Consider the following 115,343-nt stretch of genomic DNA (forward strand, 5'->3'; position numbering starts at 1 on the left):
CTGGGCATGGCATTGCGGATCATGAACATGAATTCCGTGCGGTAGAGACCGATGTCGCGAATACCGTAGTGATGCATGCTGACGACTTCGCTGAGTAGCGTGATGTTGCCCATGAGCTGCACGGGCACGCCGTCGGCCGTGGCCAGCGCACTCTCGGGCGGCACGGTGTCGCTCAGATTCTGCCGGCTGTTGCGGAAGATGCGGATGGGGCCGGCGAAACGCCGCAGCAGGGCCGTCGTCGCCCGTAAAAAGCATGAGTCGCTGCCGCAGTCCATGATCACGCAGTCGCCTGAGCGCGCCTTGAGCATGATGCCTGGCACGCCGACCAGCATGGGAATCTGCAGCGCCCGCGCCAAAATCGCCGTGTGCGATGTCGCCCCGCCCTCTTCGCAGAGGATGCCGCAGATTTGCTTGAGCGGGACGCTCACCAGCTGGCTGGGCAGCAGTTCGCGCGCGACCAGGATGATGCGGCGCCGATCCGCCAGCTTCGGCGCGTCGGCCGGGGCCGCTTCCAAGCTGCCGCGTAAATTGTCCGCCGCATTTTTCAGGCGGAGCATGACGTCTTTGATGTCGCTGAGGCGTTCGCGCAAGTACGGGTCGTCGATCTTCTGATACTGGGCGCTGAAGTCGCGGAGGGCCCGTCCCAGCGCGTCCGTAAGGAGGAAGCCCTTGTCGAGATAGGCCGTGATGTGCTGCTTGAGCGTTGGATCATCCAACAACATCGTGTGCATGGCAAATATCGCCGAATCGGCCTCGGCAAGGACATCGCCGAACTGCTTGGCGGTATTGATGCTGTCTTCACGGGCTACCCGCAGGGCGTCGGCAAAGAGCCTCTTTTCGGCGGCAATGCCCTCCGGTGTCACCGAGTCGGGATGATTTTTCGGCTGGAGGATCTTCTCCACGCCGACGAGTTTTTGCACGTAGCCGCAGGACACGCCCTTGGTGATGGCCTTGCCCTTGAGGATGACGTCCTGAGTGAGCTCGGCGGTGGCGGTTGTGTTGCCGGCGTTGGCGCTGTAGTGCTGTTTGTCAGCCAGCAGCGCATTGAGAATGAAGAATGCCAGTGGCGGTACGACGGCCTCGATGCTGTTGAGCACTCGTTGCGGGAACGGCCGGTCAGCTTCGCGGGCCAGCGCCAGCGAGCCAATGGGCCGACCGCCCACAACCAACGGCAACAGCAATAGACTGTGAAAGCCATTGGCCAGGTGAGCAAAGACGCCGACCAGCTCCGGGGGGAGATGCTTCTTGCGGTCGTTGACCGCGCGGCCATTGCGGATGATGTCGTTGCCAGTATCCGAACTGAGTTCCAAGGGCAGCTTCGCCGCCAGCGTCGCGGGCACGCCGTGCGCGGCGTAGAGGACGATGCGGTCGTCCTGTGGGCGGATCACGAAGATAGCGCCGGCGCCGGCGCCGGCATTTTCGACCAGGCAGCAGACGGCCTGCTGCAGGCCCTGCTGGGCGTTGGGCGTCTGGGCGATGATTTCGCTGATTCGATGGATGATCTGTTGGTCGTTGTTCGGCATCGGCGCATGTTCCCGGGAGGAGGCGTAGTCGTATACTGTGGTTCGCGCATCGCTCCCCGCCCGGGGAGTCAGGCGGCGCGCGGGTCACAATGTTCCCAAAAGAGCGCAACTGGCGACTGTAAGCCGGATTCTGTACGGCGCCTTGCGGCGCCGTGACGACCATTCATCTAAGCGACCGATACCCGGAACTCATCCTGCAGAGCAGGCCGGTACGAGCAGCACCTTTGTTCCCTATTTGGTCTTGCACCGGAAGGGGTTTACCATGCCCGCCGGGTTACTCCGGACGGCGGTGGGCTCTTACCCCACCCTTTCACCCTTACCCCGTGAGGGGCGGTTTGCTTTCTGTGGCACTGTCCTTCCCGCGGCATATCGTCCGCGGTATCCGGCTTTTCAACCGGACTTCCTGCCCTATGGTGTCCGGACTTTCCTCCCCGTCGAAACGGAGCGGCCGTCCATCGCCAGTTGCGTGCATAAAGTAACTCCGCAAGGGGGCATTTACCAGCAGGAAGGCAGGGTGAAGGAACCCTGGAGGTAATCGGTCACCCATTGAGAATTGAACCATAGAGCTTCTGGCTGAGTCAAACGCGCCCGTTTCCCTGGCCGCGAAGCGGCAGAAGCGCTGAAAGCGCGAAACATACCAGCCCAGGGCAAGCAGCGCTGAAAGCGCGCGCCGCCCTGGGTACAACGGCGACTACGTCCGTGTTCCTCGGCCTCTTTGGCCCCAGTCGGCGCAGCTGACTGGGGCCAAAGAGGCAATGGAACTCACTTACTTACCCGGGGTTGACGTCGCGACATGTCTGGGCGTCCGTTCTCAATGGGTGACCGATTACCCCGGGATGTAATGCCTCACCCGTTGATACTGGCCATTCCTGCGGGCTTTTGTTTTCAGCGCCATAGGCGCGGCCTAAGACAGCCCAGGGCAAGCGCCCGCAGGGCGCGTCGCCCTGGGTAGGGGGCCCCACCCGAAATGAGCCCTGAAAGGGCGACCTAAAAACATCGTGCAAGGCGCTTAGGTACAGGAAAGGGAAGACACATCGTTCCATTGCCTCTTTGGCTCCAGTCAGCTTCGCCGACTGGGGCCAAAGAGGCCGAGGAACACGAACAAAAATGGCGCTCTACCCAGGGCGACGCTCCGCCTTCGGCGTCGCTTGCCCTGGGCTATCATAGATCGCGCTTTCAGCGCTTCTGCCGCTTCGCGGCCAGGGATATCGTTGGCGCGCTAGGCTTCGCCTGCTGGCCTCTGGCGCCGGCGCGGGCTAAAAGCCCGCACCACGGCCGGAAGACGGGCGCGCTAAGGCCGCCTGTTGCTCTACGGCTCAATTATCAAGGGCTGACCGATTACAATTATTTCTTCATGAGGGCCGTTATAGCCATGCAGGGCCCACTTCGGGCGGATAAAGTATGCCGCGCTTTTATTTATCCCCGGCACGATTGCGGTGCACGCCGTAGGAACGGCCAATTGACCTAAGGAGAAGCAGATGAAGTCCCTTATGCGTTCATGTCTCGCCATTGCCGCGTTAAGTACGACCATGTTTTTTGCTCAAGCGCAGGATGCGGCGCCACTGCGTGTTGACAATGCGGATTTTGAGGCCGGCCAAGTCGGCGCCCGGCCTGACCAATGGACGTGGTGGCACCGCGAGAATATCGGCTCGGCCACGTTGGTTGAAGAAGCGCGCAACGGCCGTTTGGCGTTGCGCATAGTCGCCGCCGGCAAGGACGACTGGGCCTTTTCCGGTGGTCCGCGCAACGACGTCACTCCTGGCACGGATTACGCTATCAAAGTGTGGTACAAGGGCGAAAAGACTGGTAGTGTGAGCGTGCAGGCGGTCGGGCACAAGGACGGCAAATTTGTGACCTGGTCGGTTGGCGAAACCCGCAGTCCCAAGCCCAGCGTCGACTGGGCCGAGGCCACCGGCTATTTCACCGTGCCGGAAAGCATCAATCAGATCGTCATCCGGGTTGTCGGCCGCGGTGACACGGACGTTATTATTGACGACATCCGCGTCGTTCCCGAACAAGCCCCGGTCATTCCCCCCAGCCCGAAGATCGAGGGCTTTGCCAAAGCGCGCGTAGGCGAGCAATTCGCCCGTTGTGCGGTCGGCCAGATGGTCGATGGCGCCATGTACCTCAGCTGGCGCCTGCTGGCTGACGACGCACCGGACTGCGCGTTTGATGTCTTTCGCGTCGTTGACGGCAAGAGCAGCAAGCTCAACACCACACCTATCCGCCAGACCTGCGATTGGCTGGACGACGCGCCTGTCGCTGGCGCCAGTTACGCCGTGGCCGTCAGCGGCAGCGCGGCCGCGCCGGCGCCCGTGGAAATACTCCCCCTCGACGAAGGCAGCGCCCTGAATTGCAAAATCTTCAAGCTCAGCGATCCCGAAGCCAGCGCGTTCAAGGTCGGCATTGGCGACCTAAATGGCGACGGCGTTTACGACTACGTGGTGATGCACCCCGGCAGTGTGGTTGATCCCTGGCATGTCTACTGGAAAAAATCGACCAAGACCTTCAAGCTGGACGCCTTCCTGAGTGACGGCACGCTCCTGTGGACCTTCGACCGCGGCTGGTCCATTGAGCAGGGCATTTGGTATTCCCCGTTTATCGTCGGCGATCTCACTGGCGATGGCCGGGCCGAAGTGGCGCTGAAGGCCGCCGGCGAGGGCGACCAGCGCGACGAAGAAGGCAAGGTCACCACTGGCGAAGAATGGCTGCTGATTCTCGACGGCATGACCGGCAAGGAAATTGCCCGCGCGCCGTGGCCCAGCCGCGACGACTTTGACAGCTATAACTATGCATCGCGCAACCAGATCGTCATCGCTTACCTCGATGGCAAGACGCCCTGCGTGGTGCCACTGCGCGGCACCTACACCCGCATGACCGCCGAAGCCTGGCAGCTCAAAGACGGCAAGCTCGAAGCGCTCTGGCGCTATGACAACCACGATCGCCCCCGTACCTACCGTGGCCAGGGTGCGCATACTGCCCACGCCGTCGATATTGATGACGACGGACGCGACGAAATTATCCTTGGCAGTGTCGTCCTCGATGATAACGGCGATCCACTCTGGACCACCGGCAAGGGCCATCCCGATGCCATGTACTACGGCGAGATCATTCCGCAACGCCCCGGCATGGAAATCGCTTACATCATCGAAACCGGTCAGCGCGTGGATGGCGGCATCAATGTCGTTGACGCCCGCACGGGCGAATTCGTCTGGAAACTCCAGCAGCCGACCAAGCACGTGCACGGCGGCGGTGTCTGCGCGGATCTCGACCCGATCCATCCCGGCGTCGAAGTCGGCGGCACCGACGCCGACGGTCACAAGCTCACCGAAAACCGCTGGCTCTTCAGCGCCGACGGCCAGACCCTGCTGAAGAAAGGCACCGAGATGCCCTACGGCTTCGGCGTTAGTGTGGCCTACTGGGACGGCGATCTCCAGAAAGAACTCGTCCGCGCCAAGATCCTCAAGCACGACGGCGGCGAGGTCGGCTCGCGAGTCGCCGGCAGGTTCGTCCTGGCCGCCGACGTTTTTGGGGACTGGCGTGAAGAGATACTCACGAGCCAAAACGGCGAGTTTCGCATTTACAGCACGGACATTCCGGCGATGGATCGCCGCGTTTGTCTCATGCAGGACATCAGCTATCGCATGCGCGTCGGCAGTAACGCCATGGGTTATACCAGCGGCGTGCTACTGAGCAAGCTGCCATCGGCCCACAGCCCGAATCTCAATCTGACGGTTCAGCGCGAAGTCAATCTCTGCAACCTGCGTGTCGTCGTGACTGCGCCTATGCAGGAGGGTCTCGCCGGCACGTTGCATCTCGATCCCATAGCTGGTGTCAATCTGCCGACTACGCCCATACCGGTGAAGCTGGCGGCCGCAGGCTGCATGGTCGAGAATATCCCACTGCAGGTCGAGGGTGGCGTTCGCGCCAAACTGACGGCGCGGTTGGTGCTGGCAGACGGTCGGGTGCTGCGCGGCCAGAGCTTCCTGAACGTCAACGACAGCAATGTCCTCAAAGACGCTTTCTTTGCCGAGGCCGAGGCCTTTGTCGCCCAGAGCGGCGGCGAAGTGCAGATCCGCGACGACAAGCGCGGCGTGCAGGGCAAGGCCTTTTCGCACTGGGATGCTCAGGGCCACGCCCTGACCTGGGCGATCAAGGTGCCCGAGGCTGGCCGCTATCAGCTGGTCGTGCGCTACAGCAGCAGCGCCGGCGCGCAGCGCTCCATCCGCGTCAATGACCAGGACCTCGGCTCGTTCCACTTTTTCGGCACGGGTGGTTTCGGCGACCTCGAAAGCGACTGGGATCACTTCTACTGTGTCCGCAATGGCCAGCCCGTCATCCTGGACCTCCCGGCCGGGGAGCAACGCATCCAGATGGTCAATGAAGACGGCAAGGGCAACAACCTGGACTACGTCGCCCTGATCAAAAAATAAACGAAATGCAACCCAAGGCAAGAGGCACGATGGCGATGAAGGAATGGATCAGCGAGCCGGCGCGGGATATCCCGGTAAGTGGCGATTACGACGTGGTAGTGGTCGGCGGCGGCATCGCCGGCGCGGCGGCGGCCCTGGCGGCCGCCCGTGGCGGTAGCAGCGTCTGCCTGATTGAGAAAGCCTGCGCTCTCGGCGGCCTGGCGACCATCGGCAATGTCATCATTTACCTGCCGCTCTGCGATGGCCGGGGCCGGCAGGTCATTGGCGGTATTGGCGAAGAGCTGCTCAAACTCTCTGTTGACGACGTGAGTGAGCCCATTGAAAACATCAAAGTCATACCCACCCCGACCTGTTGGCAGCCGGGCGGCGATCTCGAGGAGCGCAAGAAACACCGCTATCGCTGCAGCTACAATCCCATCACCTACCTCTACAAGCTCGAACGGCTCCTCCTCAAAAACCGCGTGAAGCTCTTTTACGACATGCGCTTTTGTGGGCTGGTTCGGGATGGCCGGCGCATCAGCGCGGTGCTGATGGAGAGCAAGAGCGGCCGCACGGCCCTGCGCTGCAAAGCCGTGATCGATGCCAGTGGCGACGCCGATGTTTGCGCGGCGGCCGGCGAGAAGACCCAGTCGCTGAAAACCAACGTGCGCTGCGGCTGGTACTACTACATCGACCACGCTGGTCAGGTCCAGCTCATGCCGCTGACCAAGCCCTTCAACGCTACCCGCCGGCTACCGGAAAGCGGCGAGTTGTTCCGCGGTGACGACGCCACGCAGGTCACCAAGATGATCCTGGCCTCGCGGCAGCTGATGATGGACGACCTTGCCGCGAAACAGGCCAAGAGCGGCGGCAATCCCTATCCGATCATGATGCCGACCATTCCCTGCTTCCGCATGACGCGTCGTCTGGTGGGCAAGGTCACGCTCAAGCCCAGCGACGACCACCGCTGGTTCAACGACACCCTCGGCATGACCGGCGACTGGCGCAAAGCCGGCCCCATCTACTGCCTGCCCATGCGCGCCATGGCCGCCGTCCAGACGCCGAACCTCATCAGCGCCGGCCGCTGTCTGTCCGCCGGCGGTGATACCTGGGATGTCACCCGCGTCATCCCGACTTGCGCCGTCAGCGGTGAGGCCGCCGGCGCCAGTGCCGCGTTCCTCGCTCGCGAAAATGGCAACGTCGGCTTCCTCGATCTCGATGTCGCCGACCTCCAACGCTACCTCCGCCGCCGCAAAAACATCATCGACCGCACTATCCTCAAATAGCGTAGCTCGACTATCCGCCGATGAGTCAGTATTTGAGCGCTGAAAGCGCGATCGATGATAGCCCAGGGCAAGCACGGCGCCGTTCGGTACTGCCTTTCATCGCCGCGAAGCGGCAGAAGCGCTGAAAGCGCGATCGATGATAGCCCAGGGCAAGCACGGCGCCGTTCGGTACTGCCTTTCATCGCCGCGAAGCGGCAGAAGCGCTGAAAGCGCGAAAGCATACCAGCCCAGGGCAAGCACGGCGCCGTTCGGTACTGCCTTTCATCGCCGCGAAGCGGCAGAAGCGCTGAAAGCGCGATCGATGATAGCCCAGGGCAAGCACGGCGCCGTTCGGTACTGCCTTTCATCGCCGCGAAGCGGCAGAAGCGCTGAAAGCGCGAAAGCATACCAGCCCAGGGCAAGCACGGCGCCGTTCGGTACTGCCTTTCATCGCCGCGAAGCGGCAGAAGCGCTGAAAGCGCGAAAGCATACCAGCCCAGGGCAAGCACGGCGCCGTTCGGTACTGCCTTTCATCGCCGCGAAGCGGCAGAAGCGCTGAAAGCGCGAAAGCATACCAGCCCAGGGCAAGCACGCTGAAAGCGTGCGCCGCCCTGGGTTATGCGCCCTCTATGCTCGTGTTCCTCGGCCTCTTTGGCCCCAGTCGGCGAAGCTGACTGGGGCCAAAGAGGCAATGGAACCCCCTGCAACGTTTTCACCGTCTTGTGCCTTGCGCGGTTTTGTTTAGGTCGCCCTTACAGGGCTCAATTCGGGTGGGGCCCTTACCCAGGGCGACGCGCCCTGGGCTATCTTAGGCCGCGCCTTTGGCGCTGAAAACAAAAGACTGCGTGACCGGCCAGTATTGCTGCGTGACCGGCTGGTATCAATGGGTGATCCATTACCTAATCCGCGCAATCTGCGGAAAACTAGCGGATCCAGCCGCCGGCGACGACGCGGTCGTCGAGGTACGCGGCGGCGAGCTGTCCGGGCGTCACGGCGGATACTGGATCGGCGAAGACGATCTCAGCGCGGCTGTCGTCGAGCCGTCGTAGCGTAGCAGGTCGAGCCTGCATAAGGTAACGCACCTGCGCTTGCACGGGTAGTTCCGCACCGGCCGCGGGCGGTGGCAGGAGCCAGTTCACGTCCTGCAGGATCACGTTGCGGCTCAGCAGTTCGTCCTGTCGGCCGACGACCACGAGATTATCGGCGATATCGACCCGCAGTACAAACCACGGGCCGCCGCCCAGGCCCAGGCCGCGGCGCTGACCGCGAGTGTACTGGTAGGCGCCGCTGTGGCGACCGAGGCGCGTGCCGTCGCTCGTCACAATCCACCCTTCGCGGGACAGTTCCGGATAGCGCGCCGCGACAAATGCCGCGAAGTCGCCGTCGGGCAGGAAACACAAATCCTGGCTTTCGCCTTCGCCAGGGGCGACGAGCTCCAGGGCTGCGGCGCGGGCTTGGACGTCTTTCTTTAACATGTCACCGAGGGGAAAGATCGCCCGCCGGCGCTGGTCAGCATTGAGCATAGCCAGGAAGTAGCTTTGGTCTTTGCGCGGGTCGCGACCACGCAGCAGCAGCGTGTCATCGCCAGCGGGCACGAGTCGGGCGTAATGGCCCGTGGCGACGCGTTCGCAGCCGGCGGCGAGCATCGCGTCGAGCATGGCGCCGAATTTCATCTGCGCGTTGCAGCACACGCACGGCGATGGCGTCAGGCCGCGGCGGTAGGCATCGGCAAAAGGCGTGAGAACGAGCTCTTCAAAGCGGTCAGTCATGTCCAGCACCCGGTGCGGGATGCCCAGACGCGCGGCGACGGCCGCGCCCTTGGCCGCGGTCGCGCTGCAGCCCGGCAGGAGCTGCATGGTGAAACCAATGACATCGTGGCCCGCCTCAAGCAGGAGTTTCGCGGCCAGCGCACTGTCCGTGCCGCCTGAAAGGCCGACGCCAACGCGATAGGTCATCATGAATATCCTCGGAGTGGTGAAATTGTGAGTAGCTGGCTGAGCGCCGGGTAGCGTAAATGCGGCCCGCGCCATAGACCCGTATCGCGCGGGCGCCGTTCCTTGTCGCCATACTGCATACCCGCCGGCAAATATACATCCGTCCACGTCGCCTGTGGTCTTGGCGGCGGCACTTCCGGAGGCTATTTTAGGTGTTCTGACTTGGTTGGCGCGCTCCCCCCATCAACTCGCGTCGCAGCCACGGTCCTTCGTCATGTACAACAACGGAATGAACACAATGCAGCGAATGATTCACGGCGCGCTGTCGGCACTATGCGTCATTTTCCTCGCCGGCGCTCTCTGCGGCTGCCTGGATCACGAACAGACCGTGGTCTTCAACAACGACGGCAGCGTCATTGTCAGCTTTCTGTACATCTTTCCCGAAAATCAGCGCCAGACCCTGGAAAATGCTCAGGCCGTCATCGACCAGTGGCAAGGGCAAGGCGATCAGGACAATCGCGTCCCGGGCATCAACAGCTTCCTCAACGAAGAAGCCGTGAAGAGCTACTTCAATGCCCGGGCGGACATTGAGTTGCGGCATTACAAACAGACGACGGACAACGGCTTCTGCCGGGTGCAGATCATCGTCCTCGGCCGCGATGCCGCCAGCGCGATCAACAGTGGTATTTTTGGCGCTTTCCAGCTCAAGCAGGAAAATGGCTTGACGACTTTCTCGGCGGAGTTACCCAGCACGCCAGCGCGCTGGGACCAGCAGCGTCTGGCCCAGTTGCGGACCCTCTTAGCCAACACCCAGCTCAAGCTCAGCGTCACCACGCCGGCGCCAATCCGTCACTGCAGTCGCGACCGGCATGACAAAAACTCTGCAACTTGGTCATTTACTGCGCAGCCGAGTACCGACCGGCCCGACAGCGCGGACCTCTTTGCGCCACCGCCCGCCATGAGCGTGTCATGGTAGAACAACGGCAGACTGCTATGACCCAACGACGTCCTTCTCTGGCAGAGTATGCACAGCGCAATGCGGCGCTGCTGCGGGAGCATTTCGGCGCCTGGCGCGAGCCGGCCTTCTTCATCCAGTTCGGCGCCGGGTTCGTGCTTGATGGCCTCTTTGACCAGCCGCCGCACGACCTGCCGCTGCATCGTCTCGACGGCATGCCCGACGGCCTCACCCCCGATCTTAACAGTCCCGAGCTGCTCTACGGCTGCTGTCAGGACCTGCCCATATTGGTGGCCCGTGGTCACCGCCATCTCTACGAAGGCCATGGCGTCCACCCCTGCGTGTTGCCGGCACTAACCGCTATCGCCCTCGGCGTCCACCGCCATATTTTAGTTGACAGCGCGCTGAGCCTGCGCAACGACATCAAGCCCGGCAGCTGGACTGTCCTTACCGACTTCATCAACGGCCACCATCTTTCGCCCTTGGATGGCCAGCATGATCTGCTGACCACGCCATTTCCCGACATGAACAGCGCGCTTTCCCAGCTGCAGAACTCCGAGATCGTCAACGCCCTGCATGGTGTCGGCGTCGACGTGCGGCACTGCGTCTTTCTTTCCCAGCCTGGATCGCAATTCTGCACCATGGCTGAGGCCGCCATGGCCCGGCAGAGCGGTGCCGACCTGATCGGGCATGACCTGGTCATGGAGATTATCATGGCCCACGCCATGGGCGCCATGGTGTCGGCTTTCGCCCTGGCTGCATTGCAGCTGCCCGAGGCCACGCCGGCCGCATTGCGTCGCGACGCCGTCCTCAGCACCTGCCAATTCGCTTCGCCCGATTTTATCCGCGGCCTGCGCCTAGCCATACCCGAAATCGTCAAAGTCCACCATGCCAGCAATAGTGCGCCGCCACCACTGCCCGAGCCCAATGCGGACGACGTCCTCCACGAGGACTATCGCCGCATCAAGGAGCCCCGCAGCCCCCTGCGCAGCCGCCTCATCCGCAAGAACCAACCCGAATAACGCCTTGGGGACTTTTTGGACGCCGGGGACTGATTGGCGGCGGCGCAGGGGCGAGGACTCACTGACTCATGAGGCATGATCCCATGGATTGGACCGTGGGGACTTTTTGGACCGTGGGGATTGACGCATTGGACGCCGGGGACTGATTGGCGGCGGCGCAGGGGCGAGGACTCACTGACTCATGAGGCATGATCCCATGGATTGGACCGTGGGGACTTTTTGGACCGTGGGGATTGACTCCCGACGCCTTGGACTGATTGGGGACTGATTCGACTCCTGGGAGCGCCGCCGTCCCGGCGGCATTTGAGCGCTGAAAGCGCGAAGCATACCAGCCCAGGGCAAGCGACGCCGAAGGCGGAGCGCCGCCCTGGGTAGAGCGCCAGTATTGCTCGTGTTCCTCGGCCTCTTTGGCCCCAGTCGGCGAAGCTGACTGGGACCAAAGAGGCAATGGAACCCGATGTAACGTCTTCCCCGTCGTTTCCCTTGCGCCCCCGGCGCCGTTTTTAGGTCGCCCTTACAGGGCTCATTTCAGGTGGGGCCTTTACCCAGGGCGACGCGCCCTGGGCTATCTTAGGCCGCGCCTTCGGCGCTGAAAACAAAAGACTACAGGAAAGGCCAGTATCAATGACTGAGGCATTACTACCGCCTTGCGGCGGGGCGGGCGGCGGGTGGTAGACGGGAGTGCGATCGGCAAGTATGTTATGCTTTTTGCATCAGCGCCTTTCGCTTTGTTGAATTCTGCTTGTTCATCCCTTACCCGAGGTCTACCATATGAAAAACGCTCTGTTCGCCCTGTTGCTCGTCGTCGCCGCTGTGACTGTAAGGACGGCGTACGGCGCTGACAAAGACGAGGCCATGGTCGATTTTGTGGCGAATCAGCAGCTGCTGCAGGATGCCACCGAGTCCGAGAAGCAAGGCGAGTACAAGCGCGCAGCGCGTCTCTTTCGCAAGTTGGGCAACAACACTCAGAGTCCCCAGCTGAAAGCGGCCTATCTGCTGCGGCAGGCCGACTGTTTCTTCGCGGCCCGCAAAGTCCGCAAGGCCCTGCCCCTGTACAAGGAGTTGATCGAGCGCTATCCGCTGTATATTCCCTATGAGCACGTCGTCAAACAATTGCGGGCGTTGGCCGAGAGTTTTGTTGATGGCAACGGCACTTTCCTGGGCTTGCGCGACAAAACGGCCGCCATTGAGACTTACGAGCTGATCATTCAGGGCGCGCCGTCCATCCACGTGTCACTAGCCGATCGCCAGCGCCTGGCCGAACTGCTGGTCAACGAGCACCGCCCAGAAGAGGCCATCGCCGTCTATCAGGCGATTCTCAAGCAGGATGCGAAACTCGCGGGCGTTCGTGCCGATGTGGCCATGCTGCTCTTCGACATGAGCAAACGCGGCGATGGCGATGGCAGCAAGCTGCGCATGGCCGTTCGCCAGGCTGAAATGGCCCTGCAGCAGGACCCGTCACAGCCACGCAATCGCGAACTACTTGATCTCATCAGCCAGTCCAAGCAGATACAGGCGCAACGCAGCCTCGACAAGGCCGTGTTCTACCTCAAACCGACTCACAAGAACATCGTTTCGGCTCGGCGCTACCTCCACGACCTCATCCGCGAATATCCCGACACCACCGCTGCCCAGGAAGCCCGTCGCATCCTGGATAGCAACCCCGAACTGACGGCTGACGCCGTTGCCATCCCGGCTGTCGCCCCGAAATGATCACCACCGTCGTCCTATCCCACACATCATCACTTGCCAAGGATCGACTATGACCACGCGACTCCTGCATCTGCACTGGCTCGGCCTGGCACTCATCGGCTGCGTCATGGCCCTCTCGTCCTGCTATCACTGGGGAGCGCCTGGCGCCAAGCCCGGCACCACCATTGCCGTTGCCAGCGTCGCCAATGACACCACGGAAGGCGCCCTCGCTGCGACCATGCGGCAAAAACTGCAGGAGCATTTTGCCAACCAGCCTGGCGTTTCCTGCGACAACCAGACCGCGAAGAGCGACTACGTTCTCAAAGTGCGGCTGCTGTCCATCAGCAATTCCGGCATCGCCCGCAGTGAAATCCGGGACAAGCGGGCCCGCGAGGATGACGCCAACGCCTACCAGACCGTCCTCTACCGCATTGAACTCAAGACCGCCTATGAGCTCTTCCTCAGTACCGATCTGGAAAAGCCCGTGCTAAGCCGCGAGGTCATTGGCAGCGCGGATCTGCCGCGCATGCACGATCGCGACATTCCCCTCCAGGCCGCCTGTCGTCAGGCCGCTGATGACGCCGCCCGAAAAATCGTCGCCGATATCTTCGACCAGGAGTCACTGCCGCTGACGCCATAAACCCCGCCGGCGACCTAAGGACAACTTACGCAAGGAGCGCCACCATGTTGCGAATCGGTCAGGGCTACGACCTCCATCGCTGCGTCTCCGGACGGGAGCTCTGGCTGGGCGGTGTGCATCTGCCCTCGCCGTGGGGCCTCCAGGGCCATTCTGACGCCGATGCGTTGCTCCACGCCATCACCGATGCCGTTCTGGGCGCCCTCGCTCTCGGCGATATCGGCCAGTGGTTTCCGGACACCGATGAGCGTTGGCGCGGCGCCAGCAGCGCGCTGCTCTTGCGCCAGGTTTTGGACGATCCCCGCGTCAGTTGCTGGCAGCTGATCAATCTCGATTGTACCGTCATCACCGAAAAACCCAAACTGGCGCCGCATATTCCGGCCATGCGCGAGGCCATCGCCGCGCTTTTCCGTTGCCAGCCCGAACGTATATCTGTCAAAGCCAAGACGAACGAGCAGCAGGACGCCATCGGCCAGGGCGCGGCGTTGGCCGCCCAGGCCATCGTCCTGCTCTGTGATATGGCTGATTACCCAGAAGATTAATCAGCGCCCGTAGCGGCGCCTAGCAGAAGAACGCATTCATGACGTCCATCGCAGGTACTATCATCACGGCGTGCGGCGGCATCTGCCGCAGCGTCGCCGACATTGCGGTGCCGCCACTCTGTCCACTCTGCAAAGCCGAGCTCAGCTGCGGTCCCAGGCGTCTTTGTACGGCCTGCGAACAGCTGCTACCTTGCTTGCCGGAGCGCCGTTGCCCGGGCTGCGGCGGCGCCAACGACAGCTATCTGGACCTTTGCCGGGACTGCCTGGAGTGTGGTGGCCGACCGTGGGCCGCTGCCGTTTCGGCCTTTCCCTTTGCCGGGCAGCTGCGCGAAGCCGTACACGCCTTCAAATACCAACGACAGACCAGCCTGGCGCCATTTTTGGCCGGTGCCATGGCCGACGCCTGGCGGCGCTACGGCGCGGCGCCGGACCTGATCGTGCCGGTGCCGCTGCACTGGCTGCGCGAAATCAGCCGCGGTTACAACCAGGCCGGCCTGCTGGCGCAGTGTCTGGGACGGGAGCTCCGGCGGCCTGCCGTCAATGCCCTCCGCCGGCGCCGCCGCACTTCGCAGCAAGCGCGACTGCATTATGAAGAACGGTTGAAAAATATCAGCGGGGCCTTCATGGTCAAAAAGCCAAGCATCATCGTCGGCAAATCGTTATTGCTGGTTGATGATGTTTTCACGACGGGCGCGACTCTCAGCGCCGCCACGACGGCACTGCTGGCAGCCGGCGCGGCGGCGGTTTACGTCATTACTGCCGCCAGAGACTGATCGCCACGCGCTGACTGTAAACGGCGGCAGTGCCAGCAACTAGCAACCACAGCAAGCACAGCAAGCAGCAAGGACATACACACATGCAGGGATTTTTCGGAAAAACCATTTCGCCACTGGGCAAGGCCTCGCCCAAGGCGGACATACCGGCCGGCGTCTGGCTCAAATGCAAAGGCTGCGAGCAGACCATTGCCCAAAGCGCCTTGGACAGCAATCTGCAGGTCTGTCCCGTCTGCGGTCATCATTTTCCCCTCACTGCTGGGCAGCGCATCGCCCTGCTCAGCGACGAGGGAAGTTTCCAACAGCTTGGCGAGGGCTTGTCGTCCGTTGATACGCTTGATTTTGCGCACGACAACAGCTATCCGCGCAAGCTCAAGGAAACACAGGCGAAGACTGGCCTGAAGGATGCGGTGGTCTGCGGCTGCGCCACTCTCGACGGCACGCCATACGCCTTGGCTGTCATGGACTTCCGCTTTTTCGGTGCCAGCATGGGGTCGGTAGTCGGCGAGGAAATCACTCGCCTGACGGAGGAAGCCACGCGCCGCCACCTGCCGCTGGTGATCGTCACCGCCAGTGGCGGTGCTCGTATGCAGGAGGGCGCTCTGAGCCTCATGCAAATGGCCAAGACCTCTGGCGCGCTGATGCGCCATGACGAAGCCGGCCTGCCGTACATCGCCATCCTCACGCATCCGACTACCGGCGGCGTCACCGCCAGCTTCGCGTCGCTGGGCGACGTCATCCTCGCCGAGCCGAAAGCGCTTATCGGTTTTGCCGGCCCGCGCGTCATCAAAGAGACCACCCGCAGTGAATTGCCACCGGGCTTCCAGAGCGCGGAATTCCTGCTTGACCACGGCCTGGTCGATCGCGTTGTGCCGCGCGCCAAATTGCGCGCCGAGCTGGCGCAGCTGCTGGTCTATCTCTCACCCGAAACTACCGCCGGCTGCACTACCGCCGGTCGGCAGGCCTGAGTCGCGCTAACGCGTCAGCGATTGGAATCATGAGCAGCATACGATATCATCTCAGCAGCCTCGTCACTGTCGTCCTCATGGCCCTCGGCGGCCATATCGCCCTGCAGCACGGCCAGGCCAATGCTGCGGAAAAACCGTTGCGGCCGGCATACTGGCCGTTGCTCATCAACGGCTACGCCTTTCCGAAGCTGGAGCTGGCCCTGACGCCCATGGAACAGGCCCGCGGACTCATGTTCCGCGAGAAGGTGCCCAATGACGGCGGCATGATCTTCGTTTTCCCGGAAAGCAGCCAGCGCTCATTCTGGATGAAGAACACCCTTGTGCCCCTTGATCTGCTCTTTCTTGACGCAGACGGCAAGGTCGTTGCCATTCACCGCATGCAGCCCGAAATGCCCCAACTCAACCACGAGAGCGAATGGGCCTACGAAGAACGCCTGAAACACTACCCCAGCTACAAAGAAGCGCGCTTCGCCATTGAATTCGCCGCCGGACAGGCCGAACTCTGCGGCATCAGCGTCGGCGACAGCATTGATGTCGGCATGGCCGAACTGCTCAAAATCGCCGCCGCTTACGCCATCGACGACTGATAGCACCCACCGCACAAACCGCCGGGGATGGCGGGAAGAGATGAATGACCATGAAAAAAATCAGCGCCGCCGTCCTGTTTCTCTGTTTTGCATTTAGTGCCGGCATCCAGGGGCAGCCAGCAGGCACAGTCGCGGCTGACGCGGCGGCGGCGTGGGCGGAGCGCCTCCTTACTGGCCGGGACGTGTTGGCTAGCAGCCATTCGCTGAGCACCAAGCCCCTGTTGGTCACGCCCAACCTCGAAAAGGGCAAGGAGGCGGTGTATTATGACGTCGATGTCACTGGCTGTCAGCAGCTTTGGTTGACGGCGGGCTACGGCGGCGACGGCAACGGCGGCGATCACACGTGCTGGGTCGATCCGGTCTTTACCCGTGAGGATGGCACGACCGTGTCCGGCCTGGGGCTGCCCATGCTCGTCAACAGCGTCCAGTGGCAGCGTCTTTTCGTCAACAGCAACTTCCGACGCGAGCCGATCAGCATCGGCGGCAAAATTCACCAAGAGGGCTGGTGGGCTCATTCCCTCAGCCATATCTGCCTGAAACTCGACGGGCAGTTCAAGAGCTTCCGTGTCGGTGTCGGCGCCGACAAAGCCTGGAACGCCGGCAAGTACATGCACTTCGAAATCCACGCCGCCCTGCCGCAGGACAAAGTCGCCGGGATATTTGCCCAGAGTCTCGCGCAGGACTTTCCTGTTGAGGAACGCTGGCTGCGCCAGGACTTGGGCGTCCAGGATGGCGGTCACGCCGCGCTGTTCGCCAGCGGCTTGACCGCCGTGGCCGTCGCTGACCTGGTCACCGCGCAGGCCAAACGCCTGGGTATGCCGGGCCAGGACTACCGCCAGCGCCTCGCTGTTATGCCAAAAAACGATAAGCGCGAGGATCTTGCCGCCCTCCTTGCCTTCTACCACGAAGTCCGCCGGGCCGCAACGATCATTGACGATGCCGACAAGAGCTTTGAGCTCGCGCGCAAGTCCCTGGCGTTCGTGGAAAAGAGCCGCGCGCTGCCCGCCGAGACCGCCGAGCTCGCCGCGCTGACGGCGCGCGCGGCGGCACTGCCGGAGCGCCCTGACGGCAGCTGGCCGCAGCTGCTTAGCGACCTCAAGGCGTTGCGTCGCCGCATTATTCTCTCCCATCCGCTCCTTGATTTCACTGACCTGCTGATCAACAAGCAGCCGCCGACCACCTACAGCCACCAATGCGACCAGTACCTCGGCCGCCACAGCCGACCCGGCCCCGGCTTGGTCGTCCTGCGCAACTGGAAAAGCGCTGCGCCCGAGGCCGTTGAGCTGCTGAAGGACAAACTACCCACCGGCAGCGTCGCCCACCCCGATCTGTCCTACGACGGCAAAAAAATACTTTTTTCCTATTGCGATCACAGCGTGGAAAATCGCGCCCACCGGCGTTTTTTCATATGGGAGATCAATAGTGACGGCACGGGCCTGCGGCAGCTCACGGGCACCGCAAACGACGCGCGTGAGGGCGAGGGCGGCCGCGATACCGTGCTGGTCGAGGACTTCGATCCCTGCTATCTGCCTGATGGCAACATCGTTTTTGTGTCCACGCGCTGCCAGGCTTTCGGGCGCTGCCACCACCGCCGTTACAATCCGTCCTATCTGCTCTACCTGATGAATGGGGACGGCGGCGGCATCCGCCTGCTGTCCTTCGGCGAGGCCAACGAGTGGGACCCGAGCGTCCTTCCCGACGGCCGCATTATTTTCAGCCGCTGGGACTACATCAATCGCCACGACACTTTCTACCAGAGTCTGTGGACGATCCGGCCCGACGGCACCAACACCGCCCACTACTACGGCAATTACACGATCAACCCCTGCATGCTTGCCGAAGCGCGGGCGATTCCCGACTCGCGCCAGGTCGTCTGCACGGCCATGGCCCATCATTCCTACACGGCCGGTTCCATTATTGCTCTCGATCCCAGCCAGGGCGAGGACGGGCCCAAGCCCATCACCCGCCTGACGCCCGAAACGCGCTTCCCGGAGACCGAAGGCTGGCCCGAGGGCGTCTTCTGCACGCCATGGCCCCTCAGCGAAGACCTCGTGCTGGCCGCGTATACGCCGGAGAAACTGGCGATGCAGGGTAAAGTCCAGTCTGTGGGCGCTTACGGCATAGTGCTTATCGACTCCCTCGGCGGGCGTGAGGAAATCTACCGCGATCCGGCGATGTCCAGCGTGTCGCCCATACCCCTGCAGCCGCGGCCGGAGCCCGTCCTGCTCAGCTCGACTCTGCCGCCGCCGCTGGACGAGCAGGGCCAGACGCGCCCCGGGCTGCTCTACATCCAGAATGCCGCGCTTGGCCGTATGGATTTCGAGGCGCCGATCAAGGCCCTGCGGGTCAACAGCATCATTGGCCAGCCGACGCCGTCGGTGCCCCATCGCGGCGCGGTCCGGCAGGAGATCGTCAAGCGGGTGGAGGGCACGGTGCCGGTCAATCCCGATGGCAGCGCATTTTTCCACGTGCCTTCCGGCGTGCCAATCCAGTTACAGGCGTTAGATGAGCAGGGCATGGCCGTCATGACCATGCGCTCTTTCATCTTCACCCAGCCGGGCGAAACGCTCAGCTGCATCGGTTGCCATGAAGACCGCGCGCTGACGCCACCACCGCGCAGCGGCAACGCCGGCGCGCCCAAGGCGCTGACGCCGTCCGTCAACCACGACTACCCGGGTGGCTTCAGCTACTTGCGCTCTGTTCAGCCCATCTTTGACCGCCATTGCATTTCCTGCCATGGCCTCGGCCAAGCCCAGCCGGATCTGCGTGGCACGCCGGTGGAACGACCCGTGCCCGACTATCCCGGCTGGCCGGGCACTGTGCGGGTCGCCACGTCCTACAACGAGCTCATCAATCGCCCCGGCATGGTCAAGATCGCCCAGCGCAACGTGGAAACCGCTGTGAGCAAGCCGCGCGACTACTTCGCCCATGCCGGCAAACTCATGCCATTCCTCCTTCAGGGGCATTGTCCGGCGCTGCTTGCCGACAAGGACGCCGTGGCGACGGTCATCACTTGGCTCGATCTCAATGCGCAGTACCACGGCGACTACTCATTCGCCCGCCGCGAAGACATCAGTGCCGACCCGGCCGGCGAAAAGGCCCTGCGCGATGCCGTTCGCGAGCGCTTCGGCGAAGCCTGGGCGGCGCAGCCCTACGCGTGCCTGGTCAATGTCGCCAATCCAGCCCAGAGCCGCGTGCTCATGGCGGCCCTGCCCGCCGCTGTTGGCGGCTGGGGGCAAGTCGCCGCTGCCGCCGGCGCTTTTACGGGCCATGACGACCCGGCTTGGCTCCACTTCCGGGCCCTCGTCGAGCAGTCCATGGCGCCCTACGAGCCGCCGGCGGCCGATGGCACCTGCAAGCAGAGCAAGTGCATTTGCGGATCCTGCTGGGTTCCTGCTCAGCAAATGAAATAGCGCAGCAGCGGCGGCGACCCTTCGGGTGTCGCCGCCGTGGCCTGTTACGACGTCGTCTCTACGCGTGTCTGCATCGTTGGAAAAAGGAGAGTCGAGTATGAAACGCACGTGGTCTGCTCTTGCTTGTGTGTTGCTTGGCGCGTTGGCTGCCAGTGCCCAGGAAGTCCCCAATCCGTCTTTTGAGATTGGCCAGGGCGACAGTGTCGCGGGCTGGCTGCTTTCGGCGCCGCCCGGCGCCGTCGTCGCCGCCGCCCACAGTGGCCAACGTGCCATCGCCGTCACTGGCGACGGCGCCGGTGCCAACCACTGGCTTTCCGAACCCGTCGCCTTCAGTCCCGGTGGTCTTTACGCCATCAGCTACTGGGCGAAGAGCGATGGCGGTGGCGGTACGGCCGTCACCGGACCGTTGTTTGCCAATGTGGACATCGGCTCGCCACCGGCGGAGTGGAAATACTACCGGCAGATCGCGGTCGCGCCCTCCGGCGTGAATGCCCGGCAGTCCTTGCGCTTTGGCCAGTGGCATTTGCGCGGCACCGTGGTGTTTGACGACATTGCCATTCAGCGCGCCGAGGCCGTGTATCATCACGAACAGGGCGTGGTTCTGGGTGAAGGCGAGAAAATCAGCGTCAATGAATACGCCTTCCGGGCGCCCTTCTACGGTCACTGCCGCAATCACAGCCGGCCCCTGCACAGCCACAGCGCCGGCTTCAACAGCAACCGCTGGGTTTTCGGCCAGGGCGCCGAGGTCGTGTACTGCCATGATGTCGCTGGTCGCGAGCAGCTCGCAGCGACCCTTGTCGTCAACATCGGCTACTATGTGGGCGGGCAGCTCGTGGTCGCCGTGAGCAAGGACGGCCAGCAGTGGCAAGCGCTCGGGCAAAAACAGGACAAGGGCACGCTTACGCTTGAGCTGCCGCCAGAGCTCTTTCCGGCCCAGCGCATCTTCATCAGTCTGAAAGCCGACGCGGCCAAGAAAGTCGGCGCCGCCGATTCCGACCCCGGCTCATTTCAGATCCACGGTTATGACTACAAGGCGAGCATCAGCGGCTCGCCGGCGGAAATCAGCGGCTCGACCCGCTATGTCCACAGCAGCCCCCCCCCGGACGCGGTCGACGTCGCCATTGTCGAACTCGGCGATGCGCTGCCTGGCGGCGACAACCAGGCGCGGATTGCCATTACGAACCGCCGGGCGCAGGCCATCGCCGTCGTTCCGGCCGTGGTCGTCAGCAAGGACGGCGTCGCGGGCGTTGTGAGCACCCAGCCGCCGGTAAGCGTCCCCGCCGGCGCCAGCCAGACGGTCGCGGTGCCCTACCAAGTCAGCGGCATCGGCGAGTTCAGCCTCGCTGTCGAGCTCAAGGGCGACATCAGCTACCAGGCCGAAATGTCTTTCATGGTCCCGCAGTACTTCGACGATAGCTACGGCGATATACTGCGTGATGACGACGGCCACGCGGCGCTGTGGTGGGCGTCCTCCGGCTGGAAAATACCGCCCACCCGCGCGTTGCCGCGTGGTCGCGGCCGCGGTTTGCGCATCAGCGCGGCGCGGCGGGAAGCCGAAGCGGCGCAGCTGGTCATCCGCGCCAGCCGCGATCTCGCCGGCGTGACAGTCGCCTGCAGCGACATCACGGGGCCGCGTGGCGCGGTCATCAGCCGTGACCAGCTGGACCTGCTGCGCGTGCATTACAGCGACGTGGCCATCAAGACCGACCAGACCAGCGTCACCGGTTTGTGGCCCGATGCGCTGCCGCCCATCCAGCGGCCCATGAGCATTGCCGCCGGCCGCAATCAGCCGCTGTGGGTACGTGTGCGCGTCCCGGAAGACGCCGTTGCGGGCCAGTATCAGGCCACGATCACCCTCCGCGCGGAAGGCGGCTGGGAAGCCACTGTGCCGCTGTCCGTCGAGGTCTTCCCTTTCACACTGCCTAAGACCATGACCTGCGAAACGGCATTCGGCTTCACCCCGGGCCTGGTCTGGCGCTATCAGAAGATTGACGATCCTGCGCAACGCCGTGAGGTGCTGCAGAAGTACTGGCAGAATTTCAGCGATCACCACATCACGCCCTACGATCCGGCACCGTTCAGCCAGGCGAAAGTCACCCTCGCCGGCAAGCTGGGCCGCTGGCAGGGCGGCGTCCGTGACCGGTCGGAGAAGGCCTCGGGCGAGTCGTCGCTGTTTATCCGCGACGATAGCACGACGGGCAATGCCGCTGCCCGTTATGATCAGGCCATCACCATACCAGCCGAGGGCATCACTCTGCGTTTCAAGTACAAGACCGCCGCGCCCGGCCAGACTTTCGTTGCTACGATCACCCATAACGACCAGAGCAAGTCGTGGATGTCCGGCCGGAACCGCGACATCCGCATCACCGGCGATGGCAGCTGGCAGACCTTCGAACAACGCATTACCAAATTCCCCGATAACGCCACTTCTTTCAACTTCCTCTTCTGGGCCGCCAGCTGGACCGAAAAGGGCGAAAACACTGGCGCCGTGTGGCTCGACGACGTCGAAATCATCGACAACCAGTCCGGCCAGCAGCTCATTGACGACGGTGGCTTCGAGCCCCTGCCGCAGGAAAGTCTGCGGGTGCTCATTGACTGGAGCGACTGGGACCAGGAGATGGCCGACAATATCAGCCGGTACGGCTTCAATGGCTTCCGCATGCGCATTATGGGCCTCGGCGGCGGCACCTTCCACGCCCGCAGCGAGCCGTCGCTCTTCGGTTTCTCGGAAGAAAGCCCCGAATATCAGCAGCTCATGGCCGACTATCTCAACCAGGTCCATCAGCATCTTAGTGACAAAGGCTGGCTTAATCTCGCCTATGTGTACTGGTTCGACGAGCCCGACAAAAAGGACTACGAGTTCGTCATGAACGGCTTCCGCAAGCTCAAGACCCACGCGCCCGGCTTGCGGCGGATGCTCACCGAGCAGGTCGAGGAAGACCTGATCGGCGGCCCTAATCTGTGGTGCCCGCTGACGCCCCGCGTCACCCGCGAGCTCGTCGAGGAACGCAACCAACAGGGCGAGCGTTTCTGGTGGTACGTCTGCACTGGCCCTAAAGCGCCCTACGCCACGCTCTTCATCGATCACCCCGGCACCGAAATGCGCGTTTGGCTCTGGCAGACCTGGGCCTGTGGCGTGGACGGCATCCTCGTCTGGCAATCCAATTACTGGACCAGCGGCGCTGCCTACCCTGACGCCAAGGCGCCACAAAATCCCTACCTCGACCCCATGGGCTGGGTCTCCGGTTACTCCACCGACAAGGGCGTGAAACGCCCCTGGGGCAATGGCGATGGCCGCTTCATCTACCCGCCCGAAGCAGCCGCCGACGGCAATCCCGCCGAGCCCGTGCTAGACGGCCCCGTCGATTCCATCCGCTGGGAAATGCTCCGCGATGGCATCGAGGACTACGAGTACCTCGTCATCCTCAAACGACTCCTCGGCGAACAGGCCGATGGCATCACCCAGGCCTACCGCGATGAACTCAACGCACTCTTGACCGTGCCCGAAGCCATCAGCGCTAGTCTCGTCAATTTCACCACTGACCCAGCGCCCATCGAGGAACACCGCGAAAAACTCGCCCGCGCTATTGCTAGCCTCAGCGCACACTGAGGGGGCCGCATCACGGCATGCCGTGATGCTACCGAGGGGGCCGCCGCACGACGCCCGCTGCTTCACCGTGGTGGCTGGGCGGCCTGATGCGTCACGCTTGCGGGGCCAGTAGTGGCAGGCGCTTTGGGTTTGCGGGTCATGACGACGATGCCGGTGATGAACAGCGCCGCGCAAGCCAGCGCCAGGACGATATTGATGATCGTGACGGCTTTGGCCCAGGTGGATCGCACGCCAGTGGCGTTGCCCGTATTTGCGGTGGCACCCGTGGGTACGGCGCTTGAGTATGCACTGCTGTTTGCATGCGCACCGGCTGCGCTGCTGGCCATGGCCCTGCCTGTTGCCGCAGTCTTGCCGCTGTTGCCTTCGGGGTTTTGCTCGGCGAAAGTCACGACGACCCGCCCGGGCTTGGGCTGTTTTTCGAGCTTACGCATGATGTCGTCGAGCACGGCTATGACCTCGCCGGCGGAGGCTGGGCGCTCGCCGGGGCGTTTCGCCATGAGAGAGGCGACTAGCTGGCACATATCGTCGGAGACATTGGGGTTGAACTGACGGATGTCTGGCGGGGTTTCCTCAATGATCAGAGTGAGCATAGCGAGAGGGTTGTCGCTGACGAAGGGGCGTTTGCCGCTGAGCATGTGGTAGAGGACCGCGCCGAGGCTGTAGAGATCGGCTCGGTGGTCGGCGTCCTGAGGCGACTCAAGATATTCGGGTGCGGAGTACGCCTGGGTGAGCAGGTCGTGATGCACGTCGCCGATGGTTTCGCAGTGGCTGGCTTCATGCTCAAGTTTGGCAATGCCCAAGCCAAGCAGTTTTGCCCCGCTGTTAGTCGTCAGGAGGACATTTGCCGGCCGGATGTCGCCGTGGAGGATGTTGTGTCCCTCGGCGCAGAGGAGGGCTTTGCAGAGATCGCGCGCGATTTCCACCGCATTTTTTTCGGCGACGGGGCCTTTCGCCAAAGCCTCGCGGAGCGTCATGCCCTCCGCGCGCTCCGTGACGACGTAGGAGAGATTGCGTTCGGCGTCCCAATGGGCGTCAATGATGCCGATGACATGCCGGTGTTTGACCTTGCAGGCGTTCTGGGCGTCGCGGACGAGCTTTTCGGCGAAGAAGGAGTCCTGCTCGGCAATGCCGGGTTTGAGCAGTTTCACCAGACAGGGAATGAACAGCACGGTATGAAAGGCCAGGTAGTCTTCGCAGGCTCCTTCGAGGTTCAAGGGCTGGTCAATCCGGTAGCGCCCCAGTTGGTCGCCCGGTAGGAGATGGCCGCCGCTGGCCAACGCCCGCCCTGTATAGGACTCCTGATCCGCTGGCGGCGAAATGATGATTTCTTTGCCGCAGGCCGGACAGTCCGCGTAGCTGCCGATCATCCACTCGTCCACTTCAATGCCTTGTGCGCATTCAGGGCAAAGAGCGATGAAGGTCATACCGCTGAGTAGCTGCTCAGCTTGGCATTTTGGGCAAATCAGCGGTTGTGCCGCTGAAGGCGCTTCACTGGGGACAAAACGATGCTGGCAAGCCCGACAGATCATGGCGGCGTGTGCTAACCTTTCCTGTGGCGCGGTTGGCGCGCCGAGGCACTGTGGAGGGATGTCCAAATGAGTGAGAGCGCGTAAGAAGCTAATGGCGCGAGCGACTTTTGTCAACCGCTGGCGCTGCCGCCGCTCACCCGGCGGCATTGCGGCTGCAATGCCGGCCGCATGGTGTGGCTGCCAGTCCGGTCAGGCGCTGACCAGCGCAACTGGCTGGGGCCGTAGCGGCTGCGGCTGAAGTCGAGGGCGAAGGCCGCCGTCCTGTGCTCAAAATGAATATAGAACTCGTTGGCCGGACCTGCGTTGCGGTAATCCATTCGGGCGCCGTCTGCCCAGGTCACGGCGAAACGGCCGTCGTCACCCGCAAGCATGCTGGTGTTGACGCCCTGTGCGCGCAATGCCGCCATGGTCCGGGTCGTGGCGCTCTGCTGCCGGCTGGGTGGGATGACGGCGGCGGCACGGACGGTCATGAGCTTGGCGATGGCCATGGCGCCCTGGCGGTCACGACCGCTGGGTGGTATCAGCAGCCAGTCGACGACGGCAATGCCCTCGTTGGCCAACGCATCAACCAGGCCGTAGGCGGAGGCCCGGCTGCCGGGGTAGAGCACCACGACGCCATCGCCGCGCGCGGACAGCAGGCACAGCGTCGGCGCGCCGCCGTCGTTGCCTTGGCAGCACAGCAGCACGGGCGCTACCGGCGTTCGTTGCGTACAACTGCAGGCGATGCAGGTGGCCATCAGCGCGCCGCAGACCCACTGGCCTGGTGGCCAGTGGCGCGCTCCAATTGCCAGCGCTAGCGCCAGGTAGTAGCCAAGCGCCACGAGCAACGACCACGATGCTACCGGCTGGAAAAGCCCTGGCCCTGCGCAGCATTTGGCGACGAACATCATTGCTCCCAGAATCTGGTCCAGGCCAGCGCCCAGCCATTGCGAAAGCGGCGCGCAGCAGCTGGCGAGGACAATTTTGGGTATGGCCGCGTAGACGAGCGCTGCGGTGAAGGGCGGCAGCGCCAGGTTGGCCAGCAGGCCGCCCCAGCTCAGCTGGCCGTTGTAGAAGGCCGTCAGGCCGCAACTGCCCAGCCACGCCAAGCCGCAACCGCCGACGAGTCCCAGTACGCCGTGCTTCTTGCCGCTGATGACGTGCCCGAGGGGCGTGCGGATGCTCCACAGGTCCTTTTCCAGGGCGATACTCGTTGTTTCGCTCAGCCTGGGCCAGCCATGGAGCAGCACCGCGACGATGGTGAAGGAGAAGACGAAACCGCTGTGATAGACGTCCAACGGATTGGCGGCGAGGAGTATCCACGCCGATAGTCCCAGGGCGTTGGCCACCGACTGGGGCCGGAAGCAGCACACGGCGGCGATCATCGCCATGGCCATCCACATGGACCGCGCTGCCGATGGCGCGGCACCGGTGAGCAGCACGTACAGGGTCACGGCCGGAACCAGCAGGGGCCAGCGCCAGCGAAAGGGCAGGTATAGCGCCTGCAGGATGAACAGCCACGCCGTGGTCATCAGCGCGACGTGCATGCCCGAGATGGTGAAGATGTGCACAATGCCCGCGCGGACAAAGAGGTCGCGGACCTCGCGCGGCAACTCCCCGCTGCCCAGGATCATCGTCCGGTACATCGCTGCGTGGACATCGTTGTCAATGCCGTGGCAAAGCCCTTCGCCGAGGGGTGCTTGCCATTCGCGAAACCATCGCCCCAACCGCAGCCAGCCATACGCCTCGGCAAGGCGTGTCATGTTCTCGACCATGAACTGCCGGCGAATACCGCGGCTGAGCAGGTAGTGACCGTAGCTGGCGTGGCCACGCCGCCGCTCCTGCGCTGGCAGCATGAAGGCACCCGTCGCCTCCACGCTGTCGCCGTAGCGCACGTTGTTGCCAGCCTCGCTTGGTGCCGACACCTGCAGCCTGCCGCGACAGTCACGCCAGCCCTCGCCGGTGTTGACGCCCCGCAGCGCCAGCACAAAACGAACTTGCTGCTGTCGCTGTTGTGGCGCGCTGCTGACGACGCCACGGATGCTCGCCCTGCATTCATCCCTGGGCAGCAGCGCCAGGTAGTTCTGCCACGGCGCGACCAGCACGACGGCACCCCAGGCCAATCCAGCCGAGTATAGCCACCAGACCCGCCAGCCATCACCCCCGCGCCAGCACAGCGCCAATCCCAATGACAGCGCAGTCAGGGCACAATAGCGCCAGAGCGGCACCGGAGCCAGTCCCGCCAGCAGGCCACAACCGAACAGCATGGCGCCGGCCATTGCCGGATTGAGGCGGCAGTAATGGCGAAAATCTTGTAATAAAATGCATGTAAAAGATAGCAATGCTTGCTCCATTGTAGCACTATAAATTGCCTTAATGGAGATAAAATTAGCTCAAATGAAACCTAATGCAATTCTCTAAATGAAATAATTAGCAGTAAAACGCAATTGCCCAGTCATTGCTACTAGGAGAGCCGGCTGCTTCACTCTGGCGCGAAGAGACGTGACGTGTCAAGCCAATGTGGCGCCCTTCAGGCGCAATTTTAAGTTGTTGTCACACCCCTGGTTGCGGCGCCCTCCGGGCGCCTCACCAGGGGTTATGCATGGTCCGGCCCTCCAGGCCGAACTTGGCCGATCAGACGACTTGCGTTGTCCGCTTCGGGCCGAAAACCACCATCATTCAGTGGCTATGTTTTTGCGCCGTAGGCGCTTAACCATGCTTAACCCCAGGCTTTAGCCTGGGGACGCAGCCTGCTAACAGACTGTGCCTCGTAGAGGCACCACAGTTTTGGTTATCAATGACTGACGACTGCAGTTATTTGTTGTAAAAATGCACCTTCACGTCGCCCAGCGGTCGCCAGATCACCGGGTCGGTGCAACGGAACCAGACATTGCAGGGGATGCCGAGGGCGGCGGCGAGGTGGGCGACGCCGGTGTCGGCACCCCAGAAACGCGCAGCGTCGTCGCGCAAACCGCATTTTAGCTCTGCCAGCGTGGGGCAGATGACTTCCCGCCAGCGCAAGCGTCGGCGTTGGCATGCCGCACGCATGGGCTCAAGCAGGTCCATGTCGGCTTCACCGAAAGACAACACGAGGTTCAGCGTGTCGCGCTGCAGGCGTTCTTTGGCGGCGTCGGCCCAGAAATCCGGTGGGATGTTTTTGTGTATGGAGCCGCTGCCGGAATGGATCCACAGGGCATTTCGGCCCTGGCCCGAGCGCGGCAGCATGGGCGTGGTAAGCAACTGCGATGGCGCTTCGCAACCCGCGTTGCGGAGGAATTGCAGCGCCGCGTGTGGCGGGTTTGTTGGTCGGGGATCGTGACAGATCAGCTTGCAGCAGTTGACTGGTGGCAGCATGGCTGCACGGGTGAAAAGATGCAGTTCAGCGCCGCGCAGCAACTCAGCCCAGGGTGCTGGGAGTGCTTGCGGGTGACAGGTCACGGCCGGTGCGAAGAGCGCGGCGGCGGCGGCGCTGTCGCTGTCGCTGAAGGACGCGATGGCAAGGTCATCCGGCAACAAGGCCCGGTAGCGCGTGGGAGTAACCAGGTGGAGCTCGCCGCGCTGCGCCAAGGCTCTGAGCAGGGGCAGGGTGAGGATGAAGTCGCCAAGGGCGCCCTGCCTGATCACGACGCTGCGCATGCTGACAGCCTCCTTATGTGCTGGCGGCGGGCATGAGCGTGATGCAGCCGAGCAGCGACTCAGTCCTGCAGATCAAGGGTGGAACGCCAGCGGGGGTTCTTGCGGGAAATGTCCACCGTGTAGGGGCGGGCGTACTGCGGCTCAGTGGAGTGCAGAACGTCCTTGCGCAACGTGTTGGCTATCCAACGCTCAAGCTTGAGAATCAACATCTTGCGGCGCAAACGCCCCTGCATATCGCGGTTGAGAATGCTCGGAATGGTGTTGGTCGTGATGATGTCGTCGATGGCCGGATTGTCCAGGTTCTCTTTCACTTCGGGGGACGAATTGAAGTGCGTGACCACAAAGACCACCCGCCGCGCCTGGGCTTCTTTCAGGCGCTTGCAGCACTCGACAATCGTGTTGCCGGTGCGCACCATGTCGTCAAAGACCACGACTTCCCGGCCGGCGATGTCTTCAAGGCGCGTCGGACTGTCTTCATGGGCCCTGATTTCGACTTTGCGCTCGCCGCTGCGCACTTTGTCCATGATCAACAACGAAGGCTTGGGCGAGCCCAGGAGGGATTTGGACGACTCGTCCATGTATTGGAATACTTCTTCGGTGAAGGGCGTCGCGCCACGGTCGGGCGCGCAGAGAACAAAGCCCCGGCCATCCGGGTACATATTGGCCTCATGGTCAACCAGATAACTGGCGTACAGCTCAGAGGGAGTGAGGTTGAAAAAGTGGCCATTGAAGCTGCGCTTGAAAAGATCCTGCACCGATACTGAGTGGTTGTGCACGGTCAGCACGACATCGACACCGCTGCTGCGCAGCAAGTCGGCATACAGATTGGCCGAAAAGGGCTGACCGTCAAATTTCTTATAGTCGTGCACATTGCGCGTAAAAGTGACATTGCCCTGCGTCACGTTGGGGCCGCGATCCTGGGCGCTGTAGAAGAGATCAGGCTCCACCAGTACCACCCGATCCGCCCCATTGTCTTTCGCCGCCCGCGACACCAGAAAGGTCCGCATCGCCCGCGCATTCCGCGTCAATTCACCACTGCAGGATGACACGATGATCACCGTCTTGCCACGAAGTGACTGGCCGATGTGGTCCAAGTCCTTCTCATCACACAGAAAACGCGGGCAAAACTCCGAGTTGGAAAAATTCTTAATGGCAATCAATTCGGAAATTTCGGTGTCCTGACCGAGGTAGTGTGCGACGTCGCTCGCAAGCGGATCGTCGGAAACAGTACCTACAACGATAAAATCGTCAGTCATTTTCATGCCCTTTCTGCAGGCGACGCCATGCAGTAAGAAAAGTTGAGCCGCGGTGGTGATGGTGCCGCCGCGGCGTTGGGATTATGACATCATCTACTATAACTTGACAAAGACCTGACAGCAAACGGGGGGGAACCCAAGGCCACGCCCCGATTTCCCACAAGACAGGATATGAAGTGCGACAGGCGGAATGGGGGGCTTTTCGCGTTTGCTGCTATGTCGCATGTCTTGTTTCAGACGGCCCTCGACTGTTCTCGACGGCTAGTGACGGCAATCGGGTGATGGCTTGATAACTGTCGTGCCTCTATGAGGCACTGTCTGGTGAGGCTGTCTTCCCCAGGCTGAAACCTGGGGTTATAAAGCATGGTTAAGCGCCTATGGCGAAGTAAGATCCGACGATAGTCGCTTGCTCTCGGCTGACTAATCCGACTGATCCGACTGATCCGACTGATCCGACTGATCAAGTCGACGAGCCGTCCGATCCGTCCGATCGGTCCGATCCGTCCGCGATAAAAGACAGTTGATCCGACTCACCGAACTGCAAGGCAGCCCATTGGTCCCATTGGTCCCATTTGTCCTCATGGTCGTTCCCGGCGCCTTCGTCTGGTCACTCCTCGCCGTTGACCCATTTTCAATATTAATCATATTTTTCCACAACAATAACTTCTTTGCAACGACATTTACAGGCTTGGCGGTCGTTTTTTGCTTGTTTCCGCTAGCAAAAATATGTAAATTAATGACAACGCGGTAAAAGTGTGTCTATGATTAATAAGTGCAATGCCCTTGCCGCCGGCATAGTTTGTGGCGATACCAAGCGTATGGAGGTTCCGTGATGAAACGTAGCAAGTCATTTACTTTGATTGAATTGTTGGTAGTGATAGCGATCATAGCGATTTTGGCGGCGATGTTGTTGCCGGCTTTGTCGAAGGCCCGTGAGAAGGCCCGGGCGATCTCCTGCACATCGAACCAGAAGCAGATTGGCCTGGCGATGACGATGTACGTTGACGATCTCAATGGCCAGTATCCCAATTCGTATTATTTCATCAGTGAGACCATTAACGGCACCTTGTACAGCGGCCGGACGTCCTGGCGTTATGGCATGAAGACCTACTCTGGCGACAAGAAAAGCCTGATATGCCCGTCGGATTCCCGTAACAAGACCGAGCTGGACAGCACGCCGACGACTTTTGTGCCCAGCAGTATTGGCGACAGCAACACGGCGATGCCGGTGTCCTATGCGGCCAACAATGACTTGGTGACGACGGGTTCTGGTTGCACGACGAGTACCGTGATTCGCCCGTCGGAAGTGGCCTTCATGGTTGAGAACTCCTACAGCGGCACCACGGTTGGCAATATGTCCTTGAATATGGGCACGGACGAGGGCACGATCAAATCCAAGATGGGCACGCCTCGTCATAACGGCGGCGGTAACATTCTCTTCTGCGATGGCCATGTCGCCTTCATGAAGTTGGAACAGGTGCTGAGCAGTCGCGTGAAACTGCTGGTCGATGTCAAGAAATAGGCGATAGTACTAGCACGACGGGCTGCCTCACTTTTCGGTTGCCGGTCCTTTTTGACGTGTCGCGAATACCCCCGGGCAGTTTTCTGTACCGGGGGGCTTTTTTCAACGAGGGTTTCGCCAGGTAGGCAAGTCAATTTTGCCATGGCCTAGCATGAAAAATGCATTACAGAGAAAACGCTATGAAAAGCCACCGCATTGCCTTTGTCGCGCCGGGGATCGCCGCGTTGGAAGAGCATGAGCTGCAGACAGCGCTGCCGCCTGGGCACGCCCTGCTCAAGACCGACTGCACGCTGATCAGCACCGGCACCGAACGCGCCAATCTCATGGGCGAGGACAATCTCGGCGCCCCCGGGGCAGCGCGCTTCCCGCGCTACCTGGGCTACAGCGCCGTCGCCAAGGTCATGGCCCTGGCGGCCGACGTGCGCGAGCTGCAGGTCGGCGACCGCGTCGCCGTGTACCACTGCCAGCATGCGCAATACTTGGTCAAGCATTGCCAGGACCTAGTGCGCATTGAGGACGACGCCCTGCCGTCGGCGGAGGCCGTCTTCTGCATTGTCGCGGCCATGGGGCTGCAGGGCCTGCGCAAAGTGCGCCTGGAGCTGGGCGAATCATGCCTCGTTATGGGCCAGGGCCTCCTCGGCATTTTCGCGCTGCAGTGCGCGCGGCTGTCCGGGGCCCTGCCGCTCATGGCGATGGACTTCGTCGCCGAACGCCGGACGCGCGCCTGCGAGCTGGGGGCGGACGCGGCTTGGTCGCCCGACGACCCGGCGCTCGCTGAAGCCGTCCGGCAGCTCACCGGAGGCCGCGGCATTAACACCGTGATTGAAGTGACCGGCTCGCCGGCTGCAGTCAAACAAGGCCTGAAACTCATGGCGCCGCAGGGCCGCATTGCTCTGGTAGGCTGTTCGCGGACGCCGACTGAGCAGATCGATTTTTACAACGATGTGCACCGGCCGGGCATTGTCATCATCGGCGCCCATAATTTTGTGCGGCCGAAGAACGAGTCCCATCCGGGCTACTGGACGATGCGTGACGATATGCGCATGCTGCTGAAGTTCTTTGCCGCCGGCCGGATACAAGTGCGGCCGTTGCTGCGGGAGCAAGTCAGTCCCCACGACGCCCCGGCCGTCTTTACCCGCCTGGCACAAAATGACCCGACGGTGATGGGCACCGTCTTTGATTGGAATCGCTGTTGATGGGGCGGCCCAAAAGACCTGCGACGAAGGGTAACAGCGTAACATTGCAGCAGCTATCAATGAGTTCCATTGCCTCTTTGGCCCCGGTCAGCTTCGCCGACCGGGGCCAAAGAGGCCGAGGAACACGGCTTAGGTTGGCGTCTTACCCAGGGCGGCGCGCACTTTCAGCGCTGCTTGCCCTGGGCTATCTTAGGGCGCGCTTTCAGCGCTTCTGCCGCTTCGCGGCGATACAAAGCGGCGATGACATAAGGCTGTTTGGTTGAAACAACAAGCGCCAGGAAAATCGTTAAGCTATAAGCATTGGGCCCTTAGCCCCGTGCGTCTCAGCGCAATAGAACCTCGCCTCGCCCCGCTGGTTGTCTGCGTGGCGCTGCCCGAAATGAAATAGTTGACACCGATGCCCAAATACGAATCATTGCCAAGCACTTCTCTGCGATCAACCTTCATGCATCGGTATCACCTGCGGGTCGTACTCATCATTCTGGCGACGGGGCTGTATTTTCTGGCGAATATCCAGCGCGTGGCAATTCCCGGGGCCATCTTCAGCATTCTGCAGCAGGACCTCGGGGCATCGGCGCCGGCGATCACCGCGCTGGGATCGTCTTTCATGTACATCTACGCTTGTTGCCAGCTGATCGCCGGCGTGCTGGTCGGTCGCTATGGCGGCATCCGCGTTATGCTGGTCGGCGCGCTGTTTTTCTGCCTGGGGTCCTTTATTTTTCCCTACTCATCGAGCATGCCGTGGCTGTATTTCAGCCGGGCGCTGGCCGGGCTCGGCGCCAGCTCGCTGTATCTCAGCCTAGTCAAGGAAATCAAACACAGCAGCAGCGACAAGAATTTTTCCATTCTGCTGTCCTTCATGGTCCTGTCGGGATTTTGCGGCGGCATTGTCGCCAACGCGCCCTTTGTGGCTTGCGTGGAGATGATCGGCTGGCGTCGCCTGATGCTGGTGATTGCGCTGCTATCCATGGCGTTGTATGCGCTGTTTGCGCTCTGCAGTCGCGGCGTGCGCAAGCCGCCGGTGCGGCCGGAATCGCGTTTCAACCTGGCCGATTTCATCGGTGTATTTCGTGGGCGGCATAATCTGCACGTTTGCACCTTCAGCGGCGTCAACTTTGGCATGTACTACGTCATTCAGACAGTCATCGGCAAGAAATTCATTGAGGACTACTGCGGCATCAGCTCGAACCATGCCGCGCTGATTTTTTCACTGATGGCCATCCTGTCGGCGTTGTCGGGCCTAACCTTTGCGACCCTGAGCCGCATGCTGGGCAACCGCCGCTGTCTGTTTTTGCGCATTGCCGGCGTGATGGGCATCATCGACTTCTCAATCATCGTGCTGCACTTGGTCATGGACTGGCGTTCGCCATACCTGGTGGTGTTTTTCTGTCTCCTGGCGCTGACGGCCAGCACCGCGGCCATCACCGTGCCGCTCATGCACGAAACCAACGACCCGGACAAGGCCGGCAGCGCCGTCAGCATCATGAATTTTGCCACCTTCATCTCCGTGGCCATCCTGGGCAACGCCGTGGGCTACTTGATGAATCTCTATGCGCCGCTGCGTGACGCGTCGGGCGTGCTGGTGTACAGCCGCGCATCTTACCTGGCAGTGTTCCTCGCCCTCCTGGCACTGTCCTTCTTCTCAGCTTACAGCTCGTGGCGCCTGCAGGAGACCATGGGCAAACGCCGAATAGTCCAGTGAGCGCCACAAATACTGCGGATTTTCGGCGGGCGTTTGGGGTCGAGACTGCCGGCGGTTATCTTATGGCTGCGCCGCTCACGGCGCGGGCTGAGAATGAGAGGGCAATTGAGGCGCCATCGCGCACCACGCCGTTTATTACTGGCACGGAGGACCATCATGAACAATCAAGACATGATTATTCGCATTCTTTTGGCAATCATCTTCCCGCCCTTGGCGGTCTATGACAAAGGTTGCGGGACTATCCTGCTGATCCTACTGTTGACTTGTCTGGGATGGTTGCCGGGCACGATTGTGGCCCTGCTGATCTGCCTAAAGAAGAAAAGCTGAACACAAGCACGGCGCCGATCACCACGATACCAACCGTGTTCCCCGTCACTATGATCAGGAGTACCATGCCGATATCTCGACTTATGCGCATCGCTATCGCCCTCGTCGCTACCGCCGCGTTGTTGCGCGGACAGATTGACACGGAAAATGCCGACCCGCTGCGCAATATCTTCGAGATGGCTCGGCAGTTCGAGATACCGGTGATGACGCAGCCTGACTGGGCCCGGCGGGAAGACGCGCCGCGCTTCCGCATGGCGTGGATCACCGACCTCCATATCACCAACGTCACCAGCCGCACCCTGGTCACCGCGGCCTGTCACGCCATCCGAGACGACATCAAACCGAATTTCACCATCGTTACTGGCGACAACGCGGGCTATTACTGGGACCTCAGCGATGCCGAAAAGAAGGAGCCCGTCGGCATCCGCCGGCACCGCTGGCTGAAACGGTTTCTGGACAGCGAACTGGCCGTGCCCTACGTCGTCGTTCCCGGCGACAACTGGCCCTGGGATTTCGAGAAGATCTTCGGCGCGACCCACTACAGCTTTGATTTCGGCGGCTGGCATTTCCACTTCGCCAGCACGGACAACCAGGCCATCGGCGTTGAAGGCTGCGTGACCTTCTCGCCGGCAAGCTGGGAGTGGATGGAAAGCGACCTGGCCAATGCCGTCGCCAAACCGACGCTCTTCATCAACCACGAGCCACTGTGGCCACCGAGCTTCCTCGATGCCCTGCCGGCAACCCAGATGATCGTCCGCAACCCCAATGTCCTGGCAGTCCTCAGCGGACACCTGCACCTCGATCTGGAATTCCAGCGGGACGGCTGGCGGCAGTTCGTCGCGCCCGCCATCGGCCGCAGCCACCGCGCAGGCTTCAAAGTGGTCAATTTCTACCCCGACGCGCTGATCATCGAGACCTACGAATGGCAGGAAAGTAAGCAGGCATTCCTGCCAGCGGCCAAATGGCAACAACAACCCGTGCCGGAAAAATACCGCGACGCCCTCGCCGGGCCCGCAATCGCCGGCTTCACCCCGGAAAACCGCCGGGAAATGCCCCCCCAGGCAAAATACGTGGACAAGACCCTCGGCCAGCGCGCCAAGGAACTCAACGTCAATATGATGACCTTCATCATGAGCTTCGGCGTCGGTAAACTCCTGGGACAGTAATGAGGGCCCAACGTCCTGGCAGGGCGGACACAGAGGTCCGCCCCGATGGCATTCGCCGATACTCGATGGCTTTGTAACCGGTCACCCATTGAGAACGGACGCCCAGGCATGTCGCCGACGTCAACCCCGGGTAAGTAAGTGAGTTCCATTGCCCCTTTTGCCCCAGTCAGCTTCGCCGACTGGGGCAAAAGAGGCCGAGGAACACGGACGTAGTCGCCGTTGTACCCAGGGCGGCGCGCGCCTTCGGCGCTGCTTGCCCTGGGCTGGTATGTTTCGCGCTTTCAGCGCTTCTGCCGCTTCGCGGCCAGGGAAACGGGCGCGTTTGACTCAGCCAGAAGCTCTGTGGCTTAATTATCAATGGGTGACCGATTACAGACCCGGTGTCATTTTGTCCTTTCTGCCCTTGCCTTCCACGCTGCCCGCGTTAGCTTATTACGTTTTTGTTTTTTGTAATAAAATCAGCGGGCATTTTTGGGGACGGACGGCATGGCAGTAGATGATAGCCTAGTGAGAAAGTATCGCCGTCATGGCCTGGCCATGGCGGCCTTTGTGTGTGCGGTGGTATTTGCGGCTGATGATCTCACCGTGGTGGCGCCTGCCTCATCCCCGCTCTCGCCCCCGCCCCCCGTGCCGGCGTTGGAGCTGGAGACGCTGACGGTAACCGGCACGCCGTTGCGGCGGCGGGTAACCGATGTGACCTCGACGGTGAGCGTCATTGACGAAGCGGCGATAGACGCGTCGAATGCTGATTACGTCATGGACATGATCGACCAGCTGCCCGGCGTGTACACGCGCAAAGAGGGCGTGTATGGCCGCCATGCCATTGAGTTGCGCGGCCTGGGCAGTAATTGTCGGCGCATCCAGACGCTGGTAGATGGCCGGCCGGAGAAGATGTCCTTGTTCGGTTGCACGGTGACGCAGACCCTGCCACTGGCGAATGTCGAGCGCATTGAAGTCGTTCGCGGGCCAGAATCCGTGTTGTATGGTTCGGACGCCATGGGGGGCGTCGTGAATATCATCACCAAGCGCCGGGAGGACGAGGGTTTTGAGAGCAGCGTGTTGACGTCGTATGGCTCCAACAGCACTGTGCATAGCGTGCTGCGCCACGGCGGCAAAATCGGCGCTTTCGACTACTACGGCACCTACGACCGCAAGCAGACTGACGGCCATCGCGCGAACTCGGCCTACGAGGCTGACTTCGGGTCGCTGCGCCTGGGCTACCAGCTTGACGAGGTCTGGCGCGCGGAGCTCTCCGGCCAGTTCTTCCGGGACAAAGGCGAGGATCCCGGGCCCGTAACGGCTCCCTACACCCATGACGACGTGATGAAGTACAAACGCTGGTCTTGGAACGCGAATCTGCTGGGCAACTGGGACAACGGCACGGCCTTCTCCTTCACGCTCTATAACAACTCCGGTACCCACCGCTTTCACATGCCAAGTATCGGCGACTACTGGTATTCCGACGACCGCACGACGGGCACGCTGACCAAGTTGTCGCTCACGCTGCACGACGACGACCGCATCCGCGACGTCCTTACCCTCGGCCACGACTACCAGTACCAATGGGCCGAACCGCGCTCAGCGTGGGTCCGCTACGCGAAAGCGTCCTACGGCCCCGGCGCCAATTTCATGGATTTCGGCCCCTATAGCACCCACAGCCACGACTTCTTTGCCTTCAACGAACTGACCATCGGGCCAGTCGTCAACACCGTTGGCCTACGCATGCATTATGACAACCACCGCCACGAGTGGGAAGCCCTGCCCCAGCTTGGCCTGCTCTGGCATGTCAACGCACGCACGGCCCTGCGCGGCAAAATCGGCAAAGGCTTCCGCTTGGCCAAATACAGCGAGCTGCACCTCTTTCCGGCCCACAATGAGGACCTCGACCCCGAGGAAGTCTGGAGCTACGAACTGGGCCTGACCCACGATCTAACGGACTGGCTGAGCCTGGCCATCACGGGCTTCTACATGGACGTCCGCAACGAAGTCCAGACCGTGCCCAATCCCAAGCCGCCGCCGGCCAGCATCAATGTCAATTCCGACGATTACACCATCCGCGGCATCGAGAGCACACTGACCATCAAGCCCTGCGCCGGGTTGCTGGCCGAGTTTAGCTATACCTATATGGACATTGAGGACCCATCGGGCAGCAACCACGCCAACCGCCAGGGCAAACCCGAGTCGGTATTCAACGGCGTCGTCAGCTACACCTGGCGCGACCTGCGCCTGTCCATGGAAGGCAAGTACGTCACCGGCCTCTATGATGCCAACCTCCTGGCCGGCAGCGCGGTGGAAAAAGTCGACGACTTCTTTGTCGCCAACGCCAAGCTGTCCTACCAGCTGCGGGAGGGCCTAGAGCTCTTCGCGGGCGTGGACAATCTCTTCGACAAGGACTACGAGGAAATTCCCGGCTATGTCATGCCGGGCATCACCGCGTTCTGCGGTATGAAAATGGAATTCTGATGCAAACGGGCAAGAAACAACTCATAGCTGCTGGCGCCCTGTTCTGCGCGCTGTGGCTCTGCGCGGCCGTTGCCGTAGCCGAGCCTCTGCAGGTGCTCTGCACGACCACGCAGCTTGGCGCGGCGACGATGGCCATCGGCGGCGACGCCGTGGCAGTAACGACGATCATTCCCTTCGGAATGTGCCCCGGCCATTTTGACCTCAGCCCCCGCCAGGCCGAGAAACTCCGCCAGGCCGACCTAGTGCTCTTTCACGGCTACGAGCGCTTCCTCACTACCCTCGCGGCCAGCATGCCCGACATGGCCAGCCAGCGCGTCGACGTCGCCGGCAACTGGATGATACCAACCGTGCATCGACAGGGCGCCATCGCCGTCGCCGCGATGCTCAGCGCCAGATGGCCCGAACTGCGCGAGCATTTCACCAACAGGCTCGGGCAGTATCTGCAGGCTATCGACGACGCCGTCGCCACGCAAGCGCCGGTCGTCGCCGCACTGCGCGATCGGGCGGTGCTCAGCGCCGCCATGAACAGCGATGTCGCTGCCGACTTGGGCTGCGCAGTCGCCGGGGTCTTCCCGCGCGACGAAGGGCTCTCCGCGCAAAAATTAGCCACGCTGATCAGCGCCGGCAGAAAGGCCGGCGTGTCACTGGTGATCGACAATCTCCAGAGCGGCGGCAAAGGCGGCGCGGCCATCGCCCGCGAGCTCGGCGTGCCCGTGGTCGTACTGACCAATTTCCCCACGCCCGACGGCTATCCCGCCGCTCTCCGCCAGAACGCCGCCGCGCTGCTAGCCGCGCTGGCGCCTACGGAGGCCGCGCCATGACGACACCGGCGACACGCGAGCAGGGCGCTCCTATGGCCGTCGCCACGCCCAGCGCACCGGCGGCCAGCACGCAGGGCGCTCCTCCCCTGTGCGAGTTCCGGTCGGTCGACGTGCGCATTGGCCGTCAGCCGGCATTGTGCGACCTCAGCTTCAGCATTGCCGGCGGCGACTTCCTGGCGCTGGTCGGCAGCAACGGCTCGGGCAAGACCACGGTTATCCGCAGCATCCTGGGTTTTTTGCGACCGCAACACGGCGCCGTGCGAGTCTTCGGCATGGATCCGGCCGGCCGCCAGCGCCGGCTGGTGCGGCAGCGCATCGGCTACGTCCCGCAGAATCCCGCCATGGATATGCGCATGCCCATCTGTGTTCGCGATCTGGTCAGCATCGGCCGTTGCGCCCATGCCGGCGCAGGCCGGCGCCTCGGTGGGGCGGATCACGCCGCAATTGACGCCGCGCTAGCGGCCGTGGGCATCAGCCAGCTCGCCGCGCGGCCGCTGGGGCAGCTTTCCGGCGGCGAGCGCCAAAAAGCGCAGATCGCCCGCGCGCTGTGTCAGGAACCCGCGTTGCTCTTATTGGACGAACCGACCAGCAACCTCGACGCCGCCGCCCAATGCGACTGTATGGACCTGCTCTCACGGCTCTACGCCGAGCGGCGACTGCCGATAGTTCTGGTCATGCACGACATCGCGGCGCTGCCGGCGACCTGTACGCGGGCATTGGTGCTGCAGCATGGCCGCGTGGCCTACGACGGCGCCTTTACGGGGCTGTATGAGGACGAGGTCCTGCGCTACATTTACGGCCCCCATCCCCTGGCCGGCCTGCGGGCCATGCGCCAAGCCTGTGATGATGGTGATTCTAGGCGACACCATGATTGAGCTCCTGCACATGTCATTCATGCAAAACGCCGTCCTGGCGAGCGTTTTTGGCGGCGTTTGTCTGTCGGCCATCGGCGTCTGCGTGACCCTGATGGAAATCCCTTTCCTGGGCATCTGCATGTCGCATTCGGCCTTTCTCGGCGCCATCGTCGGCCTGACCTGCGGCTTCAATCCCCTGCTGGGCGCGCTTTTGGCCTGCGGCCTGACGGGCCTGCTGGTCGGTCCCATCGCCGACCACGCGGGCACCAGCTCGAACAACATCCTCGGGATCATCTTTTCGGCGGCCATGGGCCTGGCCTTTCTCCTGCTGGCGCGGCTGCCCGGGCCCAAAAGCGAGGCGATGAATCTCATCTGGGGCAGCATTTTGACGATCAGCCGCACGGAAGTCGCGGTGCTCGGCGCCATCACCGCTGCTGTCGTACTGCTTCTCGCCGTCTTCTACAAAGAGATCCGGGCAGTGCTGTTCAACCGCGAGATCGCGGCGGCTAGTGGCATTGCCGACGGCGTTTTCTACTACGGCATCATCGTCATCTCGGGATTGGTGGTCAGCGCCAGCCTGAACATCGTCGGCGGGTTGCTGATTGCGTCGCTGCTGGTGAACCCGGCCAATGCGGCCAACCAGCTGTGCACGCGCCTGTGGACGCTCTTTGTGGTCGCGGCGCTGATCGCCGTGGGGTCGTGCCTGATCGGCCTGGCGCTGTCATACTGCTTTGAAGTCCCCACGGGTGCCGTGATTGTCCTGGTGTCCTCGGCGGCCTTTCTCGCCGCTTTCATCTTTTCACCGCGGCGCCGGCACAGCGGCGCTGACAAGGAGTTGCCATGAGCGAGCAAAAAAACAGCGGGCTGTATCACGAGCGGCGGGAATTCTTCAATGAGCGGGCCGAGCGCTGGCTGGACCTGTGCTATCTTGATCCGGCGACGGAGCAGCATAGCCTGCATGACCCGCAATTCGCACGGCTTTTCGAGGAGGTCAAAGTGCCGGCGGACGGCGTAGTGCTGGACGTCGGTTGCGGCAGCGGCGTGGTCGTGCCCTACATCCTGCCGCTGCTCTCGCCAACCGCGCGGCTCGTCGAGGTGGATTACGCCGAGAAAATGATCGCGGAGAATCGCCGGTTGCACCGCGATCCGCGCATCAGCTTCATGGCCTGCGATGCGCTGGCCATCGATCTGCCGCCCGGGTCAGTGGACATGGCCCTGTGCTTCTCATGCTTCCCGCATTTTGAAGACAAACCCGCCGTGGTCAAGGGCCTCGCCAATCTCCTGCGCAACGGCGGCCAGCTGGTCATCGCGCACTTCAATTCGGCACACGAACTCAATCACCACCATCGCAAATTCGGCCCCGTGCAACACGATATGCTGCCCGACGAAATGACCATGCGCGCAATGATCGCCGACGCCGGACTCGCGCTGGAATGCTTCATCGACCAAAGCGGCTTCTACCTCATCAAAGCATGGAAGTAGGGGCGGACTTGCGTGCCCGCCCTAGTCGCGTGCCGCCGATTGCCGCCGCCATTGATTTTCGTAGGGGCGGACTTGCGTGCCCGCCCTAGTCGCGTGCCGCCGATTGCCGCCGCCATTGATTTTCGTAGGGGCGGACTTGCGTGTCTGCCCTAGTCGCGTGCCGCCGATTGCCGCCGCCATTGATTTTCGTAGGGGCGGACTTGCGTGCCCGCCCTAGTCGCGTGCCGCCGATTGCCGCCGCCATTGATTTTCGTAGGGGCGGACTTGCGTGTCTGCCCTAGTCGCGTGCCGCCGATTGCCGCTGCCATTGATTTTCGTAGGGGCGGACTTGCGTGTCTGCCCTAGTCGCGTGCCGCCGATTGCCGCCGCCATTGATTTTCGTAGGGGCGGACTTGCGTGTCTGCCCTAGTCGCGTGCCGCCGATTGCCGCTGCCATTGATTTTCGTAGGGGCGGACTTGCGTGTCTGCCCTAGTCGCGTGCCGCCGATTGCCGCTGCCATTGATTTTCGTAGGGGCGGACTTGCGTGTCTGCCCTAGTCGCGTGCCGCCGATTGCCGCCGATTGCCGCCGAATGTTTTTGCGCCGTAGGCGCTTTACCATGCTTAACCCCAGGCTTTAGCCTGGGGAAGACAGCCTACCAACAGGCAGTGCCTCGTAGAGGCACCACAATTTTGGTTATCAATCACTCCTATGAAACCGATGCTCTTCATTTAACGGTATCCATGGCACTTGTTCAACCAAGCAACCTTTTCTCGTCGTGCATTTCCGCCGCGAAGCGGCAGAAGCGCTGAAAGCGCGAAACATACCAGCCCAGGGCAAGCGGCGCCGAAGGCGCGCGCCGCCCTGGGTAGCGCGCCCTCTACGCTCGTGTTCCTCGGCCCCTTTGGCTCCAGTCGGCGAAGCTGACTGGAGCCAAAGGGGCAATGGAACTCACTGGCTTGCCTGGGGTTGACGTCGGCGGCATGTCGGGCATCCAATATCAATGACTCCTATGAAACCCGCTGCCGCACAGGACGGCGGAAATCAAGGTCGAATGGCTGGGCGGCGGCGGGCCGTGGGTTTCCTGCAAATTGTCCCCGGTGTTTTCCCCACCGGGGGGGACTGATTGATTACATTTTTCGGACATTTCGTCGTTGTATGGGTCTACGATTACCCATGGGTGGGTTATGCTATAAGCCAACGCGTAATCCTGGCGGCGTAGCGGTGCGCCGCTTGCCGCCCAAACTACCACAAGATGATGAAAGCTAAGAGAAGCGCAGATGAAGAAGCAAAATGCAGATGCTATACAGGATCGCGTGCAGGCGATGCTTGCCGCAGCGGTGGCTGCGGGGGATGCGATTGGCTGCCAGGCCGCGGCCTATGTCGACGGCGAGCTGGTGGTCAACGCCTGCGCCGGCTGGCTGGATGAGTCCCACAGTCGGCCCGTCGGCGACGACTCGCTTTTTGCAGTGTATTCCACCGGCAAGGGCATTGCCAGCACGGCCTTTTTGCGACTCGTCGAACGCGGTCTGATCGGACTTGATCAGCTTGTGGGCGACATCTGGCCGGAGTTTGCCTGCAATGGCAAGGAAGCTACCACGGTTCGCCACATTCTGCAGCACCGCTCGGGCGTGTGCATCCGGACGCCTTACGACAGCATTCCGCAAATCGCCGACTGGGAGGAGATGTGCCGCCGCGTCGCCGCGGTGAAGCCGGTGTTTGCGCCCGGCAGCACCACGCGTTACCAGACCATCAACTACAGCTGGCTGCTCTGCGAACTCGCCCAGCGCGTGACGGGCAAGCCCTTCCGGCAAATTGTCGCCGAAGAGGTATTCCAGCCAGCCGGCATGGCCAATATGTTCTTTGGCGTTCCCGACGCAGCCCTGCCGCGCGTGGCGAGGGTCTATCGCGGGGCCGGTATGCCGCCTATTCCCGCGCAGCCGCCGTGCTGGGATTATTCCCTGGAAGAAATCATGAACACCCGTGTCATTCAGCAGGCCTGTCTGCCGGGCTTCAATTGCATCACTAATGCCATCGATCTGGCAAAGCACTACTCGCTACTGCTGGATTGCGCTGGTGACAGCCGCTTGCTGTCCAAAGCGATGGTCCGCGATGCCTGCGTCATGACCTTGGCGCCAAATGACCCGCCGCCCGCATCGCGAGCCAGCTGGGGTACCCACGGCCTGGGCTATGCCGTCGCCGATCCCGATGAAAACGACGTCGCCCGCTATTTCGGCCACGGCGGCTATGGTGGACCCGACGGCGGCGCCTGGCAACCAGGACGTATGGCCTTCGGCCTCACCGGCAATCTCATGGGCCCAACCGGCAAACTCCGCAATGACGTCGTCAGCGTCATCAAAAAGGCCTGCGCCCAATGAAGTAACCATGCGCAAGATCATTCGCCGGCGATTGCCGCATGCTATGTGAAGAGCATTGCTCCTATGAAATCCGCTGCCTGGTTAGCCACCCATGTGTAATGGCTGGGCGGCGACTGGCCGTGGGTTTCCTGCATATTGTCCCCGGTGTTTTCCCCACCGGGGTGGTTACTCCTATGAAACACGCTGCCGCAAAGGTCGGCGGAAATCAAGGTCGAATGGCTGGGCGGCGACTGGCCGTGGGTTTCCTGCATATTGTCCCCGGTGTTTTCCCCACCGGGGTGGTTACTGACTGATTACTAAATGAAGAGCATTGACCTGATCGGTCCGATCCGTCCGATCCGTCCGATGATCCGCCTGCCGGTACATGCCGGGGCGCTTTCCGTAGGGGCGGACCTGCGTGTCCGCCCCAATCGCGTGCCGTCGCGTGCCGTTTTGTTCGCGGATCGGTCTGATCGACTGTCTTTTTTCGCGGATCTGTCTGATCTTCTGTCTTTTGTCGCGGACGGATCGGACTGATCGGACCGATCGGACCGATCCGACGACTTGATCCGTCCGATCCGTCCGATCAGTCCGATGATCCGTCCGATGATCCGTCCGATGATCAGACCGATGATCAGACCGATGATCAGACCGATGATCAGTCCGATGATCAGACCGATGATCAGACCGATGATCCGTTATTACTGCTGATCGTCGGGGAGGGCGATGGCGGTGTCTTCTTCGAGGAGATCGTCGACATCATCGGCGTCGGCGGCTTGTGCCGCGGCTGTGGTAGCGGTGCCGCCCTGGTGTTCGGGGAGGTTCTCGCGGATTTTGGTGATCAGGCGGTTTTGCAGTTCGAGGTCCTGCTCGATGGCCTTTTTAGTTTGTTCGCGGCCCTGGCCGACTTGGACGTCTTCGAAGGAGAACCACGAGCCGCGTTTTTCGAGCAGCTTCATATCGAGGGCGACATCGAGGATTGACCCAGCGCGGGATATGCCCTCGTCGTACATGATGTCGAATTCGCATTCGCGGAAAGGCGCGGCCAATTTGTTCTTGACGACCTTGACTTTCACGCGGCTGCCCTGGGCTTGGCCATCGGGGGCCTTGATGGTGGCGATGCGGCGGATGTCCAGGCGGATGGACGCGTAGAATTTGAGGGCGCGGCCGCCGGTGGTGGTTTCGGGGCTGCCGAACATCACGCCGATTTTTTCGCGGATCTGGTTGGTGAAGACCACGCAGGTGCGGCTTTTGCTGATGATGGCGGTGAGTTTGCGCAGTGCTTGCGACATCAGTCGCGCCTGCAGGCCGACGTGGCTGTCGCCCATCTGGCCCTCGATTTCCGCGCGGGGAACGAGCGCGGCCACGGAGTCGATCACGAGCACATCAATGGCGTTGCTGCGCACCAGCGTGTCGGTAATATTCAGGGCGTCTTCGCCGCAGTCCGGCTGGGAGATGAGCAGGTCGTCGGTATTGACGCCAATGATTTTGGCGTAACGTGGGTCGAGCGCGTGCTCGGTGTCGATGTAGGCGCAGACGCCGCCGGCGCGCTGGGCATTGGCGACGACGTGCAGACAGACGGTGGTCTTACCGGACGACTCCGGTCCGAAGATTTCAAGCACGCGGCCACGAGGGAAGCCGCCGACGCCCATGGCGATGTCCAGCGCCATCGCGCCGGAGCTGATCACCGGCACGGCGTCGTGCGTCTGGTCGCCCAGGCGCATGATGGAGCCTTTGCCGAATTCCTTCTCGATTTGGCCGAGTGCCAGTTTCAGATTGCGGTCGCGCTGGTCGCCGCTGTTGGCGGTGGTCGTTTCTTTGGCCATGGTGGGTACTCCTTTGTTGCTCGGATGCTGTCAGACAAAACAATACGTTTTACATGTGAAAAGCGATGCCCGCCGGCGCCTCAGCCGATGGTGTTATTTTCCAGAAGATGTTCAATTAAGAGGTTCATGCCGGCGATGGCGCTGCGCATGCGCACGGTGTCGCGCAGGCCGTTGAAATGCATGCTGCGCACATCGCGCCAGCCAGGGCCGATGGCGCCGATCACGACGGTCCCCACGGGCTTCTCTGCCGTGCCGCCGCCTGGGCCGGCGATGCCGCTGACGGCGATGCCCACGGTTACGCCGTAGTTCGCCACCAGGCCGCTGAGCATGGCGTGGACGGTTTCTTCGCTCACGGCGCCGTGGCGGGCGAGGGTCTCGGCCGGCACGCCCAGCAGGCGCGTCTTCCATTCATTGGCGTAGGTCACGACCGCGCCGGCAAACCACGCGGAAGAACCTGGTATGTCGGTCAGTGCGGCTGCGATGCCGCCGCCGGTGCAGGATTCGGCCGTGGCCATCACCAGGCCGCGCTCACGGAGGAGCCGCCCGAGGTAGGCGGCAGCACAGGGGCAGTCCTCCGGCAGCAGCAGGCCGCCAAAGGCGCTGCGCAGGGCCGCGATGGCGGCCGGCAAATCGCCGCCCTGGTCGCGGCGGCGTTTGCTGACGCGGACCATGATGTTGTCGTGCTTGATGCAAAACGCCAGGTGGAGGCCGTGGTCGTTACCGAGGGCCTCGTGTACGGCTTTTTCCACCCGCGACTCAGGCCGGCAGCAGACGTGCAGGGTGACGGCGTCCCAGTCCGCGGCCTGCTGCCGGAGCATGGGCACGACCTCGTTGTCCACCATCGGACCCATTTCGCGCGGCGGTCCGGGTAGCAGAATCCAGCGGCTGGAGCCGTCTTGCAGCATCAAGCCGGGGGCCGTGCCGTTGCGGTTGGGGATGATCTGAGCCCCGGCGGGGACCTGCGATTGGATGTCCAGCGCGTCCGATGGCAGGACCCGGGCGCGAAGGCCCAGGTAGGCCTGAATGCCCGCGCGGACATTTTCGTCCAGCGACAAGGCCCGGCCGAGGAATTTGGCGACGGTGGGCCGGGTGAGGTCGTCCCGCGTCGGCCCCAGGCCGCCCATCACGAACACGACGTCGGCGCCGCGGCAGAGGGACAAGGCCCGCAGGATGGCCTCCTCGTCGTCAGGTACACAGTGTTCTTCGCTGAGTGCCAGTCCGATCTGCGCCAGGCGATCGCCAAGAAAGGCCAAGTTCGTGTTGACGGTATCGCCCGACAACAACTCGTCGCCTACACAGATGATGCGGATGTCCATACGTTTGCTATTCTCCCGGTTTATGGCGAATAAATATTATATGGTTTTGCTACTCTGTCAAATGAAAAGTAGCATATTTTTTTTAGTATGTTTTGCGCCCTTGGCCGCCGCGTGATTCCCCGCGTCCACATGCCGCCGCGTTCAGATGCCTTCGCCGACAGCCATGGCGCAGGCGTAGTTGCGCTCGTGGGAAATGCTGACGTGGATGTGGACGATGCCCAGGGCGCGGGCCGTTTCGGCGCCATTGCCGTGGAGTTCGACGACGGGCTTGCCGTCCTGCCGGTTGCAGAGCACGATGTCCGTCCACGCGCATTGGGCGCAGATGCCGGTGCCAAGGACTTTGGCGACGGCTTCCTTGGCGGCCCAGCGGCCGGCGTAGTAGTTGAGCCGGCCGATGTCCGATACGGGTGCGCGGCTTTGTTCATCGGCGCTGAAGACGTGATCGAGAAAGTGCTTGCCGTAGCGATCGATGGAGCGGCGGAAACGCTCCAGGTCGACGATGTCAATGCCAGTGCCGAGTATCATCTCGCCTGCGCTCCGATTTCCCGGGTGTGGTCACAGCGCCCTGCGGTTGGCGACCCATTTCTTGGCGTTTTCCTGGTATTCCCGGGCCTTTTGGCTGTCGGTCATTTCTTCGAGGAAGCGCTTGTAGAGATTGAAGAAGATGGTTTGGAAGATGAAGAGGTTCGTCATGCGTTCCTCGAAGATGCTTTCGGGGTCCATGGCCTCGCCTTCGGGCATTTTGAGGCCGCGGAAGACGAAATCCGAGTCGACGGTGACGGCCCATTCTTCACCGGGGTTGCGGGCGAGGATGAGCTTGGCGCGCTTGAGTTTTTTGCCGACCATCAAGGCGGCTTTGGCCTCGGCGCTCTGGGTGGGCAGGCCCTTGCGGATGACGCTTTCGACGGCGCCGGCGCCGTCTTCGTCACTGACCAGCACCAGCGGCCCCTCGATCATCATGCTGAATTCGCCAATCTTTGTCGGCGGCAGCACGCCGCCGCGTTCTTCCTGGAAGAACCAGAGCCAGGTCAGGAAGTTCTCGCCGAGGCTGCCGTTGGGGCGTTCGTCGGCGCGGTCGGGGTCGGGCGAAATGCCCAGCGCTGGGATGCTCGCTGGGTCCAGCTCAAAACGCTCGGCAGCGACGACGTCGGGCGTGTAGGGCAGGGGCTCGAAGCCGATGCTTTTTTTGAAGAAGCCGAGGAACATATCCAGCTGGTTGGCCGACGTGGCGCTGGTGTAGAGGAGGTTTTCGGTGCAGTCGATGGCGAAGTACATGCCGGAGATTTGCGGCGGCATTTTGGGCAGGAGCCGTTGCTGGACTTCCTCCTTGATGGTCTTGCGTTCCTTGCGGCCGAGGCGCTCGTGGCCTTTTTCCGCCATACGGGCCAGTTCGACCATGCGGCATTCGGCGGTGAGCAACGACGACGGTATTTTGCGCTCGGCCTGGCGCAGGCAGAGGTGGTAGAAGCCGGCGGCGCGGATGGTCTCGTCGCTGATGTTGCTGTCCAGGAGATGCCGTGGTGACACCCAGCCCCACTGGGGCTCGTCTTTGATTTCGTCCAGCGCGCGGGCGGCATATTCGGCGAAGCGCTCAATGCTGTCGGTGGGCATGGGCTCCGGCAGGCTGCAGATGCGGAAAGTGATATTACCCTGATCAAATGGCATGGGACATCTCCAGAATTCTCTTGGCGGTGACAGGCAAACGCCGGCTTGGCGCCGGCGTGGTCGAGGCGGTGAAAATGAGGTCAGGCGCGCCGTGGCGGCGGCCGTCGGGCAGTCTCTAAGTGTAATGCGAAAACGGCGAAATTCCACAGCCGGCGGGCTGCCGCATCATTGCGCCTGGGGCGCAGTCGGCGGCGCAGCGGCGGGTATGGCGAGAAGCTCGTGGCGGCCGTTGATGGTGATGTCCAGGCCGCTGTCGCCGAGGGCGACTTGGGCGGCGTGGCCGTCGCCGCTGATAGTGACCCGGCCATCGCTGAGCAGCGCGTTGAGGTCGCGCGGCTGGTCTTTGGGGGTGGGTATGAGTAGCGTGACCAAGTCCCAGTCGGTGCACGCCTCGGCGGGCGCGACCTGCAGTTCCAGAGCGCTGCCGGGTTTGCCCTCGCCGGCGCCCCCGGGATTGTACGCGTACTGGCGGTGCATGATGCCCGGGTTGATCTGCGTGGCCAGTGGCGTCGCGCTCAGGCAGTGGATGGCCATGTCCGCCAGGGGCCGGCGCAGCAGCCAGCAGTTGGGCGCGACCGCGCTGAGCTCGGTGTGGCCGTCGAGATTGTGGACATGCCAGAAACTGTCGTAGCGATGCGCGTCGGCGCCGCGCAGCCGGTCCCAGATCAGCCAGTAGCCGGCTTCGCGCACGAAGATCACTGTGCGCCGGACGCTGTGCATGGCCGGCTGGTAGCAGCCGGCGGCCTCGCTGGCCATGACATCGACGAATTCGCCGGCCGTGGTCAGCAGCGGCACCGCGCGCGGCTCGCCCGCGACGTGCTGGGGCTGCTGACTCTTTGCGGGGAAGAGCTGGTTTTTGCCGTCGATGGTGATGGTATTTCCGGAGCGCGTGAGCATGTCCCATTCGCGCCGCATGGCGCCGCGGTAGCTCGAATGGCCCGGGTTCACCAGCAGGTACTCGCCGAAAGCGGCGAGGACAATGCCGTTGCGATAAGGCCGGTGGTGGCTGAAGCCGACGCGCGTGCGCCCGCCGGAGAGCATGGCCATGACTTGCGCGCCTGGCGACCAGCCGCTGCGGATGTAGCAGTCGCCATTGGCGAAGGCCCGCACCAGCGGCAGGTCCTCAAGTGGGCGGGGCGCCGGCGGCGCCGTGAGGTCGTGGGTTAGCACCCGGTATTCCCATTTGTTGGTGTCGCCGGTGCCGCCGAGGCGGCGATTGAGTTCGACGGCGCGGCCAGAGCCCGTGAGGGCCGCCAGAAAGATCAGCTCGGTGGTGCCGGTGCCGGCAAACTGTGCGCCGTCGTGAAAGAGCATGCGGATGTTGCTCTTGTCGAAGGTCGCGAAGGGATAGCAGTAGGGCAGCCAGTCCGGCGCAAGGGCCAGCCGGGTGTTGCGGAAGACGCGGTCGCGCTCGGCGGGCGTCATCGCGGCGGCGGGGCCGATGAGCTCGCCGACGGGATAAAGCAGGTACTGGGCGCCTTCGCCATAGCTGCCGTCGTCTTCGATAGTGCTGTCCAAGTAGGACTGCAGGACGGCGAGGGTTCGCTCGTGGGCCGCGTCGTCCTGCAGCAAGCGCGCCGCGAGGTGGGTGCCGCTGGCGATGACGGCCAGCCAGTTGTTGTTGTTCTTGCCAGCGCAGAAACGCAGACCAGGCAGCAGGCCTTTCTCGCGCAGCGCGGCGGCGATCTGCTGCTGTTCGTCGGCGCTGAAAAGCGGGCGCGTGAAATCCAGCGCGGGAACGACGCGGCTCAAGAGGCTGCCGCTTTGCAGCGACGCCGTTTGCGTCGCCATGGTGTTGGGAAAGCGCTCGGCGTGCAGCCAGAAGGGCATCGGCTTGGCCATGACCGCCAGCAGATTGTCGTGTAGGAAGGCGCCCGTGTGCTCGTGGCCGGTTAGGAAATACACGAGCGCCAGGGTGATCGGGTTGACGCGGTAGATATCGTCGCTGTAATTCGCCGTTGGCAGATAATCGCCATTGCGCAATATGCGTATGGTCTTGGCGCAGAGGCCGCGGAAAGCCCGCTGGCCGCCGGCGTCATTGCGGTAGTAATCAGCCAGGGTCAGCAGCGCCGATGGCTGATAGAGCCGCGACTGCGCCGCCACGCGCTGAAGGTGGGCGTCATTCACCACAAATTCGTCCATGCTCAGCGCAGGGGGCTCCTGGCCATGCGCGATGCCCAGAACGATGAACGCCGCGAAAAAATAAGCCGTCAGCCACCGCTGGGTCATATGTGCAATTGCCTTTCTTGGGTTTGCTTTGCCATTCGTTTTCCGCTTGCTTTGCTGCCGGCCTTCGCCCCCGCCCGCGCTTTTCAAGAATAATGCGCCGGCCGCCCTCGCGCAATGCCAGAGAGAAATGATCGGACGGATCGGACGGATCGGTCAGTGATTGATATTTGCCGGTGCCGGAGGACCACTGGGACCGGGGGGACGCCTTGGCGACTGCGTGTTGGGGCGAGGACTCACGGACTCATGAGGCATGGTCTCATGGATTGGACCGTGGGGACTTTCTGGACCATGGGGAATGACGCCTTGGACGCTGTGGACAGGTCTTGGACTACCGGGACACCGGGGACTCACTGATTACTAAAAACATCCCCGCGCCGGTCCCGGTGTCGAGCGGCCGGGCTTTTCCGGCGTTATATTAACAGACTCGACGCCCGGGCGAGCCTTGCTTGGCAACATCGAACCCGGACGGAGCCCCGCTGCCGGATATTTCGCAAGGCCAAGGCACTCCGGCAACATCGCAGGATCGCGCCCTGCAGGAAGTGAAAGAAAGATGAATCAGAACAAGAACGTCGCCGTCGTTGGCGCCACTGGCGCTGTCGGAGTGGAAATGCTGGAAACGCTTGCGAAGCGCAATTTTCCGGTGAAATCGCTCCGTCTTCTGGCCTCCAGCAGGTCTGCTGGCAAGCCCATGACTTACCGTGGCGAGACCATAAAAGTCGAAGAGCTCACTAAAGATTCGTTCAAAGGCATTGACATCGCCCTGTTCAGCGCTGGCGCGTCCCGTTCGCGTGAGTTTGCGCAGTTTGCGGTTGATGCCGGCGCGGTGGTAGTGGACAACTCCAGCGCGTTCCGCATGGACCCGTCGGTGCCGCTGATTGTGCCGGAAGTGAATCCGGAGGACATCAAGAAGCACCACGGCGTCATTGCCAATCCGAATTGCACGACGATCATCATGCTGGTGGCGATCAAGCCCCTCTACGATCTGTCGCCGATCAAGCGTATCGTGGTGAGCACCTACCAGAGTGCGAGTGGCGCTGGCGCCAAGGGCATGGAAGAGCTCGAGCAGCAGACGGCGGCGGTCCTGGCGGGCCAGCCGGCCGTGCCGCAGTTCTTCCCCCACCCCTACGCCTTCAATCTCTTCAGCCACAACACCGCCATTCAGGCTAACGGCTACAATGAGGAAGAGCTGAAGATGGTCTATGAGACGCGCAAGATCATGCACGACGATGCTATCCGCGTCTGCCCGACCTGCGTGCGCGTGCCTGTCCTCCGCTCGCACTCCGAAGCGATTACCATCGAGCAGGTCCGCAAGGTCAGTGTCGAAGAAGCCCGCGCCGCCCTGGCTAAGGCCCCTGGCGTCAAGATAGTCGACGACCGCGAGAAGAACCTCTTCCCGATGCCCTGCAACAGCAACGGCCAGTACGACGTCCTCGTCGGCCGTATCCGCGAAGACCTCAGCTGCGATAACGGCCTGGCGCTCTTCGTCTGCGGCGACCAGCTCCTCAAAGGCGCGGCCCTCAACGCCGTCCAAATCGCCGAACTGCTCTGAGTAACGCCGAGCCACGGCACGCGGTTCGCGCTACGGCGCAAACCGCCACGACTGCCGACTCCCAAAACACCGCCCGCACATCGCGGACGGTGTTTTTTTATCCGTTAATTACTATCCGCAGATGGCGCGAATTCGTCGGGGCGGACCTGTGTGTCCGCCCTTTTTTTCTCACGCGAAGGCGCGAAGGCGCGAATTCGTAGGGGCGGACCTGTGTGTCCGCCCTTTTTTTCTCACGCGAAGGCGCGAAGGCGCGAAGAAGAAAAGAATGAATGGCGGCATGTCTTGCCGCTGCGCGACAAGTCACGCCGCCGATAGGAAGGCGCAAAGGAAACGCTTTTTCTCACGCGAAGGCGCGAAGGCGCGAATTCGTCGGGGCGGACCTATGTGTCCGCCCTTTTTTTCTCACGCGAAGGCGCGAAGACGCGAATTCGTAGGGGCGGACCTATGTGTCCGCCCTTTGTTTCTCACGCGAAGGCGCGAAGAAGAAAAGAATGAATGGCGGCATGTCTTGCCGCTGCGCGACAAGTCACGCCGCCGATAGGAAGGCGCAAAGGAAACGCTTTTTCTCACGCGAAGGCGCGAAGGCGCGAATTCGTCGGGGCGGACCTATGTGTCCGCCCCGGCTTCGATCATCGCAATCTCCTCCGGAGTCAGATGGTAAAGACGGTACACCACGGCGTTGATGGCCTGTTCGGCGGCCACGATCTCGGCGTCAAGGTCGGCGATTTCGGCGTCGATGGCGACAATGCGATCACGCAGGGCGCGGTCGGCAGTGACACGCACGTCGAGCAGCAGACGCAGGAGGCGTTTCCCATTGAAGGCTTCGGTGACATTTACGTCCCGGAGGGCATGCCGCCACTGGGCGGCGATAAAGGGCGTATCTGGTTTATCGTAGACTCGTAGCGCTTCGCTGCCGTTGACTGTCACCCGGATGTCGTCCGCAGTATTGACGATGTCCAAACGGGCTCCGGGTTGGAGAAGCGCATCAAGCTGATCCAGGTGCGCGTTGAGGACGTCTTCGTAGCGCGCTTTGGCCCACGCGGTCAACGCGCGGCCATTGAGGCCCGCTGGCGCGTCAGCATGTGCCCGCCACGCGGCAGGCGTCCTGACCTCCGCCCACAGCCAGTCCGGCCCTGGTGCTGGCGACATGGCCATGGTTTGCCCACTCTGCAATCGTTGCGCAAACGCCGCCACCAGGTCGCGCCGTTTTGTGTGCAGCTCATGCAAGCGCATGGCCATGCCACCGACCTGCTGCTGTTCCTCCTGCGTGGCCGCCGGTATCGGCAACGGCGCAATGAATTGCTTGTTGGCTGAACGATAGTCGTTCTGAAACGGCTTGGAAATACGACGCCAGACATAGTTGCACACAGGGCTGTTCAGTAGTGCGGCAAGATAAGGCAGTGAATCTCGTTGTGCGCAGAGGATGCCACCGACATCCACATTGTCAAGGTAGTACGCGCCGTCGATGTCCATGGCGCAAAACAGCCGATTGACTAGTCGGGGCACCATGAGCTTCGGCAACTCATGCTTGTCGAGGTTTTTCGGGTAGACGTAAGCCCACCACTTGGTATTGTCATCCATCTTGCTACGTTCCCGTCCACGCAAGACGGCCTCATGCGCACGGAGGTAGGCCCATCCTTTCGGGAAGCGCTCCGCCATTTCGGCGGCGGTGAAAAGGCGCGGGCCGGTTGCGGCGAGATTGTAGGGGAACAACAGCCAGGTATTCGTTTGAGGCGCCTGGTAGCGCTTTGTTTCCGCGCCCGACATGAGCGGTCGCATCAAGCCGTCTTCGATGAGAACCTCTTCGCCTGCCCGTGTCCGATACCGCCCTGGCGCAATACGAGCAAGGTGGTAGACGGCGTCGGCGCTGGTAATCAATCCTTGAAATATCTGGCGTGTGTTTGTCGGTTCATCCAGCTGCGTGCAAGAATTACTCAGTTTATCCAGCAACGCGCGTTCGGCGGTAGTGAGCAAGTTCCAGGCGCCGTCATCGGGGAGCGACTCATAGGGTGCGGCATCGGCGACGGCCCAATCAATTTTATCGATATTGCCATCGGGTGCGAAGGCGCAAGCGATGGCGTTTATCGGGCGCCCGCGGAAGAACTGGAGGGCGGTGTAGGTAATGGCCTCGTCGAAGACCTGGAAACTCTTGAAGTCCAGCCAGCGGTCGAGGCGCCCCGTCCGCCTGATCTTGGTGCGCAGAGCCCGGCCATATTCATTTACCATCCAGACATTGGGTGCGATGAAACCCATGCGCCCATCGGGTTTGAGCAATTCGACGCCCTTTTCGATGAATGGCAGATACAGGTCGAAATTGCCGGTGCGGGTGCTTTCGTAGAGCGGGCTGCCATCGGGGAGGTTGGCGGTCATGAGATACTCCGCGACATCTGGTTGGTAGCGGCGGAAGTGCTGCAGTTTCACATATGGCGGATTGCCGATGACGCAGTCGAAGCCGCCATCACGGAAAACGGTGGCGAAGGCATCCTGCCAGTCGAAGGCGTTGATGCGTTCGCGTTCATTCTCGTCGGCCTGCTCAAAGAGCGTCTCGTGCCGGGCGCGGTAGAACGCCGCGAAGTCGGGGCCGACCAGGCTGTTGCCGCAGCGGATATTATTGTCAAGTCCGCACAGTGGCTTGCCCGGGGTGGCCGTGTGCAGCCAGAGCGCCAGCTTGGTGATTTCCACCGACTCCGAGTTGATGTCCACGCCATAGAGGTTGTTGGATAGGATTGAGCGGATCACCGTGTCCTGATCAAACAGCCCGGCCTCTCCATCGATGCGTTGTTCTGCTGCCACCACGCGGCGGTACTCGGCGGTCAGATAGTCAAGCGCCTGAATCAGGAATGCCCCCGAGCCGCAGGCCGGGTCCACAATGCGCAGGCGATTGAGGCGTTCGCGGTACTGCCTCAGGAACTCGCGGTGTGCGCCGGCAACCGGCGCGGTGCGGCGGCGATCTTTTTGGAAAGCGCGGTAGGCGGCGATGGCATCGTCAGTCAGTGGCGGTAGCTCGGCTTCTCCGAGTTCGGCCCGGATGTCCGCCATGCGCACGCCCAGGGTTTGTTCCACGATATAGCGAGTGACCCACTCAGGGGTGTAGTAGACACCGTCCGTCTTGCGTTTGGTCAGGCGATTGATGGACACGCGGTCGTCAGCGTCAGCCGCCATGATTTCCAATTCGGTGATAGACTGCTCAAAAATGCGGCCGAGCGTCGTCAGCCCGACCGTTTTCTCGCCAGAGGCGCTGGACAAACCGAAGTTATAGGCGCCGGAGAAATACAGGAGGGTGAGTGGGTGGTCCAGTATGGCTGCAGCCTGGCCCCTGGCGCAGAAGACCTTGGCGGGGACGCGCAAGCTGTCAAGCTCGGCATCCGGTTCGAACAGGCCGCCGTTAAAGCAGCCGATTTCGTGCTGGCCGAACTGGCCGCCCGTGCTCATGGCGCGAAACAGCTCGCGAAGCCTATCCCATGGTCCCGAACTGTCTGGATTGTAAAAACCGCTGTTGCTGTGTTCGGCGAGGATGTCACGCAGCAGCTCCGGCGGGTAGCGGAGCACCCGTCCCATGTCTTCGCAGAAAAGGATGAAGATGCAGCGGTCAAGTAATCGTTGGGTCAGGCGTACCAGTTTGCCACGCGTGCCTTGGAAGTCTGGATTCGCGGCGCAAATGCTCTCGTAGAGAAACTGACGGTACGCTTTGTATTCGCGGTAGAAATTCTTCTCGATGTCCTGCTCGCGGGTCACTTGGTTCTGGAGTATCTGCGCCAGTCGGCAGGGGCTGCGTTCGGCCAGTAGGAAATCGGGGCGGAACAGCCGCCAGAACAGGAAGCGACGAAAAGCGGCCAGGTCGCTGTCTGTGCACAGATCGGGATCAAGCGGCGATCCGCCGCCTGAAACCATAAAACGCTGGTACTGCCCCGCATGACCCGGCAGACGCGTGTAGAGCCGAAACTCGTTCATGTCAGTGACGATGGCCCACGTCGGCTCGACCGGGGATGCCACCCCACGGGCCTGCCAGGAAGAAATCAGGTAATCCGAGCACTGCTGTACCGGTGAACGCGTGCTGCCCTTGCGCGCCTGGGGATTGTCAAGCCCAGAACGGACATCCTTGAATTCGCAGAGTACCTGGGGTACGGCAGGCCCCGTACCACCAAAATTTCCCAGAGCCAGATCCGCAAAGCCGGTATTGCCCCGCTGCCCCCCGCCCTCGACGGGATATTGCGGACGACAGCTGTAGTTGGCCGTCTCGTGAGAAGCGCCCTGCATGTTATAGCCCCACGTTTCGACAAAAAAACGGCCGATGAAGGCCGCCTCGGACTCGCGTTCGTTGAGTATCTCACGGCCAGCCCAGGCCTTCAGGCGATCGAATAGCGCAGTGGCCTCGGCGCTGCCTCTGAACTGCTCGAACTCGCCCCACAGCTGATTGCGCAGAACCGCCTCGTCAAACAATGGCTGCACATGCATGAAAAACTCCTATGTCACTTATCCGTGAATTCCAAATCAAGCACTTTGTTCTTCCCGCCATTGCCGGCAAGCTGGCAACATTCACTGCAGGCCCCCACATCGCCCCCACAGAAATTTTTCAAGGCTATAGCGTCACGCAAGGCCAAGCTTGGCAAAACACCTGACGTATTCCGAAGGCAACAAACACCTTTTGCTGCACCATGCTTGCGCCCCACCCTTGCGCTCTGCCGGTGATACCCGAAATCGGGTGCTTTCTTACACGGCGGGCCCTCTGCTTCGCGTGATGTCCCTAAGCTAATCTGGCCATCCACGGATGCAATTTCCTCGCCGCGTTTTTCCAGACTGTTGCCTGACTGCCTGAACCCGGGCGTCTCGTCGCGCGCATGTTTTCCGGCCGCGGTGCGGGCTTTCAGCCCGCGCCGTCGCATGGGGTTAGCAAGCGTCTCGTCGCTGCGCGTGTATTTCGGCCGTGGTGCGGGCTTTCAGCCCGCCTGGAGTTTGGCCAAACTCGACATTGCGCCGTAGGCGCTTAACCATGCTTAACCCCAGGCTTTAGCCTGGGGGAATGGCTCCCTCCCGGAATCAGTGCCTCGTAGAGGCACTACTTTGCCTGACTTTCGCCAAGGACTCTGAAAAATGGTAATCGGTCAGTAAACACCCCGATTGGGCAAACACCGGGGACAATTTGCAGGAAACCCACAGCCCGCCGCCGCCCAGCCATGACACATGGGTGGCTAACCAGGCAGCGGATTTCATAGGAGCAATGCTCTTCACATAGCATGCGGCAATCGCCGGCGATGAGTTGATTGGTAACCATGCACAAGATCATTCGCCGAGGTTTTGAGCACCGAAGGTGCGCCCTAAGATAGCCCAGGGCAAGCGCCCGCAGGGCGCGTCGCCCTGGGTAAGGTGCCCCATCCCAAAAGAGCCCTGAAGATGGTATGCTTTTGTCAACTCAATCAGCGTCATTTTCGGGTGAAAAACTCCTTTTTTTTCTTTCCCGCTTAATCCGACGTTTGGTTGTTGCCGGTGCTTCATAGGGAACCAACTTCTTGCTTGAAGGCTGATACTCCTTGTAATTTTCCGTGCCGCATAGCACCGACCAGCAGATCATCAGCAACTTGCGCATGACGGCGCAGCGCTTCTGCATGGGGGTAAGATTCGTCAAACGCTTGGACAATGCATCCAAGATGGGTATTCTCGCCTGGGCGGTGAGGGTGGCCATGTAGAGCATCTGCCTTATGACCGGCGCTCCTTGCTTGGACAAGCGGGTGGATTTCACAGACGTGCCGGAACACTTGTTCTTCGGGTTCATGCCGGCAAAGCTCACGACCTGCCGGATGTTTTGGAAACGGTCTTCCGGCCCGTATTCGGCGATGAGAGTAGCCGCTATGATCATTCCTATCCCGGGAATCGAATCCAGCTTGGTGACGCGTTCCTGCAGGGCGGCGTGGCTCCGCAGGTATTCCCTTATTTTCACCACGAGACAGTCCAGTTGTTCTTCCACGCTCTTCAACAGATTTTGAAAGATCTGACGTTCGCCCGGATCATCCAGGTTCGTCAGCTGATTCTTGAGTATCGTGCTTATTTTGGTCAAACTGGCATTCATTCTGGTTAAACGCTTGAGCCCCGCGTAGTCTGCCGGCATTTCATACATGGCGTCCGGCTTTTGCGTGGTACCCAACCTCGCCAGGCATTGGGCGTCCAGCTTGTCCGTCTTGCTTTCGATATCGTTGAACTTCTTGAAGGCAGGCACTTTGGCTGGATTGATGAGCGCAATATAACTATCGGGCTTCGCCGCCTTTAACTGTTTGATCAGACGGTATGAATAACATCCCGTCGATTCCATCACCAGCCGGTACACAACCTTGCGCTGCGGATGCAACCGTTCCTCAATATGCTTTCGATTCGCCTTCAACCAGGAGAAGAAATCTTTCACGCCTTCACGCGTGTTGGTGATGTGCTTGACCGCCAGGGAGGTCAACCCCTTGTTCCTGTTCAATTCCTGGTTATCGTCAAGCCAGTCTATGGCGCAGACGGTATCTTTTTTGCCGACATCAAGACCGACCCAGATTATATGTTCGCTAAGCATGGCTTACTTCTCCGCTTGCTGCTATAGTGTTGGAAGTGTGCGTGCAAGGCCAACCTTGTCTATGCGGGGAGTTTCCCCAAAGATGGTGAATACGGCCATTATTGCACTGCACGGTAACGGTCGTGCCGCCTAATCTTCAGGCTGAGGAACTGAATAGTTACTCATGGGCCACAGGCAGGCACGGCCGTGCTTTTTTGTGTGCGAAACACAAAAAAGCGCCTGATAACACGACTCCAAAGGCGGAACAGAAGAGAAGAGAAGAGAAGAGAAGAGAAGACAACATACACCGGAAAAAAGAAAGAGGTACCACAACCTTCAGGACGCATAGAGACTATGCATAGGGCGCCTCGTGGATAACCTCTTTGATACTTATACGTAGCCATTTGCCGCTCCTTGTTACTTGGTTCTCCCAAGAGAATTACGGGGAAAATCGCAGTGGCTATCGACACACAGGTGTCAATGACGCCACTATACAAGGGGCGGCTTAAAAGACCTGCGACGAATGGTCACAGCGCAAAATTGCCGCAGCAATTAATGAGTTCCATTGCCTCTTTGGCCCCAGTCAGCTTCGCCGACTGGGGCCAAAGAGGCTGAGGAACACGAGCGTAGTCGCCGTTGTACCCAGGGCGGCGCGCGCCTTCGGCGCCGCTTGCCGTGTGCCCGGCATGGGCGAGAACGATCCCCCACTCCCATAAAATCTGCGGATTAGAGGAGGCTTGGGGACTCATTGAGTGACAACAAGAGTAGCGAAAGGCAAGTAGGCGCCCGCGAGGGCGTCAGGCGAAAGAAGCCCTGGCAACGGCACGACCGCAGGGATACGAACGGACAGTGAGGCATAGCGTGGGCGATGAGCGTGCGGCTAAACGCGAAATCCAACAGTCACCGAAAGACACGCAGTGTAGAGTCCGGCGGCACGGGCCAATTACGTTCTCGCACCTTACCCGGGGAGATCTCCAGCGTGAGAGCGCTGGAGAAGTCAGCAGAGGCCATAGTAGCGTAGAAGCTGTTGAAAGGCAGTGGAGCGAAGGGCCGAAGAACAGGAAACGCAACGATGGACAAACTCGCCAAGGAAGCGAATAAGGAAGACGCAACCACTGAAACGGCTGGGACGACTGGCTGGGACGGCGGGCCGGTGACGGTGAAGCAATGGATGTGTGAAGCCAACACGGGTATCAACCGTAGTTTTCGAGGCGGAGAATGAACATGTCAGACGTGCGTAACGAACCAAACCAAGCAACAGTACCAGGCCCGAGCCTGGAGGAGGTGTTGAACAACGAGAACGTATGGGCGGCGTGGAAGGCGGTCAAAGCCAACGACGGCGCGCCCGGAGTCGATGGGATGGATGTGCAGAAGACTGCCGAACACCTGCGGAAACATGGTCAGGAGATATGGGAAAAGGTCCGACAAGGGACATACATTCCGGGAGCCATCCTGGCTGTGGAAATACCAAAGGCGAACGGCGGTACGCGCAAACTAGGCATTCCCAACGTACAGGATCGACTGATCCAACAGGCACTTCACCAAGTGCTGAGCTTACGGTGGGAACCTCTTTTCAGCAACAGCAGCTACGGCTTCCGGCCCAATCGGAGCGCGCATGACGCGATTCGCCGGGCACAGGAGATCGTCATGTCAGGACGGATTTGGGTGGTGGACATCGACTTGAAGAGCTTCTTCGACGAAGTCAACCACGACATCCTGATGCGAGAGCTGCGCAAAGAGGTTACCGACAAACGAATACTGAAGCTGATCGGCCGATACCTGACTGCCCCGATGGTTGAAAAAGACGGCACTCGAACCAAGCGAACGAAAGGCGTGCCGCAAGGCGGCCCTCTGTCGCCACTGCTGGCGAACATCTATCTGACCCCGTTGGACCAAGAACTGGAGAAGCGGCAGCTGCCGTTTACCCGATACGCGGACGACGTGGCCATCTATGCCGGAAGCCGCCGCGCGGCCGAACGCATTCTGTCAGATATTGTCGAATGGATCGAGACGAAGTTGAAGATCCCTGTCAATCGGGACAAGAGCAAAAGCGGGAAAAGTGATGACACGGCCTACCTAGGAGTTACCATACATTCCGATGGCAAGATGGAAGTGGAGACCAAACGGCTTGAGCGCATGAAGGCCGAGGTCCGCAGGCTGTGGGACGCCAGGCAGAACCTGACGAGCGAACAGCTGCGAGGCCAATGGCGGAAATACGCCACGGGCTGGTGGAACTATTTCCAAATCGCCACGCAAAGACGCAACGTCGCCGATACGGCGGGCTGGATAAGGAGGCACATCAGAAAGTGCTTCTGGATACGCTGGCACTCAGACGCCGGTCGAAGAAAGGCGTTGATTGCACTCGGAATAACGGGAAAGATGCTACAATGGGCAAAAACATCACGAGGAGCCTGGTGCATGGCGAAATCACAGCTGATGCATACGGCGCTGAGCAACAAAACCATGGACAAATACGGTCTCATTGTGCCTTGGAGCGTTTAACCGGTCATAAAAGAACCGGTGCTGTTCAACCGCCGGATGCGGAAAACCGCATGTCCGGTGGTGTGGAAGGGCGCGGGGCGCAATCCCCGTTGCCCCATCCGATCTGGGCTATCATATTTCGCGCTTTCAGCGCTTCTGCCGCTTCGCGGCGAGGGAAATGCTGGCTGGTGTCAAGGCATTACATCAAAGAGCGTTTGCCCTGCAAAGTGTAAACGTAATTTGTGAACGACTCCATAGGTTGCTTGGAAGTCCAAGGCCCAGCCTGCACCCTCGCATCGCCTGTCTCCCGGTCGTGGAGTGGGCGTCTCGCCCACTCCAGCGAGACGGCTTATTTCCCCGTCCTCGCCAGCCACGCCGACCGTAGCGCGCCCATGCCGCCGCCGTCCCGGCGGCTCTTTTTTGCTGCGCTGCTGGGGCGAGGACTCACGGACTCATGAGGCATGGTCCCATGGATTGGACCGTGGGGACTTTCTGGACCCTGGGGAATGACTCCCGACGCATTGGACTGATTGGGGACTGGTTGGACACTTGGGACTCCTTGGCGCGCCGTCGTCCCGGCGGCGTCTGCGGATAGAAAAGTCGTGGCTTTTTGCGGGATGGCATTTGCGCGGAGGGGGATAGTCGTTCACAGTAAGGGCTTTGCACGATAAGGTCAGAAATGCGGTTATTTCGAGGGAGCGACGAGCTGTGGACGATAAACAATCACCTGCTGACCATCTTGATTACCAGCCGACCATGAGAGCGGCCGGGGCCCGGCAGCCGGCGCCCGGCGGCGCGGGGAATGCTCCGGCGCGGGACGGTGCTGGTGCTGGTGCTGGTGCTGGTGCTGGTGCCCATGCCGGCGCTGGTGCTGGTGCCGGTGCTGGTGCTGGTGCCGGTGCTGGTGCCGGCGCGGCGCGTGCTGGTGCTGGTGGCGGCGGCGCTTGGCGTTGCCGGTCCGCTGACGGAGTCGGGGCTGCGCACGGAGGAGGTCCTATTGCCGGGCGGCGCCGGCCCGATCCTCGGTCAGGTGGACCGCTATGCGCTGCGGCGCCGCCTCGGCGCGGGCGGCTTCGGCGCAGTGTATCTGGCCGACGACACGGTGGCGCAAATACCGGTGGCCCTGAAGACGCTGCCGGGACAGATCGCCAACAACCCCGGCGAACTGGAACGCATGCGGGAGAACTTCGCCCTGGTGCAGAAGCTGCATCATCCGCATATTGCGGCTCTGCAGCACTTGCACTGTGTTGATGTCGTTGACGCCGCGGCCAAAGATGCCCTGCGGGTGCTTTCCGGCGACTACCTGCTGGTGATGGAATACGTCGCGGGGTCGACCCTGTCGGACTGGCGCTGTCTCTTCCCAGGACGGAAGGTGCCTCTGGCGGAGTCGCTGCGGCTCTGCAGCCAGATCGCGTCGGCTCTGGACTACGCGCACGCCGAGAAGATCGTGCATCGCGACATCAAGCCGGCGAACATCATGGTGCTGGGCGGTCTCGATGCCGATGCCCAGGTGAAGGTACTTGACTTTGGTCTGGCGGCGGAAATTCGCTCGTCCATGTCGCGGGTGTCGCAAGAGAAGGGCAGTTCGTCGGGGACGCCGCCGTATATGTCGCCGGAGCAGTGGTCGGGTCAGCGGCAGGGTGCGGCGTCGGACCAGTATTCGCTGGCGGTGCTGTTCTACGAGCTGATTTCGGGCGACGTGCCCTTCGCCAGCGCCTTCGCCATCGACGATTGGAACGTGAAGTTCAATGCCGCGACGCGCTTGACGCCCCAGCCCCTGGAAGAGCTCACGAAGCGCCAGAACGCGGCTTTGCTGCGGGGTCTGGCGAAGAATCCGTCCGAGCGCTTCGCGTCCTGCGGGGACTTCGTCGTCGCCCTGGGCGGCGAACGGCTGGCGGGGGCGCGCGTGGCGCGGTCCCGCGCGGCGCAGTCCGCCGGCGGGCGCCGCGGCGGTTCGGCCGCCCTGCGCGTGGCGGCGGCACTGGTGCTGCTCATGGCGCTGGCCATCGGCGGCGGCTATGCCTGGCGGCAGCAGCGCGAAACACGCGCTCGGCAAGTGGCAGCCCCGGCGGCGGTCCTGGCGGCGGCAGATAAGGCCCTGGCCCTGGACGGGGCCCACGCCGAGGCGAAGGCGCTCCGGGCTGAGGCCAGTCGCCATCAGTTGCGGGTGCCGGATGGCTTCCGTCTGGCGCCGGGGGCGGGGCCGGAGCCCTACACGAACACGGGCTGGGCGCAGGCAATTATTCACGAAAAAAGTGGCATCGAACTGGTGTACATTCCGGCCGGGACCTTCACCATGGGGAGTCCGGAGGGTGAGGAAAATCGGGGTAGTGATGAGACCCAGCACCAGGTGACCCTCTCCCAAGGTTTTTATCTGGGCGAGACCGAAGTGACCCAGGAGCAGTGGGAGAAGGTGACGGGGAAAACTCCGTCGTACTTCAAGAATGCCGGACGGACGGCGCCGGTGGAGAACGTGAGCTGGGACGACTGCCAGGCGTTCTGCCAGGCGGCCAGTTCGGGCCTGCGTCTGCCCATGGAGGCCGAATGGGAGTACGCCTGCCGGGCGGGGACGACGACGGCTTTCCATTATGGCGATTCGCTGGACGCGTCAATGGCCAACTTCGATGGCGATTATCCCTATGGCGAGGGGAAGAAGGGTGAAGATCGAGGGACCACCATAGCCGTGGGGCAGTTCAAGCCCAACGCCTGGGGCCTATACGATATGATCGGCAATGTCAGGGAGTGGTGCCAGGACAAGTTAGCGACGTATCCGGCGGGGCCGGTGACCTTGGCACAGCCGGCAGGACCCGCTGGCCGGGAGACGGACGATGGCGCGGTCCGCGTGCTCCGCGGCGGCAGCTGGAGCAGCAACGCCAGGTACTGCCGCTCCGCGAACCGCGACGGGTACAGGCCGGACGACAGCTACCTCGACGACGGCCTCCGCGTGGCGCTTTCCGCGCCGCCAGTTCAATAGGGCCATTCCCGGCCGCTTTGCTGAGCACCGGGCTCCGCCCGGAGCGCCCTGGCCGGCCGGCGAGGCGGAGCCGCCGGCCGGCCAGGGCGAGACGAGGCAGGAGCCCGCGGGGGTTGCCAGGGGGCAGCGCCCCCTGGCCGGCACCAGATGGACAGTATGGACTCAATGGACATCAGCCCGCGCCGTCGCATGGGGTTAGGTCCTGGCGGGCACTAAGTTTTTCGATGGACAACATGGACAGTATGGACTCAATGGACATCAGCCCGCGCCGTCGCATGGGGTCAGCAAGCGTCTCGTCGCGCGCATGTATTTCGGCCGTGGTGCGGGTGTCTCGCTCGCAGCACGGCCGCGATACGGGCGCCGGCGATGACAGAGGCTACTGGACATTCAGTACCGGATTCAACTTTCTGCTTGCAATGCTGTTTTTGTTCATTATTATAGACTTGTTCAACAAAAACAAACTAATGATTTATTATGAACAAAAAACAAGATTTAACGGATGCGGTATTGACTAGCGTGAATAGGTTTTTGGCTCGTTATGGACTACCCAAAGCCCGAAAACTGCGGCGCCGGTCTGGCGGAGCGACGCGCTTTGCTTTTGGTGGTGGCGTATGTTTTGAGGTGTTTGATGTGGCCTTGCTGGCAGCCGCGAAGGTGGCTGAGGAATGCGGCTTGCGTGGCAAGGAGAAGCTATTGGCGGTGGCGCCATATTTTCCGTCTGCGACTGCCGACCGGTTGTGCAGTGCTCAGGTCAATTATGCTGACGCGGCCGGGAATCTGCATGTGCGTTTTGGTGGCCACATCTTTTGCGTCAAGAATTGTCCACGTCCGGCGGCTTTGCTTCGTCGGGTGACTCCTGGGAGATGCTGGAATCCGCAGGGGATGAAGGTACTGTTCTTGTTGCTGACAGAGGCGTCTGTGCTGCGTTGGACCTACCGGGAGATGGCGGCGAAAAGCGGGGTCAGTCTGGGCACGGTCAGCAATGTCATTCAGGAAGCGCTGGGGCGACAATATCTGCTCAAGTGGGATAATGGCTATCGCTGGGCGAACAAGGCCCGAATGATTGATTTGTGGACGGCCAATTATGCCGAGATTCTTTTGCCCCGTCTGGAAATTGAGCGTTACCAGGGAAATACGGAGTATTTGGCCGAGGACGACGTGTTGCTGCCGGCCGGGGAAACGGCCGCCGCCATGGCAGGAATAATGAAGACCACGAACTGCCAGTTTTGGCGTCAGGGCAGCATTGCCAGGACTGTTGCGAGAAATCGCTGGCGTGCTGCGGCAAATGGGAACATTGAGGTTATGAAGGCATTCTGGCCTGAAAGCCGGACCTTTGTCAAAGCCGTTCCATGGTTGCTGGTCTATGCCGGGCTTATGGCCATGGACGACAGCCGTTGTCAGGAAGTGGCAGGGGTAATCAGGCAGCATTATCTGGAGGCGGAACAATGACGCCGGCCGAGGAAATACTAGCCATCGTTGCGGATGCCGTAAAGTCCTTACCTGGGCACGTGATGTTGGTCGGCGCTTATGCCCGCGACTACTGGATGCAGGCCATGCAGGTGTATGGCGCAGCCAGAATGACGTTTGACGTTGATCTCGCTTGTCGGGTTTCAACCTGGGCTGAATTTCAAGGGATCATGGAAACGCTGAAGACGGTACATAGGCTACGTCAGGATGCCCGATTCAAGCATCGTCTCTGGCTGCGTAACGACATCTATGTTGATCGATTCCATTCGGGGGAATTGAGGACGCCCGTGGCGACTATGCCTGGCCGCCCGATTTTGACGTGACTTTGAATGTGCAAGGCTTTCAGCTAGCCTATGAAGACGCTGTCGAGGTCAGTATCGCCGGAACCGTTCTGAAGGTGATTCGTCCCTGCTGGCTTGCCATGTTAAAGCTCAAGTCCTATACAGATAATCCTGGCAGGACAAAGGACCTCATTGATGTCTTCTTCGTCATCGACCATTACTTTGATTTCATTGACCAAGAAAAACGGCTGTATGGTCCAGAAGCCACTGATGCTGACGTTTTTTCCAGCGAACCCTTTGCTACGCGTATTGCGGGGGCGATCTTGATTGTCCGCGATTGCCATATTCACGGCGGGTGCACCTTGCGTTCCATACAGACTGACATACGGAACTTCAATATCGACGACCGCTTATCACTGGTTTTTGCCCGCGTGAATTCGCTGGCGCAGAAGGAAGCGCAGGCCATGCTCAACGCGATATTGAGACCTTTGGATTAATGCACCTTGCACTTCCTGTCGATGTATCCGCAGATGACAATCTGAAAGCTCTCTCGGCGATCTGCGGATAGAAAAAGCGATCAATGGCTAGACCAAGACGGTGGCTGATCTCTGCGGCGAGATGGGGTGGTGTATGGCGAATGCGCACAGTGACTACGAGGATTGCGCGGTGCCGGTGGCGGGTCGGCGGGGCGCTTTGGCGATGCTGGTGGTGATGCTCGGCTTCACATTTTTTTCCGCGAGCATGTGGGCCGGCGCGACACTGGGGGCGGGGCTGGACTTTGCGCGGTTTCTCCTGGTCATTGCCATTGGCAATGCCATTTTGGGTGCGTACACGGGCGGGTTGGGCTATATCGCGGGGCGCAGCGGCCTATCGACCTCGCTGCTGATGCGGCGGTCCTTTGGGGCTGGCGCCAGTGTGTTGCCGACGTTGTTGCTGGTGGTAACGCAGGTCGGCTGGTTTGGCGTGGGCATCGCGATGTTTTCGCAGACCTTCACGACGCTGCTGGCCAGCCACGGCCTGGAGATCAACATCTGGCTGGTGATTGGCTTGTCGGGCCTGGTCATGAGTTCGAGTGCGTATTGGGGCATCAAGGCCCTGACCATCGTCAGCGTCGTGGCCGTGCCGGCGATAGCCATTTTCGGGGTGATATCGCTGGCGATCACTGGCGGCACCCACGACGCCGCGTGGGCGATGCTGTGGTCGTATGCGCCGGCGGCAGACGCGGCGCTGCCCATGGCCAGCGCAGTGGCGATCACCATCGGGTCGTTTATTTCCGGGGGGACCTGCACGCCCGACTTCGTGCGTTTTGCCAAAAATGGCCCGAGCGCGGCGGTCTGCACGCTGGTGGCGTTCTTTCTCGGCAATTCGCTGATGTTTTTGTTTGGCGCTGTCGGTGGCATGTTCTACCAGAGCAACGACATTTCCAACGTGTTGGTCATGCAGGGCCTGTTGCTGCCCGGACTGCTGGTGCTGGGTTTGAACATCTGGACGACGAACGACAACGCCCTCTACACGTCCGGGCTCTGCCTGGCGACGCTTACGGGGCAGCCCAAGCGCTACCTGGTGTTGTTCAACGGCCTTTGCGGGACCCTGCTGTCGCTGTGGCTGAACACCCATTTTGTGCGCTATCTGATTTTTCTGAACACGGTCATTCCGCCCATCGGCGCGATTATCATCACCGAGTACATCATCGCCGCGCGCGGGCAAAGAAGCGGGGCGGCGGCGGGCGGGGCCGAGGGCGTCGTTGCCGCCGGCGCGAATCCAGGCGGGACGCGGGTGCAGAGCCGCGCCTGCGTGGCCTGGGCACTGGGGGCGGCCTGCGCCTTCATGCCCTGGGGCATCGCGGCACTCAACGGCATGGCCGCCGCCGCCATCAGTTACGCGCTGATGGACATCCGCAAAAACCACCGGTGAAGGTTATCGGTCAGTAACCACCCTGGTGGGGAAAACACCGGGGACAATTTGCAGGAAACCCACGGCCAGTCGCCGCCCAGCTATTACACATGGGTGGCTAACCAGGCAGCGGATTTCATAGGAGCAATGCTCTTCACATAGCATGCGGCAATCGCCGGCGCTGAGTTGATTGGTAACCATGCACAAGATCATTCGCCGAGGTTTTGAGCGCCAAAGGCGCGGCCTAAGACAGCCCAGGGCGCGTCGCCCTGGGTAAGAGTCCTATCCGATAGGAGCCCTGTCGGGGCGACCTAAAAAAACACCGTGCAGGGCGCTTAGATACAGCAAAGGGAAGACACATAGTTCCATTGCCTCTTTGGCCCCAGTCAGCTGCGCCGACTGGGGCCGAAGAGGCCGAGGAACACGAGCGTAGTCGCCGTTGTACCCAGGGCGGCGCTCCGCCTTCGGCGTCGCTTGCCCTGGGCTGGTATGTTTCGCGCTTTCAGCGCTTCTGCCGCTTCGCGGCGAGGGAACTGTAGGCTTTAGCGCTTCTGCCGCTTCGCGAGGGAACTGTAGGCTTCAGCGCTTCTGCCGCTTCGCGGCGAGGGAACTGTAGGCTTCGGCGCTTCTGATTGGGGACTGGTTGGACTCCTGGGCGCGCCGCCGTCCCGGCGGCAAAAACCTGGGAGCGCCGCCGTCCCGGCGGCTTTTTTTGCTGCGTTGCTGGGGCGAGGACTCAGTGACTCATGAGGCATGGTCCCATGGATTGGACCGTGGGGACGAATTGGACCGTGGGGAATGACTCCCGACGCCTTGGACTGATTGGGGACCGCTTGGACTTTGGGGACGCTCTGGCTGTAGATTGACACGCAGAAGAATGCGGATGAACCAGGAGGGAAAAACCTAATCGGCGGTAATCGGCGCAATCTGCGGATAGAATTATTTACCGACGGCGAGTCGCGAGGCGAATTTTTCGGCGAGGCCGGCGGCGCGGATTTTTTCCTGCGCGGCTTCGATATTGTATTCCACGCGGAGGAGGTGTAATTCGCGGGTGTCGGTGTCGTAGGTGACCGAGCTAGCGCGGGGGTCGCTATCGCGTGGTTGGCCGACGGAGCCGATATTGATCATGACCTTGCTGTCATCGGGCACCTTGCAGTGCCTGATGTAATCGACCATGGGCAGTTCATGGTCGGGTAGTTCGACGGCGATGAGCGGCGCATGGCTATGGCCGCAGAAGCCGAGTTGGCACGGTTGGAATTCGAAATTGCGTTTGAAGGTTCGTTCGTCCATGCAGTAGGCCCATGGATTTGGGCCGAAGGCGCCGTGGCAGAGACTGAAGATTTCGGCGTCGATATGGTTGGTGAGCTTTGACAGCCATTTGAGGTTGTCCATGGAGAGTTGCGCCTGAGTCCATTCGATGGACTGGCGGACATCGGCGCGCAGGCGTTCGACGCGGGGGTCCATGAGCAGCGTGACATATTCGTCGTGATTGCCCAGCACGCAGGGGATCTCGCGTTCACGGATGAGATTGACGCATGGTTCTGGCGCACCACCATAGCCGACGATGTCCCCGAGGCAGAGAATGAGTTCGCAGCCGTCCTTGTCGAGTGCCGCTAAGACAGCCTGCAGCGCGTCAATATTGCTGTGGATGTCGCTGATAAAACCAAGTTTTGTCATAATCGGTGGTGTTCCGTGCGGGCGTTCATGTAATCGGTCAGCGATTGATATTAGATGCACGACATGCCTCGCGCTGGCGCGGTGGGACGCGACGTGCATCGCCAATGTGGCGCCCTCCGGGCGCAATTCTAACTTGCTATCATACCCCGGGTTGCGGCGCCCTCCGGGCGCCTCACCCGGGGCTATGCATGGTGCGGCCCTCCGGGCCGAACTTGGCCTATCTGATATTGTATTGCTGCGAAGCGGCAGAAGCGCTGAAAGCGCGAATATCAACGGGTGACCGATTACTGTTCATGCGGCGGCGGGTTGCATGCCGGGGGCCGGTCGTTGTTGACCATGCTATATTAACGCTTTTTTGCGCAAAAGAAATACGCAGGGTGATATTTTTCAGCGTGCCCTGCTGGTCGCTTCGTGTCGCTGTGGCGTGGGTGGCAACAACTGGGGGTCAAACCGACCATGTATCGCAAGTTATTATCGCAGGGACTGTTGCTGCTCGTAGTGGCATTTTTTGTCCTGTTCTTTTTTCTGCCGGTGTTTCACGTGTTGCGCGGCGGCGTCGTTAACAGCAACGGGCGGCTGACGGCATTTTATCTGGCGGAGGTTTTTCGCAATCCGCTGTATTTGGAGGGCTTGGTCAATTCGCTACGGATTGCCTGCTGCACGACCATCTTGTCGCTGTTGCTGGCGTTGCCATTAGCGTGGCTGACGGACCGCTATGAATTTCGCGGCAAGCGGTTGTTGAGCGGCGCGTTGTTGTTGCCGTTGATACTGGCGCCATTTGTCGGCGCGCTGGGCATGCAGTGTATTTTTGGGCGTTATGGCGCGGCGAATGTGCTGTTCGCGCGGCTGGGCTTTTTCGCCATGGGCGAAGGCCCGGATTGGTTTGCGGGCGGTTTCTGGGGCGTGGTGATACTGGAGGCGTTGCATCTCTATCCGATCTTGTATCTGAATATCGTGGCGGCCTTTGCGAATGTCGATCCGATGTTGTTGGAGGCCTCGCAGGACTACGGCTGCGTGGGCTTTCGGCGTTTCTGGCGCATTGTCTTGCCGCTGGTGATGCCTGGCGTTTTTGCGGGCGGGTCGCTGGTGTTCATTTGGTCTTTCACTGAGTTGGGCACGCCGTTGATGTTTAATTACGGGCGTTGCACGGCCGTGCAGATATTTTCCGGCATCAACGAAGTGGGCTACAATCCCATGCCCTACGCGCTGGTGGCGGTGATGATGACCTTCTCGGTGGCGATGTACGCTGGCGCCAAATTCTTCTTTGGCCGGCAGAGTTACGCGATGATCACCAAAGCCGGCCGCGCAGCCGGCCAGACGCACCTGCGGGGGATACGCGAAGTGCTGGTGATTGGGGTGTTTGCGGGCCTGGGCCTGTTTAGTGTGCTGCCGCATCTGGGGGTAATGGGCCTGGCCTTCGGCAAGAGCTGGTACCACAGCTTGGGGCCCTTGCAGCTGAGTCTGGAGCATTTCGAGGCCGCACTGGGCCATGGCCTGACGGTTCCGAGTATCATTAACAGCATGCGCTATGCGCTGATGGCGGTCACGGCCGCCATGATCATTGGCGTGTTTGCGGCCGTGTGCATTGTGCGTGGCAAAGGGCGGATTGGCTGGCTGCTGGACAGCCTGGTCATGCTGCCGCTGGCGGTGCCTGGGCTGGTTTTGGCCTTCGGGTACCTAGCGATGTCGCAGAAGGGCCGGCTGTTTCACTGTTTTGACCCCGTTGAAAATCCCACCGTGTTGCTGGTGATTGCCTACGCCGTGCGGCGGCTGCCCTATGTCGTGCGGGCGGCGGTGGCGGGCCTGCAGCAGACCTCGGTGAGCTATGAAGAGGCTGCCGCCAGCCTCGGGGCGGCGCCAGTGACGGCTTTCCGGCGCATTACTATGCCGTTGATTGCCGCGAACTTGATTGCCGGTGGCATTCTCGCCTTCAGCTTCTCCATGCTGGAAGTGTCCGATTCGCTGATTTTGGCGCAGAAGGCCGCGTATTTCCCGATCACCAAGGCCATCTTCGAGCTGTCGAATCTGCTGGGGCAGGGCCAGGCGCTCGCGTCGGCATTGGGCTTGTGGACCATGGTGTTCCTCGGCGCGTCGCTGCTCACGGCGTCCTGCATCCTCGGCAAGAAACTCGGCGCGCTGTTCCGGGTGTAAGCGCCGGGGGGCGGCGCTGTGCGGCCGTGAGCATTGACTGCTTGGAGACATTGATGACCAGTGATACCATTTGTGCCATCGCGACCGCCATTGGCGGCGCCGTCAGCATCATCAGACTTTCCGGACCGGCCGCCATCGCGGTTGCCGAGCGGGTTTGGCATGGCCGCGCGGCGCTGCCGGCTTTGCCAGCGCGACAGCTGACGCTGGGTAGCCTGCGCCGGCCGGATGGCGGCGTCATCGACCCGCAGTGCCTGGCCGTGGTCATGCCGGGGCCGCATAGCTACACGGGCGAAGACGTTGTCGAACTGCATTGTCATGGCGGCGCCCTCTGCACGCGCCTGGCACTCGAAGAGCTGCTCCGGCAGGGCGCGCGGCATGCCGACCCGGGCGAATTCACCCGCCGCGCTTTCGTCAATGGCCGTTTGGACCTGACCCAGGCCGAGGCCGTGGCCGACATTATCAGCGCTGGCAGCGAAAGCGCGCTGCGCCTGGCCGGTCGGCAGCTCGAAGGCGTCCTCGGCCGCCGTATCAACCACAGCTACGAGAGCCTGACGGACATCCTCGCTGAAATCGAATCGCGACTGGATTTTCCGGAGGAGGAGCTCGACTGGCAGAGCACGTCCTCGCTGCTGGCGGCGCTGCAGGCAGCGCAGGACGACCTGCGCGCGTTGGCCGCGTCGCGTCATGACGGCGAGATATTGCGCGGCGGCATCAGCCTGGTTATTGCCGGCCCGCCGAATGTGGGCAAGTCGAGCCTGCTCAATGTGATCCTCGGCCGCGACCGCGCCATTGTGGCGGAGATACCCGGAACGACGCGCGACACCATCGAGGTCCCGTCCACAATCCGCGGCATACCCATTCACCTGGTGGACACCGCTGGCATCCGCGCTGGCGGCGACTCCATTGAGCGCGCCGGCATGGCACGCGCCGAAAACAATGCCCTCAGCGCCGATCTTATCCTGTGGGTCTATGACGCCAGCCAGCCATACGCTCCACAGCGTTGGCCGGAATGGCCCGTCGCCGGCAAACTCATCGTCGTCGCCAATAAGTGCGATAAGGTGCCCGCAGCGGAGCAGGGCGGCCGCGCGGGGGCACCGGCGGACGCGGTGCGCGTCAGCGCCCTCTTCGGCACGGGCCTGCCGGCGCTGTACGACGCCATCGAACGCGCGGTGTGGCAGCAGCCGCAAGGCCCGGCGGATAACGCGCTGGCCGTCGCCGCCCGCCATGGCGCGCACCTCGAACGCGCCGTCGCGGCGTTGGACGATGCGCGGCAGGCCATCGGCAGCGATCTCTGGGAGCTGGCCGCGCCGGCATTGCGTAGCGCCATCTTCGACCTCGGGAAGATCCTCGGTCGCAGCGTGGATCCCGATGTGCTCGATACGATCTTCGCGCGCTTCTGCATCGGGAAATGACGCGTGGGCGGGGGCGGCGGCGATGGGGAGGCGTGACGGGACGCCGGGGCATATAGGGCAAGTGGGTTCCATTGCCCCTTTGGGCCCAGTCAGCTGCGCCGACTGGGCCCAAAGGGGCCGAGGAACACGAGCGAAAAAAGGCGCGTTACCCAGGGCGGCGCGCCGCCTTCGGCGTCGCTTGCCCTGGGCTACGATGACAGCGCCCCTCCAGGGCGCTTCTGCCGCTTCGCGGGCTTCTGCATCGGGAAATGACGCGCGCGAGGGGGCGGCGGCGATGGGGAGGCGTGACGGGACGCCGGGGCATATTGGGCAAGTGGGTTCCATTGCCCCTTTGGGCCCAGTCAGCTGCGCCGACTGGGCCCAAAGGGGCCGAGGAACACGAGCGAAAAAAGGCGCGTTACCCAGGGCGGCGCGCCGCCTTCGGCGTCGCTTGCCCTGGGCTACGATGACAGCGCCCCTCCAGGGCGCTTCTGCCGCTTCGCGGGCAGGGATATCGGCGGCGCTTGCCCTGGGCTACGATGACAGCGCCCTTCCAGGGCGCTTCTGCCGCTTCGCGGGCTTCTGCATCGGGAAATAACGCGCGCGGGGGGGGCGATGGCGGCGATGGCGGCGATGGGGAGGCGTGACGGGACGCCGGGGCATATAGGGCAAGTGGGTTCCATTGCCCCTTTGGGCCCAGTCAGCTGCGCCGACTGGGCCCAAAGGGGCCGAGGAACACGAGCGAAAAAAGCGCGTTACCCAGGGCGGCGCGCCGCCTTCGGCGTCGCTTGCCCTGGGCTACGATGACAGCGCCCCTCCAGGGCGCTTCTGCCGCTTCGCGGGCAGGGATATCGGCGGCGCGCCGCCTTCGGCGTCGCTTGCCCTGGGCTACGATGACAGCGCCCCTCCAGGGCGCTTCTGCCGCTTCGCGGCCAGGGATACCGGTGGCACGCTAGGCTCCGCCTGCTGGTCTCTGGCGACGGCGCGGGCTAAAAGCCCGCACCACGGCCGCGAGAAGGGCGCGCTACTGGAAGCGCCGCCGAGACGGCGGCGGTCCCAGGATGAATGCCGCCGAGACGGCCCGGTCCCAGGCGTTCTCTGGGACCGGCTGATACCAACGGGTGCGCATTATTTGCTCTGCCGGGTCGGTTCTTGTCGTCATTGGCTTTCGGGTTTTTCCGGCATTACATTTATTAGTTTTTCGCCTTAATGCCCCTTGGTGGGCTTATCAGCTACGAGAGCATGTTTCAGGAGAGCACGATGAGTGACGAGCAGGCGTTAGCCAAGGCCGATGAACCCGCGGAGCAGGCGTTAGCCAAAGCCTATGATCCCGCGGAAGTGGAGAAGAAGTGGTATTCGTTGTGGGAAGAGCGCGGATATTTTCACGCTGATCCGGTGTCGCCGAAGAAGCCCTATACCATCGTCATTCCGCCGCCCAATGTCACGGGCATTTTGACGCTGGGGCACGTTCTGAACAACACCCTGCAGGATATCCTCATTCGCTTTGAGAAACTGCGTGGGCGCGAAGTCTGTTGGGTGCCGGGCACGGATCACGCCGGCATTGCTACCCAGACCAAGGTTGAAGCCGCGCTAAAAAAAGAGCAGAATCTCACCCGTTACGATCTCGGGCGGGAGAAATTTCTCGAGCACGTGTGGGCGTGGAAAGAGAAATACGGCGGCACGATCATTCGTCAGCTGCGTACTATTGGCTGCGCCTGCGACTGGGAGCGCGAGCGTTTCACCATGGACGACGGGCTTTCCGATGCCGTGCAGGAAGTGTTCATCCGCCTGTACGAAAAAGGGCTGATCTACAAGGGCAACCGCATCATCAACTGGTGCCCGAAATCGCGCACGGCGTTGTCGGACGAAGAAGTGACCTACAAGGAAGAGCGTGGGCACCTTTGGCACTTCCGCTATCCCTATGCGGATGGCTCCGGCTATGTCGTCGTGGCGACGACTCGTCCCGAGACGATGATGGGTGACACGGCCGTGGCCGTGAACCCCAAGGACCCACGTTACAGCGGCAAGATCGGCAAGACGCTGCTATTGCCCATTGTTGGCCGGGAAATACCGGTGATTGCGGACGATTTTGTCGACCCGGCTTTCGGCACTGGCGCGGTGAAAGTGACGCCTGCGCACGACCCGAACGACTACGAGATGGGCCGCCGTCACGACTTGGCCTTCATCAACATCATGCACGACGATGGCAGCATGAACGACCTCGCCGGCGCCGAGTTCAGCGGCATGGACCGCTATGCGTGCCGCAAGGCCGTGGTAGCGCGTATGGAAGAGCTCGGCTGCCTGGAGCGCATTGACGACTACACGCATCAGGTCGGCTACTCTGAGCGTGGCGACGTGCCCGTGGAGCCGCGGCTATCCGAGCAGTGGTTTGTGAGCATGCAGCCGCTGGCCGAGCCCGCGCTGGCGGCGGTGAACGACGGCCGCATCCGCTTCTATCCCGACCGCTGGGTGAAGACCTACCGGCACTGGATGGAGAACATCAAGGACTGGTGCATCAGCCGCCAGCTCTGGTGGGGTCACCGCATTCCTGCGTACACCTGCGACAAATGCGGCAAGCTCGTGGTCGCCCGCACCCGCCCGGACTGCTGTTCCGACTGCGGCGGCAAGGCCCTGACGCAGGACCCGGATGTGCTCGACACCTGGTTCAGCTCCTGGCTCTGGCCTTTCTCCACCCTCGACTGGCCGCGCGGCAGCGAGGAGCTCAAGCGCTTCTTCCCCACGCAGAGCCTGGTCACGGGCCCGGACATCATCTTTTTCTGGGTTGCCCGCATGATTATGGCGTCCCTCGAATTCATGGGCGACATACCCTTTAAAGACGTCTATTTCACGTCGATCATCCGTGATGAGAAGGGCCGGAAGATGTCCAAGAGTCTCAACAACTCGCCGGACCCGCTGGAAGTGGTTGCGCAATATGGCGCGGACGCGCTGCGCTTCAGCATCATCTACATCGCGCCGGTGGGGCAGGACATCCGCTACAGCAATGACAAGTGCGAGATCGGCCGCAATTTCGCCAACAAGATTTGGAACGTGGTGCGCTTTCGCCTGCGCCAGGGCCCGGGCAGCGCGAATTGGCAGGACCTCAAGGGCCTGAGCGCCGCCGATCTGCGGCCGGACGACCAGTGGATCATCGCGCGCCTCAACAATACCGTGCAGTCCATTACCGATGGCCTGGCCGGTTTCCGCTTCAATGACAGCTGCAAGATGCTGTACGAGTTCATCTGGAGTGAGTTCTGCGATTGGTATCTCGAGTCCTGCAAGCCGGTCTTTAATGGTCAGGACGCGGCGCGGCAGGCGACGGTTCTGCGTGTTTTCGACTACTGCCTGGGGACCTTCCTGCGTCTGCTGCATCCCATCATGCCCTTCGTGACTGACGAGCTGTATCACCAGATGGGCTTCATCGGCGACGACAGCTCCATCATGCTCACGCAGTGGCCCGAGTCACTGAGCCCCGCCGAACTGGCCGAGCTCGGTGCCGATGACGAAGCCATGCGCCGCAGCGACGCCAAATTCGAGCTCATCCGCGCCGTGCGCACCGTGCGTGCCAACTACGTCATCCCCAGCACCCGGGCGCTCGACGTGATCCTCGTGCCAGCCAGCGCCGAAGACCTCGCGTACCTGCGGCGCGACGAAGAGACCCTGCGGTCGCTGCTGGTCGCCTCATCCGTACAGATCCTCGCCGAGTACCAGGCGGACGGCCCCTGCGGCGTCGCCGTCAGCGGCATGGGCACGGCGTACATACCCCTCGCTGGCGTGGTCGATCTGGCTGCCGAATGCGAACGCCTGCGCAAACAGGAGGCCGAGCTGGTCGCCTACCTCGCCAGCGTCCGCAAAAAACTCGACAACGCCAACTTTGTCGCCCGCGCGCCACAAGATGTCGTGGACAAGGAGCGCGCCCGCATTGTCGAATTCGACGAGAAACTTTCCCGGGTGCGGCAACAACTGGCCAGTTTTGGCGCTCAAAGCAACTAGCCGTTGGCAGTTGCGAATCGTTGTCATATCAGAATTAAGCCACGTATAAACCAATAGCCTCCCCAATCCACCTAACTAGGAGATAGATCATGGATGACAAAATCAAAGCCTTGTTGGAAGAGTTGCGCGTGCACCTGCAGAATGACGGTGGCGACATGGAGCTGGTGAAGATTGAAGGCAAGAACGTCTTCCTGAAGCTCAAAGGCGCTTGTGGCTGCTGCCCCCACGCCCAGATGACTCTCAAGAGCGGCATTGAGCGCATTCTGCGCGAGCAGCTTGATCCCGAAATCGTTGTTCATCGCGTAGCCGAAAACGCCTAACGGCGACGAAAAATCCGAGTATAGTAAGCGGGAACGGAACCGGTGGTTCTGTTCCCGCTTGTTTTATCTCTGGCGTCAGCGCGTTTTGCCGGGGTGGGTTGTTTTATTTCTGTCGTTGCTGCTTTTTGGAGAGTGTCATGGCCGACCAGTTTCAGATTCTCTTGTCTTTGCCGCCCTGCAGCGCCAGTGATTATGCTGAGCGCGAGCAGCGGCCGTTTCCGGCGTGGTACGCCTGCAGCGATCCCGTTGGGTCGCACTTGGATTCCGGCGGTGGCACGGCGTGGCTTCTGCATCAGGCCTGGCAGCGCCAACGGCAGGATGCCGCTGACCTGAGTTTTGGCGATTGGCTGTCGCAGTCCCGGAAAGTGCTGATACACGCCGGTGGCGAGAGCCGGCGCACACCCGCCTACGCGGCCAGTGGCAAGGCCCTGGTGCCCATGCCGGTCTGGCGCTGGAGCCACGGCCAGCATCTGGAACAGACCCTGCTGGAGCTGCAGCTGCCTTTTATGCGCGGCGTCCTCCGGGACGCCCCCGAGGACATCGTTCTGGCTGTCGCCAGCGGCGACGTGCTGCTGCGCGGCGCGATTCCGGCGGTGCCGCCCTGTGATGTGGCCTGCCTCGGCGTCTGGAGCACGCCCGAGCAGGCCAGCCGCCACGGTGTCTTCTTCTGCCGGCGTGACGAGCAGGAACAGCTCGCCTTCGCCCTCCAAAAGCCCTCGCGGGAGACCGTCTGCGAATTGGTCGAAAAGCACAATTTCCTGTTGGACACTGGGCTGTGGCTCTTCAGCCGGCGCGCGGTCATGGCGCTGATGCGCAAATGCGGCTGGGACGAGGCGCAGGGCGGCTTTCCTGACGGTCCGCGCTCCTATTCGCTCTACGGCAGCTGGGGCGAGGCCATGGGCACGACGCCTAGCCGGCCCGATGCGGCGCTGGCGGATTTTCGCTGCGTGGTGTTGCCGCTGGCACCTGGCGCCTTCAACCACTTCGGAACGTCCCGTGAGCTGGTACAGACCACCGTGGCCATCCAGAACAGCCGCATTGAACAGAGCCAGAATGCGGGCCACTTCCCGCGGCATCCGGGCATCATCACGCAGAATGCCGTCATTGGCGGGGCGTTGCACGGCGACAACCACTCGATATGGATTGAGAACAGCCACGTTCCAGTCGGCTGGCAGCTGGCCAGCGACCACGTGATCACTGGCGTACCCGTCAATGACTGGCAGCTTACTCTGCCGGCCGGCGTCTGTCTTGACGTGGTGCCCGTCGGCGACCACCAGTACTGCTTGCGCTTCTACGGCATGGATGACGCCTTTCGTGGCGCACTTGGCGATCACGGCACGCGCTGGCTCGGCCAAAGCGCTGGACAGTGGTTCCAGGACAGGGGACTGAGCATCGCCGACTGCGACCTTGATCCCGCCCAGGATATCCAGCAGGCCGCGCTTTTCCCCATGGTCGACGCCATCACGGCGGATACCGGCCATTTCCTGCAATGGCTCTGCAGCATTCACGGCGCGGCGATGTCCGTTCGCGGCGCAACGGCCGCCGCCAGTAGTCAGCGGCCAGCACTGAATACCCCGGCGGAACTGGCTGGCGCGGCCGGCGGTGAGGCCTGTGTGCGCAGCGCGGACGCGGTCATTGGCGCTGACTTTGCCGCCTTCTACCGGTGTTGCCCACGTCTTTCCGCCAGCGATTTGGCAGCGCAGGCGAATCTCAAACGCCTCAAAGCCCAGCGGCGTTTTTTCCTCAAGGCCAATTTTGCCCCGTTGTTGGCGTCGCGCAAGCGCGGTTTCTTTTATCAGCTCGACCTCCAACGGACGGCGAAGCTGGCTGCGGGGCTGGGCATTGCGGCGCCGGTGGCGGAAAATGGTGCTGGCGAAAATGGCCAGGATCCGCTGTGGCCGGCTCGCGATGCGATGTTCCGCGCGGAGATGATCTTCTGTCAGGGTCGCCATGACGATGCCGATCGCGAACGCGCACGGGCCATGAGCATTCTACGAGAGGCGATGATCGCCCAGGCCAGTGCTGCGCCGGTCAACCCTCACAGCACCCTCAATGACGAGCAGATACTGTGGGCGCGCAGCCCAGTGCGCCTGGATCTTGCCGGCGGCTGGACGGACACCCCGCCGCAGTGCCTCTTCCACGGCGGTCGCGTCCTCAATCTCGCCGTCGAACTCAACGGCCAGCCGCCGCTGCAGTGCTTCATCCGTCGGTCGGAAACGCCCGAGATTGTACTGCGGTCCATTGATCTCGGTGGCGAGCTGCGGCTGCAAGACTACGCCGAGCTGCGGCAGTTCACGCAGGTCGGCGGTTCATTTGCCATTCCCAAGGCCGCGCTGGCCCTCTGCGGATTTCTGCCCGAGTTCAACGTGTCGCCGGCGCGGACTCTGCGCGAGCAGCTACAGGCGTGGGGCGGCGGCTTGGAACTGACCATGCTGTCGGCGGTGCCGAAGGGCTCAGGCCTGGGCACGAGCAGCATTCTGGCGGCGACGATTCTCGGGGCGCTCAATGACGCTTGCGGGCTCGGCTGGCAGCACCAGGAACTACTTTTCCGCACGCTGGTGCTGGAGCAGCTCTTGACCACGGGCGGCGGCTGGCAGGACCAGGTTGGCGGCGTGCTGCCGTCCATTAAACTGGTGGAAAGCCGCCCGGGGTTGGAGCAGCGTCTGGCCATCAATTGGCTGCCGGAACGCATGATTGCCGAACATGCCAATCGCGACATGATGCTGTACTACACGGGCATCACCCGCGTCGCCAAGGGCATACTGCACACTGTCGCCCGGCGCATGTTCCTGAACGACCACGAGCAGCTGGGCATCCTGCAAGAGATTGGCGACCTGGCCACGCAGGGCGCGCAGGCCGTGCAGATCGGTGACTGGCAGGGCCTCGGCAAGACCATCAACCGCTCGGGCGTGCTCAACGGCGTCCTTGACGCCGCCACCTACCCGCCGGCGATCGTCGCCATCCTCGACCGCATCGGTGACCACCTTGCCGGCGCGAAGCTCCTCGGTGCCGGCGGCGGCGGCTATCTGCTGCTGATGGCGAAGTCCGAAGACGCCGCCAACCGCATTCGCGCCGAGCTCAATGGCAATCCACCGAACAAACTGGCGCACTTTGTCCATTTTGCCTTGTCCAACACCGGCATGCAGACGACCCGCAGCTAGTCGGCTGGTTCAGCCGCTCACTTTCAGCGTAGTAGAGGTTCGAGATGATACGCAAAGCCATTGTCAGCGCCAGTCTGATTGCCCTGGTTATCCTCCATAACGGCTGCCGCAGCACTGACGGCGATGGCATTGACGCCGCGCCGCCGGCAGTGGATCGCCGAGCAGCCTGGGCAAAGCCGGTGGAAATTTCTGGCGTGCCGAATCTGCATCGGCTCAATGAGCATCTCTATCGCTCAGCCCAGCCGAGCTCGGCGGGTTTCAAAAATCTGGAAAAGCAGCTTGGTGTGCGCAGCGTGGTCTGCCTGCGGCAGTTCCACAACAACATTGACGAAGCGCAGGACACCCTCCTGCGCGTGTACTACGTGCCTTTCAGCCCCTGGTCGGCGACGGAAGACGATGTCATCCGCGCCCTCCGCATTATTGCCCGCCAGCAGGAAGGGCCATTCCTAGTGCACTGCCTCCATGGCGCCGACCGCACTGGCCTGGTCTGCGCCGCCTACCGCGTGGTCTTTGACAACTGGACGCCGGAAGAAGCTCGCGACGAAATGGTCAAGGGCGGCTACGGTTTTCATGAACTATGGCGCAATATTCCGGAATTATTATTGAAAATGGACTTTGACAAGATCCGCCGGCAGGTGCTATCTTCAGAAGAGAACGCGCAACGCTGAAGCGCCGGCATTGCTGCAGGCCGCCACGGCTGCGAATGGTATCATGTGAGTACAAGGGAGACGTTTGGGATGGAAAAACTGGTCATTATCGGCACCGGTCCGGCTGGCTACACGGCCGCAATTTACGCCGCCCGGGCCGAGCTCAAACCGCTGGTTATTGCCGGCAGTGTGCCGGGTGGGCTGCTGACGCAGACGACCGACATTGAGAATTTCCCGGGCTTTCCGGAAGCCCTGCAGGGCTTTGAGCTGATGGAACGCATGCGGCAGCAGGCCGAGCGTTTTGGCGCTCGAGTGCAGCAGGGCTTGGTCAGCAAGGTCGCCTTCAAGCCGGGCGGGCCACATACCCTCACCCTGGACGACGGATCGGCGCTCGAGGCCATGGCGGTGATCATCGCCACGGGTTCGCGACCGCGGGAACTCGGTCTGCCGGAAGAGGCCGCCCTGCGCAATCACGGCATATCCTACTGCGCGACCTGCGATGGTGCGTTTTTCCGCAAGGTGCCCGTGGTCGTGGTTGGCGGTGGCGATTCGGCCCTGGAGGAGGCGTTGTTTCTGACGCATTTTGCCAGCGAGGTGCACGTCATCCACCGGCGGGACGCCCTGCGCGCGTCGGTGATCATGCAGAAGCGCGTCCTGGAGCACCCGAAGATCACGCTGCAGTGGAACAGCGTCGTGGCTGCGGTGTCAGACCCCAAAGCTGCGAAAGTGACAGCGGTGACGCTGAAGGACACCGTCAGCGGCACGACCCGCGAGTTGCCTTGCGCCGCCGTTTTTGTCGCCATCGGCCATTTGCCGAGTACGGAAGTCTTTGCGGATGCATTGTCGTTAAATAACGGCTATATTGTCCTTCCTGATGCCGGTCAGTCCAGTACGACCGCCGTTGAGGGAGTTTTCGCCGCCGGTGATTGTGTGGACGCTCATTACCGCCAGGCCATAACCGCCGCCGGCATGGGCTGTCGGGCTGCTATTGACGCCGAACGCTGGCTTAGTCTTCGTCTGGAAGCAGAAAAATGAACTGCACGTTCATAAACTAAGTTGCTTAACCACAAAGAGAAAGGACTTCATTATGGCAGGTTTGTTGAAAGAATTGAAAGCGGCCGAATTTGACGCCGCCGTTGCACAGGGTACTGTACTAGTTGACTTTTGGGCACCGTGGTGCGGCCCCTGTCGCATGCAGTTGCCCATTCTTGAGACATTGGCTGGCGAAATCGGGGACAGCGCCAAGATTTGCAAAGTAAATGTGGATGACGAGGCCGAATTGGCCAGCCGTTTCAAAGTCAGCTCGATTCCGACCCTGCTGTTGTTCAAAGACGGCAAAGTCGTCAAGCAGTATATTGGCCTGCAGCAGGCCGCAACACTAAAACAAGCACTGAGCTAAGAGCCAGTGTAGACCGAACAACGTCCGTCATGCTTGCCGCCACCTACCCCCCCCCCTCCCTCCCCCTCCCAGGTGGCCGCACAGGCGGGCGTTGTTCCTTTTTTTGCCCCCGTACCGGCGGGCGGGCACCAGCATAGGATGACTCATGGACTCAACGCTATATGACTTGTCAGCCATGGGCTGGTGCGTGGCAATTTTTTGCGGTGTGGTGGTGGGGATGTCCAAGTGCGGCCTAGCGGGTCTAGGCTCCTTGGCGGTGCCGCTGATGGCGACCGTCTTTCCGGCGAAACTGTCCACGGGCGCGTTGTTGCCGGTGCTGATTATTGGCGACGCGATGGGGGTGACGCATTTCAACCGCCACGCCGACTGGCGGCTGCTGACGCGGCTGATGCCGGCGGCGCTGGTGGGGATTGTCATTGGCTATCTGCTGATGCGGCAGGACTGGGTGGACGACCGCGTCATTCGCGTCAGCATCGGCGTGCTGGTGCTGGTTTTGCTGGCGCTCAACGCCTTGCGCGAGCGCTTTCTGGCGCTACTGCCCATCGGCGAGGATCAGAGCGGCTGGCCGAGCCTGGTCATCGCCATCGTCTTCGGCGTCATCGCCGGCATCACGACCATGCTGGCCAATGCGGCCGGGCCGATCATGCTCATCTACCTCCTGGCCATGCGTCTGCCTAAGGACGCCTTCATCGGCACCAGCGCCTGGTATTTCATGGTGCTGAACTGGTGCAAAGTGCCTTTCATGATGCAGCTCGGGCTCATCAATTCCGACAGCCTGGCCTTCAACATCAAGCTATCGCCGGCGATACTTGTCGGCGGGCTGCTGGGCATCTATTTCAGCAGCAGGCTTTCCAACAGCGGCTTCAATCGGCTGATACAAGTCTTGACGGTATTGGCGGCCTTGAAATTGTTGTTTTAATCTGTTCTGCTGGCCGGCAGGGCGCGGCAATGGCATTATCTTATGGCTTTTCAGATGCTTTTAGCCCGGGGCTTGAAGCTGTTTTCACCAACCTCATCGTGAAGGAGTCTGGCAATGAACAAGGTTCGTCTTGGTATCATCGGTGTCGGTGGCATGGGTAGTGCGCATGCCAAAGAGGTTATGGACGGCAAAGTCCCGCGTTGTGAATTGGCGGCCATCTGCGATCTGGACACGTCACTTTTCGCCAAATACCCCGGCATCAAGACCTACGATGACAGTGCCAAGCTGATCCGCAGCGGCGATGTGGACGCCGTGTTGGTAGCGACGCCGCACTACTTCCACACGACCATCGGCATTGACGCCCTGCAGAACGGCATTCATACCTTGGTGGAAAAGCCCATTTCCGTGCACAAAGCTGATGCCGAGAAACTCATTGCGGCGCACACCGACCCCAAGATTAAGTTTGCGGCGATGTTCAATCAGCGTACGGACCCCTACTACATCAAGATGCATGATCTGATCAGCAAGGGCGAGATTGGCAAGGTTCAGCGTTCGAACTGGATCATCACCAACTGGTTCCGGACCGAGTCCTACTACCGCTCCGGCGGCTGGCGCGCCACCTGGGCTGGCGAGGGCGGCGGCGTGCTGGTCAACCAGTGCCCGCACAACCTCGATCTCTATCAGTGGCTCTGCGGCATGCCGTCGGCCATCACCGCCATTGGTGGCCTCGGCAAATTCCACGACATTGAAGTGGAAGACGACGTCAGCGCGCTTTTCGAATACCCCGATGGCGCCACTGGTGCGTTCTTCACCACCACCGGCGAGGCCCCCGGCACCAATCGTTTCGAGATCGTCGGCGACCGCGGCAAACTCGTGCTGGACATCGGCCGTGGCGGCCGCAAGCTTGAGTTTATTCGCAACGAAGTGCCCGCTGGCGAGTACCTCAAGACCTCCAATAACCGATTCGGCGTGCCTGGCATCTGGAATATCGACATACCGCTGTCTGGCTCTGGCGAGCAGCACCTCGGCATCAAGAAGAATTTTGTGGCGGCGATTCTGGACAACGCGCCGTTGATCGCCCCGGCTGAAGACGGCATCCGCTCGGTGGAGATTGCCAACGCCATGCAGTACTCGCTGATGACGAAGAAGCGCGTTGAGTTGCCTATGGACAGCGCCGCTTACGAAGCGCACCTCAAGCAGCTGATTGCCAAATCGACCTTCAAGAAGGTCACGGACAAGAATGCCGACACGAATCTGAGCGGTTCCTTTATCGCTTGATATGTCTGCGTGGTGACGCCCGGCGGGCCTTGCCTGCCGGGTTGTCATCGGGAGCCCTGCCATGGCCAAGCCCCTCATTGGAATCAGTTGCGGCCTTGAGCCGGTGCGCGGTCAGCTGGCGCTGCCCATTGAGTACGCGGAGGCGCTGGCCGCCGCCGGTGCCTTGCCGGTGCTGATACCGCCGTTGGCGGATTTGCGGTCGGCCAAGGCTTATTGCCGCGGGCTCGACGGCGTCATTCTCAGTGGCGGGCCGGACATTCGGGCAAGTCGCTACGGCCAGGCCAATCACTCGGCGATGACCATTTTGCCGGCGCGGCGGGAGGACTGGGACCTGGCGCTGGCGCAGGAACTCCTCGCGCACAGCAGCAAGCCGCTCATGGGCATTTGTCTGGGCTGCCAGGAAATGAATGTTGCCGCCGGTGGCACCTTGTACCGGCATATACCCGACGATATGCCCGCGGCCCTGGAGCACCGCCGGACGCGGCCGCCGGCGGAGACCTGGCATGACGTCGAGCTCGTGGCCGACACGCTACTGTACTCGTTGCTGGGCAGCACCAGTATTCGCTGCAATTCGTCCCATCATCAAGCCGTTGGCCGTTTAGCGGTGCCCTTCCAGGCCATTGCGCACAGCAGCGACGGCGTGATTGAGGCCTTTACGCTCCGGGAGGCGGGCGGGCGTTTTCTGCTCGCCCTGCAATGGCATCCCGAACGTATCTGGCAACAACCCTACCAGCTCAAGCTTTTTCAGGCGCTGGTTGCCGCCTGCTGACGAAGGCCGCCGGCCAACTTGTCGGCGGCATAATAGCCACGCATTCAACCATCACCTCCACACGTAGAGAATGAGGACAGACCATGGCAAAAATACCACGACCGGAGTATCCGCGGCCGCAATTCGTCCGCGAAGACTGGCTCAATCTCAATGGCGACTGGCAGTTTGAAATCGACACCGGCGATTCCGGGCTGGCCCGGGGCCTGTTGAACCGCGAACTGAGCGGCAAGATACGCGTGCCATTCTGCCCGGAATGCAAGCTGTCTGGCGTCGAGTACCTCGATTTCATGGAGGCGGTGTGGTATCGCCGCGAGGTCACCGTTCCCGAGAGTTGGGGTGACCGTCGGGTGCAGCTCAATTTCCAGGCGGTGGACTACGAAGCGACGGTGTGGGTCAACGGCCGCGAAGTCGGCCGGCATCGCGGCGGCTACTCGCCGTTCAGCTGCGATCTCGGTTTTGGGCGCGATCTCGGTGGCAAGGCCACGATAGTCGTCCGTGCCCGCGATCCGCGCGACTGGGCGAAGCCCTGCGGCAAACAATCGATGATCTACGAGAACTACGGCTGCCATTATCCGCGTACCACTGGCATCTGGCAGACGGTGTGGATGGAGCCCGTGGCACCCACCAGCCTGAAGCGCCCGCGGATTACGCCGTGTTTGCAGGAGAAGCAGTTCCGCATTGACCAGCATTTGGTCAATCCGCAGGCGGGGTGGAAAATCGTCGCCGTCCTCAAAGACAGCCACGGAGACGTGTCTCGCGCCGAAGTCGTCACCGGTGGCGATTTTGCCAGCACGCTGATTTTGCCGGTGCCGGCTGACCGCCTGCGGCTCTGGCAGCCGGGCGATGGCCAGCTGTACGACATCGACCTGAGCCTTTTCGCGCCAGGCGGCGAGCTGGTCGACCACGCCACCAGCTATGCGGGCATGCGCAGCGTCAGCATTGATGGGCTCAAGGTCAAAATCAATGGCAAGACCGTATTCCAGCGCCAGGTCCTCGATCAGGGCTACTATCCTGACGGCTTGCTCACGGCGCCGACGGACGAAGCGTTGATGCGTGACATCACCTTGGCCATGCGCGCCGGTTTCAATGCCGCGCGACTGCACCAGAAAGTCTTCGAAGAGCGCTTCCTGTATCATGCCGACAGCCTCGGCTATCTGGTCTGGGGCGAATATGGCGACTGGGGCTACCGCCAGGGCACGCGCGTGCCCAGCACCGTGGTTGATGGCTATCGCCACCAGCCCGCCGCCGCCATGATGACCCAGTGGCTCGAAGTCCTCGAACGCGATTATTCGCACCCGGCCATTATCGGCTGGTGTCCGCTCAATGAGACCTCCCAGTCCATCGAAGATTACATGACCACCCTCGACGATGTCACCCGCGGCATGTTCCTGGCCGCAAAACTCGTTGACAACACCCGGCCCGTGCTGGACAGCTCCGGCTACTCGCACCGCGTCGCCGAAGCCGATATCTACGACTGCCACGACTACAGCCAGGACCCCGCCAAATTCGCCGTCCAGCAGAGTGGCCTCGCTGCCGATGATCCCTTCCAGAATGGCCGGGACAAGCATTGGAGCATCCCCTACCGCGGCCAGCCCTACTTCGTCAGCGAATTCGGCGGCATTTGGTGGAATCCCAAAGCCGGCGAGAAGGATTTCTCCTGGGGCTACGGCGAAAGACCCAAGTCGCTGGACGAATTCTACACCCGCTTCAAGGGCCTCTGCGATGTCCTCCTAGACAACCCCAAGATGTTCGGATACTGCTACACACAGCTTACCGACGTCTTCCAGGAGCAGAATGGCGTGCTGTTCTTTGACCGCAGTATGAAATTCGACCTGGCGAAACTCCACGCCGTGCAAAGCCGCAAGGCCGCTATCGAAACCCTCGAGGCATAGCCTCACGGCCTTGGTAGCCTCACGGCATGCCGTGAGGCAACCAAGGGGGTGCTCCAGGCGGCCGTGCTGGCGGCGCAAAATTCTCTGAGTTGTTGCTGTGCCGGGGCTTGCGAATTCATGCCCGGGCGCTATAGTAAAAACAGTCTTTTTTGTTCCCTAGCATGGCTTTCCGGCGTGGCCGGCGAGCGGTATTCACAGGCAGCCCCAAGGAGAATTCTCAATGGCAATCAAACTTGGTATCAATGGTTTTGGTCGTATTGGCCGGATGGTCTTCCGCGCGGCAGTGCAGAATTTTGCTGACGACATTGAAATCGTCGGTATCAACGACTTGCTGGAGCCGGAATACCTCGCCTACATGCTGAAGTACGACTCCGTGCACGGCCGGTTCAAGGGCGAAGTGAAAGTCGAAGGCGACAAGATGATCGTCAACGGCAAGGCCATTCGCCTGACCGCCGAGATGGATCCCGCGAATCTGAAGTGGAACGAAGTCGGCGCCGAGATCGTCGTCGAGTCCACTGGTTTCTTCCTGGACGACGCGACCGCCCGCAAGCACATCCAGGCTGGCGCGAAGAAAGTCATCATGTCCGCTCCGTCCAAAGACAGCACCCCGATGTTTGTCTACGGTGTGAATCATACCAGCTACGCCGGCCAGGACATCATTTCCAATGCGTCCTGCACGACGAACTGCCTGGCTCCGATTGCCAAGGTTCTCAATGACAAATTCGGCATCAAGCGCGGTTTGATGACCACGGTTCATGCCACCACCGCCACGCAGAAGACCGTCGACGGCCCGTCCAAGAAGGACTGGCGCGGTGGTCGCGGCATTCTTGAGAACATCATTCCGTCGAGCACCGGCGCCGCGAAGGCCGTTGGCAAAGTTCTGCCGGCTCTGAATGGCAAGCTCACGGGCATGTCCATGCGCGTTCCGACCTCCGACGTGTCGGTTGTTGACCTGACTGTCGAGCTCGAGAAGGCAGCCGACTACAAAGACATCTGCGCCGCCATGAAGGCCGCCGCCGCCGGCGAGCTCAAGGGCATCCTCGGCTACACCGAAGAAGCCGTTGTTTCCACCGACTTCCGCGGCGACGCCCGCACCTCCATCTTTGATGCCAAGGCCGGTATCGCTCTCGACCCGACTTTCGTCAAGGTCGTCTCCTGGTACGACAATGAGTGGGGCTACTCCAACAAAGTCGTCGAAATGGCCAAGGTCATTGCCAAGAAGTAATTCTTAAAGATACCTTTCCCTTTCTCCACCGAGCGCCGGGCAGCAGGCTGTTGATCAGCCAGTTGCCCGGCGCTTTTTGTGCGGGAAAGATGTTAGGCGTGCCGGTCTTGTTGCCGAACAATTCCAATAATGGCCATGCCCGGAGCGTTTTTGGACAAAGTGCCATGCAGATCAGCTATGCGCCGGCCATGTCCTGGCGCTGTTTTTTGTGCATGAGGCGCGACCGCGTGACCGCTGAGCGGCCACACTGACGAGCAGCATTAATTGCCAAGAGACATTATCCCATGACCATACTTTCTCCGATCTTCCGTCGGCTGCCGGCAGCCCTGTCAGTGCTTATTTTTCTCAGTGTGGCGACGTTGCTGCACGCGGCGGTGCCGGCTGGCTGGGAGCCGGCGATTTACTGTCGGCGCGCCGAGGGCAATTTGCGTTTTACGGCGGCGTGGGGGAGCCGTGAGGTCATTCAGTTTCTGGTCTATCATGAGGCCAGTGGCCGCAGCGTGCAGGTTGAGCTGTCGCCGACGACCTTGAATGCCGTGGAGATCACGCCCGACGGTCGGCACACGCCGCTGGCGGCGACGTCCTATTTTGCGCCCTTGGCGGCGGATGTCGAGCGGCAGGACATGCCCGTGACCATCAAGTTTCGCGAGGACGACTGGTCGTTCTATCTCGACGGTGTGATCCGGGCGTCAATGGCGTCTCCTTTCCTTTTGCCCGCGGAGGTCTATTGGCCGCAGCGCTCGCGCGGCATGTCTCGTGACAGTCTGCGTTTCCAGCCGGTGCCGCGGGTTGGTTTCGCATCGGACTTCATGATTGAGGAAGGCGCCCCGAACGAGCTTTACCCCTGGCTGATCCAGCAGGGTAACTGGCGCATTCATACCGCGCAGGCCGAAGCGGTCGCACGTCCTGAGACCAACCAGAAACGCGCGCAGGAAGCGCCATTGACGGCGGATAAGAGCCCCAATTTCTACTCACTGAAGGGCGGTGGCAAGAATGAAGAAGCCGTCATCACCATGGGCTATGACTTTTTTGACAACTACCATTTCACGGGCGCAGTGCAGCCCGTGAAGGGCGAGGCCGGCCTGGTCTTTTACCACCGCAATGTCTTGCTTGCCGACGCCGCCGGCGACGCTGCGGCGACGGATGCCGAGCCGGTGGCGCCGGATCCCGCGCACGCGGAGTTTTATGCCTTGACGCTGGTGTATGACAGCGCGAATCCGGAGGAGCGCGAGATGCGTTTGTGGCGGCAGCGCGCCGGCGTTCGGCGCATGCTGGCGCGTGCGCGCGTGGCGCTCTATGATAACCAGTGGTACATGCCGGGCGTGAAGGCCCACGGCAATGAGATCATCTGCTATCTAGATCAGCACGAGGTCTTTCGGGTCCGCGAACTCCTGCCCATTGGCGGTAAGATCGGTCTATATGCCAGGACGCCCGAAGAGATTCGTTTTGACGACGTGACCCTCAAGCCACACTTGCCCATCGATTTGCGGGACATGCCGGCCCTGCGCTACAATGCCCTCCAGAGCAGCAATGGCGCCTTTAACCTGCACGAGCGCGGTGTTGCGGACGATGCCGCGTTGCGGGTGAGCAACAACCGCCGGGACGCCGAACTGATCATCGGCCGCGCTCACAGCCGCAACATGGCCTTTGCCGCGACGGTGGCGCCGGCGGGCGATGCCTGCGAACTGGCACTGATTGCCGGCTGGCAGGGCGCCAGCGGCAGCCACTGGCGCTTCCAGATCGAGCGCGCCGGCGGCAACGAGACTACGCGGCTGCTGCGGCATGACGCTGACGGCACTGTCACCGAAATCGATCGCCAGGAGCAGCCCGCAGGTGATGAGCCGGCGCGGCTGATGGTCGATGCAACCGAGCCCGGCATTCTCCGTTGCCTGCGCAATGGTGTGTTGCTGCATTTTGTGGAATACGAGGGCGAGCTGACTGGCGCCAATGGCCTGTGGGTCAAAGCAGGCGGCACGGCGGAGTTCCGCGAGTTGTCCTTGTCAGCAGAGCGTTTTCAGTACAAGGAGCAGGAGCAGAAGAACCCGGTTTTTCGCACGGACAGCTTCATGCGGCACTGGGCGTCGCCCGAGGGCCAGTGGGTCGGCGGGCCCCACGATGCGCTGTGGCACAAGGGCGATTTCTTCGGCGACTACGCCATGCGGATGCCCTGCGTGCCTGACAGCGAACTGAATCTGGCGGTGGCAGATAATGCCGCCGCCGGCGCGGTGCAGCTTCGCATCAAGGACGGCAAGTTGCTCCTGAGTACGGCTATGGCCGGTGCCGACGAGCCCGCGCTGCAGGAATTTGCGCTGATCGCGCCGGAAGGCAAGGACATCAGCGCTCTGGACTACGAGGTATTTCACGAGGGCCAGTGGCTGTGGGTGACCGTGGACGGCAAGACGGCATTGCGCCAACGCCTCAATCAGCAACTCAAAAAACTCGGCACCCGCGCGATGGTCAAGGGCATGACCCTGGCGCATCTCGCCCGCAGCAGAGCCACTCGCGTCAATGTCATTGACGAATTTTTCAACGAGTCGCCGCATGCGTGGCTGGCGAATGGCGGCGATTGGCAGATCATCAATCGTTTTCAGTGCACGCCGAGCTGGTCGCACATGATTGGCGAGGCGCCCGAGGGCCTGGCGGCCTTTTGGCGGAAGCAGGTTTTCGGCGGCGATCTCACGCTGGAATTCTATGCCGGCACGCGTCATGGTTTCTATGATGAGGCTGGCAATCTCAACTGCACCATCATGGCGGCCGAGACCAGTGCCGGCAGCGGCTACACGGCGGCCTGTACGGAATGGGACCAGAATCTCTCTCAGAACTGGACGACCCTGTACAAGAACGGCCGTGCCCTGGCGCGTACGGATTCTTACCTGGTCCCCCGCCGGCGCAAGGGCATGTTCCGTCGCGTCCTCAATCCCCTGGTTGCGCAGGGCCGGCCCATTCACGGCGCGTGGTTCTACATCAAACTGCGTAAAATCGGCGACAGCCTGGAGTACTATTTCGACGACGAGCTGATCTTCAAGGAGACTGATCCCGAGATGATCCAGGAGGGCCTGGTCGGCATCTGGACCTTCGTGCACAGCATTACCCTCGCGCAGATCAAAATCGCCTTCGGCAGCGAACGCCCGCGCTCTTTCCCGGTGGCCATGCTGCCCGTGGATGACACGCTCCTGGCGGCCGCGCCTACCGCCGCCGCCGCGACGCCCGCTGCCGCCGCCGAGACGCCCGCTGCCGCTGCCGAGACGCCCGCCGCCGCCGCGCCGCCCGCTGCGGCGGCCGCGCCGTATCATTGGGAAGCCACGGCTGGTGGTTTTCCGTTGGATTCATTGGCCGGCCATTTGTGGCAGCAGCGCGACAGCGTCGGCCAGAGCCAGCTCACGCCCTTTGCTCTGAATGCCGACGCGTTGCACTATCGCAATCTCCTGGGCGGCGGCGACATGCGCATGACGGCGACCTTGCCGCCGGTACTTTTGCAGGATTTGGCCGGCTGGCGTTTCAAGATGAAGCGTACGGCCGCTGCGCGCGTGAATCTGTTCTACTCCGTTGGCTCGCTTAATGCCAAGGGCGTCTATGAGCCCCGGTGGCGTCTTTTTCACCAGATCAGTGGGCCGGATTTCAGCGACGGGCCTTGGCGCCTGAGCGGCAGTAGTGAGCTCGTGCCGGTGGATAGTGTCGAGCCCGATCGCCAGCAGTGGACGGAGTTGACCGCGTGGATACCCAGCCGGTTTCGGGCCCCAGGCGAACGCGGCGAGAAGCAATACGCGCGTCTGGAGGGCTTCGGGCTCCAGGAGCTCGACGCCATGGCCAACGGCATCTGGGGCAACGGCCCCGGCCAGGCCTACGCTGTTAGCCACCTCCGGCCAATTTTCTACGGCGTGCCGGAGCTCAAACTGCCCGAGGGCGCGACGGTGAGTTTCCGCAAGCAGCTCACGGATTTCGTCCGCCGCAATCGCACGACTAAGCCGGAGGAACTGACGGCGGTGCTCAAAGCCGAAAGCGTCCCGGGCGCCAATAGCGTCTGGTTGGAGATGTACCATGGCCGGCAGGCACTGGTGCAGCAACTCGAATGGATCAGTCTCCCCGAAGAAGTGCCGGTGAGCTTCGCCTGGGACGGCGACGCCAAGGACGCCGTGCGTCTGAGCTGTACGGCCGACTATGTCGACAGGCGTTTTGCGGCGGCCGGCATCAGCTTCGCTGGCGAACGACTGCGCGTGCTGCGGGAAAACGACGAGTACCGCCTGGCGTTGTTGCCGCGTACGGCTGCCGTGCAAAAGGCTATCGCCGCCGGCAGCATTAGCTTCCTGGTGAACAGTGGCAGTAGTGAAAAAGAACTGGCACTGGCGACCGCGCCTGGCGAACGGCGCAATTCACCGCCGTTGCTGATGGCGGTGGAGGGCTTCAGCCCGGTGTGCATGAGTTTCGAGAATGGCTCGCAGGAGCCGCTGGTGTACGCCGGTCGGCCACGCATGGCCTTTGAGAGTGACGACGGCGTCAATCACGCACTGACAGTGCGCAACACCGCCCTCGGGCAGGAGCTGGCGACGCCTTTCAACATGGGCTTCTCCATCGCCAACTACCCGGTGGTGCAGTTCCGCTATCGCGCCTGGGACATGGCACAGATCAGCCTGGCTTTCCAGAACTACCACTATGTCCGCCTCGCTGCTGATGATTCTGACAACGCGACGGCGGTGCGTTACGGCCATGACCTGCGCATGGACGAGCAGTGGTACAGCTGGATCGGGGTAGCCGCCGATGCGTTTACTCGCGAGCCCTACGCCGTGAACCGCTTCATGCCCAAGGGCTTCCGTTTTGCTTCCATCGGCTCGCCCGATCAGACTGGCCGCTACAGCCGCTGGCAGCTTGACGACCTGGTCTTCGGACCGGCGGTGGCCAAGGCTGAGCAGCTGACCTTCACGCCCAGTTACTACGACGCCGACGGCGTCACCGCCGTGCTGACGGCGCTCCTCCCCGGCGAACGCCCATGGGCGGAACGCAGCGCCGACGAACTGGCGGCGCTCAATTGGCAGCGGCACGACGTCGGCAAGGCGATTACGCCTGAGATCAAAGACCTCGCCCAGGGTGTTCATCACCTGCTGGTCAAGGCCGTGGACAGCCACGGCGCGGAATCCACGCCGATGGACATGCCCTTCCTGTGGGACAATGTCGCCCCGGCGCTGTCCCATGAGATCGCGGCGTCGCAGAATCCGGCGCATAATGGCAAGCAGCTGCTGGTGACACTGAAAAGCGACGGCGGCGCACCGTGGAGCATCGAAAAGGCCAGCTTCCTCATTGCCGGCAAAGAGCAGGCGCTGCCGCAATGGACCAACTCCTTTATCCACGGCAAGGACGCCGACCGTCTTGAGCTCAATTACCCCTTCCTCTTCCGCAACCACCTTAATGCTGCCAAAGACGGCGACGTGCTGGAGTTCGCCATCGACAACATCGTGGACGGCGCTGGCAACAGCCATCCACGCTACGTTGTGCCGATCAAAGTCGAGCACAGTTCGGACAAGACCGGCCCGTCGTGGTACGCCTTCACCTTTGCGGACAGCGTCAACTGGTTCTGGAACTGGGATGGCTACTGCCACCGTACGGCACAATTTTCGCCGGCGCAGCACAACGGCCTGGATGTCATCCACAACCTCGGCGAGTCGCCCTATCTCAATCACCGGACGTACTACGCCACCGGCACCATCAGTCAGGCCGTGAGCTGGCGGCCATCACGGCACCCCTGCCTGTCTTTCCGCCTGATGACGCCGCATTACCGCGCCGGCGCAGTCATCCAGGCGATTCTGACCACCACCGCTGGAAAAAACTACACCATATCGCTTAACAAGGCCAACGATGACGGGAACGAACTCAACCGCAGCGTCAATTTCACTTGGGAGAACAACAAGTGGTTGCATTTCAGCTTCAATGTCCGCGACATGCTGAGCAAGATTGGCGTGGACGCCAAGGCGCTGGCTGACATGGAGATCAAGACCGTGGCCATCCAGCGTCGCGGCGTGCAGCATAACGAAAGTCTCAGTCTCGACGACTTCTTCATCCACGGCCTGCCAGCGGACAAGGAGAAAGGCGATGTCCTGCGTTGGACAGCGTTTGACGCCAGCGGCGTGGCGTCGCTGTTGGCTACCTGTGTTGACGCTGCGGGTAAGGACTTGTGGGCGCACGAATTCACGGATTTGCGGGCGACGGACTTGGCCGTTTTGCGCGCGAAGGTCAAGGGCAGCCAGTGGTTCCGTTGTCAGGCGAAGGACCACGCGGGCAATCTGTCGGTGCCGTTCTGGCTGCCCATTTACGGCGAATAAACATGGCGGTCGCGCGCCGGCACAGCGCCGGCGGCGCAGCGCCGGCGGCGCAGCCAAACGCGGAAAGACGAGGGGTGTTGGTCTATGGAGCTGATCTTCCTGGGGACTTGTTCCGGCACAGAGCCCGAACCCGGCCGTTGCCATGTGGCGTGGGTGCTGCAGGTCGATGGCGCCTTGTACTGGTTCGACGCCGGTGAAAGCTGCTCGCGGACGGCTCATCTGCTGGGCCTTGACCTCCTTGCCGTGAAGGCCATCTTCATCAGCCACAGCCACATGGACCACGTCGGCGGCCTGGCTAATCTGCTTTGGAACATCCGCAAACTCGACGGCATCAAGCGGCGCCTGCAAGGCGCAGTGATTGACGTGCACGTCCCGAATCGCCAGAGCTGGGACGGCGTTATGCAGGTCCTCGGGCAGTCCGAAGGCAATTTCCAGACCGCGTTCAGCCTGGCCGTGCACGACGTGCAACCCGGAGCCTGCTTTGATGACGGCCGCGTGCGGGTGGACTGCGTCAGCAACCGCCACCTCGCCGACGGTCGCTCATTCTCCTACCGCATTCGCAGTGAAGGCAAGACCATCGTCTACTCCGGCGATGTCAAGAGCATCAGCGAACTCGACTGCTGGCTCCAGGACGGCTGCGATCTACTGCTCATGGAAACCGGCCATCACGCCGTCGAGGCTGTCTGCCAATACGTCCGCGAACGGCCGCAAATTGCCCGCCTGGGATTTATCCACCACGGCCGTGAAATCCTCGACCACCCAGCCGAATCGCGCAGCAAGGCCTTCGCCATCCTCGGCGAACGCGTTTTCTTCACCGACGACGGTGAAAACATGACGCTCTGACGACCAGCGCGGTTGCGGGCTGGTTTTTTTTGTGGGTCATCCCATCATTCATTTTGTGGAGGTCTTGCCATGCGTTCTGTGGGCATTTTGCTGATTGCGTGTGCGGCGGTTTTGCCGGCGTTGGCGCAGGAGTTTTATGTGGTATCGGCGGCCAACAGTGCTGTTGGTGGCGTGTATCGCCTGGGGCTTGCTGACGACGGGGCCTTTGTGCAGCATGGCTTTACGGCGGTGAAGACCATCAACTACCTCATCCGGCATCCGCGGCAGCCCGAGTATTACTACGGCACGGTGGAACGCCTGCCGGACGGCACTCGCGGCGGCGTGGCGGCCTTTCGGCGTGCGGCCAATGGCGATCTGGCATTGCTGGCGATGGTGCCCACGGGCGGCGCCAGCTCGTGCCACTTGGCGCTGTCGCCGGACGGCGAATTCCTCTACACGGCCAACTACGGCGGTGCGTCCATCAGCGAGCTACCCATGCGCGATTATCTGCCGCAGGCTGGTCGGGTGATTGCGCACAGCGGCGGCGGTCCGCACAAGCGCCAGGCGGGGCCGCACCCGCATTTTGTCGGCTTCGATCCCGCCGGCGAGCATTTGCTGGTGCCGGATTTGGGCCTTGACCGCGTGCTGGTCTATCCCTGGCAAGCCGGCGTGGGCGTGAATGCCGACCGCGTTGAGCATTTGTCGCTGGCGCCGGGCGCCGGGCCGCGGCACGCGGTGTTCACAGCGGATGGCGGCACGCTCTATGTGGCCAACGAGCTCGATGGCTCGGTGACATCCTTTGTGCAGCGTGATGGCCGCTGGCTACGCGCGTATAGTGTCCCGGCGGTGCGCGCGGAGGACATCGGTACGAATTATCCCGGGGCCATTCGCCTGAGCGCCGACGAACGCTGGCTGTTGGTGTCGAATCGCGGGCATAATTCCATCGCCCTGCTGGCGACCGGCCCGGGCGGGGCGATGACGCTGCGCGATGTCGCTCCCTCCGGCGGCGTCAATCCGCGCGATCTGGCGCTGAGTCCGGGCGGCGACTGGCTGCTCGTCGCGAATGACAAATCCGGCACGCTGGCGCGCCTGCGTTTTGACGCCGCCGCCGGCCGCCTGGAGCTGGTCGCGACGACCCTGTCGCTGCCGGTGGTGCAGGCCGTCCTGTTCTGCGAACCGTGAGTCGCGAGAGTGCGCACGGCCTTATGTGTGTGCACAACGCGTGAAAGGTGTAGGAGTAAGCATGTCGACGATAGCCATTGACGGTTCCGTGGTCAGCCTGCGGCACCATGCATTTACGGACGGCTGGCGCGCCTTCATCTTGAGCGACAGCCATCTGGCGCTTGACGACGAGCGTGGCGGTCCGTATCGTCAGTACAGCCAGCGCATGGCTGGCGGCTACAAGCCAGCGCAGGCGCATTGGGAGCAGACGCTGGCACGGGCGGTGGCGGAGAAGGTCGATCACCTTTTTCTGCTGGGCGACATGAGCAGTTTTCCCTCAGAAGCGGCAGTGGCTTATCTGTCGCGGACCCTGCAGGACACGGGCATCGCCTACAGCTACATTGCTGGTAATCACGACTGGCATTACGAGGGCATGCCGGGCAGCGAAATTGCCCTGCGGGACGAGTGGTGCCGGCGGCGGCTGGCGCCGCTCTATCAAGGCCGGCAGCCGCTGATGCACGCCGAAACGCATGGCGGCCTGCGAGTGGTGCTGATCGACAATTCCGTGTACGAGATTCTACCCGCGCAGCGTGATTTTTTTCGCGCGCAGGCCGCCTTGGGCCAGCCGCTGATACTGCTGGTGCACGTGCCGCTGTATGTCCCCGGGCGTTCCATTTTCTTTGGCTGCGGGCATCCCCAGTGGTGCGCGGCGACGGACCCGTATTGGCAGATCGAAGGGCGTGAGCCCTGGCCGGAGAACGGCCACAATGCCTGCACCTACGAGTTTCATCGCGAGGTCTTTGCGACGCCGGAACTGCTAGCCATTTTCGCCGGCCACATCCACAAGCCGTCGCTGGACCTCCATTGCGGCAAGGCGCAGATCGTGGTGCCGGGCTTGGCGGCCGCCGGCGAGTTCATGGAACTGCGTTTGTGCCGTGAGCCGGCCGCAGGCCAGTAGTATTCACGTCGTCGCGGCATAATTTCGTAATCAGCGCAAGGTATGCCGAGCGTCTGGTGGCCAGCGGGAGCCCATAATTGAGAGGCCCTTACAGGGCATAGTTTTTATTGCTCCCCAAACCCCGGGCGATTGCCCGGGGCTACGTTGATGGCGCCCTTCCAGGGCGCCTCACCCGAGGGGGTGCATGGTACGGCCCTCCGGGCCGAACTTGGCCGATCAGACATTTTATTGCCGCGAAGCGGCTGAAGCGGCAGAAGCGCTGAAAGCGCGAAACATATGTTGTTGTTCTACCCAGGGTTGCGGCGCTTCCCGGGTGTCCCCACGGTTCAGGCCACTATCAATCACTCCTATGAAACCAATGTTCTTGACTTAACAAATTTCATAGTGCCTTAAGCTTTAGCAAAACAGTCTGTTATGATCGCGGCATTTATTGCCGCGAAGCGGCAGAAGCGCTGAAAGCGCGAAACATACCAGCCCAGGGCAAGCACGCTGAAAGCGTGCGCCGCCCTGGGTAGCGCGCCATATTGGTTCGTGTTCCTCGGCCTCTTTGGCCCCAGTCGGCGAAGCTGACTGGAGCCAAAGAGGCAATGGAACTATGTGTCTTCCCTTTCCTGTACCTAAGAGCGCCTGCACGTTTTGTTTAGGTTGCTCATTCGGGGCTCCTCCTATGAAACACGCTGCCGCAAAGGTCGGCGGAAATCAAGATCGAATGGCTGGGCGGCGGCGGGCCGTGGGTTTCCTGCAAATTGTCCCAGCGAAGCGCCGGGGTGGTTACTCCTATGAAACACGCTGCCGCAAAGGTCGGCGGAAATCAAGGTCGGATGGCTGGGCGGCGGCGGGCCGTGGGTTTCCTGCAAATTGTCCCCGGTGTTTTCCCCACCGGAGTGGTTACTTACCGATTACGTCTCGCGGCCGTGGAGTGGGCGTCTCGCCCACTCCGACAAGACGGCTCAATAAACCGTCCTCGTCATCCACGCCGACCGTACCCGGCCCGTCTCCCCCGCCGCATGAATAGTTCCTCCTATGAAACACGCTGCCGCAAAGGTCGGCGGAAATCAAGGTCGGATGGCTGGGCGGCGGCGGGCCGTGGGTTTCCTGCAAATTGTCCCCGGTGTTTTCCCCACCGGGGTGGTCACTGACCGATTACGTCGCATGGTCGTCCTCACCCTTTTTTGCGTTTTTTGCGTGGTGGTGGGACGACGGGCTCGAAGACTGTGCGGCGATTTTGTTCCAGGAGCTGCTCGTCTTCCTGGGCTTCAGCGCAGAAGGCGTCCTGGGTCGATGGCGTTTTGGCTGTTGGGTTACTGACGTGGCATTTCCAGCTGCCGTCGGCGTTGAGGACGCGGCCTTTGTGCTGCTGGGTGGAGCAGTAGATTTCGAGCATGCTGATGAGGCGTTTGCGGGCATCGTCGTCGGCGATGGGCACGAGCAGTTCGACGCGGCGGTCGAGGTTGCGGGTCATCCAGTCGGCGCTGGAGATGAAGACTTGGGGTTTGCCACCGCGGTGGAAGTAGAGAATGCGGGCGTGTTCGAGAAAGCGGTCGACGATGCTGACCACGCTGATATTGTCACTCAGGCCGGGCACGCCCGGCCGCAGGCAACAGATGCCGCGGACATTGAGCATGACGCGGACGCCAGCCTTGGCGGCCCGGTAGAGCGCGTCGATCATGTCCTTGTCCGATAGGGAATTGACCTTGATCATGATGAGGCTTTTTTGGCCGGCTTGATGGCGGCTGATCTCGCCGTTGATCATGTCCAGCAGGCGGGTACGGATGCCGACGGGTGCCATGTCGAGCTTGTGGAATTGGCGGAGGGTCGAATAGCCGGTGATGGCGTTGAAGAAGGCCGACGCGTCCTGGCCGTATTCCGGCGCGCAGGTGAAATAGCTGACATCCGAGTAGATGCGCGCGGTGATTTCGTTGTAATTGCCCGTGCTGAAGTGCATATAACGGCGGATGCCATCGCTGTCGCGGCGGACAATCAGGCAGATTTTGGAGTGGGTTTTGAAGCCACGGATGCCGTGGAGGACCTGCACGCCGGCGTCCTGGAGTTCGCGGGCGCCGATGATGTTGCGCTCTTCATCGAAGCGCGCTTTGAGTTCCACCAGGGCGGTGACATTTTTGCCGTTCTGGGCGGCCTGGCAGAGTGCCGCGAGGATCGGGCTGTTTTTGCTGGTGCGGTAGAGGGTGATTTTAATGGCGAGAACGTCGGGATCCGCAGCGGCTTCTTCCACCAGGCGCTGCACGGGCTCGAAGCTCTCATAGGGGTGAACCAGCAGGATGTCTTTGCGGCTAATGGCCTTGAAGATACCCTTGCGCAGATCGGCGCCGGCGGCCTGCCGTGGTTTCCAGGGCTTGCGGCAGAGTTCTTCGAAACCGCTTAGGTCGGTCAGGGCCATGAAGGCGGCGATGCCGGGCGGGCCGGGCAGCAGAAAGCAGCTGTCATCATCCAGGGTGAGTTCCTGTTGCAGGGCCCGCAGGAGCTTCTTCGAGGCGCAATCCTCGATTTCGAGGCGGATGCAGTCGCTGGTGCGGCGGGCTTTGAGGACGCGCTTCATGTCATCAAGGAGTTCCTCGGCGGCGTCGTCTTCGACGGTGAGATCGCCATTGCGGGTGATGCGGAAGGCCACGCATTCGGCGATATTCGCGCCGGGGAAGAGCTGTTCGGCAAAGAGTTTGACGACGTCTTCCCAGAGGACGTAGCGCAGTTCGTCGGGCCGCAGCTCGGGCAGGAAGATGACGCGTGAGAGCATTTGCGGCATGGGCACGACGGCGTAACGCATGCTGCGCGGGATTTCAGGGTGGGGCGCCAGCCGCACGGCGACATTCATGCTCAAGTTGCGCAGCGGTGGAAAAGCCGCCCCATTGGCGATGGCGATGGGCGACAGCAGCGGCAGGATGTCGCGCTCGAAAAGTCCCTGGAGATGGCTGCGGTCGGATTCCGGCAGGTCCTGCGGGCGCAGGCGGCGCAGGCCGGCTGCGGCCAAGGCGGGCTCAATGCTCTCCAGCAGGCATTGGTATTGCCGGGTGCAGAACGCGTGGGCCCGCTCGTTGATGGCCATGAGCTGCTTGGCGGGCGTCGCGCCGGTGATGTCGGTGCTTTGGCTGTTGCTCTGGATCAGCAATTTCAGGCCGCCGACGCGGACCATGAAGAATTCGTCCAGATTCGACCCGGTGATGGCCAGGAATTTGAGGCGTTCCAGCGGCGGTGCCTGCGGGTCGGCGGCTTCTTCGAAGACGCGGCCATTGAAGTCCAGCCAGCTGAGTTCGCGGTTGAAGTAGAGATGCTTGTCGCTGAGGTGGAGCTGTTTCATGATTACATTGTGCTCGGGGGCTACGCGCGCGTCGGCATGGTGCCGATGGCGCCTGGCGATGCTTATTCCTTGACGGCTTTGAGGTCGATGCTGATGCCGTAGAGTGCTTGGAAGAACGCGCCCTTGCGCTGGATGGCCAGGCGCTCCAGGCTTAGCTCGCGGGCTTTGGCGACGGCGATGACGAGCTGTCGGTCGTCACGTTGGACGCTGATTTCCCGCAGCAGCTGGCTGTGGGTGCGGTCGAAACAGTCTGCGACGCGGAGGATGGCCGCGAGCTTGGCGACGTCGATGCGCTGGTCGCGGCTGAGCTCGCAGAAGATCTCGTCGTCAGGCTGGGGGGGATTTTTGCGATGGTAGCGGGCGACGCAGGCGGCGAGCTTTTTGTCGTCGCCGCCAAGGCCGAAGAGATCGCTGTTGATGATGAGGTATTGCGAATGCAGGTGGTGGTTGTGGTTGCTGACGAAGAGGCCGATTTCGTGGAGCAGCGCCGCGACCTGCAGGATCAGCTGGTGGCGCTGGGTCAGGCTGTGTTCGCTGGCGATGACCTTGAAGATCTTGAGGGCGACGTCCATGACGTGTTCAGCATGGGGGCGGTCGAAGAGAAAGTGTTCGCCGATGGCGCAGGCTGAGTTGATGATTTGCTGGCGGAAGCCGCGGTTGCGGGTGCAGCGGCCGATGAGATCGGCGAGGACGCCGTCGCGCATGCCCTGGTTGGTCGCGTAGAGCTCATTGCGCTTGAGGGTTTCGGCGAGGCGCAGATAGCTCAGCAGCGCGGGTGCGAGGGTCTCGGCTTCGGGATAGCTCAGCTGGTATATCTGCACCAGCTGGTCCGAACTGCTTTGCAGTACGGCGGGGATGACGGCGCGAATGTCGGCGATGGGTATGGTCAGCAGGCCGCTGGCGGGCCAGCTCAGCCCCAGAGCGCGTACGCTGGCGCTGATCATGCCGCCGCCGAGGAGGATGTCCCGCCGGCCTTTGCCGTTGAGTGGCCCGGTGATCTGCTGCACCAGGCGTTGCACCTGCTCTTCGAGGACATCGCGGAAGCGCTGGGTCTGCCAGTCGAGTTCGTCGTCTTCCTGAACCAGCCGCATGGCGCCGAAATTGTGGTTGTGGAAAAAGTTCACCTGACCTTTTTCGATGTACAGCACGTCGGTGCTGCCGCCGCCGAGATCGACGCAGAGTACGGAGTTGCTCTTGGTGAGAGGCTTTTTGCCGACGTAAGGCAGGATGCTCAGGTACATGAAGCGGCCGGCCTCTTCGGCGTGAACGACCTCGACCGCCAGATCGGTTGCCACGGCAATCCGGTCCAGGAAGGCATCGCGATTGTTGGCTTCGCGGACGGCGCTGGTGGCGACGACGCGGAGCTGGTCGGGATGCTCCGGCACGCCGTATTCATAGAGGACCTGCTGGAAGGTCTTGAGGACGGCCACGCATTCCTCCATGGTCGTATCGCTGATGCTGCCGCAGGTAAAGGTGTCGTTGCCGATGGCGACATTCTGCTTCAGGCTGTCCAAAATATGCAGGTCGTTGTTGTCATCGACTTGGGCGATCGCCATGCGGATGGCGGTCGAGCCGATATCGATGACGGCGAGGGGGCGGGTACGGGTCGCTTTGCGTTTTGCTTCAGCTTTCGGCATGGAGTCCTCAGTTGCAGAGAGAAACAACGCGGCCCGCCCGGGGAAGCGGGGCCGCAAAAGGGCGACGGCGCAGCTGGCGCGGCGCCATGCTGCCGGCGACGGGCCTTATTTGCCTTTTGCTGCCTGGCAGTGTTGGGCCCAGGCTGCGGCGCCTTGCGCGGTGGCGCGGTCGCCGAGTTTCGCCGTCAGGACCTTGAAGGTCCCGGACAGGCTCGGCATCGCGCGTTCGCGGGCGCTGCGGGCGACTTCTTCGCGGAAGAGCACCGGCATCGCTTCGACCAGTCCGCCGCCGAGGATGACGCGGTCCGGCCCCAGCAGATTGACCACGTTGCCCACGGCGACGCCGAGCCACTGTGCGGCCAGGCGGACGATGGTCTCCACCGCCTTATCGCCCTTCTTGATGGCCTCGGCGAGGCTGCCGCTGCGGATGTTGGCGATGTCGCTGCCGACATTTTTCTGCAGCCACGGCGCGGCGCCGCGTTGCGCGGCCGCAGCGGCTGCCGCCGCGATGGCCAGGCGGCTGGCGACGGCTTCAACGCAGCCGGTGCGGCCGCAGCCGCAGAGTGGCCCGTCGTTGATGACCTGCATGTGGCCGATTTCCATGATGGAACTCTTGGCGCCCATGAGAATCTGGCCGTTGTAGATGCAGCCGCCACCGATGCCGGTGCCGGGGAAGACGCCAATGACGCAGCGGCCTTTGCTGCCGGCGCCGAAGCGGTATTCGCCGTAGGTGCCGGCGTCCACGTCGTTGATGATGGCTGCTGGCCGTTTGAATTCGGCTTGCAGGGCTTTTTTTAGTGGCGCGTTGACCCAGCCGAGGTTGGGCGACTGCAGGATTACGCCCCTCTTGTAGTCCAGCGGCCCGGGGTAGCCCACGCCGATGCCGGCGATGCGCTCGGCGCCGACTGCGGCGTCGGCCAGCGCGCCGCGGATAGTGTCGAAGACCCGGGCGAAGCCGGCGTCCATGCCTTCATTAGCCTTGGTTTTCTGTTTTTTGCTGGCCAGGACGTTGAAGGCCTCATCGAAGATATAGGCGCACATCTTGGTGCCGCCAAGGTCGAAGCCCACCCACACATTCTTGTTGTCAGCCATAGGGGCCATGTCCTTTCGGGGCTTGCTGCTTTGGTGTTGCTGGTCGCCTGCCGCCGTTTGATAGTCGCACGGCTTACAAGCTGCTGAAGAGTTCGTCCAATTTATCAAAGGTGATGGGTTTTAGCAAGACATTATCGAAGTGCTTCATGTCAAAAGAGCTGCGCACTTCGGCGTCGGCGGTGACGGCGACGATTCGCATGGCTCTGAAGCGGTCTTGTTCGCGGATGCGCTCAGCCAGTTGGCTCCCATTCATGTCCGGCATCCACATGTCAGTGAGGAGGACCTCCGGCACCTGCCCATTGCTGAGCAGGTGGAGGACGTCGCGGCCATTGGCCGCAGTCATCGCCGTGACGCCCATTTTTTTGAGCATGGCCGAGAGGACCTGCAGGTTCATGGGCACGTCGTCGGCAATGAGAACACGCAGGTGTTGGTAGCTGCGGCGGGCGCTCTTTGGGGCGGCCTGGCCCCTGCTGGCGTCGGCGGAGCTGCGCTGGGGCAGGACCTTGCCGGGTATGTCGCTGTCTGCCGGATACAGGGTGGTGTAGGGCACGTCGTGCAACGTCACTTGGAATTCGCTGCCCTTGCCGACCTCGCTGACCACGTCAATGCTACCGCCCATGCGCAACACCAGGCGGCGTGAGATGGCCAGGCCCAGGCCCGACCCGTGGTAGATCGTACTGTCGCGGACGGAGTCCTGCTGCTCGAAGGGCTGGAAAATGCGCTTGCGGTATTCCGGGCGGATGCCGCAGCCGGTGTCGGCGACGATGATATTCAGGGTGCCCTTCTGGCTGTCGAGCGGCTTGAAGGAGATGCCGACGGTGATACTGCCGTGGTCGGTGAATTTGATGGCGTTGCCGACGAGATTGAGGAGGATCTGGCGCAGGCGCAGCGTGTCCAGCAGCAGAATCGGTATTTCCGCGCTGTAGTCGATTTTGAAGCGCAGACCTTTTTCATTGGTGCGGTGTTTGAAGATGGCGAGAATTTCCTGGGCGAGGGACGGTATTTCGGTAGGCTGGGGGACAATGACCATCTGGTCGGCTTCGATTTTCGAGAGGTCGAGCACATCGTTGATGAGATTGAGGAGGGCTTTGCCCGCCAAGTTGATGGACTCCAGGTACTCGTTGCGCTCGGTAATGGTCATTTCGCTACCGCGTAGAAGCTCGCTGAAGCCGATGACGGCGTTCAGTGGCGTGCGCAGTTCGTGGCTGACATTGGCCAGGAAATAGCTCTTGGCCTTGTTGGCGTTCTGGGCTTCCAACAGCGCCTGCTGGAGTTTGTGCTGGACGACCTTGGCCTCCGAGATGTCCACCATGGTTTCCAGGATGTAGACGAGTTCTTTCTCAATGAAGATCGGGTGGCTGGTGATGAGGAAGTCACGGTCTTTGACGCGCACTTCCTTGTTGTGGGTTTGGCGGTCGGCGATAGTCAGGGCCAGCGGGCAGTCTTGAGGCCGTTCGTGTTTGGAGCAGAAATTGAGGAAGCAGGGGTCGCTGTAGAGCAGCTCTTCGTCCACCCCGGCGACTTTGATGCCGGCGTTGTTGACGCGCAGGAGCTGGTGGTCGGCGTTGAAGAGCAGGATGGGTATCTGTATCGTGTCGAGAATCAGACGTTTTTCGTATTCGCTGCGGGAGAGTTTCTCCCGGCTATGGCGCCGTTCGAGGATGATCTCGATGATATGCGCTGCTGAAAGCAGCATCTGCTGGTCTTCTGGGCTGAGGCTATTCCGCTGTTCAGGGAAGGCGAAGCCGACGAAGCCCCAGAGTTCGTCGCGGGTGCTCAGAGCCATCCGGCAGATGGACTTAACGCCGGTGCTGCGGAGGATCTCTCGCCATGCTTTGAGAATGGGATTGAACTCGTTGGCAGCGACATCGGAAACGAGCTGCAGGGGTTCTTCATTGAAGTGCTCAAACCAGGGGTTCGCCTTGGGCATGGGCATTTCCGCAAAGGGCTTGGCCTGGCCGATGATCGCTGGCGCCGTCCATTCGATGACGGGGCGGATGCGCGAGTTCGGCCGGTCGAACTGGAAGATGCAGCAGCGGTTGGCGCCAATCCATTTGGCGATAGTCCGTTGCACGTTCTGGAGGGCGACATCGTCGTCGTCACTGAGAATAATTGACTCCAGGCAGGAGTTGAAGAGCCGCTCCTGCTCGACGTAGGTTTCGAGTTGCTCACTGAGCTTGATGCGTTCAAGTTCACGGCGTTTTTCTTCCGTGACGTCGAAGCCCATGACCAGCACCAGTGAGGTATTTTGCGTCTGGACTTGGCGGATTTCGACAGTGAGCTCGTGCTCGCTGCCGTCCGGCGCGCGCAGCTGCTGGCTCTTGCGGATGCTGCCGGTCTTGGCCAGCAACAGCTCTTCCTGCCGGTATTTTTCGGCCAGGGGCTTGAAGACGGCGATTTCGGTGTCGGTGTGGCCGATAATGTCTTTGGCGCTGAGGCCATAGAGCGTCTCGGCGGCTTTGTTCCAGGCGACGTAGCGATAGTCGTCATTGGCATTCTTGGCGGCGATGATGGCCGGGAGATTTTCGAGGATGCCGGTGAGCACGCCGTTCACCTCGCGGAGCTGGTTGCGGCTGTCGTGCAGCTCGGTGACGTCGAAGCAGATGCCCAGCAGCAGATCATGGCCGGATTGGCGGTGGATGCGGGTTTTGACGGCGTGGGCAGTAATGACTTTGCCCGCGACGCAGGGCAGTTCCTCAATGACTTCGAGTTCCTTGCCGGAGCTCATGACCGTGCCGTCGTCGTCGGTGTACTTGTCCGCGTGAAGTTTGGGGAAGAAGTCGTAGTTGTTCTTGCCGATCATGGCGCCATCGGGTAGTCCGAGCAACCGGTGGTAGTAGCGGTTGCTGATGATGAAGCGGTCTTCGTCATAGAAATCCTTGACGAAGAGGACGCAGGGCAGGGTGTCGAGCACGGCCTGGAAGAGGGTGTTGGTTTCCTGCAGTTGGGTTTCGCGGGCGATTTCGTCGCTGATATCGAACACCAGCCCGAGCAGCATTTTTTCGCCGTTGGCGCGGGTGAGGACCTTGCGGAAGAATTTACCCTGGTGGATGGCGAAGTCGTGGCCGACGAAAGGTGCCACTTTCTCGCTGGGTTCGTCCATGCTGGCGGCGTTGCGGTCGTCATCTCTGAGGGCAGCGAGAATGGCCTGCAGGGCGAGGGTGTCCTTGTCGCCAGCGATGTTGGCCAGTCGGGCGCTGTCCGGCAGTGACTGGTGCATGGTGTTGCTGAGGACATGGCTGAACTGGTCATTGATGTTGCTGACGGAGATGTAGCAGGGTAGGTTGTCAATGATTTCCTGTAGCAGCAGCATGGTGTCGTAGTTGAGTTGTTCGTTGCGGCGCAAGTTGGTGACATCGCGGATGTAGCCGATGATTTCCCGCTCGCCGCTGACGGCGTTGCACATGGCGTTGGCCTTGAGCTCAAAGTAGCGGCTGCTGAGACGGTCCTGGTTGCGGAAGGTCAGCGCTATGCAGTCGCTGCCGCCGGAGTGGATGCCCTGCCAGGCGTTCTTGAAGGCTGCCTGGTCCTCGGGATGGACCCATTCTTCCACGGGCAGGACTGTGCCATCGCTGCGCCGGCCCCAGAAGTCGCTGGATACGTCGGCGAGCATGGTGCCGCCGCCGTCGCTGTGGAAGTAGCTCATTTCGGCGACGGCAGCGGCGGCCTGTAGGAAGGAGTTTTGGACGTTAAGCTGGGAGCGCTGGTGGAAATCGTCGGTGTCATCCCGGAAGGCCATGACGGCGCCGTTCAGCTGCTGGCTGCTGTCGTAGATGGGCGCGGCGGTGCCGGTGATTTGCAGCTGGCGGCCATCGCGAGTCTGGAGGCGGAAATGGCTGTAACGGCGAATATCGTGCTCCTGCCGCAGTGCGCTCTGGATGGGATGGACCAGCGGTTGGTGCTTGTTGGCGTCAAGTAGCGGCAGGACATCCATATACGGTCTACCGATGATCTCATCCGTGCAGAGACCGAGGAGTTGACAGCAGACGGTGTTGGCCAAGGTGACCGCGCCGTCTTTGTCGGTGGCCAGAACGGCATCGCCAATGGCTTCTAGCGTGGCCGCAAAACGGTCGGTGAGGGCGGCGCCACGCTGGCGTTCGTGGTGGAGTTCGTCAATGTCGGCGAACACGCAGAGGACGCAGTCGTCACCCAAAACCCGTCGCGGGAGTTTTTGCATGGTGACGCGGTATTGGCGGCCACTGATGGTGAACTCGTGGGTCATGGCTGTGCCGGCCGCCAGTACTGCCAGAATTTTGTCGCGGAAGGCATCGCGGATTGCCGCGGGCAGGTCGTCGAGCGAACGGATACCATTGGCCCACGCCGTGCCTTCGGCCGTGTTCAACTGGCTGAAAAGCACCTGCCCTTTGCCGCTGAAGGCGAAGACCTGCGATGGTATGGACGAGAAAATAATGGTGCGCAGGTGTTTTTGGCGCCAGTCCAGGAGGAGGAAGACCAGAGTCGTGATCAGCGCGGTCAGCGCCATGACCACGACGGGATTGCCCATGCCGATCTGCGCCGCGCTACCGCTGTCAGCACTTGCCGTCCAGCAAGGCGCGCTGAGGCCAGCGCAAGCCAAACCGATGACGGCTGGCAAGGTGCGTACTGGCTTGCGCCATGCGCACCGGGCGCCGGTCGGGATGTAGGAATGTAAAAAAGCCTTCACACTGATTATCACTGGCTATAATTGTTGACAGTAACCAGCCCCGTGCTGACTCTGGGCTGTGCCGCACCGGCAAAGTATAAACTAATGCCGGAAAGTATAGCGTTTTTTCTTCCCGTTCTCAATGACTTTATAGCAGTAGGGGCAAAATAGTCGGAATGCGGGGTTAGTTTTGTGTTTGTATATCTGGTATCGCTGTCGTTGTTGGCGCAGCGCGGCTGTTCAGCGCGCAGCGTGGCTTTGCCAGCGCGTTTGGCGCAGCGCTTCGTAGAGGGCGATGGATACCGCGTTGGCCAAATTATGACTGCGGGCGTGTTCGCCTGGCATTGGAATGGTGTAGAGCTGGTCGGCGTAGCGCTCGTACAAGGCATGGGGCAGGCCGTGCCCTTCGTTACCGAAGATGAGCCAGTCGCCTTCCGCAAAAGTCTGGTCGTAGATGCTCTGGCTGGTCTTGGTGCTGCAGAAAAAAAGCCGGGTGGGGTGGCCATTGCGCTGAAGGAAGTCCTCCCAGTCGTCGTAGAGATGCCAATGCAAATGGGGCCAGTAGTCCAGGCCCGCGCGGCGTAAGTGGGCTTCGTCCAGCGAAAACCCCAGGGGCTTGATCAGGTGCAAGGCCGCGTCTGTGCAGACGCATAGCCGGCCGATGGTGCCGGTGTTCTGAGGTATCTCCGGAGCAACCAGGACGATGTTGTAGCAGGGCTTCATCATGAGCAGCAAAAAAGGGCGGACAAAACCTGGCAGAGAAAAAGGACTCGGCATGAAGAACGCTGGATAAAAAAAACAACCCGTGACGAATCACGGGCTGTCTTTGACGCTAGTTGCGCAGTTTTCGGGTAGCTCGTCTTGCAGGCTGCTGGCAGCCTACGCGCAAGTCACTCATTAACACCGGTACAAACTAGTGTCGAGAACCATACAGTTCCCAGGAGTGGTAACTTAGTAGCGTTTGCTACCGAAGTCGCCACGGGGACGGCCGCCACCGAAACCGCCACCACCAGTGCGGGGCTCGCGGGGTTTGGCTTCGTTGACCGTCAGGGTGCGGCCCATCTGCTCTTTGCCATTGAGCGCTTCGATGGCAGCCTGGGCTTCGTTGTCATCAGCCATTTCCACAAAACCGAAGCCCTTGCTCCGGCCAGTTTCACGATCGCTGATCACACGAGCACTGTCGACCTTGCCGAATTGGGCAAAGATACTTTCCAGTTCTGCATCATTCACGCCGTAGCTCAGATTCCCGACATACAAATTCTTGGCCATTTCAATCTCCACCTACATACATAAGGCATTTGGATCCTTTTTTTTACTTTCTGGATCACAATTTTAGAAAGGGGTCAATCTACGTCTGACCCATTAACCGTGCTTATTCTACCTCTGAAAAAAAGGCCTGTGCAGTAAGAACTTACAAAAGGCACTCGCTAACAGAGGCGAAACAAGCGACAGTTAAACTACAGCCGCAAGAATACAATACAAACGATTTTGCCCAAAAAAATTTTTGGACCCGGGAACCCGTGCGTAAATATGGTCAAATAAAGGACAAAGAACAGGCTTGACGCGTTGTCATCGGTCAGCAATGCTCTTCACATAGCATGCGGCAATCGCCGGCCATGAATTGATTGGTAACCATGCACAAGATCATTGCCGAGGTTTTGAGCACCGCAGGTGCGCCCTAAGATAGCCCAGGGCAAGCGCCCGCAGGGCGCGTCGCCCTGGGTAAGGTGCCCCATCCCAAAAGAGCCCTGAAGGGGCGGCCTAAAAGACCTGTGACGAAAGGCCACTGCGCAAAATTGCCGCAGCAATCAATGAGTTCCATTGCCTCTTTGGCTCCAGTCAGCTTCGCCGACTGAAGCAAAAGAGGCTGAGGAACACGGACCAATATGGCGCGCTACCCAGGGCGGCGCGCGCCTTCGGCGCCGCTTGCCCTGGGCTGGTATGCTTCGCGCTTTCAGCGCTTCTGCCGCTTCGCGGCGGAAATGCACGACGAGAAAAGGCTGCTTGGTTGAAACAACAAGTGCCAAGGATACCGTTAAATGCAGAGCATCGGTTTCATAGGAGTGATTGATAACGGATGCACGGCATGCTTCTCGCTGGCGCGAGGGACGCGACGTGCCGTGCGGATGTGGCGCCCTGGCGGCGCCGCCCCGGGGCGACGCCCGCACCACGGCCGAGAGACGGGCGCGGGAGGGGACAGGTCGGGAACGTCAGCGTGGGGCTGTTCGGGTGTCGTGTGAGGAGCTAACCTCTCGTGACGGTGCGGGCGGGACGCCCGCACCACGGCCGAGAGACGGGCGCGCCTTACGACGCGTTAATCTGGCGAGTCTTTTTTGGAGGCGCAAGGCGCGCAGGCCCCTCTGTAGCCTCACGGCATGCCGTGAGGCACGGCATGCCGTGAGGCCAGCGTAGAGTACCGCCGACCCAGGTTTGGGCTGGGTTGAGGTCGTGGTCGAGGACGGCCAGGTCGGCGTGGAAGCCGGGGGCGATTTTGCCGATGCCGGTGATATTGAGTGATCGCGCCTGGTTCCAGGCGCAGGTCTTGACCAGCTGGCTGAGGGGCAGGCCGGTGAGGGCGCGGACGCGTTTGAGGCCTTCGTGGAAGAGGAGGGTGCTGCCGGCGACCTGCCCGGTTTTGAGGCGGGCGCAGCCATTGCTGACGACCACGGGCAGGCCGCCGAGGCTGTAATCGCCGTCGGGCATGCCGGCGGCGCGCATGGAGTCGGTTATGAGCATGATCTGGTCGCAGCCTTTGACCATGAACAGCAGCTGGATCATTTCGGGGCAGAGGTGGACGCCGTCGCAGATGAGTTCGACAAAGACGTCGCGATGAAGCAGGCCGCCGCCGACGAGACCGAATTTGAGGTGATGCAGTGGCGTCATGACATTGCAGAAGTGGGTCATGTGCTTGAGGCCCAGGAAGCAGGATTGCTTGAAGAGTTCGTAGCTGGCCAGCGAATGGGCGCAGGACGGCATGACGCCCAGCTCGACAAGGTCGCGCACAAAGCTGCACTGCGGGTCGAGCTCCAGCGAATAGGACAGTTTGGCGACCGGATAGAGCGCGTGCAGGCGTCGTACCAGGGCGATGTCGGGCGCCTGCAGGTAGGCTGGGTTCTGCGCCCCGGCGCCCTCGGCCGCAAAAAAGGGCCCTTCGAGGTGGATGGCGGGAATGACGGCGCCGTCGGGATCCGCGCTCATATAGTCCTTGGCGGCCTGGAGAGAACGGGCTAGTTCCTCTTCGGGCAGGGTGAGGGTCGTGCCCAGGAACGACGTGACGCCCTGGCTGAGCTTGTGCCGGGCGATGCCGCGGACGGCGGCGGGCGTACCGTCGCAGAAATCGTGCCCGTCGCAGCCGTGGGTATGGATGTCGAAAAAGCCCGGCAGGAGATAGTGTCCGGCGAGGTCAATGACCTGGTCGGCGGCGGGCAGGGCGTCGCCGGGATTGAACAGTGCGGCGATGCGCGCGCCGTCAAGCAGCACGGCGGTATCGGCGCAATCGACGTCCGGCGAGATCACGTGGGCATTGACGAAGAGAGTTTTCATGATCGGCACCGCTGTTTCAGAGAGTCGCTATGCTGTCTTTGGTGTAGACGATCTGGGAATTGGGGTGTTTGAGGAGGAACGACGCGGGCAGTTCCGGCGTGACGCGGCCGGATTTGATCACGCTCAGCGGCCGTTCCTGTTCCTCGAAGCAGGCCAGCAGCAGAATCTGTTTGGCGGCGAGGATGCTCTTCATGCCCATGGTGATGGCCTTGGTGGGGACCATGGACGGATCGTTGTCGGCGGTGAGGCGGGCGTTGGTGGCGATGGTGAGCGGTTCCAGGGCGATGACGCGGCTGGGCAGCGCGGCGAAGTCGTCAGCGGTGATGATTTTTTCGCTCATGGGCTCGTTGAAAGCGATATGGCCATTGAAGCCGATGCCAAGCAGCTGCAAATCCAGGCCGCCATGGCGGGCAATCAAGTCGTCGTAGCTGGCGGCGTTTTGTGCCGGGGGAAAGAATGCCCGGGCGTGGTCAAAGTGGCGTGCGGGCTGGAATTTAGAGAACAGCTTCTCGTCCATGTATTTCCGGTAGCTCAGCGGGTGTTTTGGGGGCACTTCGCGGCCATCGGCGGTGGCGTATTCATCGAGGTTGCAGGTCATGAGGCCGCTGAGGTCGGTGTTGTGGTCATTGAACATTGCGGCGAGGAGCTCATAGAGCCTGATCATGGTATTGCCGGTGGCGAGGCCCAGCAGACAGGTGTTTTTCTGCCGGAGGCACTCGCAGGTCTTGTTGAAGATCAGCTCGGCGCCGAGTTTGCTCATCTCTTCATAATTTCTGACAGCGGTCCAGGTGGTCATGGCGTACTCCTGCGAGGATATCCGGCAAGGCCGCCGGACGGGCTGGGCACAGTGCATTGGCAACGGCCTTTGGGCGCGCCGCGCACAAGAAGCTATCCGAATTGCCGGGGAATGCAAGCGTGGTCAGCCCAAAATGCCGCGCCTGGGTAACCGGTCAGCGATTGATAATGGCCGGTCTCAGAGGACGACTGGGACTATGGGGACGACTTGGCGACTGCGCGCACTGTGGCGAGGACTCACGGACTCATGAGGCATGGTCCCATGGATTGGACCGTGAGGACTTTCTGGACCATGGGGAAGGACGCCTTGGACACCGGGGACCGGTTGTGGACTGCATAGACGCCGTGGACTGACCGGCGGTGTCCATAGTGTCCATGGTGTCCATAAAAACGCCCAGTGTCCCGCCAGTCAAGAGGCGGCACTGGCAGCCGGCTATTCTCAATCACTGACCGATTACGCGCCTGGCGTGGCAACGGAAGTATAGTAGGCGGACCGTACTGGCCATAGCATCATGGCCGGCAGCAACCAAAACTCAATCACGAGGTGCGGAAGATGATTCGTGAACTTTGCAGCTTCACCATCGGCGAGGAATTTGCGCAAATGCGGTCCATACCGGTTGCCATGGGCGCCGGTCGCGAGGGCGCGACGTTGTTTGTGCATTCGCAGAACCCCAACATCGATCCATGGTCCGAAGCTTTTAATTACGCGCGCGATACCCTCAAGATGACTCTGATCAGCGACAGTGGCAAGGTGCTCTGGCGCCGCGACCTGGGCTGGGGGTTGGTACCGGGCATCTGGTACTCGCCGGTGCTGTCATTTGACCTCGATGGCGACGGCGTGGACGAAATCTGGTACGTCGGCAACACCCGCCCGAATCTGCCGTTGACGACCTACTACCGCGTGCTGGAGCGCATCGACCCGCGCAGCGGCGAGGTCACCGGCCAGTGGCCTTGGCCGCCGTACCCGCGCAATGAAAGCATGAGCCACACCTACCGCTACACCCTCGCGGCGGGTTACAGCCACGGCGAGCCCGTGCTCATCACCGCCCAGGGCACCTACCACGACATGCACCTCCAGGGATATCAAGCTGGCATGAACAAACGCTGGGAGATTCTCATCCCCGGCGATGCGCCCGGCGCCCGCGCCAGCCACGTCTTCCCCATCCTCGACATGAATGACGACGGCGTCGACGAGATCTTCTGGGGCGAACGCATCCTCAGCGTCGACGACGGCCACGAGCTGTTCTGTTGTGACCGCGACCGCTTCAATGCCCACTCGGACATCGTCGTGCCCTTCATTGATCCGGCCGACGGCCGGAAGTACATCTACACTTGCCGGGAAGGCGGCGGGGCGCCGCGCGTGGTCGCCTACGATTTCAACGGCAACATCATCTGGAGCGCGGTGGAAGCCGGCCACATGCACAAAGGCTGGGTCGCCAACATCGGCGAAAACCGCCGGCGCATTGCCATGGCTATGAGTCTGGCCTTGGACGCCAAGGGCGGCGATATTCACAAGAGCACGCCAATTCTCTATTACTATGACGCCGTCAGCGGCAAGCCCGTCGATTTCACCATGCCCTTCCCAGGCTGCCATCTCATGCCCATTGATTTCACCGGCGACGGCTATCACGAATTCTTCGGCACCGGCGGCGACGCCCTCGGCAAGTGCTACGACCGCTTTGGTAAATGCCTGGCGACACTTCACGGCGAGGACAAAGCGCAGGTGGTCCGCTCCGGCAAGATCCTCGACCGCCCAGGGCAGCAGCTGATGCTCGCCTACGGCAAGGAGGGCGTCGTCCGCATCTGGGGCGACGACGCAGCTACTGGCGAGGACGATCCGCTCTGCAAACGCTACCACCGCTTCATGCAGCACATGATGGCATCCGGCTATAACCACATCAACAGCGTCCAATCCTGCGGGATGTGACGCATCGCCCGCTCTGCGGCAATGGCTTGATCACGCCCATTGCCCCAATCAGCCTTGTCAACGGCTCCCAGCGCGCCAACTCCGCGTTGGGGGCTTTTTTTGTTGGCGGCGCCCGGCGGCGGCGCGGCGCTGATGTCCAGATGTTATTATAAAGCGAAATGCATCATCGTTATCGCATCTGAACACACGCCATGGACGCCGCCGGGCATGAACAGCGACAGCACAGACAAAGAGTTGATTGACGCGTATCTTGCTGGTGCCGACGAGGCGTTTGCGTTGCTTTACAACCGCTACAAACGCCAGGTGTACGGCTACTTGAAGAGCTTCGCACCAGGCGCCGATGCGGACGATCTTTTCCAACAGACCTGGATTCGTGTCAGCAAGAAACTGCACCGCTACCACTGTGAGCAGAAGTTTCAGGCGTGGCTTTTTCGCCTGGCGCGAAACATTGCCCTGGATCATCTGCGAGCCGTCAAACGCAAGAGCCGTTATGAGATTCTGCCGGCCGGCGAGC

At 61.6% G+C, this 115,343-nt stretch carries 82 protein-coding genes and 1 other RNA gene (2 of these 83 running past the window's edge); 54 read left to right on the plus strand and 29 right to left on the minus strand.

Annotation, left to right across the window (positions count from 1 at the left end; all coding sequences use genetic code 11):
* Nucleotides 1-1,523: the 5' portion of a phosphoenolpyruvate--protein phosphotransferase gene (gene ptsP / locus J3R75_RS08050; RefSeq protein ID WP_307260999.1), read on the minus strand. It extends 802 nt beyond the left edge of the window; the window shows 1,523 of its 2,325 coding nt (coding positions 1-1,523); its start codon is at nt 1,521-1,523; the stop codon falls past the left edge of the window.
* Between the two features lie 103 nt (nt 1,524-1,626).
* An RNA gene (gene rnpB / locus J3R75_RS08055) (RNase P RNA component class A) lies at nt 1,627-1,987 on the minus strand.
* A gap of 1,026 nt (nt 1,988-3,013) precedes the next feature.
* On the opposite strand from rnpB, the gene J3R75_RS08060 reads away from it, so the two are divergent.
* A complete protein-coding gene (locus tag J3R75_RS08060; protein ID WP_307261001.1) occupies nt 3,014-5,956 on the plus strand; it encodes a rhamnogalacturonan lyase family protein in 2,943 nt (980 codons plus the stop codon).
* 29 nt (nt 5,957-5,985) lie between these two features.
* Entirely contained in the window at nt 5,986-7,221 is a 1,236-nt protein-coding gene (locus J3R75_RS08065) for an FAD-dependent oxidoreductase (protein WP_307261002.1), read from the plus strand.
* Nucleotides 7,222-8,123: 902 nt separating this feature from the next.
* Here J3R75_RS08065 and mnmA read toward each other — a convergent pair.
* Nucleotides 8,124-9,158, minus strand: coding sequence for a tRNA 2-thiouridine(34) synthase MnmA (gene mnmA, locus J3R75_RS08070; RefSeq protein ID WP_307261004.1), 1,035 nt, complete (start codon nt 9,156-9,158; stop codon nt 8,124-8,126).
* A gap of 274 nt (nt 9,159-9,432) precedes the next feature.
* Here mnmA and J3R75_RS08075 point away from each other — a divergent pair, with 274 nt between their 5' ends.
* The 10 genes from J3R75_RS08075 to J3R75_RS08120 all read left to right on the plus strand — a co-directional run bounded on the left by J3R75_RS08075 (nt 9,433) and on the right by J3R75_RS08120 (nt 23,333).
* A complete protein-coding gene (locus J3R75_RS08075; protein WP_307261006.1) occupies nt 9,433-10,110 on the plus strand; it encodes a hypothetical protein in 678 nt (225 codons plus the stop codon).
* A 17-nt stretch (nt 10,111-10,127) separates the two neighbouring features.
* Nucleotides 10,128-11,111 carry a phosphorylase family protein gene (locus J3R75_RS08080; protein WP_307261007.1) on the plus strand — a complete coding sequence of 328 codons (984 nt, stop codon included), beginning with the start codon at nt 10,128-10,130 and terminating at the stop codon, nt 11,109-11,111.
* 771 nt (nt 11,112-11,882) lie between these two features.
* Nucleotides 11,883-12,824 carry a tetratricopeptide repeat protein gene (locus tag J3R75_RS08085; RefSeq protein ID WP_307261008.1) on the plus strand — a complete coding sequence of 314 codons (942 nt, stop codon included), beginning with the start codon at nt 11,883-11,885 and terminating at the stop codon, nt 12,822-12,824.
* 49 nt (nt 12,825-12,873) lie between these two features.
* Nucleotides 12,874-13,443, plus strand: coding sequence for an LPS assembly lipoprotein LptE (gene lptE / locus J3R75_RS08090; protein WP_307261009.1), 570 nt, complete (start codon nt 12,874-12,876; stop codon nt 13,441-13,443).
* A gap of 47 nt (nt 13,444-13,490) precedes the next feature.
* Nucleotides 13,491-13,982: a 2-C-methyl-D-erythritol 2,4-cyclodiphosphate synthase gene (ispF, locus tag J3R75_RS08095; protein ID WP_370882389.1), complete on the plus strand. Its 492-nt coding sequence runs from the start codon at nt 13,491-13,493 to the stop codon at nt 13,980-13,982.
* Nucleotides 13,983-14,020: 38 nt separating this feature from the next.
* Complete coding sequence (locus J3R75_RS08100; protein ID WP_307261011.1) at nt 14,021-14,755, plus strand: ComF family protein; 735 nt, start codon at nt 14,021-14,023, stop codon at nt 14,753-14,755.
* 83 nt (nt 14,756-14,838) lie between these two features.
* On the plus strand, nt 14,839-15,723 hold the full coding sequence (gene accD, locus J3R75_RS08105; RefSeq protein ID WP_307261012.1) for an acetyl-CoA carboxylase, carboxyltransferase subunit beta: 885 nt from the start codon (nt 14,839-14,841) through the stop codon (nt 15,721-15,723).
* Nucleotides 15,724-15,752: 29 nt separating this feature from the next.
* Nucleotides 15,753-16,310: a DUF192 domain-containing protein gene (locus J3R75_RS08110; protein ID WP_307261013.1), complete on the plus strand. Its 558-nt coding sequence runs from the start codon at nt 15,753-15,755 to the stop codon at nt 16,308-16,310.
* Nucleotides 16,311-16,354: 44 nt separating this feature from the next.
* Nucleotides 16,355-19,723 carry an HzsA-related protein gene (locus tag J3R75_RS08115; protein WP_307261014.1) on the plus strand — a complete coding sequence of 1,123 codons (3,369 nt, stop codon included), beginning with the start codon at nt 16,355-16,357 and terminating at the stop codon, nt 19,721-19,723.
* Between the two features lie 97 nt (nt 19,724-19,820).
* Nucleotides 19,821-23,333, plus strand: coding sequence for a DUF4091 domain-containing protein (locus tag J3R75_RS08120; protein ID WP_307261015.1), 3,513 nt, complete (start codon nt 19,821-19,823; stop codon nt 23,331-23,333).
* Between the two features lie 62 nt (nt 23,334-23,395).
* On the opposite strand, the gene J3R75_RS08125 is transcribed toward J3R75_RS08120, so the two are convergent.
* The 4 genes from J3R75_RS08125 to J3R75_RS08140 form a co-directional block, all read right to left on the minus strand.
* On the minus strand, nt 23,396-24,862 hold the full coding sequence (locus J3R75_RS08125) for a protein kinase domain-containing protein (RefSeq protein ID WP_307261016.1): 1,467 nt from the start codon (nt 24,860-24,862) through the stop codon (nt 23,396-23,398).
* A 110-nt stretch (nt 24,863-24,972) separates the two neighbouring features.
* Complete coding sequence (locus J3R75_RS08130; RefSeq protein ID WP_307261017.1) at nt 24,973-27,183, minus strand: ComEC/Rec2 family competence protein; 2,211 nt, start codon at nt 27,181-27,183, stop codon at nt 24,973-24,975.
* 472 nt (nt 27,184-27,655) lie between these two features.
* On the minus strand, nt 27,656-28,477 hold the full coding sequence (locus J3R75_RS08135) for a glycosyltransferase family 9 protein (protein WP_307261018.1): 822 nt from the start codon (nt 28,475-28,477) through the stop codon (nt 27,656-27,658).
* Between the two features lie 59 nt (nt 28,478-28,536).
* Complete coding sequence (locus J3R75_RS08140; RefSeq protein WP_307261019.1) at nt 28,537-29,733, minus strand: ribose-phosphate diphosphokinase; 1,197 nt, start codon at nt 29,731-29,733, stop codon at nt 28,537-28,539.
* A gap of 832 nt (nt 29,734-30,565) precedes the next feature.
* Between J3R75_RS08140 and J3R75_RS08145 the strand changes: the two genes are divergently transcribed.
* The 10 genes from J3R75_RS08145 to J3R75_RS08190 all read left to right on the plus strand — a co-directional run bounded on the left by J3R75_RS08145 (nt 30,566) and on the right by J3R75_RS08190 (nt 41,266).
* Nucleotides 30,566-31,255, plus strand: coding sequence for a DUF1559 family PulG-like putative transporter (locus J3R75_RS08145; RefSeq protein ID WP_307261020.1), 690 nt, complete (start codon nt 30,566-30,568; stop codon nt 31,253-31,255).
* A gap of 179 nt (nt 31,256-31,434) precedes the next feature.
* Nucleotides 31,435-32,451: a zinc-dependent alcohol dehydrogenase gene (locus J3R75_RS08150; RefSeq protein ID WP_307261021.1), complete on the plus strand. Its 1,017-nt coding sequence runs from the start codon at nt 31,435-31,437 to the stop codon at nt 32,449-32,451.
* A gap of 445 nt (nt 32,452-32,896) precedes the next feature.
* Nucleotides 32,897-34,153, plus strand: a complete 1,257-nt coding sequence (locus J3R75_RS08155; RefSeq protein WP_307261022.1) for an MFS transporter — start codon at nt 32,897-32,899, stop codon at nt 34,151-34,153.
* A 156-nt stretch (nt 34,154-34,309) separates the two neighbouring features.
* Nucleotides 34,310-34,480 carry a YqaE/Pmp3 family membrane protein gene (locus J3R75_RS08160; protein ID WP_307261023.1) on the plus strand — a complete coding sequence of 57 codons (171 nt, stop codon included), beginning with the start codon at nt 34,310-34,312 and terminating at the stop codon, nt 34,478-34,480.
* A 65-nt stretch (nt 34,481-34,545) separates the two neighbouring features.
* Complete coding sequence (locus J3R75_RS08165) at nt 34,546-35,646, plus strand: metallophosphoesterase family protein (RefSeq protein WP_307261024.1); 1,101 nt, start codon at nt 34,546-34,548, stop codon at nt 35,644-35,646.
* 486 nt (nt 35,647-36,132) lie between these two features.
* Nucleotides 36,133-38,109, plus strand: coding sequence for a TonB-dependent receptor (locus J3R75_RS08170; RefSeq protein ID WP_307261025.1), 1,977 nt, complete (start codon nt 36,133-36,135; stop codon nt 38,107-38,109).
* The gene (locus tag J3R75_RS08175; protein WP_307261026.1) at nt 38,109-38,930 is read left to right on the plus strand and encodes a metal ABC transporter substrate-binding protein; all 822 of its coding nucleotides are present in this window, start codon (nt 38,109-38,111) and stop codon (nt 38,928-38,930) included. Before J3R75_RS08170 ends, J3R75_RS08175 begins: the two co-directional genes overlap by 1 nt.
* A complete protein-coding gene (locus J3R75_RS08180) occupies nt 38,927-39,805 on the plus strand; it encodes a metal ABC transporter ATP-binding protein (protein ID WP_307261027.1) in 879 nt (292 codons plus the stop codon). Before J3R75_RS08175 ends, J3R75_RS08180 begins: the two co-directional genes overlap by 4 nt.
* Before the next feature lie 10 nt (nt 39,806-39,815).
* Nucleotides 39,816-40,628, plus strand: a complete 813-nt coding sequence (locus tag J3R75_RS08185; protein WP_307261028.1) for a metal ABC transporter permease — start codon at nt 39,816-39,818, stop codon at nt 40,626-40,628.
* Nucleotides 40,625-41,266 (plus strand): class I SAM-dependent methyltransferase, encoded by a 642-nt coding sequence (locus J3R75_RS08190; protein ID WP_307261029.1) that lies wholly within the window; start codon nt 40,625-40,627, stop codon nt 41,264-41,266. The genes J3R75_RS08185 and J3R75_RS08190 overlap by 4 nt, the downstream gene beginning before the upstream one ends.
* Nucleotides 41,267-42,245: 979 nt before the next feature.
* Here the strand turns inward: J3R75_RS08190 and J3R75_RS08195 are convergent.
* The gene (locus tag J3R75_RS08195) at nt 42,246-42,392 is read right to left on the minus strand and encodes a hypothetical protein (RefSeq protein ID WP_307261030.1); all 147 of its coding nucleotides are present in this window, start codon (nt 42,390-42,392) and stop codon (nt 42,246-42,248) included.
* 133 nt (nt 42,393-42,525) lie between these two features.
* On the opposite strand from J3R75_RS08195, the gene J3R75_RS08200 reads away from it, so the two are divergent.
* Nucleotides 42,526-43,623, plus strand: a complete 1,098-nt coding sequence (locus tag J3R75_RS08200; protein WP_307261031.1) for a serine hydrolase domain-containing protein — start codon at nt 42,526-42,528, stop codon at nt 43,621-43,623.
* A 41-nt stretch (nt 43,624-43,664) separates the two neighbouring features.
* Here J3R75_RS08200 and J3R75_RS08205 read toward each other — a convergent pair whose 3' ends face one another.
* On the minus strand, nt 43,665-43,874 hold the full coding sequence (locus J3R75_RS08205; protein ID WP_307261033.1) for a hypothetical protein: 210 nt from the start codon (nt 43,872-43,874) through the stop codon (nt 43,665-43,667).
* 49 nt (nt 43,875-43,923) lie between these two features.
* Between J3R75_RS08205 and J3R75_RS08210 the strand changes: the two genes are divergently transcribed.
* Nucleotides 43,924-44,139 (plus strand): hypothetical protein, encoded by a 216-nt coding sequence (locus J3R75_RS08210; RefSeq protein WP_307261035.1) that lies wholly within the window; start codon nt 43,924-43,926, stop codon nt 44,137-44,139.
* Nucleotides 44,140-44,303: 164 nt separating this feature from the next.
* Here the strand turns inward: J3R75_RS08210 and recA are convergent, their stop codons facing one another.
* The 5 genes from recA to J3R75_RS08235 all read right to left on the minus strand — a co-directional run bounded on the left by recA (nt 44,304) and on the right by J3R75_RS08235 (nt 50,638).
* On the minus strand, nt 44,304-45,428 hold the full coding sequence (recA, locus tag J3R75_RS08215) for a recombinase RecA (RefSeq protein WP_307261037.1): 1,125 nt from the start codon (nt 45,426-45,428) through the stop codon (nt 44,304-44,306).
* Between the two features lie 80 nt (nt 45,429-45,508).
* Nucleotides 45,509-46,744, minus strand: a complete 1,236-nt coding sequence (locus J3R75_RS08220; RefSeq protein ID WP_307261039.1) for a CinA family nicotinamide mononucleotide deamidase-related protein — start codon at nt 46,742-46,744, stop codon at nt 45,509-45,511.
* Nucleotides 46,745-46,885: 141 nt separating this feature from the next.
* Entirely contained in the window at nt 46,886-47,269 is a 384-nt protein-coding gene (gene acpS, locus J3R75_RS08225) for a holo-ACP synthase (protein WP_307261041.1), read from the minus strand.
* A gap of 30 nt (nt 47,270-47,299) precedes the next feature.
* Nucleotides 47,300-48,409, minus strand: a complete 1,110-nt coding sequence (rdgC, locus tag J3R75_RS08230; protein ID WP_307261044.1) for a recombination-associated protein RdgC — start codon at nt 48,407-48,409, stop codon at nt 47,300-47,302.
* 165 nt (nt 48,410-48,574) lie between these two features.
* Complete coding sequence (locus tag J3R75_RS08235; RefSeq protein ID WP_307261046.1) at nt 48,575-50,638, minus strand: heparinase II/III domain-containing protein; 2,064 nt, start codon at nt 50,636-50,638, stop codon at nt 48,575-48,577.
* Between the two features lie 550 nt (nt 50,639-51,188).
* Between J3R75_RS08235 and J3R75_RS08240 the strand changes: the two genes are divergently transcribed.
* Complete coding sequence (locus tag J3R75_RS08240) at nt 51,189-52,187, plus strand: aspartate-semialdehyde dehydrogenase (protein ID WP_307261049.1); 999 nt, start codon at nt 51,189-51,191, stop codon at nt 52,185-52,187.
* A 606-nt stretch (nt 52,188-52,793) separates the two neighbouring features.
* Here J3R75_RS08240 and J3R75_RS08245 read toward each other — a convergent pair.
* Entirely contained in the window at nt 52,794-56,642 is a 3,849-nt protein-coding gene (locus J3R75_RS08245; RefSeq protein ID WP_307261051.1) for an Eco57I restriction-modification methylase domain-containing protein, read from the minus strand.
* Between the two features lie 11 nt (nt 56,643-56,653).
* Between J3R75_RS08245 and J3R75_RS08250 the strand changes: the two genes are divergently transcribed.
* A complete protein-coding gene (locus J3R75_RS08250; protein WP_307261052.1) occupies nt 56,654-56,806 on the plus strand; it encodes a hypothetical protein in 153 nt (50 codons plus the stop codon).
* A gap of 437 nt (nt 56,807-57,243) precedes the next feature.
* Here the strand turns inward: J3R75_RS08250 and J3R75_RS08255 are convergent, their stop codons facing one another.
* Nucleotides 57,244-57,459, minus strand: a complete 216-nt coding sequence (locus J3R75_RS08255) for a hypothetical protein (RefSeq protein WP_307261054.1) — start codon at nt 57,457-57,459, stop codon at nt 57,244-57,246.
* Nucleotides 57,460-57,597: 138 nt separating this feature from the next.
* Nucleotides 57,598-58,734, minus strand: a complete 1,137-nt coding sequence (locus tag J3R75_RS08260) for an IS110 family RNA-guided transposase (protein ID WP_307261056.1) — start codon at nt 58,732-58,734, stop codon at nt 57,598-57,600.
* A 1,051-nt stretch (nt 58,735-59,785) separates the two neighbouring features.
* On the opposite strand from J3R75_RS08260, the gene J3R75_RS08265 reads away from it, so the two are divergent.
* The 8 genes from J3R75_RS08265 (at nt 59,786) to codB (ending at nt 67,830) form a co-directional block, all read left to right on the plus strand.
* Nucleotides 59,786-59,935 carry a hypothetical protein gene (locus tag J3R75_RS08265; RefSeq protein WP_307260816.1) on the plus strand — a complete coding sequence of 50 codons (150 nt, stop codon included), beginning with the start codon at nt 59,786-59,788 and terminating at the stop codon, nt 59,933-59,935.
* A gap of 2 nt (nt 59,936-59,937) precedes the next feature.
* Complete coding sequence (ltrA, locus tag J3R75_RS08270; protein WP_307260817.1) at nt 59,938-61,215, plus strand: group II intron reverse transcriptase/maturase; 1,278 nt, start codon at nt 59,938-59,940, stop codon at nt 61,213-61,215.
* Between the two features lie 781 nt (nt 61,216-61,996).
* On the plus strand, nt 61,997-64,168 hold the full coding sequence (locus tag J3R75_RS08275) for a bifunctional serine/threonine-protein kinase/formylglycine-generating enzyme family protein (RefSeq protein ID WP_307261058.1): 2,172 nt from the start codon (nt 61,997-61,999) through the stop codon (nt 64,166-64,168).
* A gap of 251 nt (nt 64,169-64,419) precedes the next feature.
* Nucleotides 64,420-64,683 (plus strand): hypothetical protein, encoded by a 264-nt coding sequence (locus J3R75_RS08280; RefSeq protein ID WP_307261059.1) that lies wholly within the window; start codon nt 64,420-64,422, stop codon nt 64,681-64,683.
* Nucleotides 64,643-65,617 (plus strand): type IV toxin-antitoxin system AbiEi family antitoxin, encoded by a 975-nt coding sequence (locus J3R75_RS08285; protein WP_307261060.1) that lies wholly within the window; start codon nt 64,643-64,645, stop codon nt 65,615-65,617. The genes J3R75_RS08280 and J3R75_RS08285 overlap by 41 nt, the downstream gene beginning before the upstream one ends.
* Nucleotides 65,614-65,958, plus strand: coding sequence for a hypothetical protein (locus J3R75_RS08290; protein ID WP_307261061.1), 345 nt, complete (start codon nt 65,614-65,616; stop codon nt 65,956-65,958). Before J3R75_RS08285 ends, J3R75_RS08290 begins: the two co-directional genes overlap by 4 nt.
* The gene (locus J3R75_RS08295; protein WP_307261062.1) at nt 65,955-66,413 is read left to right on the plus strand and encodes a hypothetical protein; all 459 of its coding nucleotides are present in this window, start codon (nt 65,955-65,957) and stop codon (nt 66,411-66,413) included. The genes J3R75_RS08290 and J3R75_RS08295 overlap by 4 nt, the downstream gene beginning before the upstream one ends.
* A 133-nt stretch (nt 66,414-66,546) precedes the next feature.
* On the plus strand, nt 66,547-67,830 hold the full coding sequence (gene codB, locus J3R75_RS08300) for a cytosine permease (RefSeq protein WP_307261063.1): 1,284 nt from the start codon (nt 66,547-66,549) through the stop codon (nt 67,828-67,830).
* 3 nt (nt 67,831-67,833) lie between these two features.
* On the opposite strand, the gene J3R75_RS08305 is transcribed toward codB, so the two are convergent.
* Together J3R75_RS08305 and J3R75_RS08310 are read right to left on the minus strand one after the other, a co-directional pair.
* Nucleotides 67,834-68,010, minus strand: coding sequence for a hypothetical protein (locus J3R75_RS08305; RefSeq protein WP_307261064.1), 177 nt, complete (start codon nt 68,008-68,010; stop codon nt 67,834-67,836).
* A gap of 738 nt (nt 68,011-68,748) precedes the next feature.
* Nucleotides 68,749-69,486, minus strand: coding sequence for a metallophosphoesterase family protein (locus tag J3R75_RS08310; RefSeq protein ID WP_307261065.1), 738 nt, complete (start codon nt 69,484-69,486; stop codon nt 68,749-68,751).
* Nucleotides 69,487-69,942: 456 nt separating this feature from the next.
* Between J3R75_RS08310 and J3R75_RS08315 the strand changes: the two genes are divergently transcribed.
* The 17 genes from J3R75_RS08315 (at nt 69,943) to J3R75_RS08395 (ending at nt 97,880) form a co-directional block, all read left to right on the plus strand.
* Complete coding sequence (locus J3R75_RS08315) at nt 69,943-71,637, plus strand: ABC transporter permease (protein WP_307261066.1); 1,695 nt, start codon at nt 69,943-69,945, stop codon at nt 71,635-71,637.
* A gap of 53 nt (nt 71,638-71,690) precedes the next feature.
* On the plus strand, nt 71,691-73,049 hold the full coding sequence (gene mnmE / locus J3R75_RS08320) for a tRNA uridine-5-carboxymethylaminomethyl(34) synthesis GTPase MnmE (RefSeq protein ID WP_307261067.1): 1,359 nt from the start codon (nt 71,691-71,693) through the stop codon (nt 73,047-73,049).
* Between the two features lie 1,239 nt (nt 73,050-74,288).
* Entirely contained in the window at nt 74,289-77,018 is a 2,730-nt protein-coding gene (locus J3R75_RS08325) for a valine--tRNA ligase (protein WP_307261068.1), read from the plus strand.
* Between the two features lie 89 nt (nt 77,019-77,107).
* Nucleotides 77,108-77,338, plus strand: coding sequence for a NifU family protein (locus tag J3R75_RS08330; RefSeq protein ID WP_307261069.1), 231 nt, complete (start codon nt 77,108-77,110; stop codon nt 77,336-77,338).
* Nucleotides 77,339-77,475: 137 nt separating this feature from the next.
* A complete protein-coding gene (locus J3R75_RS08335; RefSeq protein ID WP_307261070.1) occupies nt 77,476-80,499 on the plus strand; it encodes a fucose pyrophosphorylase domain-containing protein in 3,024 nt (1,007 codons plus the stop codon).
* Nucleotides 80,500-80,543: 44 nt separating this feature from the next.
* Complete coding sequence (locus J3R75_RS08340) at nt 80,544-81,167, plus strand: tyrosine-protein phosphatase (RefSeq protein ID WP_307261071.1); 624 nt, start codon at nt 80,544-80,546, stop codon at nt 81,165-81,167.
* 69 nt (nt 81,168-81,236) lie between these two features.
* Nucleotides 81,237-82,181 (plus strand): thioredoxin-disulfide reductase, encoded by a 945-nt coding sequence (gene trxB / locus J3R75_RS08345; RefSeq protein WP_307261072.1) that lies wholly within the window; start codon nt 81,237-81,239, stop codon nt 82,179-82,181.
* Nucleotides 82,182-82,233: 52 nt separating this feature from the next.
* Entirely contained in the window at nt 82,234-82,545 is a 312-nt protein-coding gene (gene trxA / locus J3R75_RS08350) for a thioredoxin (RefSeq protein WP_307261073.1), read from the plus strand.
* A gap of 145 nt (nt 82,546-82,690) precedes the next feature.
* On the plus strand, nt 82,691-83,464 hold the full coding sequence (locus J3R75_RS08355; protein ID WP_307261074.1) for a sulfite exporter TauE/SafE family protein: 774 nt from the start codon (nt 82,691-82,693) through the stop codon (nt 83,462-83,464).
* Nucleotides 83,465-83,578: 114 nt separating this feature from the next.
* Nucleotides 83,579-84,742, plus strand: a complete 1,164-nt coding sequence (locus tag J3R75_RS08360) for a Gfo/Idh/MocA family protein (protein WP_307261075.1) — start codon at nt 83,579-83,581, stop codon at nt 84,740-84,742.
* A gap of 61 nt (nt 84,743-84,803) precedes the next feature.
* Complete coding sequence (locus J3R75_RS08365; protein ID WP_307261076.1) at nt 84,804-85,511, plus strand: gamma-glutamyl-gamma-aminobutyrate hydrolase family protein; 708 nt, start codon at nt 84,804-84,806, stop codon at nt 85,509-85,511.
* Nucleotides 85,512-85,594: 83 nt separating this feature from the next.
* Nucleotides 85,595-87,403: a glycoside hydrolase family 2 protein gene (locus tag J3R75_RS08370; RefSeq protein WP_307261077.1), complete on the plus strand. Its 1,809-nt coding sequence runs from the start codon at nt 85,595-85,597 to the stop codon at nt 87,401-87,403.
* A gap of 220 nt (nt 87,404-87,623) precedes the next feature.
* A complete protein-coding gene (gap, locus tag J3R75_RS08375) occupies nt 87,624-88,628 on the plus strand; it encodes a type I glyceraldehyde-3-phosphate dehydrogenase (protein ID WP_307261078.1) in 1,005 nt (334 codons plus the stop codon).
* Between the two features lie 284 nt (nt 88,629-88,912).
* Nucleotides 88,913-94,939, plus strand: a complete 6,027-nt coding sequence (locus J3R75_RS08380; protein WP_307261079.1) for a hypothetical protein — start codon at nt 88,913-88,915, stop codon at nt 94,937-94,939.
* 84 nt (nt 94,940-95,023) lie between these two features.
* Nucleotides 95,024-95,782, plus strand: coding sequence for an MBL fold metallo-hydrolase (locus J3R75_RS08385; RefSeq protein WP_307261080.1), 759 nt, complete (start codon nt 95,024-95,026; stop codon nt 95,780-95,782).
* Between the two features lie 69 nt (nt 95,783-95,851).
* The gene (locus J3R75_RS08390) at nt 95,852-96,943 is read left to right on the plus strand and encodes a lactonase family protein (RefSeq protein WP_307261081.1); all 1,092 of its coding nucleotides are present in this window, start codon (nt 95,852-95,854) and stop codon (nt 96,941-96,943) included.
* 61 nt (nt 96,944-97,004) lie between these two features.
* Nucleotides 97,005-97,880, plus strand: coding sequence for a metallophosphoesterase family protein (locus tag J3R75_RS08395; protein WP_307261082.1), 876 nt, complete (start codon nt 97,005-97,007; stop codon nt 97,878-97,880).
* A gap of 665 nt (nt 97,881-98,545) precedes the next feature.
* Here the strand turns inward: J3R75_RS08395 and J3R75_RS08400 are convergent.
* The 8 genes from J3R75_RS08400 to rbp form a co-directional block, all read right to left on the minus strand.
* Nucleotides 98,546-98,737, minus strand: a complete 192-nt coding sequence (locus J3R75_RS08400; RefSeq protein ID WP_307261083.1) for a hypothetical protein — start codon at nt 98,735-98,737, stop codon at nt 98,546-98,548.
* A 31-nt stretch (nt 98,738-98,768) separates the two neighbouring features.
* The gene (locus J3R75_RS08405; RefSeq protein WP_307261084.1) at nt 98,769-98,981 is read right to left on the minus strand and encodes a hypothetical protein; all 213 of its coding nucleotides are present in this window, start codon (nt 98,979-98,981) and stop codon (nt 98,769-98,771) included.
* Nucleotides 98,982-99,042: 61 nt separating this feature from the next.
* Nucleotides 99,043-101,193 (minus strand): polyphosphate kinase 1, encoded by a 2,151-nt coding sequence (gene ppk1 / locus J3R75_RS08410; RefSeq protein WP_307261085.1) that lies wholly within the window; start codon nt 101,191-101,193, stop codon nt 99,043-99,045.
* A gap of 62 nt (nt 101,194-101,255) precedes the next feature.
* The gene (locus J3R75_RS08415) at nt 101,256-102,830 is read right to left on the minus strand and encodes a Ppx/GppA phosphatase family protein (protein WP_307261086.1); all 1,575 of its coding nucleotides are present in this window, start codon (nt 102,828-102,830) and stop codon (nt 101,256-101,258) included.
* A 105-nt stretch (nt 102,831-102,935) separates the two neighbouring features.
* The gene (locus tag J3R75_RS08420) at nt 102,936-103,922 is read right to left on the minus strand and encodes an ROK family protein (protein ID WP_307261087.1); all 987 of its coding nucleotides are present in this window, start codon (nt 103,920-103,922) and stop codon (nt 102,936-102,938) included.
* Between the two features lie 73 nt (nt 103,923-103,995).
* Nucleotides 103,996-108,585, minus strand: a complete 4,590-nt coding sequence (locus J3R75_RS08425) for a PAS domain-containing protein (RefSeq protein ID WP_307261088.1) — start codon at nt 108,583-108,585, stop codon at nt 103,996-103,998.
* A 219-nt stretch (nt 108,586-108,804) separates the two neighbouring features.
* Entirely contained in the window at nt 108,805-109,341 is a 537-nt protein-coding gene (locus tag J3R75_RS08430) for a tRNA (cytidine(34)-2'-O)-methyltransferase (RefSeq protein WP_307261089.1), read from the minus strand.
* A 174-nt stretch (nt 109,342-109,515) separates the two neighbouring features.
* The gene (rbp, locus tag J3R75_RS08435) at nt 109,516-109,833 is read right to left on the minus strand and encodes an RNA-binding regulator (protein ID WP_307261090.1); all 318 of its coding nucleotides are present in this window, start codon (nt 109,831-109,833) and stop codon (nt 109,516-109,518) included.
* A 617-nt stretch (nt 109,834-110,450) separates the two neighbouring features.
* Here rbp and J3R75_RS08440 point away from each other — a divergent pair.
* Nucleotides 110,451-110,576, plus strand: coding sequence for a hypothetical protein (locus J3R75_RS08440; protein ID WP_307260077.1), 126 nt, complete (start codon nt 110,451-110,453; stop codon nt 110,574-110,576).
* Nucleotides 110,577-110,868: 292 nt separating this feature from the next.
* Here J3R75_RS08440 and nagA read toward each other — a convergent pair whose 3' ends face one another.
* On the minus strand, nt 110,869-112,107 hold the full coding sequence (gene nagA / locus J3R75_RS08445) for an N-acetylglucosamine-6-phosphate deacetylase (RefSeq protein WP_307261091.1): 1,239 nt from the start codon (nt 112,105-112,107) through the stop codon (nt 110,869-110,871).
* A gap of 16 nt (nt 112,108-112,123) precedes the next feature.
* Entirely contained in the window at nt 112,124-112,903 is a 780-nt protein-coding gene (locus J3R75_RS08450; RefSeq protein ID WP_307261093.1) for a glucosamine-6-phosphate deaminase, read from the minus strand.
* Nucleotides 112,904-113,455: 552 nt separating this feature from the next.
* On the opposite strand from J3R75_RS08450, the gene J3R75_RS08455 reads away from it, so the two are divergent.
* A complete protein-coding gene (locus tag J3R75_RS08455; RefSeq protein WP_307261094.1) occupies nt 113,456-114,829 on the plus strand; it encodes a hypothetical protein in 1,374 nt (457 codons plus the stop codon).
* 207 nt (nt 114,830-115,036) lie between these two features.
* On the plus strand, nt 115,037-115,343 hold the 5' portion of the coding sequence (locus J3R75_RS08460; protein ID WP_307261095.1) for an RNA polymerase sigma factor. Its footprint extends 272 nt past the window's final position; only the first 307 of its 579 coding nucleotides appear in the window; the start codon lies at nt 115,037-115,039; its stop codon lies beyond the right edge, outside the window.

The sequence above is a fragment of the Oligosphaera ethanolica genome (assembly GCF_030814695.1).
GTDB lineage: Bacteria > Verrucomicrobiota > Lentisphaeria > Oligosphaerales > Oligosphaeraceae > Oligosphaera > Oligosphaera ethanolica.

Bases quoted from the DNA above. Each gene is read 5' to 3' on its own strand.
- J3R75_RS08060 (WP_307261001.1), top strand. From the start codon at position 3,014: ATGCGTTCATGTCTCGCCATTGCCGCGTTAAGTACGACCATGTTTTTT.
- J3R75_RS08065 (WP_307261002.1), top strand. From the start codon at position 5,986: ATGGCGATGAAGGAATGGATCAGCGAGCCGGCGCGGGATATCCCGGTA.
- mnmA (WP_307261004.1), bottom strand. From the start codon at position 9,158: ATGATGACCTATCGCGTTGGCGTCGGCCTTTCAGGCGGCACGGACAGT.
- J3R75_RS08075 (WP_307261006.1), top strand. From the start codon at position 9,433: ATGCAGCGAATGATTCACGGCGCGCTGTCGGCACTATGCGTCATTTTC.
- J3R75_RS08080 (WP_307261007.1), top strand. From the start codon at position 10,128: ATGACCCAACGACGTCCTTCTCTGGCAGAGTATGCACAGCGCAATGCG.
- J3R75_RS08085 (WP_307261008.1), top strand. From the start codon at position 11,883: ATGAAAAACGCTCTGTTCGCCCTGTTGCTCGTCGTCGCCGCTGTGACT.
- lptE (WP_307261009.1), top strand. From the start codon at position 12,874: ATGACCACGCGACTCCTGCATCTGCACTGGCTCGGCCTGGCACTCATC.
- J3R75_RS08100 (WP_307261011.1), top strand. From the start codon at position 14,021: ATGACGTCCATCGCAGGTACTATCATCACGGCGTGCGGCGGCATCTGC.
- accD (WP_307261012.1), top strand. From the start codon at position 14,839: ATGCAGGGATTTTTCGGAAAAACCATTTCGCCACTGGGCAAGGCCTCG.
- J3R75_RS08110 (WP_307261013.1), top strand. From the start codon at position 15,753: ATGAGCAGCATACGATATCATCTCAGCAGCCTCGTCACTGTCGTCCTC.
- J3R75_RS08115 (WP_307261014.1), top strand. From the start codon at position 16,355: ATGACCATGAAAAAAATCAGCGCCGCCGTCCTGTTTCTCTGTTTTGCA.
- J3R75_RS08120 (WP_307261015.1), top strand. From the start codon at position 19,821: ATGAAACGCACGTGGTCTGCTCTTGCTTGTGTGTTGCTTGGCGCGTTG.
- J3R75_RS08125 (WP_307261016.1), bottom strand. From the start codon at position 24,862: ATGATCTGTCGGGCTTGCCAGCATCGTTTTGTCCCCAGTGAAGCGCCT.
- J3R75_RS08135 (WP_307261018.1), bottom strand. From the start codon at position 28,477: ATGCGCAGCGTCGTGATCAGGCAGGGCGCCCTTGGCGACTTCATCCTC.
- J3R75_RS08140 (WP_307261019.1), bottom strand. From the start codon at position 29,733: ATGACTGACGATTTTATCGTTGTAGGTACTGTTTCCGACGATCCGCTT.
- J3R75_RS08145 (WP_307261020.1), top strand. From the start codon at position 30,566: ATGAAACGTAGCAAGTCATTTACTTTGATTGAATTGTTGGTAGTGATA.
- J3R75_RS08150 (WP_307261021.1), top strand. From the start codon at position 31,435: ATGAAAAGCCACCGCATTGCCTTTGTCGCGCCGGGGATCGCCGCGTTG.
- J3R75_RS08155 (WP_307261022.1), top strand. From the start codon at position 32,897: ATGCATCGGTATCACCTGCGGGTCGTACTCATCATTCTGGCGACGGGG.
- J3R75_RS08160 (WP_307261023.1), top strand. From the start codon at position 34,310: ATGAACAATCAAGACATGATTATTCGCATTCTTTTGGCAATCATCTTC.
- J3R75_RS08165 (WP_307261024.1), top strand. From the start codon at position 34,546: ATGCCGATATCTCGACTTATGCGCATCGCTATCGCCCTCGTCGCTACC.
- J3R75_RS08170 (WP_307261025.1), top strand. From the start codon at position 36,133: ATGGCAGTAGATGATAGCCTAGTGAGAAAGTATCGCCGTCATGGCCTG.
- J3R75_RS08175 (WP_307261026.1), top strand. From the start codon at position 38,109: ATGCAAACGGGCAAGAAACAACTCATAGCTGCTGGCGCCCTGTTCTGC.
- J3R75_RS08180 (WP_307261027.1), top strand. From the start codon at position 38,927: ATGACGACACCGGCGACACGCGAGCAGGGCGCTCCTATGGCCGTCGCC.
- J3R75_RS08185 (WP_307261028.1), top strand. From the start codon at position 39,816: ATGTCATTCATGCAAAACGCCGTCCTGGCGAGCGTTTTTGGCGGCGTT.
- J3R75_RS08190 (WP_307261029.1), top strand. From the start codon at position 40,625: ATGAGCGAGCAAAAAAACAGCGGGCTGTATCACGAGCGGCGGGAATTC.
- J3R75_RS08195 (WP_307261030.1), bottom strand. From the start codon at position 42,392: ATGTCCGAAAAATGTAATCAATCAGTCCCCCCCGGTGGGGAAAACACC.
- J3R75_RS08200 (WP_307261031.1), top strand. From the start codon at position 42,526: ATGAAGAAGCAAAATGCAGATGCTATACAGGATCGCGTGCAGGCGATG.
- J3R75_RS08205 (WP_307261033.1), bottom strand. From the start codon at position 43,874: ATGCAGGAAACCCACGGCCAGTCGCCGCCCAGCCATTCGACCTTGATT.
- J3R75_RS08210 (WP_307261035.1), top strand. From the start codon at position 43,924: ATGAAGAGCATTGACCTGATCGGTCCGATCCGTCCGATCCGTCCGATG.
- recA (WP_307261037.1), bottom strand. From the start codon at position 45,428: ATGGCCAAAGAAACGACCACCGCCAACAGCGGCGACCAGCGCGACCGC.
- J3R75_RS08220 (WP_307261039.1), bottom strand. From the start codon at position 46,744: ATGGACATCCGCATCATCTGTGTAGGCGACGAGTTGTTGTCGGGCGAT.
- acpS (WP_307261041.1), bottom strand. From the start codon at position 47,269: ATGATACTCGGCACTGGCATTGACATCGTCGACCTGGAGCGTTTCCGC.
- rdgC (WP_307261044.1), bottom strand. From the start codon at position 48,409: ATGCCATTTGATCAGGGTAATATCACTTTCCGCATCTGCAGCCTGCCG.
- J3R75_RS08235 (WP_307261046.1), bottom strand. From the start codon at position 50,638: ATGACCCAGCGGTGGCTGACGGCTTATTTTTTCGCGGCGTTCATCGTT.
- J3R75_RS08240 (WP_307261049.1), top strand. From the start codon at position 51,189: ATGAATCAGAACAAGAACGTCGCCGTCGTTGGCGCCACTGGCGCTGTC.
- J3R75_RS08245 (WP_307261051.1), bottom strand. From the start codon at position 56,642: ATGCATGTGCAGCCATTGTTTGACGAGGCGGTTCTGCGCAATCAGCTG.
- J3R75_RS08250 (WP_307261052.1), top strand. From the start codon at position 56,654: ATGTCACTTATCCGTGAATTCCAAATCAAGCACTTTGTTCTTCCCGCC.
- J3R75_RS08255 (WP_307261054.1), bottom strand. From the start codon at position 57,459: ATGGTTACCAATCAACTCATCGCCGGCGATTGCCGCATGCTATGTGAA.
- J3R75_RS08260 (WP_307261056.1), bottom strand. From the start codon at position 58,734: ATGCTTAGCGAACATATAATCTGGGTCGGTCTTGATGTCGGCAAAAAA.
- J3R75_RS08265 (WP_307260816.1), top strand. From the start codon at position 59,786: ATGGACAAACTCGCCAAGGAAGCGAATAAGGAAGACGCAACCACTGAA.
- ltrA (WP_307260817.1), top strand. From the start codon at position 59,938: ATGTCAGACGTGCGTAACGAACCAAACCAAGCAACAGTACCAGGCCCG.
- J3R75_RS08275 (WP_307261058.1), top strand. From the start codon at position 61,997: ATGCTCCGGCGCGGGACGGTGCTGGTGCTGGTGCTGGTGCTGGTGCTG.
- J3R75_RS08280 (WP_307261059.1), top strand. From the start codon at position 64,420: ATGGACATCAGCCCGCGCCGTCGCATGGGGTCAGCAAGCGTCTCGTCG.
- J3R75_RS08285 (WP_307261060.1), top strand. From the start codon at position 64,643: ATGAACAAAAAACAAGATTTAACGGATGCGGTATTGACTAGCGTGAAT.
- J3R75_RS08290 (WP_307261061.1), top strand. From the start codon at position 65,614: ATGACGCCGGCCGAGGAAATACTAGCCATCGTTGCGGATGCCGTAAAG.
- codB (WP_307261063.1), top strand. From the start codon at position 66,547: ATGGCGAATGCGCACAGTGACTACGAGGATTGCGCGGTGCCGGTGGCG.
- J3R75_RS08305 (WP_307261064.1), bottom strand. From the start codon at position 68,010: ATGGTTACCAATCAACTCAGCGCCGGCGATTGCCGCATGCTATGTGAA.
- J3R75_RS08310 (WP_307261065.1), bottom strand. From the start codon at position 69,486: ATGACAAAACTTGGTTTTATCAGCGACATCCACAGCAATATTGACGCG.
- J3R75_RS08315 (WP_307261066.1), top strand. From the start codon at position 69,943: ATGTATCGCAAGTTATTATCGCAGGGACTGTTGCTGCTCGTAGTGGCA.
- mnmE (WP_307261067.1), top strand. From the start codon at position 71,691: ATGACCAGTGATACCATTTGTGCCATCGCGACCGCCATTGGCGGCGCC.
- J3R75_RS08325 (WP_307261068.1), top strand. From the start codon at position 74,289: ATGAGTGACGAGCAGGCGTTAGCCAAGGCCGATGAACCCGCGGAGCAG.
- J3R75_RS08330 (WP_307261069.1), top strand. From the start codon at position 77,108: ATGGATGACAAAATCAAAGCCTTGTTGGAAGAGTTGCGCGTGCACCTG.
- J3R75_RS08335 (WP_307261070.1), top strand. From the start codon at position 77,476: ATGGCCGACCAGTTTCAGATTCTCTTGTCTTTGCCGCCCTGCAGCGCC.
- J3R75_RS08340 (WP_307261071.1), top strand. From the start codon at position 80,544: ATGATACGCAAAGCCATTGTCAGCGCCAGTCTGATTGCCCTGGTTATC.
- trxB (WP_307261072.1), top strand. From the start codon at position 81,237: ATGGAAAAACTGGTCATTATCGGCACCGGTCCGGCTGGCTACACGGCC.
- trxA (WP_307261073.1), top strand. From the start codon at position 82,234: ATGGCAGGTTTGTTGAAAGAATTGAAAGCGGCCGAATTTGACGCCGCC.
- J3R75_RS08355 (WP_307261074.1), top strand. From the start codon at position 82,691: ATGGACTCAACGCTATATGACTTGTCAGCCATGGGCTGGTGCGTGGCA.
- J3R75_RS08360 (WP_307261075.1), top strand. From the start codon at position 83,579: ATGAACAAGGTTCGTCTTGGTATCATCGGTGTCGGTGGCATGGGTAGT.
- J3R75_RS08365 (WP_307261076.1), top strand. From the start codon at position 84,804: ATGGCCAAGCCCCTCATTGGAATCAGTTGCGGCCTTGAGCCGGTGCGC.
- J3R75_RS08370 (WP_307261077.1), top strand. From the start codon at position 85,595: ATGGCAAAAATACCACGACCGGAGTATCCGCGGCCGCAATTCGTCCGC.
- gap (WP_307261078.1), top strand. From the start codon at position 87,624: ATGGCAATCAAACTTGGTATCAATGGTTTTGGTCGTATTGGCCGGATG.
- J3R75_RS08380 (WP_307261079.1), top strand. From the start codon at position 88,913: ATGACCATACTTTCTCCGATCTTCCGTCGGCTGCCGGCAGCCCTGTCA.
- J3R75_RS08385 (WP_307261080.1), top strand. From the start codon at position 95,024: ATGGAGCTGATCTTCCTGGGGACTTGTTCCGGCACAGAGCCCGAACCC.
- J3R75_RS08390 (WP_307261081.1), top strand. From the start codon at position 95,852: ATGCGTTCTGTGGGCATTTTGCTGATTGCGTGTGCGGCGGTTTTGCCG.
- J3R75_RS08395 (WP_307261082.1), top strand. From the start codon at position 97,005: ATGTCGACGATAGCCATTGACGGTTCCGTGGTCAGCCTGCGGCACCAT.
- ppk1 (WP_307261085.1), bottom strand. From the start codon at position 101,193: ATGAAACAGCTCCACCTCAGCGACAAGCATCTCTACTTCAACCGCGAA.
- J3R75_RS08415 (WP_307261086.1), bottom strand. From the start codon at position 102,830: ATGCCGAAAGCTGAAGCAAAACGCAAAGCGACCCGTACCCGCCCCCTC.
- J3R75_RS08420 (WP_307261087.1), bottom strand. From the start codon at position 103,922: ATGGCTGACAACAAGAATGTGTGGGTGGGCTTCGACCTTGGCGGCACC.
- J3R75_RS08430 (WP_307261089.1), bottom strand. From the start codon at position 109,341: ATGCCGAGTCCTTTTTCTCTGCCAGGTTTTGTCCGCCCTTTTTTGCTG.
- rbp (WP_307261090.1), bottom strand. From the start codon at position 109,833: ATGGCCAAGAATTTGTATGTCGGGAATCTGAGCTACGGCGTGAATGAT.
- J3R75_RS08440 (WP_307260077.1), top strand. From the start codon at position 110,451: ATGGCGCGCTACCCAGGGCGGCGCGCGCCTTCGGCGCCGCTTGCCCTG.
- nagA (WP_307261091.1), bottom strand. From the start codon at position 112,107: ATGAAAACTCTCTTCGTCAATGCCCACGTGATCTCGCCGGACGTCGAT.
- J3R75_RS08450 (WP_307261093.1), bottom strand. From the start codon at position 112,903: ATGACCACCTGGACCGCTGTCAGAAATTATGAAGAGATGAGCAAACTC.
- J3R75_RS08455 (WP_307261094.1), top strand. From the start codon at position 113,456: ATGATTCGTGAACTTTGCAGCTTCACCATCGGCGAGGAATTTGCGCAA.